Source organism: Collinsella sp. MSK.8.10 (assembly GCF_019041915.1).
GTDB lineage: Bacteria > Actinomycetota > Coriobacteriia > Coriobacteriales > Coriobacteriaceae > Collinsella.
Genome location: NZ_JAHPYF010000006.1, coordinates 57,672 through 150,655, shown reverse-complemented (window position 1 = coordinate 150,655; position 92,984 = coordinate 57,672). Strand labels below are relative to the sequence as shown.

Below are 92,984 nucleotides of genomic sequence, written 5' to 3'. Positions count from 1 at the left end.
AGTTCGCGATCCCCGGCCTTGACGACGAGTTCCGCGTCATCGTCTCCCCGTGGATCCTCTCCTCGCTGATTACCGATCGCCTTGCTGCTTACTACGAGACGGTCACTAAGCACAACCTCAACTACCGTCGTTACTATCACCAGTTCGACTACTAATCGGTGACAAATAAGCTACTGATCAAGAAGCACCCTGCCCGGGCGCATGCGTCCGGGCATTTTTATGCCGAAATTCGCAAGAAAGGGGAATCGAATGAGGCAGTTTATCGTGGCATCCCATGCTCATTTTGCGTCTGGAATCGTCGAGAGCATCGGCCTGCTTTCCGGCGAGCGCGAAAACGTCCATGCGCTCTCTATGTATGTCGACGGAAACGAGGACCTGGTCAAGGAGGCCGCAGCGATTCTGGACGGCTTTGCCGCGGACGATGAGGTCGTCGTTTGCACCGACCTCTTTGGCGGCAGCGTCAACAACGAATTCACCAAGATCGTCCAGACGCGCCCCAACACGCACCTGGTGACCAATTTGAACCTGCCGCTCCTTATTCAGCTGCTGTTCGTACCCGACTCCACCCCGATCGATGAGGCCATTCGCCAGATCGTCGATGCGGACGACACCAAGGTCAAGTACGTCAACGACCTGCTGGGGCAGGCCGAACTCGATGAGTTTTAAACGTTAGGAGCACATCATGATTCAGATGATTCGCGTGGACTATCGCCTGCTTCACGGCCAGGTTGCCGTTAGCTGGACCTCGGCTCTGGGTGCCGACTGCATCCTGCTGGTGAGCGATACGGTTCTTGACGACAAGCTTCGCCTGCAGGCCCTGTCTCTTGCAAAGCCGGAGGGCTGCAAGGTCGTTGTCAAAAACACCGAGGACGCCGTCAAGGCGCTTCAGAGCGGTGTGACCGACAAGTACAAGCTCTTCGTGGTTTGCGAGACGATCCGGCAGGCCGGTGCCGTCGCCAAGGCGATGGGCGTCAAGAAGATCAACCTCGGCAATGTTGCCTTTAGCGAGGATGCCCGCCAGGTCTCGACCAGCGTATTTCTCACGCCCGAAAACGAGGCATACGTCAAAGAGCTGCTCGGCGAGGGCTACGAGCTGTTCATTCAGATGATTCCGGCAGATGCGAAGACTGACGCCGCGAAGGTCATCGGTTAGGGGCCATCATGGTTATCAAGACAATCCTGATTTTCCTTATTGCCCTTTTGGGTTATTCCGAGTGGCTGACGGGCACGAGCTACCTCCAGCGCCCCATTGTGCTCGGACCGTTGGTCGGCCTTGTCATGGGCGATGTGGTGCCGGCACGATCATGGGCGCCACGATGGAGCTTGCCATGGTCGGCGCCATCTCGGTCGGCGCCTATAACCCGCCCGATACGATTTCCGGCACTATCCTGGGCGTATCTCTTGCCATGCAGGCCGGCGCGGACGCTTCGGCGGCCCTGACCCTGGGCATTCCCATCGCAACGATCGTCCTGGCGCTCGATACTGCCCTGGGCCAGCCGGTGATGCTGCTGCTGGTGCACCGTATCGACAAAAACGTCGAGGACGGAGACACCAAGGCCATCACGCGCAACATGCTCATCGCCGGTTACGCGCAGAGCTGGTGCGGCCTGCTGATTATTCCCCTGGCATTCTTCTTTGGCGCCGATGCCGTTGCCAGCCTGCTCAACATCATCCCCGATTTCGTTCAGACCGGCATGGATGTTGCCGCCGCCTTCTTGCCCGCACTCGGCTTTGCGATGCTGGCGCAGATGATTATGAACAAAACAGTGGCTCCGTTCTTCTTCGCTGGCTTCTTCCTCGTCGCCTACTTTGGCATTAGCACGACGGGCGTGGCGATCTTTGCCGCGATCATCGTCGTCGCGATGACGGTTTTGGGCGAGAAGAAAAAGGCGGAGCAGCCCGCAGTGGCAACCGAGGATCCTGCGATTGGGAGTGGGTTCGATGAGTTTTAAGTTTGAGTCTTCCTACGACGGGTTGATTACCCGCGCAGATCTTAAGAAGCTGTTCTGGCGCTCGATTCCCTATGAGCACTCCTGGAACTACGAGCGTATGGGCCATATCGGCTTTATGTGGGCCCTTATGCCGATTCTTCGCAAGCTGTATCCGCAGGATGCAGACTTTAAGGCCGCACTCAAGCGCCATATGGAGCTCTATAACGTCACGCCGTACATCTCGACGCTCCCCATGTCTATTGCTGCCGCAATGGAAGAAGTCAACGCCACTGAAGATAACTTTGACACGAGCGCGATCTCTAATGTCAAGCTTGCTTTGATGGGACCGCTGTCCGGCGTGGGCGATGCCTTCTACTGGGGCACGCTGCGAATTTTGGCAACGGGTGTCGGCACGTCGCTGGCGCTGCAGGGCTCTATTCTTGGCCCGATTTTGTTCCTGCTCGTGTTCAACGTCCCTCACTACATCATTCGTTACCTGCTGACGTTTGTGGGATATCGCTTTGGCTCGGACATGATCAGCAAGGTCCAGGAATCGGGCATTATGGACACGATCGTCAAGATGGCCTCTATCATGGGCGCCATGGTGATCGGTGCCATGACCATGGAGATGGTCACCGTGGACATTCCGCTCATGGTCGGCGCGGGCGATGGCGCTCAGACGCTCGCCGAGCTGCTCAACGGAATCTTCCCGGGCTTTGTCACGATGGGGCTGTTTGGAATCGTCTATCTCATGCTCAAGAAGAAGATGAATCCGCTGCTCATTATGCTCGTGATCCTACTCGTGAGTATCGCCGGCGCGTTCTTTGGAGTGCTTGGTGTTCAGTAGGGCATCCGTCATAATTAAAACAATGTAAGAGGGGGCGTCGTGCACATTGTGCTGCGGCGCCCTTTTGCCGAAAGGTGGACAAGATGGAGTATCCGCAGCTTGCCGTCATGAATATCAGCCATCGTTATTTTGACCTTGAGGAATTCTTTTCTTCGGCAGCGGCCTCGGGCTACACGTGTTGCGAGCTTTGGACCGGGGCGATGCATCTGTATGTCGATTGCCATGGATACGATTCGCTCGAGCAGGTGCGGGAGCTGTCGCAGCGGTATGGAGTTCGGATTGTGGGGCTTTGTCCCGAACAGAACAACCCCAAGCCGTGGAATATCGCGGCGCGCGGGAATGAGGCGCGTGCCCGCACGCTCGCGTACTTTAAGAACGTTGTAGATATCGCGGCGGAACTTGGAGCTGAGCAGGTCATGGTCTCGAGCGGCTGGGCATTTTTGAACGAGCCGATCGAGGACGCATGGGGTCGCAGCGCCTCGATGTTGCGTGCGATTGCCGAGCATGCGGGAGAACGCGGTGTGCGACTGGTGCTCGAGGCCCTACAGCCGGTTGAGTCGATGATCGTGAACTCGGCGGCCGACACGAAGCGCATGATCGAGGCAGTTGATCATCCGGCACTTAAGGCGTGCCTGGATATGGGCGCCATGGCGGTGGCGGGGGATACCATCGACGATTATTTCGATCTGCTTGGCGATGATGTCGCCCACGTGCATTTTGTCGATGTTGCGGCAGATGGCACGACGCATCTTGCTTGGGGTGACGGCAACCGCGATATGCGCGCCGACCTAGATAGGCTGGTGGCGCGTGGCTATCGCGGAGTTGTTTCGGCCGAGACCTATGACGGGCGCTATTTTGCCGACCCCGCAGCTGCCGATGCGCAGGTAATGGCAGAGTATCGTCGTGCGATTGGCGCCTAGGTGGGGTTGGGTTGCGGCAATCTGCCCTATGTTTCCAGATGAATACGGCGTGAGAGGCTGCGACGGATTTTCCCCGCAAGCACTCTAGTATGCTAAAGTACCCAGAAGACCGGCGGAGCTATGCCGGTCTTCTGTTCTATACGAAGCACAGCATGAGGAGGCTCACCAGATGACGGCCACACCGTGGGGATTCCGGGACATATTGCCCGAGGAGGCTCAGGCGCGCGAGGAGATTGCGCTGACGGTGAAGGGCTGCTTTAGGGAGCATCATTACCTTCCGGTCGAGACGCCGCTGCTCGAGGACAAGGGTTCGCTCGAGGAAGGCGGCCGCATTGCGGACACGCCGTTTAAGCTCTTTGATGACGACGGCCGCCTGCTGGTGGTCCGTCCCGACAACACGTTGCCGATCGTGCGCCTGGTTTCGACCCGCATGCGCGCGGCCGATCTGCCGCTGCGCCTGCGCTACGAGGCGCCGGTGGTCCGCGAGTGCCAGCGCAATGCCGGTGGCTCGCGTCAGTTTACGCAGCTGGGCTTTGAGCTTATCGGTGCGGGCGATACCGCGGGCGATGTCGAGATCGTCTCGCTCGTGGCGGAGGCTGTGCGCAAGCTGGCGCTGCCCGATGCGCGCATTATCGCGGGTAGCGTGCGTCCGTTTAAGGAGTTGCTCGCGGCGTGCGAGGATCGCGAACTGGCTGCCGAGGCATTGCGTTGCGTGCACGCTAACGACTTTGTGGGCCTTGATGCCCGTGTGGCGGCAAGCGCCGAGCCCGAGGCCGTCAAGGCTGCCATTAGCGAGCTGCCGCGCCTGCACGGCGGTGCCGAGGTGCTCGACCGCGCGGACGCGCTGCTGGAGGCTGCCGGTATCGCCGCGCCGCTCACGCGCGAGCTGCGCGCCCTGGTCGAGGGCCTGGCTCCCGAGGACGCTCAGGTGCTGTCCTTCGACTTCTCCATCATGAACTCGTTTGATTACTACACGGGTCTGGTCTTTAAGGCCTATGCCGGCGGCTTGCCCGATCCGGTCGGTTCGGGCGGACGCTATGACTCCATCTTTACCGGCGCATTTGGCGCCGGTATCGAGGTGCCGGCGGCGGGCTTCGCCTTTTCGCTCGAGCGCCTGGAGGCCGCGCGCACCTCGGCCGAGGATGCCGCTTCCGATGGCGACCATGCCGCGGGCCGCGGCGCCGAGGGCCCGCTGCGCATTGCCGTGCCCAAGGGCTCGCTTAAGGCCGATACGCTCGACGTGCTCGAGGCCGCGGGTCTGGACGTCTCTGAGCTGCGTGACCCCGGCCGTCACCTGATCGTGCGCGGTCGCGACACGCGTGCCGGCGAGGGCGCGGTCGGCGATATCGAGTTTGTCATCGTGCGCCCCAGCGATGCGCCCGCCTTTGTGGGCTGCGGCGGTGCCGATTGCGGCATCTGCGGTTGGGACTCGCTCATCGAGGCCGACCTCAACCTGCTGCAGCTGGTCGATTTGGGCTACGGCCTGTGCACCTTTATCGAGGCGGAGCCCGCGTGGCGCGCCGGCCAGGCCGAGCGCAACTATGCCCGCCGCGGTTCGCTTCGCGTGGCCACCAAGTACCCGCGCATCGCGAGTGCCTGGTATGCCGAGCGAGGCGTGAATGCCGATATCGTCTCGCTGCACGGCAACATCGAGCTGGGCCCCATCGTCGGCATGACCGATCGCATCGTGGACATTACCGCCACGGGTGCCACGCTGCGCGACAACGACTTGGTCATCACCGGCCGCATCATGGACTGCACGGCCCGCTTCTTTGTCAATCCGGGTGCCGCACGCCTGGATCCGCGCGTACGCAATCTGGCAGATCGCCTGGTCGCGGCCGTTAAGGACAAGCATTTTGAGCCCGTCGCGGGCTCGGCACAATAGCGCGAGCGCGCACGGGCGCCCCAACGTACGGGCTGCGGGCCGATTGGCGCCGCCGCCCGGCCTCTCGTTTTTCGAACGCAACCTCGACCGATAGGGGATACCGATATGAAGACCATCAAGCTTGCTCCCGGTGAGCGCCTCGTTACCAACCAGCTCAACCGCAAGGGTGTGCTGCCGCAAAACATCGTCGACGCCGCCCGCGATATCGTGGCCAACGTGCGCGCCAACGGCGATGCCGCGGTGCGCGATTACAGCCAGCGTTTTGACGGTGTTGAGCTGGAGAGCTTCCGTCTGCCGCAGGAGCAGATCGATGCCGCGCTCGAAGGCCTCGACCCGGCTTTTGTCGCCGCGCTCGAGAAAGCTGCGCGTCAGATTCGTGAGTTCCACCAGCGCGAGGTCGAGCAGAGCTGGTTTACCACGCGCCCGGACGGCACGATGCTCGGCGTTAAGGTGACCCCGCTCGCGGCGGCTGGCATCTACGTGCCGGGCGGTCGCGCGCAGTATCCCTCCACCGTGCTCATGAATGCCATTCCCGCCAAGGTCGCCGGCGTCAGGCGCGTGGTCATGGTGACCCCGCCGCAAAGGGACGGCCTGATCAGCCCCTACACGCTTGCCGCGGCCAAGCTCGGCGGCGTGGACGAGATCTATATGGTGGGCGGCGCCCAGGCCGTGGCCGCGCTGGCGTACGGCACCGAGACCATTCCGCGTGTCGACAAGATTACCGGCCCGGGCAACGCCTTTGTCGCTGCGGCCAAGCAGATTGTTTCGGGCGATGTGGGCATCGACATGGTCGCCGGCCCGTCCGAGGTCTGCGTGCTGGCCGATGCCACGGCCAAGCCCATGGTGGTCGCGGCAGACCTGATGGCCCAGGCCGAGCACGATCCGCTGGCAGCCTGCTATCTCGTGACTTGCGACGAGCAGTTTGCGCGCGAGGTCGAGGCAGGTATCGACATTCTGGTGGCGCAGTCCCCACGCGCCGAGATCACGCGCGCCTCGCTCGATAACGAGGGCACCATCGTGGTGGCCGCCGACATGGCTGCCGCCGTCGAGGCTGTGAACACCGTGGCACCCGAACACCTTGAGCTGCACTGCAAGGACGCGATGGGCCTGCTCGGCGGCATTCGCAACGCCGGCGCCATCTTTGTGGGCGCTTGGAGTTCCGAGCCGCTCGGCGATTACGTCGCCGGCCCCAACCACACGCTGCCGACCGGCGGTACGGCCATGTTCTCCAACCCGCTTTCGGTCGAAGAGTTCGTCAAGCGCTCGAGTGTCATTTGCTATACGCCCGAAGGTCTGCTCTCCGACGCTCCTGCTACGCAGCGCCTGGCCGAGGCCGAGGGCCTGTGGGCACACGCGCTTTCCGCCGCTCTTCGTCGCCGTGTGCTGGAACAGGGCGAGGATGCCGTGAGTGCCGAGTCGCTGGCCGCGGCCGACCTGACCAAGGTTGCCTGGCCGGGCGACGCCGTGGCGACGGTTGCCGAGGGTGTGGACCTGGCGGCTGCGGGCGCGGATGGCGCCGGTGTGACCGGTGGGGAGGCCTAATATGGCCGAACTCACGCCGCGCATGAAGGAGCTCGTCCAGCCCTATCTGGCAGGCATTGAGCCCTATGATCCCAACTTTACGCCCACGCGCATCAACCTTTCGGCCAACGAGAACACCTATCCCGTGCCGGCCGGCGTGCGCGAGGCGGTCGACGCCGCCCTGGCTGCCACGCCGCTCAACCGCTATCCCGATCCCATGTCCAACGACCTGCGCGACGAGCTTGCTGCCTGGCATGGCGTGACGCGCGAGAGCATCTGCGTGGGAAACGGCGGCGACGAGCTGCTCTATAACTATCTGCTGGCGTTTGGTGGCGCGGGGAGGACCCTGCTCAACTGCCCGCCGTGCTTTAGCGAGTATGCGTTCTTTGCGTCTCTGTGCCAGACCGAGGTGCGCGACGTGTGGCGCGACCCGGCGACCTTTGAGCTCGACCAGGCAGCCGTGCTTGCGGCGGCACCCGAGTGCAACCTGGCCATCGTGACCTCGCCCAATAACCCCACGGGCGACGTGGCACCGCTCGACTTTGTCGCGGCGCTGTGCGATGTGTGCCCCGGCATGGTCATGGTCGACGAGGCCTACGTTGAGTTTGCCGACGATTCGTTTGGCGCGGCCACCACGGCGCAAGGCCTTATCGCCGAGCATCCCAACCTGGTGATTCTACATACGCTGTCCAAGGCGTTTGGTGCCGCCGGCACGCGTCTGGGCTATGTGATTGCGGCACCCGAGGTCGTCGACGTGTTCGCGGCGATTCGCCAGATCTATTCGGTCAACGTGCTGAGCCAGGCCGCAGCGCTTGCCTGCGTGCGTGCTCGCGATGCGTATGCACCCGTGGCGGCGCAAGTTACATCCGAGCGCGAGCGCGAGTTGTGCGCCCTGCGCGCAATGGCTGCCGAGGGCATGCCCGTGGAGGCATGGCCGAGCGCGGCGAATTTTGTGCTCGTGCGCACGCCGCATGCCACGCGCGTGCGCGAGCGTCTGCGCGACGAGTATTCAATTTTGGTGCGCGACTTTAGTTACGCGCCGGGGCTCGCGGACTGTCTGCGCATTACCGTAGGCACCCCGCAGGAAAACGACGAGGTGCTGGCCGCGTTTGCCGCGCTGGTGAAGGAGGAGATGTAGATGGACCGCTATGCCGAGGTGACCCGCAAGACGGGGGAGACCGACATTGTCGTAAAGCTCGACCTGGACGGATGCGGCGTGTGTGATATCTCGACCGGCGTACCGTTTTTCGACCACATGCTCAACGCTTTTGGCCGCCATGGCCTGTTCGATTTGACGGTGCACGCGGTGGGCGACGTCGAGGTCGATGCGCATCATACCGTCGAGGACACGGGCATTGTGCTGGGCGAGGCGTTTTGCCAGGCGCTGGGCGACAAGGCGGGCATTACGCGCTTTGCCGACGCGGCGATCGCCATGGACGAGACGCTTGTGATGGCTGCTGTTGATATTTCGGGCCGCGGGCAGGCCTACTGCGAGCTGCCCGTGCCGACTGAGCGCGTGGGCAGCTTCGATACCGAGCTGGCCGTCGAGTTCTTCTATGCCTTTGCGCGCGATGCCAAACTCACGTTGCACGTGCGCGAGCTGGCAGGCGGCAACTCGCATCACATTATCGAGGCCGCCTTTAAGGCCGTGGGCCGCACGATGCGCCAAGCCTGTGAGCTGGACCCTCGCGTGCAGGGCATCCCCAGCACCAAGGGTTCACTGTAACCGCCACAAGGGTAAAAACCACCACGAAGGTGCCTGTCCCCTTTGTGGTGGTTTTGGATGATGGGAAAAGGGAGGGTCGCGTGGGCGAACCGAAGATTGTGGTGGTCGACTACCACAAGGGCAACTTGTCGAGCGTTGTGCGCGGGCTTGCGCGCGCCGGTGCCGCCGCCTGCACATCGGACGATCCGGAGCAGATCCGCAACGCCAACGGCCTGGTCATCCCGGGCGTGGGCGCGTTCTATGACGCGATTGTCTTTATGCGCCAGAGCGGCGAGGAGGTGGCCGTGCTCGATGCCGTTGCCGCCGGAACTCCGCTGCTCGGCATCTGCCTGGGTCTTCAGCTATTTTTTGAGCGTGGCAACGAGGGCGTGCCTGCGGACGAGGGCGTGGACGCGGACGACGATGCCTCCGAGCAGGCCGGTGGTCCCTGGGTCGATGGCCTGGGCATCATGCGTGGCTCGTGCACGCACCTGGAGTCGAGCCGTCTGAAGGTCCCGCACGTGGGCTGGGATCAGGTGCACATGACGCCTGCCGGCGCGGCCGATCCGCTGCTCGCCGGTTTTGCCGAGGGCGCCAATATGTACTTCACCCACAGCTACGCGGTGACCGGCGACGTCGATGCCGCCGATGTGTTGGCGCGCACGCACTATACACGGAGTTTCCCGTGCATCGTGCGCCACGGCAACGTGTGGGGCTGCCAGTTCCATCCCGAGAAATCCTCCGCGCTGGGTCAGCGCATCCTTAAGAACTTCGTCAACATCGTCGAGGAGGTTGGCCGATGATCCTGTTTCCCGCAATCGATCTGATCGGCGGCAAGGTTGTGCGCCTGGAGCGCGGCGACCGCAACCGCTGCAAGGTATATTCCGATGGCCCCGTGGCCGTCGCCCGCTCGTTTGCCGAGCAGGGCGCAAGCTGGGTGCATGTCGTCGACCTGTCCGCTGCCTTTGGCGAGGACGAGGACACATGCGCTGCCAACTCGGCGGCGATTAAGGCCATCTGCGGCGTCGACGGTCTGTCCGTGGACGTGGGCGGCGGCGTTCGCTCACTCGCACGCATCGATGAGCTGGCAGGCTATGGTGCTCGCCGCATTGCGCTGGGCACCGTGCTCGTGACCGAGCCGGGTTTTGCTGAGGTGGCAGCCCAGGGCTTTGGCGAGCTGTTGGTCGCCGACATTGCCGCGCGCGACGGCCAGGTTAAGGTGAACGGCTGGCGCGACGGCGCGGGCGTGGCACTCGACGATGCCGTGGCGCAGCTTACCGAGCTGGGCTTTAAGCATCTGGTGTATACCGACATCGCGCGTGATGGCATGCAGACGGGCATCGATGTGGCGACGTATCGCCATGTGGCGCAGGTCGCGGGCTTTCCCGTCGTGGCGTCGGGCGGTATCTCGACGCTCGACGACATCCGCGCGCTGGCCGCGGTGGGTGAGGGCGCGATTGAAGGCGCCATTACCGGTCGTGCGCTCTACGAGGGCAACTTTACGCTGGCCCAGGCGCTGGCCGCCGCTCGAGGGGAGGAGTAGCCCATGCTTACCAAGCGCGTAATTCCCTGCCTGGACGTCAAGGACGGCCGTGTGGTCAAGGGCGTCAACTTTGTGAGCTTGCGCGATGCCGGCGATCCGGTGGAGCTGGCCCGCGCCTACGACCGCGAGGGTGCGGACGAGGTCGTATTTTTGGACATTACCGCGACGAGCGATAACCGTGCGACGACTATCGAGATGGCGGCGCATGCGGCCGAGGAGCTGGCCATTCCCTATACCGTGGGCGGCGGCTTTCGCGACCTGGCGGGCATGCGCACCATGGTTGCCGCCGGTGCCGACAAGGTGTCGCTCAACTCGGCGGCTGTGCGCGATCCGTCGCTGATCAGCCAGGCTGCCGCGGCGTTTGGCAGCCAAGCCGTGGTCGTGGCGATCGATGCCAAGCGCGTGGGGCTGCCCGGGGAGCCGGGCGCCGATAAGTGGGAGGTCTTTACGGCGGGCGGCCGCAACGCTACGGGTATCGACGCAGTGGCGTGGGCCGAGGAGGCGGCTCGTCGTGGCGCCGGCGAAATCCTACTGACCAGCATGGACCGCGACGGTACCAAGGCCGGCTTCGATCTGGCGCTTACTCGCGCCGTGGCCCGCGCGGTGCCGATTCCCGTTATCGCGAGCGGCGGCGTGGGCACACTCGAGCATTTTGCCGAGGGTGTGATCGAGGGCGAGGCCGATGCCGTGCTGGCGGCGAGCGTCTTTCACTTTGGAATCTTCAGCATTCGCGAAGTCAAAGAGTATATGGCTTCTCAAGGTATTCCTGTGAGGCTGGACTTCTAATGCTGCGGCTTGCCCAGGCACCCGACCTTCCGGCTCCAACCCTTCTCGCGTACTTAAGTACGCGTCGCTCCTCTTTCGCGGCAACCTGCGGCACCTGGACAACCCTCGCCGACCTGTGGGGTTTACGGTAATTACTTGGGAGAAATGATGACTGAGGTAATAGAAGCGTCTGATCTTAAATACGACGCCCGCGGGCTGATTCCCTGTGTGGTTCAGCAATATGACACCGGCGAGGTGCTTATGGTTGCTTGGATGAACGAGGAGTCGGTGGGGCTGACGCTCAAGACCGGGACCACGTGGTTTTGGAGCCGCAGCCGCCAGGAGCTCTGGAACAAGGGTGCGACGAGCGGCAACATGCAGGAGGTCAAGGAGCTCTGGGCCGATTGCGATAGCGATACGCTACTGGTCAAGGTCGATTCTCCGGGTCCGGCCTGCCATACCGGCAACCGTACCTGCTTCTTTAAGAAACTCGCGTAGGGCGGGCGCTCGACCAAGCGCTTGGCCAGCCAGAAAGGATTGAACCATGGGTGTGCGCACCGCAAATGTTCAGGATGGAAATATCGGAGAGACGCTGACGGGGCTGGCCGAGGTGATTCATGGCCGTCGCGACGCGTCGCCGCAGGAGAGCTATACCGCGCGTCTGTTGACCGACGTCGAGGACGAGCTGCTCAAGAAGCTTGCCGAGGAGGCGAGCGAGGTGATCATGGCCTGCAAGGATAACGACCACGATCACATTCGCTACGAGGCCGGCGACCTGGTCTACCACCTGCTCGTAACCCTTGAGCGTTATGGCATCACCCTCGACGAACTGGCCGGCGAACTCAACGCCCGCCGCCACTAGTCATTGGGGACGTTCTTAAACGACCAGTTAGGCGAGGGGCGTGGGCTGCCATTCGCCGGTGGGGTGGGGGATATCGAAGGCCCGGTAGCCGCAGTCGTAGGCGTGGGCTTGTGCCTCGCGGATATTCCAGCAGATGTCGCAGGCGCGGTGCGCGTCCGAGCCAAAGGTGATGGGTACCTCGGCGTGGGCGAAGCAGCGCAACAGCCCCGTCGAGGGGTAATAGTCGTCGAGGCCCTTGCGCGGTGCGGCGGTCGAGACCTCAACGCGACGACCCGTATCGTGGGCGCATTCGGCCATCTGCTGCCAAAACGGCGCGGGGTCAAAGTCGGGCGCAAAGCCTTCCTTCGAAAAGCGCATGACCAGGTCGGGGTGAGCCATCACATCAAAGTTGAGCGGGCTCTCGCAGGCGCGGCACCAGTCATCGACATAGCGCTTCCACACGCCGCGCACGCCCAGGTTTTCCCAAACGTGCAGGTCGGTGTCGTCGTCGATCCAACCGCAAAGGGAATCGGGTGTATCGGGGCGAGCGACGTTTTCCGTTCCCGCCGTACCCGCGGCACCGGCCATGATATCGCCGGGGTTGCCAATCCAGTGCACGCTGCCCAGGCGTACCACGGCGCCTTCGGACCAGCGCTCAACCAAAGGCTTGCAGCCTTCGTACCAATCGCATTCAAAGCCATAGATAAGCTCGAGATCCGGCGCGATCTGCGCGGCAAGCTTGCGGGCGTCCTCAAATGCCAGTCGATGCGCCGTCAGGTCGCTCTCGACAACCTGTACCTCGCAATTGGAATCCATGCTGGCGGGCAGGGTAAGGTGATCGGTCGAGACCATGACGCGGCAACCGGCCGCAGCAGCGGCGCGGACGTTGTCCTCAAACGAGGCGTGCCCGTCCGAAAACGAGGTGTGGGTATGGCAATCGATCAGCGGGCAAGCAGACATGGCGGCTCCTTTGCGTCAAGCGAATCCGCTTCATTGTAATGGCGCAGCTCTCAACACGCCGGGCACGCGGGGGGTCGAAATCGATTGGAAAGGCTGCGCGACGCGCGGTGCGGCCTCGCTTGTGCTCTCAAAACATGTACATCAGCCTCCAAAAGCTGCAAAAAATGACATGTTTGGAGGCTGACGTACACGTTTGAGTGAAGCGGGCCGGCGTTGGAGCGCGCCAGCACTTGCGCCCAGCAAAAGTCGCACCTATCCCATGACGTCGCCCCTGCACCGCCTGCGATGTGCTAGCGTTTGGGTGAACAAAACGAGCCCGTGCGGAAAGGATCCGGACCGTATGCAATGCGATAGCACATCCCCGCTGTCCCGCGAGACCGATGCGCCCGAGACTATCGTCAAGCTGGAATGCGATATCGATGACGCGTCGCCCGAGGTGCTTGCCTACGCCGCCGACCGCCTGCGCGAGGCGGGTGCGCGCGAGGTGCACTGGCTGCCCGTCTATTGCAAGAAAGGCCGCCCCGGCTGGCAGCTGCAGGTAATCTGCGCCCACGAGGACATCGAGCGCCTGCAGACGATCATCTTTTTGGAAACCACGACCAATGGCATCCGTCGCCAGGTCATGGAACGCGTTTGCCTGCCACGCCGCTTTGAGCAGGTGACGACGCCATGGGGCGAGGTGTCCGTCAAGGTGGCCACCCTGCCCGACGGCAGCGAGCGTGCAGCGCCCGAGTACGAGGACTGCGCCCGCCTTGCCCGCGAGCACGGTGTGCCGCTCCAGCGCGTGATGCAGGCAGCACAAGCCGCGGCTCTGCAATTTGAGTGACACGGTCGGCGACGCGCCACACCCACCCCATCAACCTCACCGAAAGGACCACCATGAAATACCTCATCGCTTCCGACATCCACGGCTCGGCATACTGGACCGAGCGCCTCTGCGCCGCCATTGAGTCCGAGCAGCCCGACCGCATCGTCCTGCTGGGCGACCTGCTTTATCACGGTCCGCGCAACGACCTGCCGCGCGACTATGCTCCCAAGCGCGTGATTCCGCTGCTCAACGCCCTAGCCGACCGCATCATCGCGGTGCGCGGCAACTGCGACGCTGAGGTCGACCAGATGGTCCTCGACTTCCCCGTCATGGCCGACTACGCCACGCTGTTTGACGAGACCGGCCGCGAGCTGTTCCTGACGCACGGCCATGTCTTTGGCGCCGGCATGCACAACAGCGTCGACCACGCGCCCGCGCTGCCCGAGGGCTCCGCGCTCGTCTACGGCCACACGCACATCAAGGTCAACGAGGAAAGCGCCGCGCACCCGGGCCTGTGGCTCTTCAACCCCGGCAGCGTGAGCATCCCCAAGGACGGCTCGCACAGCTACGGCATCTACGAGGGCGGCGCGTTCCGCCACGTGATCCTGGAGGAGGACTAACCATGGCGCAGCATATGGCTCAGCAAAATGCCGAGGGCTCGCGCGATCTGCCCACGCTGATAGACGCGTCGGCCGAGCTGCAGCATCTGGTGCAGACCATCTGGCGTCTGCGTCAGCCCGATGGCTGCCCGTGGGACCGCGAGCAGACGCACCGCAGCATCGGCAAGAACATGATCGAGGAGGCCTACGAGGCGCTCGACTGCATCGAGGCGGACGACGCGGTTCACCTGCGCGAGGAACTGGGTGACGTGCTCATGCAGGTCGTGCTGCATGCGCAGATTGCTGCCGACGCCGGCGAGTTTACGCTGGCCGACGTGGCGCGCGATATCGACGCCAAGCTCATTCGCCGCCACCCGCACGTGTTTGGCGATGCGGATGCCGAGAGCTCCGACGAGGTGCTCAAGATTTGGGACGAGGTCAAGCTTGCCGAGAAAGCCGCCAAGGACAAGGCCGTGGCGGCGGGCGAGGCCGCGCCCGAGGGTCTGCTCGATGGCGTGCCCACGCATCTGCCGGCGTTGATGCAGGCGCAGAAGGTGTCACGCAAGGCGGCCGCCGTAGGCTTTGAGTGGGAGACGGTCCAGGACGTGTGGGACGAGGTTGCCGAGGAGCGTGCCGAGTTTGAGGCCGAGGCCCCTGGCTCGCCCGAGCGCGAAATGGAGTTTGGCGATCTGCTCTTTGCCCTGGTCAACGTCGCGCGCAAGGAGGGTATCGACGCCGAGAGCGCCCTGCGCGCGAGCACGGCCAAGTTTCGCCGTCGCTGGGCTGCGATGGAACAGATGGCGGCCGATGCCCACGTTGATCTTGCCGAGCTTTCGACCCATGGGCTCAACGACCTGTGGGACGCAGCAAAGGCAGGGGAGTAAGACTGCGGGAACGACGGGCTGACACGCCTCATCGTTCCCGCTAAATTTTTCGAAAAACAAGTGTATCCCTCGGCTAACTTAGGGCATAATGCAAAAAGTGCGACAAGGCTAACTTACGGAGACGCACCGACGGTGCACAGTCGGCCAGTCGCTTGCATCAACTACGTTTCCAAGTGAGAGGGAGACAACATGAGTGACATTTTGGACGTCTACGGTCGTGAGGTGCTTGACAGCCGCGGCAACCCCACCGTCGAGGTCGAGGTCGTGCTCGAGGACGGTAGCTTCGGTCGCGCGATGGTGCCTTCGGGCGCTTCGACCGGCGCCTTTGAGGCATGTGAGCTGCGCGATGGCGACAAGGGTCGCTACCTGGGCAAGGGCGTTTCGCAGGCCGTCGAGCACGTCAATAACGAGTGCGCCAACGCCGTCGTGGGTCTCGATGCCTTCGACCAGCGCGCCGTCGATGCCGCGCTGATTGCCGCCGACGGTACGCCCAACAAGACCAAGCTCGGCGCCAACGCCATTCTGGGTGTGTCGCTGGCCGTTGCCCGCGCTGCGGCAGAGTCGGCGGGCCTGTCGCTGTACCAGTACCTGGGCGGCGTCAACGCCCACCTGCTGCCCACGCCCATGATGAATATCCTCAACGGTGGCGTGCATGCCGACAACAACGTTGACTTCCAGGAGTTTATGATTATGCCCGTGGGTGCTCCGAGCTTTGCCGAGGGCCTGCGCTGGTGCGCCGAGGTCTACCACACCCTCAAGGGCGTGCTGCACGAGGCCGGCCTTGGCGGCGGCGTGGGCGACGAGGGTGGCTTTGCGCCCAATCTCAAGACCAATGCCGAGCCGTTCGAGTACATCACCAAGGCCGTCGAGAAGGCTGGCTTTAAGCCCGGCGTCGACTTCATGTACGCCATGGATCCGGCGTCCACCGAGTTCTACAACGCCGAGACCGGTATGTATGAGCTCAAGGGCGAGGGCGTGGAGTACACGAGTGCCCAGATGGTTGATTACTGGGAGAAGCTCGTTGACACCTATCCCATCATCTCCATCGAGGACGGCATGGCCGAGGAAGACTGGGACGGCTGGGTCGAGCTTACCCGCCGCATTGGCAACAAGGTGCAGCTGGTGGGCGACGACCTGTTCGTCACCAACACCGAGCGCCTCAAGAAGGGCATCGAGCTGGGTGCCGCCAACGCGATCCTGGTCAAGGTCAACCAGATCGGCACGCTCACCGAGTCGCTCGAGGCCATCGAGACCGCCAAGGAGGCCGGTTACGCCTGCATCGTGAGCCACCGCTCCGGCGAGACCGAGGACTCCACGATCGCCGACCTGGTCGTGGGCGTCAACGCCGGCCAGATCAAGTCGGGCGCCCCGTGCCGCAGCGACCGTATCGCCAAGTACAACCAGCTCATCCGCATCGAGGACGAGCTTAAGGGCAGCGCGCGCTACGCCGGCAAGGCCGCGTTCTACAACATTCGCTAAACAAGTGGTACTCGCGGGGCGGGGTTGACTCGGTTCCGCCCCGCCTTGGCTGGATGCCGCAAAGCACTATTGGCGCTGGGCCATATGGCTCAGCGCCTTTTTTATGTCGAGCAAAGGCTGGCGAAGGCGGTGCAGGCGCTCGTGCTATAACTAAAGGACTTAGCGCAAACAAACCTCAACCGCACAAGGCGCACATGGATCAGATTTACGACAACAGGTACTATTCCGCCGGTTCGCGTGAGCCGTCGTCTCGTCGTGCGCGTACCGCGCAGCTTGGCGGGTCTGGTTACGGCGGCGTCGATCACCGCGCGCAGCGTCCGCCAAGTGCCTCACACCCCCATGCTCAAATGAATACGTCAACGGACCGCCCGCCACGTTCGGCGCGCCCGACGCATGCTCAGCGCCCCTCGGCTCAAACGCACGAAAAGTCGACCAGGCCCTCGAACCGTTTTTCGGGCTCGGACTTTATGCACTACGCCAACGACAACGCGGTGGTCAAGGCAATTTACGACTTTACCCACGGTCCTCAGCGAGGGCTATTCATCGGCATTGTCGTTGCCCTGGTGCTCGTGAGCCTGTATTTCCCCGTGCGCGATCTGTACGTGGCAAAGCGTTCGAGCGATATCTTGGCCAAGCAGGTCGAGATTCGTCAGCAATACAATGATGAGCTGCAAAAAAGCGTCGACAAACTGCTCTCGGAGGAGGGCATTAAGGACGCGGCGTCCGAGGGCCTGGGCCTGGTAATGCCCGGCGAGACCAAAATTGACGTGCTGGGCTTGGATGACGATTCGGACTCGTCGTCGAGCAAGAAGTCGTCGAACGCCAAGAAGGCCAGCGAAGTTGCCAAGGAAATCGAAGAAGTCGGTAAGGATGCGCCGTGGTACATCCAGGCGCTCGACATACTGTTTGGGTTTAACGGTGTCGAGGGCCAGACGGTCGTGTCCAACGGCAAATAGCGCCCGGAGGGGAGCCCGCAATGACAAATTGCAAACGCTATAAGGTGGCGGCGATCGACCTGGGAACGGTGTCGTCGCGACTGGTGTTGGCCCAGGTCGAGGGCGGGGCGATCATGGAATCGTCCAAGCATACCGAGATTACCGACTTGGGCGAGGGCGTGGACGCGACGGGGCGCTTTTGCGAGGCGGCCGTTGAGCGCGTGCTTGCTGCGTGCCGCATGTTTGTGGACGAAGCCCGTGCCTTTGGGGCCGCGTGCATCTGCACCACGTGCACGAGCGCCGCGCGCGATGCATCCAACGCCGTGCTGCTGCTGGACGGCCTGCGCGAGCTGGGGCTCGAACCGCAGGTGATTCCGGGCGAGGTCGAGGCGCGCCTGACGTTTTTTGGCGTGGCACACGACTTTGCTGGCGAGTGCATCATCGTCGCCGATTCGGGCGGCGGCTCCACGGAGCTCGCGACGGGCGTCTATGCGCCTGAGCGCGGGGTCTTTGCGCTGGAGGGAACGCGCTCACTGGACATCGGTTGCCGTCGCGTGACGGAGCGCTTCTTCTCCGCGTTGCCGCCCACGGACGGCGAGCTTGCGGCTGCCGCCGCGTGGGCGGGCGAGCAGTTCTCCGCCTATTTTGAGGGCCTGCCCAGCGACTTTGCGCGCGCCGAGCGCCTCGTTGCGGTGGGCGGTACCGTCACCACGCTCGTGGCGCTGGTCCACGAATTGGAGCCGTACGACTCGAACTTTGTGCACCTGCGCGAGCTTTCGCTGGAGCAGATCTCGGCCGCCATCGATCGTATGTCTACGCTGGGTGTGGAGGGTATCGCTGCGCTGCCGGGCGTGCAGCCCAAGCGCGCGAGCGTGATTCTGGCTGGCGCCGTGGTGATCCGCGAGCTCATGCGAGCCGGCGGCTACAAGACGCTCACCGTAAGCGAGAACAGCCTACTCGCTGGCATGGCCGCCACCATCAACGAGGTTCTCGACGGCGTGACTCCCACCATCGCCTGGACCCCCACTCTCAGCACCCTCTAAATAAGTTGCGGTGAAATGCGGACTAAAATCGCCCTTTCGGGCACCAAACAGTCCCTATTCCACCGCAACTTAGAGCCCCACCGGCGTCCAAAAGAGACGAGCCCGCATCCCTTGGGGACACGGGCTCGAAAGCTCCATATGGTAGGGGCGGTGGGACTCGAACCCACAATCCTTGCGGCGAGAGATTTTAAGTCTCCTGCGTATGCCAATTCCGCCACGCCCCCGTGAGACTAGAAGTCTAGCACAAGCCGTCCGTTACGCGTTGACGGCCATCGAGTGTTGGCCCGACTTCTCCAGGAACTCCTGGAACTTGGCTTCGTCGCCCTTGTTCTTGTACTGCAGAGCCAACAGATACTCCAAGCGGCAGCTCTTGACCTTGTCGTCACCGGCCTCCTTGAGCATGCGCTCCAGCTCGGGAATGTCGTTGTGGCGCTTGAGGATCATCGTGTCGTACATCAGTTGGCATTCGTGTGCGACTGCCTCGGCCTGGCCGCCCTCAAAGCCTTTGATCTCGTGCAGCAGCTCCTTGGACTTTTTGCGGTCCTCCTGGCCAACGTAGTAGTTAAAGGCCTTAATCACCAGGTCGACGCGCTGCATCTTGGGCAGATTGAGTCCCAGCAGCAAATCGAACATCTCGTCGGCGCGCTTGTGGTCCTCGCGCAGCAGATAGGAGTTCAGGCGCAGGTAGTCGCGGTTATAGCGCGGGTACAGCATGCTGGTGAGTTTGCCATCGAGCAAACGATCGAACTCGTCCCACTGCTTGGCAGCCATAAGCTGTTGCAGGCGCTTAAACGTGGTGCGTTTTTTTACGCTAAAGAACACCGATATGGCGATACAAATAATGACGACGGCGGTCCAGAGGGTGCGGGAATCGGGCATTTTAGAGTCCTTAGTCGCTCGTAAAGCGAGCGGTATGACAACACGTGCTAGATGTATTATACGCGGCGTGCAAGCAAACTGGCATAAAAGCGCATCGAGGCCGAGCGCCATCGCTCGCTGCGGTACACTTACCTAAAGTAAACCATGAAGGGAGACATTACCTATGAAGAAGATTGTTTTGGCTTGCGGTGCTGGCGCTGCTACTTCCACGCTCGTTGCCCAGAAGGTCGCCACCATGCTCGACGCCAACGGTTACGCCGACAAGTACGAGATCGTGCAGTGCGCCATCTCCGAGGCCAAGGACGTTTGCGACGAGGGCGCCGATCTACTGATCGCCACCACCGTTGCCCCCGAGGGCCTTACCTGCCCGTACGTGAGCGGCGTGCCCTTCATGACCGGCATGAACCGCGTCGCTGCCGAGAAGGCCGTTCTTGACGTCATGGCTCAGTAGGCGCTGACTGCATGAGTGAGCAGAACGCCAACCCGGTCGAGCTCTTTGGCATGCGCGTTGCCCATGTGGGCATTAACGCCACCGACCCGGCAGACGCCCTGGAGATCGCGGAGCTGTTCTCGACGATGATGGGTCTGCCCGTTATCGAGACCCCGGTTTCGTACTTTAACGATTCGCTGGTCGAGGTCATGAAGCAGAATGGTCGTGGCACCAAGGGCCACATCGGCTTTGCCGTCAACGACATCGATGCGGCCGAGAAGTGGTTTGCCGAGCGCGGGCTCGAGGTCAACGAAGAGTCGCGCGCGCTGCTGCCCGACGGTAGCACCAAGCTCGTGTACTTTAAGCGCGAGTTCGCCGGTTTCGCCGTGCATCTGTGCCGCGAGTAGCGCACAAGCTGCCATAGCTAGCAAAAAGGGATAGGGCCGTGTGGCCCTATCCCTTTATTTATGCCGAGGGGCTTCCTAGCGCGGCAGGCGAATCGTAAAGCGGCTGCCGACGCCCTCGACTGAGGTCACGCCAATGACGCCGCCATGGCTATCGACGATCCACTTGGCAATGGCAAGCCCCAGACCCGAGCCCTGTGCGCCGGCATCGCGTGCATTGTCGGCGCGGTAGAACCGTTCAAACGCGTGAGCTGCGGATTCCTGGTTCATGCCGATGCCCTCGTCCTCAACGCTTATGTCGATCGTGCCCGCGCCCGCATCCGGCGCTACGCCAAATGTGACGGTCGTTCCCGCATCCGAGTACTTGGCGGCGTTTTGCACGATCACGCGCAGAGCCTGCTTCACGAGCGCCACGTCGACGGGCGCGTCGCAGCGCGGGTCGCTGACAAGCGCAGCGTCAAAGGCCAGCCGATACGTGTGCTCGGTATCGATCATCTGCGATTCCTCGCATACCTCGTCGACCAGTGCGGCCAGGTTAGTATTCGCACGCCGCAGGACCGTGCGCCCGGCATCGCCGCGTGCCAAAAACAGCAGCTGCTCCACGAGCTCTTGCATGTGCTCGCTTTCGGCCTTGAGGGACGCGATAGATTCTGCCAGCACGTCCGGGTCGTCTTTGCCCCAGCGATCGAGCATGTTTACGTAGCCCTGAATCACCGCGATGGGCGTGCGCAGCTCGTGGCTCGCATCGTTGACAAAGCGCATTTGCTGCAGTTTGGCCTCTTGCATCTGGCGCAGTAGGCGGTTGAGTGCAACCTCGATGCTTGCCAGGTCGGCGTCGCCGGTAGTGACGCTCGGCGAGTCGACGCTTGCGCGCTCGATGGCCTGCTCCAGTGTTTCCATCTTGCCGCCGGAGAGCTGCATACGGCCGAGCTCGTCCACGCGCAAGGCCAGGTCGTTGAGCGGTGCCATGGTGCGGCGCACGCGACGGGCGCCGCCGAGCATGTCGAGCACGCTGATGACCTGCCAACCCACAACGACAAGGTAGAGAGGCCATAGCGCGACGAGGTCCTGCGCGAGGGGGAAAGTCTTGGTGGTACGCGCAAGCTCGACGGTATAGGTGAGCGTTGCCAGGTCCCAGCCGCGCGCAGGCGCCAGCGACATGCCGTGAACGGCGACGCCGGGGATCCATCCTGCGGTAAACGCGCCGTCGGGCAGCATCTGGTTGTATCCATAGACGAGGATCGCCGCCGCAATAACCAACAGTAACAGATCGAGCCAGATGTGGCTCATCAAGCGGCGCCACATATAGCTCCAGTTGATGGCGCGGGCGATGGATGTGACGCGCTTGGCCTCGGCGTTACGCGCGGCAGACATAGCCCACCCCACGCACGGTCTGGATGATGCGGGCGCCGCCGGCGTCCTCGATCTTGGCGCGCAGGTGCGCGATGTGCACGTCGACGTTGTTGGTGTCGCCCACGTATTCGTAGCCCAGCGCCTCGTGCGCGATGCGCTCGCGCGTGAGCACGGTGCCGGCGTGCGCCATAAGCAGGGCGAGGACGTTGAACTCGCGGGCAGTGAGCGCGATGGGCGAGCCGCCGACCGTGACTTCGCGGCGGTCGGGATCGAGCGCGACCGAACTCACGGTGAGCGCGGCGGGGGAGGGCGAGGCGGATGCCTGGGTCGAGTCGCCAGCCGGGGGTATCGCAGCGGCGCCCGTAGCGCCCGTCCCGGCCCCAACGCCGCCAACGCCCGAAGCCGCCCGCACGGCCTCCGAGCGCTTCAACGCCACGCGGATCCGTGCGAACAGCTCCTCAATCGCAAACGGCTTGGTCAGGTAATCGTCGGCGCCGGCATCGAGCCCGGCCACCTTGTCCATCACGGCATCGCGCGCGGTGACCATGATCACCGGTACATCCTTGTGCTTGCGGACGCGTCGCAGCACCTCCATGCCGTTGAGCTGCGGCAACAGCACATCGAGCAGAATCAGATCGTAGTTGCGCTCCAGCGCCAGGTCCACGGCGGTGCGGCCGTCGGCGGCGTGCTCCACCTGGTAGCCCTCGTGCTCCAGCTCGAGCGTCACAAAGCGGGCGATTTTCTCCTCGTCCTCTACGATCAGGATCCGTGCCATGCGTGCCCCCGTCTGCGATTACTTGTCGTCGTTCAGATTTTGCTTGATGTCGTCCGCGGCGTCGGCGGCGTGATTCATAAGGTTGTTGATGCTGCCGGGCACGTCGCCGTCGCTGTCGATGCGGTAGCGCATGCCAAAGAACAGGCCAATCAGCATCAGCCATATCGTGGCGCCCCAGGCAAACAGGGCGACGATGGGAATCAGGATGGGGATGTTGAGGATGATCGCATCGCGGCGCGTGGCGATAAACTTGGTGTCCAGGCTCAGGCGGAAGAGCTTTTTGAGGTACTCCCACACGCTGTCCATCTTCTTGGAAAAGTCGGTCTTTTCGCTCGACTTTTCGTAGGCGGCCTGCGCGGCGACCATCTCGGCCGAGGGCTCGTCGACCGGCGCGGGCTCGGTGGCGGCGTGCGCCGACGTGGTCTGGGTCTTGCCCTGCGACTCGAGCCAAATGATGGCATCCAAAACGTTACCGTCGGCAGCGTCGAGCGCCGCCTTGGCATTGGTGTAGCTCACGTTGCACTTGGTGCGGATGGTTTCAACTTTTTCGAGGTCGTCCATGACCTGTCCTTTCGTTCGATGGGCGCGACGCCGGGCGAACTGCCCGGGCGCGAGCGCTGCGTTCGGCGGCCTGCGTTGCGCGGCGCCGCCCCGCCCTTGGTCGAACTCTATAGTGCAGGTTATAGATTAAGCGATTCTTGAGCCAAGATTAATGTTGGATGAGTTTTTGGGTAGCGGTGGGAAAAGTATTAGACCTCGATAGCGGGGGATGTGGTGCCGGTGCAAAACGGCGTCAAAGGTTGGTCGAGCAGGCGGTTTCTCCATTGATGTCCGCACAGCATGTGACACTTACCCTGCCGCCCCGCTCTGCCGCGGCGGCATGCGTCTGAACAACGACCCTCTAAGGAGTTCGATACCGATGAGTGACAACGCAAAGCATCTCGCAAAGAAGTGCGTAAAGGACGCGGGGCCGTGCCTCGCGCTGTGCGTAGCCGGCGCAGCGGTCGCGCTGCTGGCTGTTCTGGGGCCGTTCGACGTGCTCCGAAGTGCCAGCTTTCTGCATGTTTGCATGGCTCTTGCCGGCGCCACGATGACCGGCGGCGTGCTCGATCTGATCTTTTGGGTGTTTGACCCGTTTGGATGGAAGAGCGAGGGGTAGGTCCCAAAGGATGGAAGGGCTGGAACGGTTGACTTAGTGATCGTGCAGAATGTGGGCTAGCGACTTACAGGGAAGTGGTGATCCGATGACGGTCTATGTGACGGGCGATATTCACGGCGGCGTCGACATGCAAAAGCTTCGCGACTGGGATCTTGGGGATGGTCTGACAAGTGACGACTATCTCATCATCGCGGGCGACTTTGGCTTTCCGTGGGATTTCTCTGCCGAGGAATGTGCCGACATCGCCTGGCTGGAGTCGCGCCCCTATACCGTGCTGTTTGTCGACGGCAACCACGAGCGTTTCGATCACTGGTCGGAGCGCCCCATGGAGCTGTGGCACGGCGGCCTGACGCAGCGTCTGTCGGACACCTCGCCCATCCGACGCCTGACGCGCGGTGAGGTTTTTGAGCTCGACGGCTCAACGATCTTTACCATGGGCGGCGCCACGAGCGTGGATAAGGAATACCGCATTCCGTATTCCAGCTGGTGGCCGCAGGAGCTGCCGGACGAGCGCAACTTTGAGGAGGCGCGGGCAAAGCTCGACAGCGTGGGTTGGAAGGTCGACTATGCGATCACCCATACCTGCTCCACGCGCATGCTTTCGCCCACGCTTTACCCGGCACCTGGCTGGAATTATCCCGATGTCGATCGACTCACCACGTTTTTCGACGAGCTGGAGGACCACCTGGACTACAAGCGCTGGTACTACGGGCATTTTCATCGTGACGCCAACCCAGCCGAGTGCCACACCGTGCTCTACGACTGTATTGTCCGCCTGGGCGACGAACTCCAGCCCTGGGATGTCGCGTAGGGGCGGGGTGGCTGGCTACTCGACCGTTACAGTGATGTTTTCCCGATGCGTGCGGATAACATCCCAGCTAAAGTGCTCGACCAGCTGCTCGGCAGAGCGCGGTGTGGCGTCCGGCGCGATGCCTGTTTGCCCGGCGAGCCAGCCCAGTAGTGCCTCGGGCGCGCCAAAGCGGGTGCGGAGCTCGCCCAGGTCCAGGTCGCGGTCGCGCTTGGAAAGGCGGCGGCCATCCGGCGACATGAGCAGCGGAATGTGCGCGTAGTGCGGCGTGGGAAGTTCCAGCAAATGCTGCAGGTAGATTTGGCGCGGCGTGGAGCCCAGCAGATCGCATCCGCGCACGACCTCGGTGACGCCCATGGCAGCGTCGTCGACCACCACGGCTAGCTGGTAGGCAAAAACGCCGTCGCTGCGGCGCACCAAAAAGTCGCCGCATTCGGTGGCGAGTGCTTCGCATTGGGCTCCATACGTGCGGTCCACGAATTCGATCACATCGTTTGCGAGGTCGTCGACGGCGGGTACGCGCAGGCGCGTGGCCGGAGCGCGCAGGGCGCTGCGGCGGGCAACCTCCTCGGCAGAAAGGTCTCGGCAGGCGGCGCGGTAGATGGGCGTGCCGTCGCTCGCGTGCGGCGCGCTCGCGGCGTGGAGTTCGGCACGCGTGCAAAAACAGGGATAGGTGAGGCCGGCGTCTTGCAGCTGACGCAGGGCGTCCTCGTACAGATCCAGGCGATCGTGCTGGTAGTAGGGGCCTTCGTCCCACTCCAGTCCCAGCCAGGCCAGGTCGTCAATCAATTGAGTGGCAAGTTCCGGGCGCTTGCAGCGATCGTCCAGGTCCTCGATGCGCAGCACGATGCTGCCGCCTTGGCTGCGGGCCGAAAGCCACGAGCACAGGCAGCTGAACACGTTGCCCAAGTGCATGCGGCCCGAGGGCGACGGGGCAAAGCGGCCCACGACGGGGGTGGGCGCTGCCGTTGCTGGTGCGTCCGCGGCGTGTGTTGCTATGTTGCGTGCGTTGATATCCATGCGGACGAGTATAGCGCGGGGCTTGGCAGGGAAGGCGTTGCTGCGCTCACAAGTTGGCGGCGGTACGCATTGCGCACGGTGGGTTTGCGGCTCAAGGTCTTGATCGCTGCGTACCGACTTAGCCTCACAAACGACAGAAACCCCGGCAGCTCTTCGCAACTGCCGGGGTTTCCGCGGAAAAGGGGGACATGATCCTCGAGCGAACGGCAAAGGGGCAAACCGTTTTCGCTCAACTGCTTTATGCCCCTCGGCTGGCGGCTCAATCAGCGCGTGCCGCGCCCACACAAAGCCGCTACACCTGTGACGGAGCTGTGAAGTGGTATCTATTGCCGGGGCGGGCTATGCCAAGGGTGTCCCTAATGACTAGTCATTTAAGAACGTCCCCAATGACTAGCTGCCGGGGTGCTGGTGTGACTTTCATCCCGTTTGGCGCTCCGGTCGCCTAGATGTTCGCCATGCGTACCCGCAAACGTGGGACAATGGCGCTGTTGGTTTTACAGACAAAGGATGTGCCTATGAACACCCTCGCCGCCAAAGTCAGCCGGCAGCGCCACCTGTTTGCGCGATTCGCTTCCGTCTGCGTGCTCGTCACGCTTGCGTTGTTGCTGCTGCCTGTCGCCGCGCACGCCGACGGCTACTCCATGACCCAGACCTATATCAGTGCCACGGTCGAGGCCGATGGATCGCTGACCGTTGTCGAGGGACGCCAGTTTGATTTCGACGACGACATCAACGGCGTGTTTTGGGAGATCAATACGGGCTCCAACCAGCAGGGCGGCACGGCGGGCGTCGACGTGCTGAGTGTCGAGGAAGAGGACACCGCGTTTAACAAAGTCGATAGCGCGAACAAGGGCGACTCTGGCGTCTACACGGTCGAGCAGACCGGTGACGGCGTAAGGATTAAGGTGTTCAGCCCCCACGAGAGCGGCGACAGCGCGATCTATTACGTGAGCTACACCATGACCGGTGCGGTCATGAACTGGGCCGATACCGCCGAGCTCTACTGGAAGTTTGTGGGCGACGGCTGGTCCGCGGACTCCGATGACGTTGAGATGGAAGTGTACTTCGCAAATGCCGCTGCCGGGACGGCGGCCGTCAAGGGCGATAACTTCCGCGCATGGGGCCACGGCCCGCTGACGGGCGATGTATCGCTCGATGCGGACGAACCCATGGTCACCTATACCATTCCCTGCGTGCATCAGGGCGAATTCGCCGAGGCACGCATCGCCTTCCCTAGCGACTGGGTGCCGCAGCTTGCCGCTTCGGGCGAAGAGCGCATGTCAACGATCCTGAGCGAAGAGAAGGAATGGGCCGACGAAGCTAACGCCCGCCGCGCTCACGCTCGCATGATTGCCAATGCACTTGCCGTGCTAAGTGTTGTTGCGGCGGTGGCCTTTACCGGCACAATCGTTATGCTCAAGCTGCGCAAGCGCAAGCCCAAGCCGCTTTTCCAGGACGAATATTTCCGCGATGTGCCTTCGGCCGACCATCCCGCCGTGCTTTCGGCCCTCATGAGCTGGAACGAGGTGCCCGATCAGGCATATATCGCCACGCTCATGAAGCTCACTGACGACCGTGTGATCAAGCTGGAGCAGGCGACCGTGACCAAGGCCAAGAAGGGTCTGTTGGGGCGTGAAAAAGAAGAGCAGACGTATCGCGTGACGGTGAGTGATGCGGGCTGGAAGTCGGCCAAGGGCATTGACCACATGGTGCTCAAGGTCTTCTTTGCCGGTGCTAAGCCTGACGAGAACGGCGATCGCTCGCGCACGTTCGACGAGCTGCAGCACTACGTCAAGCAGCACGCTACACCCGTGGGCGACAAGCTCGAGGACTATCAGAACACCGTTAAGGGCAAGCTGGCCGATAGCGAGTACGTTGCCTCGGACGGCATTGTTGCAATGGTGTTTTGCCTGGTTCTTGGTATCCTGATTGCCTTTGTTCCCGTGGGATCCATCTTCTTTACCGATGGCGCGCAGGCGAACATTACCGCCGCGGTTATCTCGGTGCCGATTGTGCTGGTGGGTATCGGCGTGGGCCTTACGTTCCGCCGCTTTACGCCGGAGGGCGCCGAGGTGGCGGCTCGCTGCAAGGCACTTAAGCATTGGCTCGAGGACTTCACGCGTCTAAAGGAAGCCGTCCCCGGCGATCTGGTGCTGTGGAACAAGCTGCTGGTGATGGGCGTGGCGCTGGGTGTTTCCAAGGAAGTGCTGCGTCAGCTTGCCGAGGCCGTGCCGCCCGAGGTGCGCGAGGCCGACGGCTTCTATGACAATTATCCCTGCTACTGGTGGTACTACCATCATTACGGCAACGAGTCTCCGCTCGATTCGTTCGATGACGTGTATCACGAGAGCATCCGTGAGCTGGCGTCGAGCTCCGACAGCTCGGGCGGCGGCGGAGGCGGCGGCTTCTCTGGCGGCGGAGGCGGCGGCGTCGGCGGAGGCGGCGGCGGAACGTTCTAACGGTCGTAAATTATGGGATGGGCTTTTCTCGACAGCCGTCGGGGAAAGCCCATCCCCTTTTTACGCGCTACCTACGAAGACTGTCCCCAGCAACTAATCATTTAAGAACGTTTCCAACGACTAGGTGCGGTTGCTGCCAAGGAGTGTCCCGGGGTGCCGGCACAAAAGGAACGTCCCTAACTGCTGGGTTTAGGCTGTTAGGTCGAGTTCGTAGAGAAAGCTTTCGCGCGGCATGTCGTGACGGCGCTCTTCGCGGTTGGCGCGGTGCGTGGCCGTGCGCTTAAAGCCGTGCAGCTCGTAGAACTTCCACGAGCAGTTGGAGTCGGTGTACAGGTGCGCCCTCGTCGCTCCAAGCGAGGACAGGTGCGAGACGGCGGCATCGAGCAGAACCGTGCCAACGCCCAGGCCATGGACATCGCGATCCACGGCAAGCAGCGTGACCTCGTTGTCGTGCGGCAACGGGCTGCTCTCGAGCAGGCGGTTGTTGGTTCGGATGGTTGCGCGCACAAACGAGAGATACTCGGCGCACGCATCGGGCTCTAGCTCACGCATCTGCGATAGCAGCGCGCGTTCGGTATCCATCCAATGCTCGTTGATAGTGGCGCCGGAGCTCTGTCCCGCACGCGCGAGCGAAATGCCACGCGCCTGACCGTCGATTACGGCAACCTGTGAAAACGTCGACGACGAAAGGCAATAGGCGAGGTCGCACGCGGCCTCAAGGCGGTTGTACTCATCGTTATCCGAATTGTTATGCCAAAGCTGCTGCAGAATCAGCGCGATGGCGTCGAAGTCTTCGGTATCAAACGGTCGGTAGAGAACCCGCGAGACCATGGTGCCTCTTTCTTTTGCGGATGCATATCGAGCACAGTTCTACCACGCCATTGGCATCTAATTATGGTGCCCCTGTGTTCCATGAACTCACCGTGCCCGGTGCCATGCCCATCCCCTCCGCTCGCAAACTTTTTCTGCACATGCGCCCGTTGCGGGGTGCATCGATGCGCTCGATGCGCTACATTAAATCAGTATTTTCAATGCCGCTGCGCGAGCGCTGCAGATCGACGTATCACCGACTCACAGAGCACGGCGGCGTACCAGACAGGAGGACTGCATGGGATCTGATGTGAAGATCGCACGCGCGTTGATCTCGGTTACCGATAAGACGGGCGTCGTCGATTTCGCACGGACGCTGGTTGACGACTTTGGCGTCGAGATCATCTCTACGGGCGGCACGGCTCGTGCCATCGAGGACGCGGGCGTTCCCGTAACCCCCATCGAGGAGTTCACGGGCTATCCCGAGATGATGGACGGCCGCGTTAAGACCCTGCACCCCAAGGTTCATGGCGCGCTGCTGGCCCGCCGCGATTCCGAGCAGCACATGCAGGAGGCGGCTCAGCACGGCATTAAGCTGATCGATCTGGTCGTCGTCAACCTGTACGAGTTCGAGAAGACCGTCGCCAACCCCGAGGTCACCTTCGCGGACGCCATCGAGCACATCGACATCGGTGGCCCCTCCATGCTGCGCTCTGCCGCCAAGAACGCCACGAGCGTTACCGTCATTTCCGACCCGGCCGACTATGATGCCGTCCTGGCCGAGATGCACGAGACCGGTGGTTGCACCACGCTTTCCACCCGTCGTCGCCTGCAGGTGAAGGTCTACCAGACCACCGCCGCCTACGACACGGCCATCTCCCGCTGGCTCGCCGCCCAGGCAAGCGACGTGGCGGACACCTCTGCCAAGCTCGAGATTTCGCTGGAGAAGGTCGACGACCTGCGCTATGGCGAGAACCCGCAGCAGAAAGCCACAGTCTATCGCTTTGCCGAGGGCTGCGAGAACACCGCGAGCTCGCAGTTCCCGCTCGTGGGCTCCAAGCAGATCCAGGGCAAGCCGCTCAGCTACAACAACTATCTGGATGCCGACGCCGCTTGGAACCTGGTCCGCGAGTTCGACGAGCCGGCCTGCGTAATCCTCAAGCACCAGAACCCCTGCGGTTCCGCCGTTGCCGAGGACATCACGGCTGCCTACGACCGCGCTTTTGCCTGCGATCCCAAGAGCGCCTTCGGCGGCATCATCGCCTGCAACCGCGAGGTTCCCTTTGATCTGGTTGAGCACTTTGCCGATCAGAACAAGCAGTTCGTCGAGGTCATCATCGCCCCGAGCTACACCGCCGAGGCGCTCGAGCGCATGGCCAAGCGCCCCAACCTGCGCGTGTTGGCGACCGGCGGCGTGGACCACGGCGCTCAGGTGGAGCTGCGCTCCGTCGACGGCGGCATGTTGGTGCAGGAGGTCGACCACGTGACCGAGGATCCCGCGACCTTTACGTTCCCCACCGACCGCAAGCCCACCGACGCCGAGATGGCCGAGCTCGAGTTTGCCTGGAAGGTCTGCAAGGGCGTTAAGTCCAACGCCATCCTGGTCTCCAAGGGTAAGGCCGGCATTGGCATGGGCCCGGGTCAGCCTAACCGCGTTGACTCTGCGCTACTTGCCTGCGAGCGCGCCGAGGACTTCTGCGAGCGCGAGGGCGTGGAGAAGGGCGGCTTTGCCTGCGCAAGCGACGCGTTCTTCCCGTTCCGCGACAACGTCGACGTGCTTGCCGCACACGGCGTGACCTGCATCATCCAGCCCGGCGGCTCCAAGCGCGATGACGAGAGCATTCAGGCCTGCAACGAGCATGGTATTGCTATGGTGTTTACCGGCGCCCGCCACTTTAGGCACTAAGTTTCGCCCCGAAACAAAATAATCTCTGCAAAAGACGGTCGCTCCGTTTGGAGGGCCGTCTTTTTGGTATAAGAGGACGGAATGACTAACACGAAAGGTATGACCATGCCCCAGATTGATGATGCCGAGCTGTTTGGCAATGCCGAGGATCAGCGTGCGTACGAGGACTTTTGCGCCAATCAGGAGGCGGTCGAGAAGTTTACGCTCGACAAGCCCGCGCTTATCTGCCGCTGGCGCATGTCCAACAAAAAGGTGCCCATGCTCAACCGCCACATTCGTGCGCTGTCCGAGCGCTTGGTGCAGGGCGAGCCGCTTACCCATAACATGCTCAGTTGGGCCAAGCAGCACGTTGAGTGGTCGCTTGCCGAGGGCGATTACACTGCGCACGACGGCGTACTCATGCTAGTGATCGACGTTAACGGCAACGCCGCCATGACGGTGGGGGAGTACGAGCCGCTCGCCGATACGTCGGCCAAGGCGCTACGTGCCCGCTCCGCCGAGGCCCGCTCCGAGGCCGACGAAACCGGCGTGGCGCCCGAGCTGCTCGCCGCCGTCGATAACGGCGAGCTTGCCTTTGTGGCGCCAGCGGACGAGTGCCTGTGCGGCACGGCGACGCTCATTGAGCAGCTGGCCCAGACCAAGGGCATCCCGGTCACGCGCGTAGATATTCCCGCACAGCTCAAGGGCGCCTTGTTCCTGGTGAGCGACGAGCACGGCGTGGTCCCCGCAACCGAGGCCGACGCCGCCGAGGCCGACGCCGCCACGGTCGCCTTCTTCGCTGAAGGCTACGAAAAGCTCCGTGCCCGCCGCTCCTAACCTCAAGGCGGGGTGGGCTTACTGAAGCGAGCGAGCGCGTTCGATTGCGTAGGCGAGCGACAGCTGCTCCATCTCCGGGGCGCATTTGTAGCTCAGTCCGGTGAGAACTGTCACCTTATCGAGGCGATATCGAATCGTGTTCGGGTGCTGGCCAGTCTGCTTGGCGGTTTGCTCGATACGTCGGCCGTTCTCGATGAATGCAGCGAGCGTGGATTCCAGTTCGCTGCCATGCTCACTGTCGTGCTCGCGTATCGGCGAGAGAATCGCCTCCGAGAACGATCGCATCTCCGGGGTTTCCGCAAAAGGCATCACGGTTCTCAGGATGCCGAGCTGCGTATAGCGCACGGGACCCTCGGCTCGTTGACAAGATAGGCGCTGTGCGTAAATCGCCTGCGAGATCGCCTGCGCCACCGCCTCGTCTCCAAACAGAATATCGCTGATGCCGAGCCCTTCCGCTCCGCCATCGATGTCGCTAGCCTCGATGAGCTCCGTGAGCGCCTGCACGATTCGCTCTACATCGAGCGTCTGTTCCGAGTCACTTGTCGCTACGAATAACAAACCTCCGTCGTAGGGTGCCAGCATGTTGTGGCATCCGGCGAGGGTCGATTTTGCACAGAGACGTTCGATTTGCAAAAACGTACGCGGGTCGAGGGGCTCTGCAAACGATGCGAACAGGGCGACCGCTTCGTCCAGAAATGACGGGTTGAGACCTCGGATGCGTCGGCAGATGGACTCGGGCGATACGTCTGTCCTCAGGGCATCGATCTCGCGCTGCGCGAAGTCGATGGACGTGAGCTGCTCGATATGCCGTTTGACCTCATAGATGACGCTGTCAAAGAACAGTGAGTCGTCGGTCGTGAGAAAGACCGGGTAGTGCCGCGCGTTGGCGTAGCGGATGGCTTGGTCGGGAATCGGGATGTGCAGGACGTTTTTGATGATGAGACCGCTCGTTCCCTTGGCGACGAGGTATTTCACGGCTTCAGTGATGAGGTACGGGTCGTCCTTCGCATAGAGGAAAGTGCTGAGGATGATCTCGTCTGAGCTGAAGTTGACGCGCTGGTACTTGTTCTTGAGGCCGGGCATGAGTTCATAATCGAGGATCCCGACGCCAGAGACGGCACGCGAGACGCCATCGCTGCCGGCGATTAGACGGACTGACCCCTCATATTCCCGTGAGAAGTCCGAGATGGTGTATAGCATCAGCATCACCTTGTAAATAATTACAATAAGTACCTATACAAATAGGATAATCGCACATCCGTATGCCTTTGATGCGATAAATAGTTCAAATACCTGCTGATAGAACGAAAAATCAGATCGAGAATTGTTGTAGATTCCAACAAGAAATGATCCTTGGCGGCATCGTTACTAAACCGTACAGTGAAGCAACGTAAAGCTTTCACTGAAAGGAGCGATGATGGGGCAGATGGTGGTGCTTTCGGTCGAGGAAGTTTCCAAGGTGCTGACAATCGAGGATGCAATCGCTGCCGTGGAGGAGGCATATCGCCAGAAGGCAACGGGCAAGGGTGTTGCGTGGCCGATGGTATATGAGCAGTTCGAACCCGGCGTGGCCGATATGGATATCCGCTCGGGCGAGTTGGCGGGAAGCGGCCTCTTCGGCCTCAAGCTCACCGCTTGGTTCTCTCAGAATCCTAAAAAGGGGCTGCCCGAGATCTTTGGCACCACGCTGCTGTGCGACAACGCGACGGGCGAGCCGTTGGCGCTGCTCAATGCCTCCGCCGTCACTGGACTTCGCACCGGTGCCGCCGCTGCGCTCGGTGCCAAGTGGCTGGCTCGGGCGGATGCGTCCAAACTGCTTGTTGTGGGTGCCGGTCATATGAGCACTTATATGGTGGCGGGCGTGCTCGCCGCCTGTCCCAAGGTGAGCGAGGTCAAGGTGTGGGAGCCGGTTTCCGATGCCGCGCCCGAGGCCCGCGTCGAGCGCATGCGAGGCGAGGTCGCCCATATCTTGGGCGCCTGCGAGCATGCTCGCGAGGCATCCACCTATTCCATCGAGGCGACGGCTGACGGCCAAGGTGCCGCGGCGGAGGCCGACATTATCGTGACGATCACGCCGGCGACCAAGCCCATCATTCTCGATTCATGGGTGCGTCCTGGTACGCATATCTCCTGCGTCGGTGCCGACATGCCCGGCAAGCAGGAGCTCGCCTCGGCGCTTGTCGCCCGTGCCGCTGTTTACGTCGACGACCGCGAGCAATCGGTCGCGTCCGGTGAGCTGGAGATTCCGGTTGCCGAGGGCGCCATCACGCCCGAGGACATCAAAGCGGAGCTCGGCGAAGTCATCGCCGGCGCGGCTACGGGGCGCTCGGATGACGAGCAGGTGACGGTGTTCGATACGTCGGGCATCGCCGTTCAGGACCTTTCGGCATCGAAAATCGCCTACGACCGCGCCGTCGAGGCGGGGCTGGGTACCGTGGTGGAGCTGTAAGAAAGTCAAGGAAAGGAAACGACAATGCAGATCAAGGATTTCGCCGTCGAGCAGTGGATGAACGAGTGGGAGACCAAGTGCACCCACAACGTTGCAGAGACGTGCGTCTACTCCCTCACGCTCGACCAGCTGTTCGAGCATACGAACACTGACAAGAAGGCGTGGCTCGATAGCCTGTGCTCGCGCCGATTCACCTACGGAGACATCGAGGGGCAGCCCGGCTTCCTCGAGGGGGTCGCGCGTCTCTATAAGACGGTCGAGCCCGGGCATATCGTGCCCACGCACGGCGCGACCGGTGCCAACTCCCTGGTTATTTCCACGCTCGTCGAACCGGGCGATCACGTAGTCTCCGTCAAGCCCACCTACCAGCAGCTTTACTCGATTCCCGAGATGTGTGGTGCGAAGGTCGATATCCTTCAGCTCGATCGCAAGAACGGCTATCACGTCGACGTCGACGCGCTCGATGCCCTGGTGACCGACGATACCAAGCTCATCTGCATCAATAACCCGGACAACCCCACGGGCGCCCTGCTCGACACCGATACGCTCAAGGCGATTGTCGAGGTCGCACGCAAACACGACGCGTGGGTGCTCTGCGACGAGGTCTACCGTCTGCTTACTCAGACGGATGAGTACTGCGAGTCCGTGGTCGACCTGTACGACAAGGCCATCGTCACCGCATCCATGTCCAAGGTCTGGTCGTTCGCCGGCCTGCGTCTGGGCTGGGCGGTCACCAAGAGCCCGGAGCTCCGTCGTGCGCTGCTCTCGCATCGCGACTACAACCTGATTTCCGCCGGCATATTCAGCGAGTCGGTGGCGGAGCTGATTCTGGGCAACGCTTCCGTGATTCTTGAGCGCAGCCGTCGCATCGTCCGTCAGAACCTTGCTGTTCTGGAGAAGTGGGTCGAGAGCGAGCCGCACCTGTCGTTCGTCAAGCCCGAGGCGGGTACCACCGCGCTCGTGTATTACGACTACGACATCGACTCCAGGACGTTCTGCACCGACATGATTAAGAAGTCCGGCGCACTCGTCACCCCGGGTGATTGCTTCGAGGAGCCCAAGAGCATGCGCATCGGCTATGCATACTCCGATAACACCGATGACCTGCAGAAGGGCCTAGATGCCATCTCCGCGTACATACGTACGCTCGAGTAGAGGCTCGAGGTCGAAGTGATGGGGCCGATCGGTTTAGGACCGGTCGGCCCCTATTTTCTCTCAAGACTACCGAACGCTTTTGTCACATTAGGTGCCCACGGGGTCGTATCGCTGCGACGCTGTGGGCATAATGGTGTGAAAGGTGCAAGTTACGCGAAATGGGAGGACACATGGCGCTGATCTATGTCGTTGAGGACGACGAGCCCATTCGTCGTGAGCTTATCGACATCCTTGCCCGCGCCGGGTTTGAAATCGAGGCCTGCGAATCGTTTGAGCATGTCTCGCGCGATATTCTCGCCGCCGCGCCCGACCTGGTGCTGCTCGACCTCACGCTTCCCGTCAAGGACGGCCAGCATATCTGCCACGAGGTTCGCCGCGAATCCGAGGTCCCCATCATCGTCCTCACGTCGCGCACGACCGAGATCGACGAGGTCATGGCCATGACGCTCGGCGCGGACGACTTTGTTCCCAAGCCCTATAGCGCCCGTGTGCTCGTGGCGCGCATCAATGCCTTGCTGCGTCGCACCGCGGCGGCGGGCGAGCGCAGCACGCTCGTCCACAAGGGACTGGAGATTGACCTCGCACGCTCCATGGTCACCAACACGCAAACGGGCACCAGCACCGAGCTCACCAAAAACGAGCTGCGTATCCTCTCGCTGCTTCTGAGCCGCGCGGGCAAGATCGTTTCGCGCTCGGCCATCATGCAGGACCTGTGGGACTCCGACGCCTTTGTGGACGACAATACGCTCACCGTCAACATCAACCGCCTGCGTACCACGCTCGAAAAAATCGGCATCAAGGGGTATTTGACCACGCATCGCGGCCAGGGCTATTCGGTCTAGGGGCCGGCTATGTCGTTTGGCAAGTTCTTTAAAGATGCGCTGCTTCCCGTCGCCGTGTGGACGTGCGGCGTGCTGCTGAGCTGCTTTGTGCTGACGGTCGCCGGCGCACCCGTTTCCATCGTGGTCGTGGCGGTTGGCGTGTCCTTCATCTTTGGCATGCTCGGCATCGTGATCGAGTACGCGCGCCGTCGTCGATTTTTGCACCAGCTGGAGCGCGCGGCCGAGGAGCTGGAAAGCCCCGCATGGGTGCAGGAGATGGTGCAGTGCCCGACTTATGCCGAGGGCGAGCTCGAGTACGAGGTCTTGCGCCGGGTGGGCAAAGCCGCTTGTGACGAGGTTGCCGAAGGCAGGCGCCAGACCGATGACTATCGCGACTATATCGAGAGCTGGGTCCACGAGGCCAAGCTGCCTCTGGCGGCAGCCCATCTGATTTTGGAAAACCTGGACGGCAGCGAAGATGATCTGTCGCGCGTAGATGACCTCGGTCGCGAGCTTGCCCGCGTGGAGCGCTATATCGATCAAGCGCTGTACTACGCGCGCTCGGAAGTCGTGGAACGCGACTACCTGATTCGCCGCTGGGACCTTAAGACCTTGGTGACGGGCGCGATTAAAGCCAACGCGCGCGAGCTCATTGCGGCGCATGTGGCCCCGGTGTGCGAGAACCTCGACTTCGAGGTCTTTACCGACGAGAAGTGGCTCGAGTTTATTCTGGGCCAGCTCATTCAGAACAGCATTAAATATGCGTGCGAGGACGGCGCGAAGATCGTGTTTTCGGGCGCGTTGCTGGACGAGGGCCTGGCAAGCGAGCGCATCGAGCTTACCGTTGCGGACAACGGCTGCGGCGTGAGCGCGGCCGACCTGCCGCGTGTGTTCGAGAAGGGTTTTACCGGCGACAACGGCCGCACCACCAAGCGTGCAACGGGCATCGGCCTCTACCTGGTGGCGCGCCTGTGCTCCAAGATGGGCATCGACGTCACCGCGGCATCGGAGCCGGGCGAAGGCTTCGTCGTAACATTCGCCTTCTCAACCAACAAGTTCCAATATTTCGAGTAGTCGGGCCGTCTTGCGGTGCGGACGGCAATGTTCCCGAACGTGAACATAGCTAAGGCAATTGGCGCTATGTTCCCGAACGTGAACACAACTATGGGGGCTCAAATGAATCCCCCATAACAAAAACGTGTCGCCCCAAACAAAACGTGCCGCCCCAAACGGGGCGGCACGCCATTTTTCCATCAGACAACTCGTTGAAGCAAGGCTGCGAAGGCCGCGGGGCCGGGAGGGGTTTCCTAAGGGCACATCCCGCAGCCGCAACGCGGCGAGGACGTGCCCGTGGAAACCCCGCAGGCCCCGCGGCCGGTGGGAGCAACGCTACTTCACGACTAAGATGTCGCAGTCCGTATTGCGCAGCAGGAACGTCGAAATCGAACCCAGCAGCGCATACTTGATCGAGGACAGGCCGCGGGCGCCGCAGAGCACCAGGTCGGGCTTAACCACGTCGAGCATCTCGTCCTTAAGCGTCTCGCGAATGCGGCCGGCGCGAATCATGACCTCGACCTCGGGGATGTCGGGATTGGCCTTAGCCTCTTCGAGCTGCTTGGCGATGGAGTTCTTAAACGCCTCCTCTAGGCCGTTGACCAGATCGACCGGATAGGAACCGGCGCTCTCGAGTGCCGTGGAATCGATAACGTGGCCGATGATTAGCTTGGCGCCGTTGTTCGCGGCGACCTTGATGGCGCGTGCGAGCACAAAATCCTGCTGCTCAGTACCGTCGAGTGAAACAAATACCTTGGTGTAGCCCTCGTTCATGGTTTCCTCCTTGGTCTATCGCACGGGCGCGGGGCTCGTGCGTCGGGCGGGCGCGGGCGCGTTGGCCGCCGGACACTTTATCTTGTTGCAGTTATACCCAAGGATTTCGGTTTGACCGCTCGCAATTCTGTGAACGGACGAGTTTTTTGGTAAGGGTAGGCGCAGGCGCGCCCGAACGGTTGATAATGGGACATCGCCCGCACCGTCCGCAGAACAATATCGGCGGGTGTCTAACGAGGGGGTCCCTTTGGATATCATCGAGCTTCTAAAATCTGCCTTCATGGGCCTGGTCGAGGGCATCACCGAATGGCTGCCTGTTTCGTCGACCGGTCACATGATCTTGGTGGACGAGTTCGTCAAGATGAACGTGAGCGAGACGTTCTGGAATATGTTCCTGGTTGTGATTCAGCTCGGCGCCATTCTGGCCGTCTGTGTGCTGTTCTTCCATGAGCTCAACCCGTTCTCGCCCAGCAAGGGTAAGGAGGGCCGTCGCGACACCTGGGTGCTGTGGGGCAAGATTGTGCTCGGCTGCATTCCCGCCGCGGCGATCGGCCTGCCGCTCAACGACTGGATGGAGGAGCATTTCTACAATGCTCCCGTCGTGGCGCTGGCGCTCATTGTGTACGGCGTGCTGTTTATCGTGATCGAGAACTGGCGCGCGAACAAGCGCGAGGAAATGGCCGTTGCCGGTTCGTTTGGTTCGCGTGCTGTGGTGTCGGGTGGACGTCCCGCCGGTGCGCACTTTGCGGCGCCCGCCGCGGCTACCGCTGAGGATGAGGGCGATGACGAGGATCTGGACTTTGGTTCCATCACCACGCTCGAGGACCTGAGTTGGAAGACCGCACTGGGCATCGGATGCTTCCAGGTGCTCTCGCTGATTCCGGGCACGTCGCGCTCCGGTTCCACCATCATCGGCGGCCTGCTTTTGGGCTGCACGCGTTCGGTGGCGTCCAAGTTTACGTTCTTCCTGGCCATCCCTGTCATGTTTGGCGCGAGTGCGCTCAAGCTGGTCAAGTATTTCATCAAGGGCGGTACGTTCGGTGCCAACGAGGTCGCCATCCTGGGCGTGGGCTGCGTTGTGGCCTTTGTGGTTTCGCTCATCGCCATCAAGTGGCTTATGGGCTTCGTCCGCCGTCACGACTTCAAGTGCTTCGGCGTCTACCGCATCATTCTGGGCATCGTGGTGCTTGCGTACTTCTTCGTCTTGGAGCCTATGCTCGGCCTGTAACTTGGTTGACGCTGCGCGGCGGCCAGAACGACAACTTGTCATTCAAAGAGGGTGGCATGACCAAAAGGTCTATGCCGCCCTCTTTTCATGCCAATTTGTTCGTTCTGGCCGCCGCTCGCTGCCGTTGCCGTGACATCGGTGGCTCCATTGCACCAAATCCGCTGGGGCGGGCCTGACGGTGGCGCACGGAGTCGTGGTGTGATTTGCGTCGGTGTCCGCGCGGCTCGGTATACTGGTACGGCTCAAACTATGGCGCCGCCCGCAGGCGCGCCGTCCGTCAGATGAGGAGTCGCCCATGACCCAGCCCCTGCCCTGGGAAAAGAACGCCACGGTACCCGTTCCGCCCGCGCCGGAACCCGTGCCGTTCGATGCATACACCGCCCCCGCTGCGCCGGAGCCCGAGCTCGTTCCGCTCGACATCTACGACGCTCCCGTGCCGTCGCCCAAGCCCGCCAAGCCGCTCGTCGACATCGACAGCCTTAATCCCGCCCAGCGCGAGGCCGTCCTGACCACCGAGGGCCCGTTGCTGGTGCTCGCCGGCGCCGGCTCGGGCAAGACCCGCGTCTTGACCTTCCGCATCGCACATATGCTCGGCGATCTGGGCGTTAAGCCTTGGCAGGTTCTTGCCATCACGTTTACCAACAAGGCCGCGGCAGAGATGCGCGAGCGTCTGGCAGCGCTCATCCCCAGCGGCACCCGCGGTATGTGGGTGTGCACCTTCCATGCCATGTGTGTGCGCATGCTGCGCGAGGACGCCGACCTGCTGGGCTACACCGGCCAGTTCACCATCTACGATGACGATGACTCAAAGCGCATGGTGCGTGACATTATGCAGGCGCTCGGCATCGAGCAAAAGCAGTTCCCCATCAACATGATCCGCAGCAAGATCAGCTCGGCCAAAAACGCCATGATCGGCCCCGAGGACATGCTCAAGAGCGCCGATAGCCCCAACGACAAAAAGGCCGCGCAGGTCTACCTAGAGCTGGAGCGCCGCCTGCGCGCCGCCAATGCGATGGACTTCGACGACCTGCTCGTGCGCGCGCTCGAGCTGCTGCGCACCCGTCCCGAGGTGCTCGATAAGTACCAAGAGCGCTTCCGCTACATTAGCGTCGACGAGTATCAGGACACCAACCACGTCCAGTACGAGATCGCCAACCTGCTGGCCGCCAAGTACCAAAACCTCATGGTCGTAGGCGACGATGACCAGTCCATTTATAGCTGGCGTGGCGCCGACATCACCAACATCTTGGACTTTGAGAAGGACTTTAAAAACTGCAAGACCGTCAAGCTGGAGCAGAACTATCGTTCCACGGGTCACATCCTGAGCGCCGCCAACGCCGTGGTGCGCCACAACTCGCAGCGCAAGGACAAGCGCCTGTTTACGGCCGAGGGCGATGGCGAGAAGATCCAGGCCTTCCAGGCGAGCGATGAGCGCGACGAGGGCCGCTGGATTGCCGGTGAGATCGAGAAGCTGCACTCCAAGGGCACGAGCTACGACGACATCGCCGTGTTCTACCGTACCAACGCCCAGTCGCGTATTCTCGAAGATATGTTCCTGCGCGCGGGCGTGCCCTACAAGATTGTGGGCGGCACGCGATTCTTCGACCGTGCCGAGATCCGCGACGTCATGGCCTACCTCAAGATGATCGTGAACCCGGCCGACGAGATGAGCGTCAAGCGCGTCATCAACACACCTCGCCGTGGTATCGGCTCCACCTCGATCCAAAAGATCGAGCAGCTGGCGCGCGACAACCGCTGCTCGTTCTTCCAGGCCTGCGAGATCGCGTGCGCCGAGACCGGTATGTTTAGCGCCAAGGTGCGCAATGGCCTGTCGAGCTTTGTGTCGCTGGTGCGCGAGGGTCGCCGCATGGACGGCGAGCTCAAGGACGTTGTCGAGATGATTGTCGATAAGACGGGCCTACTGCAGGCTTTCCGCGCCGAGGGCACCATGGAGTCCGAGAGCCGCGCCGAGAACATCCAGGAATTCCTGGGCGTCGCCGCCGAATTTGAGGAGACGCACGAGGATATCGAAGGTACGCTCGAGAGCTTGGAAGAGCTGCGCGCTGCCGGTGTTGCCGATGTGCCTGCTAGCGCCGAGCCCGAGCCTGTCGTGGTGAGCGCGCCTGCGCCCGAACCGGGGCCATCTGCCCCGGTATCCTCGTTTGAGGCGCTCGTTGGCGCGCGTGACGCCGCGGGCTCCAATCCGCTCGATAGCTTGGCCGCTCCGGCGCTGTCTCCGCAGGATGCCCTGGCCGCCGCCATCGCGGGCAACGCGTATGCCGCGCCGACGGAGATGCCGGCGGGTGCCGTGCATGCCGACGAGATCGAGCGCACCTACGGTCCGCTCACCTGTAAGGCGCTGCCGGCGCTCATGGAGTGGCTGGCCCTGCGCTCCGACTTGGATTCCCTGGCCGGCGAGACGCATGCCATTACCATGATGACCATCCACTCCGCCAAGGGCCTGGAGTTCCCGGCGGTGTTCGTGGCCGGCATGGAGGAGGGTATCTTCCCGCACGTGCACGACTTTGGCGGTAGTGACGATCCGGGCAAGCTCGAGGAGGAGCGTCGCTTGGCCTACGTCGCCATCACGCGTGCTCGCAAGCGCCTGTTCCTGACCTATGCGGCCACGCGTCGCACCTACGGCTCGACCTCTGCCAACCCGCGCTCGCGCTTCCTCAACGAGATTCCGTTTGAGGATATCGAGTTTAGCGGCATCGGTTCTGCCGGTTTTGAGGGCACGGGCTGGGAGAAACGCGGCGACCGACACGGCACCTTTGGATCGGGTATGGGCTCGGACATGTATGGCGGCAAGGTGTTTGGTTCGCATACGCGCTCGACCGGCGGTTCTGGTTCACGTGGTGGATCGAGCTTTGACGATTTCTTTGGCGGCAGCAGCTACGGGACCGAGCGCCATCGTGGGGTTTCGCCCGATGCCGGCCGTGTTGCCTCGACCTTTGGTTCGGGTGCGCCGCGAGCCAAAAAGCCGTCGTCCAAGGTGTCCCCGACGGTGGAGCGCAAGGTCGATCGTGCCAGCGCATCGCAGGACTTTGCCGCGGGCGATACCGTGAGCCACAAGACTTTTGGCACGGGTACCGTGCTCTCGGTCGTCGGAGACATGATCGAGGTCCAATTCGAAAAGACCGGCCAGACCAAAAAGCTTATGAAGGGCTTTGCTCCGATCGTCAAGCTGTCGTGATCCCGGCGGACCTGGGCGGGCGTATGGGGCAACATCGCCTGCTCGGGCAGTCCTGCTCGCACGGAGAGCACATTAAGTGCTCTCCGGCTCGTGCGGAACTCGCGATCGATGTTGCCCCATACGCCCGCCCAGGTCCTTAGATAACGTTGCTTGCGAACGTCGCTCTGCTCGTCCGCTTTTTTGATCTGGAGAGCCGGGTGGGCTGATATATATGGATAAGGGGCTCCTCCGTTGGTGGACGGGGGAGCCCCTTGTTGCGTTTTGGTTGTTGCTGCGACCTAGAGGTGGCTGATGATCAGTTCCATCTTGCCTTCGAGGTCGATGGAGCTGACGGTGTTCGGGGCCAGCAGGTGGCTTCCCTTGTGGACGGGGTCGCCGCAGACGGTGCCTTCGCCGTCGATGACCGACAGGCACATGAAGGGCCAGCGCTGGTCGAGGATCTTGCTGCCGTCGACACGCACGCGATCGACGGTGTAGCAGGGGTTAGACTCGAGCTCGGTCACGCCGTCCACCTCGGGCGCGGTCACGGTACCATCGACCGGGGCCTGGACGTCAAAGTCGATGCAGTCGAGGCTCTGCTTAATGTGCAGCGGGCGCAGTTTGCCGTCGGTGCCCGGGCGATCATAGTCGTACAGACGATACGTCACGTCGCTCGACTGCTGCGTTTCCAAAATGAGCGTGCCGGCCTTGATGGCGTGAACGGTACCGGAATCAATCTGGAAAAAGTCGCCCTTGTGGATCGGTAGTACGTTGAGCATGTCGTCCCAGCGGCCGTCCTTGATCATCTGTGCGGCCTCAGTGCGGTCTTTAGCACGCTGGCCGACGATGATCGTGGCGCCGGGCTCGCAATCCAGCACGTACCAGCACTCGGTTTTACCCAGGCTGCCGTTCTCGTGCTCGGCGGCGTACTCGTCGTTGGGATGAATCTGGATCGAAAGGTCGTCCTTGGCGTCCAGAATCTTGATGAGCAGCGGGAACTCCTTGCCCTCGCAGTTGCCAAAGAGCTCGCGGTGCTCGGCCCACAGCCACGACAGCGTGTGGCCGGCGTACGGTCCCTCCGCAATCTGGCAGTCACCGTTGGGATGGGCCGAGATGGCCCAGCACTCACCGATGGGACCTTCGGGAATGTCGTAACCAAATACGGTTTCGAGCTGGCGGCCACCCCAGATCTTCTCGTGGAAGATCGGCGTCAGTTTAATCAAATCGGACATATTCATACCCCCATTATGTTGCGCGGGCGTTGCACAAAACAGCTCAAAACGAGCGCCCGCGTGACTACAAAAACTTATGCCAACGTTACGTTGTGCAACTCAAAGCGATCGCCAACGTTGCGCGAGATCGAATACTCAAAGGCGGCGCCGCTGTCCAAAAAGCCAATCTGGGTGAGCTCGAGCAGGGGAGAGCCAAGTTTGGTGTCCAGACGCTCGGCTTCTTCCTCGGTTGCTGCCACGGCGCGAATGGTACGGTGGAAGCTCGAAATCTTCAGCCCACATTGCTCGCGGATGAAGCGGTAGACCGATCCGTACAGGTCCTTCTTTTTAAGGCCTGGAATCAGCTCGAGGGGCATGTAGGTGTACTCGATAACGATGGGCTTCTCATCGGCCTGACGCACGCGCACGACGTGATAGGCAAAGTCATCCTCGGCAATTCCCAGCTGGGCTGCGATGTCCGCTGGTGGATTAACGATCGAGAAATCGTAGACCACCGAGGTCACCTTCTCCCCGCGATGCTCATACGAAAAACCCTGGGTACGGTCGTTTTTGCCCTGGAAAAACGCCTGGCCGGGAAGCCCCGCCGTGTCCTTAACGTAGGTACCCGATCCACGCCGGCTGGTAATAAGACCTTCTTCGGTGATTTGTTCAAGAGCTCGTTTGACGGTGATTTTGGAAACGTTATAGAGCTTGCAGAACTCAACCACGGTAGGAAGCTTGTCGCCCGGTTTAAGAGCGCCACCCTCGATAGTGCGACGAATATCTGCAGCTATCGCTTCGTATTTGGGAATCATGGAACCTCCTTTCCAACTTGGTTGAGTATAAAAGAAAGTATAGTTAACACCTAAGCATCCCTATTGTATATTTAAAAAGTTCGAGAAAGATATAATTAAAAGTCGCTTTGCATATAAATTAGAGCGCTCTAAATAGATAAACATCTGAGTAATGTCGCGTTAAGCGGTCATTCGCGTTTTCCCAGATAAAACCTGCCAAAACAAACCTGTCCCTTTTTGGTAGGTTTTTGCCTTGGGAGCGGTACCATACAGGCAATGTTTAAACGAGAAAGGTGGGCTCCCATGGAACCTAAGCAGTATTACATCGGCATCGACGTCGGCGGCACCTCGGTCAAGGAGGGTCTGTTCGATGAGGACGGAAACCTGCTTGCCAAGGCCAGCGTGCCCACGCCTCCCATCGTTGACGCTGCGGGCTTTGCCGCGGTGACCGAGGCTATCGACCAGGTGGTCGCCAAGGCCCAGATTCCGCGTGCCTTTGTGTCGGGCATTGGCCTGGCCGTTCCGTGCCCCATCCCGGTATCGGGCGATGCCAAGGTCAAGGCGAACATCGCCATCAACCTGCCCGAGCTCAAGATCGCCATCCAGGAGCACTGCCCCGACGCGGTCGTTAAGTACGAGAACGACGCCAACGCTGCTGCTATGGGCGAGGCCTGGCTCGGCTCTGCCAAGGGCGTACAGAACGTGGTGATGGTCACCATTGGTACCGGCGTGGGCGGCGGCGTTATCGTCAACGGCGACGTGGTATCGGGCGTTGTGGGCGCCGGCGGCGAGATTGGCCACATGTGCCTGAACCCGGCTGAGGAGCGCACCTGCGGCTGCGGCGGCCATGGCCACCTGGAGCAGTATTCCAGCGCCACCGGCGTGGTGAGCAACTACCTTGCCGAGTGCAAGAAGGCGGGCGTCGAGCCCATCGAGCTCACCGGCCCCTCCGATTCCAAGGACGTGTTCCAGGCCTGCCGCGAGGGAGACAAGCTCGCGCTGGCCGCGGCCGATACCATGGCCGATTATCTCGGTCGTGCCCTGGCGCTTATTGCCAACGTGGTCGACCCCGAGATGTTCCTGATCGGCGGCGGTGCGTCTGCCTCGGCCGATGTCTACCTCGACAAGGTTCGCGAGCACTTCCAGCGCTACGCGCTTTCCGCCTCGCGCGAGACGCCCATTAAGGTCGCTTCGCTCGGCAACGACGCCGGCATCATCGGTGCCGCCTACGTAGCCCTGCGCGCTGCCGGCAAATAGCTGGTGCAAGGGGGTCAGGTTACTTTGCACCAACATGGTGCAAAAGGGACAGCCTTGGCCCCCATGCCTGCCACAAAATATGCCGTGGCCCTTCTGTCTGCGAAGGCTCGGCATCGGCGTGCTACCATAGCTACGTCCAAGTACACATATCAAGTGGAGGATATCCATGGCAAACGTTCTTGTCTTTGGTCACCAGAACCCCGATAACGACGCCATCATGAGCGCCGTCGTCCTGTCCCAGCTGCTCAACCAGGTTGAGTATGCCGGCAACACCTACGAGGCCTGCGCTCTGGGCCAGCTTCCGGCAGAGTCCGCCAAGCTGCTCGCCGACGCCGGCATTGCCGAGCCCCGCATGATTGATTCCGTCGAGGCCGGTCAGCTCGTTGTCCTCACCGACCACAACGAGTCCGCCCAGTCCGTCGCCGGCCTTAAGGACGCCACGGTCTTTGGCGTCGTCGACCATCACCGCATCGGCGACTTCGAGACCGCCGGCCCGCTGCACTACATCTGCCTGCCCTGGGGCTCCAGCTGCACCATCGTCACCAAGCTCGCCGGCGTGCTCGGCGTTGAGCTTTCCGACGTCCAGGCCAAGCTGCTGCTCTCGGCCATGATGACCGACACGCTCATGCTCAAGAGCCCCACCACCACCGATGTCGACCGCGCCGTCGCCGCCAAGCTCGGCGAGCAGGTGGGCGTCGACCCGGTCAAGTTTGGCATGGAGGTCTTCCTCACCCGTCCGTCCGGCTCCTTCACCGCTGCCGAGATGGTCGGCAATGACATCAAGATGTTCGAGCCCGCCGGCAAGAAGCTGCTCATTGGCCAGTACGAGACCGTCGACAAGAGTCGCGCGCTCGGCATGATCGACGAGATTCGCGAGGCCATGCGCGCCTACGCCGCCGAGAAGGGTGCTGACGGCATTGTCCTGTGCATCACCGACATCATGGAGGAGGGCTCGCAGGTCCTGCTCGAGGGCGAGACCGAGGCTGCTCAGAAGGGCCTGGGCATTGCCGACGAGCACGACGGCGTCTGGATGCCGGGCGTCCTCTCCCGTAAGAAGCAGGTCGCTGCCCCCATTATGGCCGCCTGCTAGGTTTAGTTGACCAAATGCCACGACCGGATCGCGGACGCCCCGCGCTCCGGTCGTTTTTTGTGCACGGCGCCGCGTCGTCTCTTGGACAGGCGTGCCCGTGCCGTTGAGCAAATAATGTTCAACCTGTGGTTCCGCTTTTCGGCCACGCCTGCGTGCTTGTCGTGCAGGGTAGGCTAGATGCAAGCGTAATACGTTAGAGCGCGGCGCCGCCACTTAGGCGGGCCGTGCTTTTTTAAGACGGGAGCTTTCCCGTGAAAGGAGCCGTCCATGGCAGCAACTGAGCAGCTGTTCAACGTTCGTGAGCGCAAGCGCTTTGAGCGTCACGACATTTGGGAGCGCATCGCCGAGAACGGCACGATTTCCGCCGCCGTCATGGTCTTCGCCGCCATCGCCGCCGTCATTTGCGCCAATACCGATGCCTACGAGGTCATCCATCACTTTTTGGAGACCCCGCTGTATGTGGGTCTGGGCAACCTTACGGCCGGTCTCACCGTTGAGCTTTTCGTCAACGACTTCCTCATGGCGATTTTCTTTTTGTTGGTGGGCATTGAGCTTAAGTACGAGATGACGGTCGGCGAGCTCAAGAATCCGCGTCAGGCCATGCTTCCCATGCTGGCGGCCGTGGGCGGCGTCGTCGTTCCCGCCTGCATCTACCTGATCTTTAACCATGCCGGCGCCCACAACGGTTGGGCCATCCCCATGGCAACCGATATTGCCTTTGCGCTGGGCGTACTGTCGCTTTTGGGCAATCGCGTGCCCAACGGCGTGCGCGTGTTCTTCTCGACGCTCGCCATCGCCGACGACCTCATCTCCATCGCCGCCATCGCCATCTTCTACGGCCAGAGCCCCAATCCGTTTTGGTTGGGCGCCGCCGCGCTTGTGACCTGCGCGCTCGTGTGGCTCAACAAGACGCAGCATTACCGCCTTGCCCCGTATTCGGTACTGGGTCTGCTGTTGTGGTTCTGCATGTTCAAGAGCGGCGTACATGCCACGCTTGCTGGCGTCATCTTGGCCTTTACCATTCCGGCCAAGTGCGGCGTCAAGCTCGATAGCCTCACCGATTGGTTGGGCGAGTGCCTGCCGCTGCTCGATGACCGCTACGACGACGAGGCGCACATCCTGGGCCAGCATGACTTTACCGTCTCGACCACCAAGGTCGAGCGCGTCATGCACCGCGTGACCCCGCCGCTCATCCGCATGGAGCGTCTGATCTCCACACCGGTCAACTTTGTGATCCTGCCGATCTTTGCGTTCGTCAACGCACAGGTTCGCCTAGTGGGCGTGGACATGAGCACGCTGCTCACCGACCCGGTGACGCTCGGCGTGTACTTTGGCATGCTGCTGGGTAAGCCGATCGGTATCTTTGGCATGACGTTCGCCTTGGTCAAGCTCAAGGCCTGCGAGCTGCCGCACAATGTCAACTGGCATATGATTGCCGGCGTGGGCATTCTGGGCGGTATCGGCTTTACCATGTCGATTCTCATCAGCGGCCTCGCCTTCCCGACGGCCCAGTTTGAGGTTCTGGCTGCCAAGGCCGCTATTCTCGCCGGCTCTGTCACCGCGGCCGTACTTGGCATGATCTACATGAGTGTGATCTGCAAGCACCCCGCGCCCAAGAACGAGTAGGCGCGTAGAAACAGACGCCAGAGCCTGCTCGAGCGCGTGTAAAACGCGGTTTTGAGTGGTACTTGCCACCTGCCGGACACCCCAGTGGCCAAAAAACGCCGTTTGTGAGTACTGTCACAAACGGCGTTTCATTTTAGGCGCGAAAAATAATGTACAAATCTATTCTGTCTGTGCATTAACGATTGCGTGGCTGGACGAAAAATGCCGATGCATCCTTCCAAAACCGGACACAAAAGGCCAAGACTGGCCTTTTTAATTCAAAATCGCTGTTACTAAAAAAGTAACAGTACTCATATTTGCTATTTTTTGACCACAGGCCCCAATGACTAGGTTTATTCCACGGTGCCGTAGATGGCGCCCCAGCCGTGGGCGGCCAAGGCGGAGTTGAGCTGGTCGCAAAGTGACTGGCGGTCGTAATAGCCGGGCGGTAGCAGGTTGACGATCTCCATGAGATCGGGCGCCAGGTCCAAGATCTCGGCCTGTACGATCAGATCCAGGCGGTCGATGGCGTGGCGATCGTAAAACAGTCCGTCGACCAGGCGCTGCAGGTCGCCGAATTCCTCGGCCTGGAACGATCCGTACTCCATAGTGCCTCCTTGGGCGCCCCACGCCGGCATGCGCGGCGATTCGTATTTATTGCGATGGACTTAATCTATCACGGCTTCATAACGTTGCGGCGGTGGCGGTCTATACTTAGACGAACTGCAACGTACCGCTTCGCGAAAGGTCGCACCCCATGCAGACGATCTACCAGAAGATGGAAACCACCGAACTCGATGCCGCCATCGAGGCACTCAAGGCCGAGGTTGCCGAGGTCAAGGCCAAAGGCCTGGCGCTCGATATGGCCCGCGGCAAGCCGTCGCCCTCCCAGGTGGACATCTCGCGCCCCATGCTCGATATCCTCAATGCCGACGCCGATTTGCACGACGGCAACGTCGACTGCTCCAACTACGGCTGCTTTGAGGGTATTCCCTCGGCACGCAAGTTGGCAGGGGAGTTCCTGGGCTGTCCCGCCGAGCAGACGCTCGTACTGGGTTCGTCGAGCCTGCTGATTGAGCACGACATCGCCGGCATGTTCTGGCGTTGCGGCTCGTGCGGCAGCGAGCCTTGGGAGGCTTACGAGGCCGCGCACGACGGCAAGAAGGTCAAGTTCCTGTGCCCCGTTCCCGGCTACGATCGCCACTTTGGCATCACCGCCGACTTGGGCATCGAGAACGTCCCCGTCGCGATGACCGACAACGGCCCCGACATGGACGAGATCGAGCGCCTCGTTGCCGCCGACGATTCCATCAAGGGTATCTGGTGCGTGCCCAAGTATTCCAACCCCACGGGCATCACCTTTAGCGAGGATACCGTGCGCCGCCTGGTCGAGATGCCCACAGCCGCGCCCGATTTCCGTATCTTCTGGGACAACGCCTACTGCGTGCACGACCTGTACGACGAGACCGACGAGCTCACAAACATCTTTGACCTCGCTCGCGCGGCGGGCACTGAGGACCGCGTGGTGGCCTTTGCCTCGACGTCCAAGATCACCTTCCCGGGCGCCGGCATCGGCTTTATCGGTGCGAGCCCCGCGGTCATCGCCGAGTTCTCTAAGCGCCTGAAGGCCGGCCTCATCAGCGCCGACAAGCTCAACCAGCTGCGTCACGTGCGCTTCCTTCCTACCATCGAGGCGGTCAAGGAGCACATGAAAAAGCATGCCGAGTTCCTGCGTCCGCGCTTTGAGGCCGTCGAGCGCAAGCTCACCGAGGGCTTGGGCGACACGGGCTGCGCCACTTGGACGCACCCCCGCGGCGGCTACTTTGTAAGCTTCGATGGTCCCGAGGGCTCGGCCCAGAAGGTCGCCGCGCTTTGCGCCGACCTGGGCGTCAAGCTCACGCCGGCCGGTGCTACCTGGCCCTATGGCAAGGACCCGCGCGACACTAACATCCGCATCGCGCCGAGCTATCCCACGGTCGAGGACCTGGAGGCCGCGCTCGATGTGCTGGTGCTGGCTGTGAAGCTCGTCGCTGCCGAGCTTGCGCGTGCCGAGCGCGCCTAACGCGCGGCTTCCCGTACTATCCGCACTTTCGATACGTAAAGGAGCGTATACATGGATTTGGGTATTTCTACCAACCCCACGCCAGAGCTCTACACCATTAAGGTAACCGGCGAGATCGATATCTCGAACGCCGATAGCCTGCGCAATGCCATCGACCTGGCGCTCGAGCAGCCCACTGAGGCCGTTGAGCTCGATTTTGCCCAGGTGAGCTACATCGATTCGACGGGCATTGGCGTGCTCGTGGGCGCCGCGCACCACGCGGTCGACCACGGCAAGCGCTTTAGCTGCACCAATGTGCAGCCCCCGGTGATGCGCGTGGTTCAGCTGTTGGGTGTCGACCAGGAGATTTCGATCACCGCTGCATAATCTTTGCCCCCAAAAGGGCGTGCCGTTTGGCATATGTTTGTGATGCGCTCGGACGTTTTGGCGTCCGGGCGCTATACTTGACCGAATGAATAGACGAGTTCCGGCCGAATGGCGCGGTGCGGGCTCGACTCACATCGAGCCTTGGAGGTATGTGTGTTTGGTATTGGAGAGGGTGAGCTCGCGATCATCGTGGTCTTCGGCTTTTTGCTGTTTGGCCCGGATAAGCTCCCGCAGATGGGCCGCACGATCGGCCGTGCCATCCGTCAGTTCCGCGAGACGCAGGAAAAGATGACGGCCGTTGTTCAGTCCGAGATTATCGATCCGGTGAGCGAGGCCGCGTCGGCTCCGGTCAAGCCCAAGAAGGCTGCCGTCGATGATGATTCCGATGCGGACGAGGATGCCGTCGAGACGGCAGCGCCCGCCAAGAAGGAGACCTTTGCCGAGCGCCGCGCCCGTCTTGCTGCCGAGAAGGCCGCGAGCGAGGGTGCTGCTGAGGGCGAGAATGCTGCCGATGAGGCCGAGGGCGCCGAGCCCGCCGAGGCCGAGCCTGCCGCTGCCGCCGCTGCCACCGTCGAGCCCGAATCTGCTGCAGAGCCGGAGCCCGAGCCTGAGCCTGCTGCAGAGCCGGAGCCCGAGCCGGCAGAGCCCACGACGGCCGATCTCTACGCCCGTCGTCCCCGCAAGCGCAAGGCCGTCGTCGACCAGCTCGCTCGCGAGCTCGAGGCCGAGGACGACGCCGCTGCCGCCGACGCCTCGAAGGGAGGCGATGAGTAATGCCTATCGGACCTGCGCGAATGCCGCTCTTCGATCACCTGGGAGAGCTCCGTCGCCGTCTGACCATCGTGGTCGTATCGGTGTTTGCCGCCGCCATCGTGCTGTATTTCGCCACGCCCGTGGTGCTCGACATCCTGGAAGACCCCATCCGCTCCTTTGTGCCGGAAGGTAAGTTCTACATCACCACCACGCTCGGCGGCTTTGGCCTGCGCTTCTCGCTGGCCATCAAGATGGCCGTGGTCATGTGCACGCCCATGATTATCTGGCAGATTCTGGCATTTTTCCTGCCGGCGCTTCGCCCCAACGAGCGCAAGTGGGTCGTGCCCACGGTGCTCGCCTCGACGGTGCTGTTCTTCCTGGGCGCCATTTTCTGCTACTTCATCATTATCCCGGCAGGCTTTGAGTGGCTCATCGGCGAGACCTCGGCCGTCGCCACGGCGCTGCCCGATCTGGAGAACTACGTCAACATGGAGCTGCTCTTTATGATCGGCTTTGGTGTGGCGTTTGAGCTGCCGCTCATCATCTTCTATCTGTCCGTCTTCCATATCGTGTCCTACGCGGCCTTCCGCGGCGCCTGGCGTTACGTATACGTTGGCCTGCTTGTGGGCTCGGCTGTGATTACGCCCGACGGCTCGCCCGTTACGCTGGGCCTCATGTACGGCGCCCTGCTTTCGCTCTACGAGATTTCGCTTGCCATCGCCCGTGTGGTCATTACCGCGCGCGAGGGTAAGGAGGGCTTGTTTGTGAGTCGTCTGGACCTGTTCTCGGACGATGAGGATGACGAGGAGTAAATCGGTATGCACGAGGTTGGCATTGTCAACGGCATACTCGATACAGTGATTCGCGCGGCGCGTGGGGCGGGGGCCTCGCGCGCCGTTTTGGTAACGCTGCGTATCGGGGATATGACCGAGGTGGTGCGCGAGGCGCTCGACTTTGCATGGGAGACGTTTCGCGACGAGGATCCGCTCACGCAAGGCTGCGAGCTTGCCGTGGAGGAAGTCCATCCACAAAGCGAGTGCCTGGACTGCGGTGAGGTCTTCGATCATGACCGCTTCCATTGCCGTTGCCCCCAGTGCGGCGGCGCCAATGTGCGCCTGCTGCACGGCCGCGAGCTCGACATCGCCAGTATCGAAATCGAAACCCCCGACGATTAGCCCGCCAGCCACCTGGGGACGGGGTATAAAGGGGCCAAAGTAAGGAGTGCCAAGTATGGCTGAGAAAACGATTGATATCGCGTCGCCGATCCTGTCGCGCAATGAGCGCCTGGCAGATCAGCTGCGTCAGCGATTTAAAGAGACAAACACCTATGTGATCAATGTGCTGTCGAGCCCCGGCTCGGGCAAGACCACCACGATTCTGGGCACCAACGAGCGCCTGCGCGACAAGGCCGGCCTGCGCTGCGCCGTCATCGAGGGCGATATCGCCTCGGATGTCGATGCCATCACCATGAAGGAAGCCGGCATGCCCGCCATCCAGATCAACACGGGCGGCCTGTGCCACCTCGAGGGCAACATGATCATGGAGGCCGTTGACGCCTTCGACCAGGCTGTGGGTCTGGAAAACATCGACGTCATCTTTATCGAAAACGTGGGTAACCTGGTCTGCCCAGTCGACTTTGACCTGGGCGAGAACCTGTCCATCATGATCCTCTCGGTGCCCGAGGGCGACGACAAGCCCATCAAGTACCCGGGCATCTTCCAACATGCCGGCGCGCAGTTGCTCAACAAGGTCGACGTGGCTCCGGCTTTCGATTTTGACATGGATAGGTATACTAAGACACTCGATGACCTCAATCCGCAGGCGCCGCGGTTTGCCGTGAGCGCGCGCAAGGGTGAGGGCATGGATGCCTGGTGCGATTGGCTCATCGGGCAGATTGAGCAAGCAAGGGCGTAAGTCGGCCGCCATACGGGCGGGCGTAGCCGCAGAGACATGAGATAGGAGCCTCTTTTGAAGCTCATCATCGCCGAGAAAAACGACGCCGCGCGTCAGATCGCCGAGCGGCTGTCCACGGGTAAGCCTAAAAAGGACAAGGTGTACAACACCGCCATCTACCGTTTTGAGTGGAAGGGCGAGGAGTGCGTGACGATCGGTCTTGCCGGTCACATCCTTGCGCCCGATTTTTGCGACAGCGTGCTGTTCGATAAAAAGCTGGGTTGGTATTCGGTGACCGAGGACGGTGAGATGCTGCCGGCCGATATGCCCGATGGCCTGGCGCGTCCGCCCTACGACACCAAGCGTAAGCCGTTCCTTGCCGATGGCATCTCCATTAAGGGCTGGAAGCTCGAGAGCCTGCCTTATCTCACCTGGGCGCCCGTCATTAAGCTGCCGGCCGAGAAGGAGCTCATTCGTTCGCTCAAGAACCTCGCTAAAAAGTCCGATAGCGTCATCATCGCCACGGACTTCGACCGCGAGGGCGAGCTGATCGGTTCGGACGCCCTCAACAAGGTGCGCGAGGTTGCGCCCGACTTGCCGGTTGCCCGCGCCCAGTACTCTTCGTTTACCAAGGCCGAGATCACGCACGCCTTCGATAATCTCGTCTCACTCGACCAGAACCTGGCCGACGCCGGCGAGAGCCGCCAGCACATCGACCTCATTTGGGGCGCGGTGCTCACGCGCTATCTGACGCTCGCCAAGTTCGGCGGCTTTGGTAACGTGCGCTCTGCCGGCCGCGTGCAGACGCCGACGCTCGCCCTGGTGGTCGAGCGCGAGCGCGAGCGCATGGCGTTTGTGCCCGAGGACTATTGGCAGATTCGCGGCATGGGTGCCGCGCAGGGCGCCGCCGAGGACGACCGCTTTAAGATTGCACACAAGACGGCGCGTTTTACCGACAAGGATGCTGCTGAGACGGCGTACGGTCACGTTGACGGTGCCAAGACGGCAACCGTCGCCGCGGTGACCAAGCGTTCGCGTAAGCAGCAGCCGCCCACGCCGTTTGCGACCACCTCGCTGCAGGCTGCTGCCGCAGCCGAGGGCATCTCGCCTGCGCGTACCATGCGCATCGCTGAGTCCCTCTACATGGCCGGTCTCATCAGCTACCCGCGTGTCGACAATACCGTGTACCCCGCGACGCTCGATCTGGGCGCCGTGGTGAGCGACCTGGCAAAGATCAACCCGGCGCTGGCGCCCGTATGCAAAAAGGTGCTTGCCGGCCCCATGAAGCCTACGCGCGGCAAAGTCGAGACCACCGACCACCCGCCTATCTATCCCACGGGCGAGGGCGATCCGTCCACGCTCGACGGCGGCCAGCGCAAGCTCTACGACCTCATCGCCCGCCGCTTCCTGGCGACGCTCATGGGTCCCGCGACCATCGAGAACACCAAGCTCGAGCTCGATGTGAACGGTGAGCCGTTCGTGGCTTCGGGCGATGTGCTCGTGACCCCGGGTTTCCGCGAGGCCTACCCGTATGGCCTTAAACGCGACGAGCAGATGCCGCCGCTTGAGCAGGGCGATACGGTCGACGTATTCGACATTAAGCTCGAGGCCAAGCAGACCGAGCCGCCCGCGCGCTACAGCCAGGGCAAGCTCGTGCAGGAGATGGAGAAGCGCGGCCTGGGCACCAAGTCCACGCGCGCGAGCATCATCGAGCGCCTGTACGCCGTGCGCTATCTCAAAAATGATCCCGTTGAGCCGAGCCAGCTGGGTATCGCCATCATCGATGCGCTGTCGCAGTTTGCCCCGCGCATCACGAGCCCCGATATGACCAGCGAGCTCGACGGCGACATGACCCGTGTGGAGCGCGGCGAGGATACCGAAGAGCATGTCGTGATGCACTCGCGCGCGCTGCTGGCTGGCGTGCTCGACGAGCTGCTCAAGCACACGCAGGAGCTGGGCGACGCCATCAGCGACGCCGTCACGGCCGATGCGCGCGTGGGAGCTTGCCCCAAGTGCGGCAAGGACCTGGTTATGAAGACGAGCGCCAAGACCCGTGGCAGCTTCATTGGCTGCATGGGCTGGCCCGACTGCGATGTGACCTATCCGGTGCCGAGCGGCGTCAAGGTGAGTCCGCTCGAGGGCGAGGCGGCCGTGTGCCCCGAGTGCGGCGCGCCGCGCATTAAATGCCAGCCGTTCCGTCAGAAGGCTTTCGAGATCTGCGTGAACCCCACGTGCCCCACCAACTACGAGCCCGACCTTAAGGTGGGCGAGTGCAAGGTGTGCGCCGAGGCCGGACGTCATGGCGACCTGATCGCGCACAAGAGTGAGAAGAGCGGCAAGCGCTTTATCCGCTGCACCAACTACGATGACTGCGGCGTAAGCTATCCTCTGCCGGCGCGCGGTAAGCTCGAGGCGACGGGTGAGACCTGCCCCGAGTGCGGCGCCCCCATCGTGGTGGTCAACACGGCGCGCGGCCCGTGGCGTATCTGCGTCAACATGGACTGCCCGACCAAGGAGAAGAAGCCCGCCCGCGGCCGCAAGACCACGACTAAGGCGAGCACGGCCAAGAAGACGACGGCGGCCAAGAAGACGACGGCTAAGAAAGCCACTGCCGCCAAGAAGACGACCGCGAAGAAGTCGACTGCCAAGAAAGTAGCCTCCGACAAGTAACGGCGCGGTCGAAACATTGCCTAAAAAACGAGCGAGGACCCCACGATCCTCGCTCGTTTTTTTTGACCGGCAGTTAGGGACGTTCCTTTTCTGCCGGCAGTTTAGGAACGTCCCTAACTGCCGGCTCGGGAACGACAAAGCGCTAGTTCACTTCGACGGGTTTGGCGCCGGGATAGCGCTCCTCAAAGTCTAGGCGATACTTATTGTCATTGGTGCCCGCCACGTTGTCGCGCGACAGCGGCGCCACGATCTCATTCTTGTGGTCCGCAGGCTTGGCGTATTTCAGGCTGATCTCCCAGGCATCACAGATTGCGTCAATGCGGTGATCCAGGTCGTCGTACAGGGCGATGATGTCCTTCCAGGAACTGTAGTTCTTGGAGCTCGTCGGGACGTCCAGGTCCTCGACGATGTCGTAATACTGCTCGATGGTGTCCTCTGTGCGCTCGGCGACGTCGGCGAGATTTTGACGGGTGGTGCGATCTTCTTCCAGATAGCTGCCGTTGAAGTTCTGCGCGCAGCCACGGACGTAGTTGTCGAGGTCTTCGAGCAAGTCGTAGTATTCGCTCAGTCGGCGGTAGAGGTTCTGCTCGGAGAGCGTTGCTTCGCCGCCATCCTCGTCGTCATCGTCATCATCGTCGTACAGGCTGTTGGGATCGCCGAGAGGCTTTAGGTCATCGTCGTCGACGTCATGGTGCAGCTTAGCTACCTCGGCAGTCGTCTGCGTGGCGGCGTTGTCGAAAGGCTTGATCACAAAGAAAACGACCAGGGCGATGATGATCGCCACCAGCACAACGATAACGGCGATAAGCGGCCCGGTGCCGCTCTTTTTGGGAGCGGGGGTCTGTGGCGAAGCGGGCGCGTATGCGGGAGCCGGCTGCTGTTGGGGCGAGCCGCTCGCGACGGGTATGCGCTGCGTGGTCTCGACGGCCGCGGGGCCTGCGGCGAGGTCGGGGCGATAGGCGAGGGGGTCGTCCGCCTTGGCTTGCGGCGTATCGAGGGAACCGGTCTGCTCAAAAGCGGGCTGGCTATCGCTCGCGGTTGTTTGTTCAACGGATGCACCGCACGAGGTGCAGAACTTGGCATTATCTGCAAGAAGCTTGCCGCACGAGGCGCAATACCGAGACATTGCCACTCCTTTCGCCACATTTCAATGCAATACGACGATTATACCCAGCACCCCAAAAAGCCGGCAGTTGGGACGTTCCTTTTCGGCCGGCAGTTTAGGAACGTCCCTAACTGCCGCCTGAGTAGCCATTGGCTAGGTGGGATTTGGGACGCGCCGAGCACTGGGGTATCATGGCTTGGTTGCTATAACTCGCATTTACGCGCCTTGTAGGAAGGGGCTGCGCCCATGGCTTTTGAGCCCGCTCAACATAGCTTTATCACGCTCGAGGGCGTTGATGGCGCCGGCAAGTCCACGCAGGCGCGCTTGCTTGCCCGCGCGCTCGAACTCGCTGGCTACCAGGTTGTGAGCCTGCGCGAGCCGGGCGGCACCGCCATCAGCGAAAAGATCCGCGCCCTGCTGCTCGATCCCGCCAACACGGCCATGGGAGATACCTGCGAGCTGCTGCTCTACGAGGCCGCACGCGCCCAGCTGGTGCACGAGGTCATAGCTCCCGCCCTCGCGGCCGGCAAGGTGGTCCTGTGCGACCGCTTCTACGATTCCACGACCTGCTACCAGGCGTTTGCCGACGGCCTCGATCGCCAGATGGTGCGCGACGCCAACAACCTGGCCGTCGCGGGTACGCACCCGGCTCTCACACTCGTCTATCGCATCACGCCCGAGCAGGCGGCGCTGCGCATGGCCGCCCGTGGTGCGGCCGACCGCATGGAGGCCAAGGGCATGGCCTTCCAAGAGCGCGTCTACCAGGGATTTTGCGCCATTGCCGCCGAGGAACCAAACCGCGTAAAGCTCATCGACGCGACCGCGTCCATCGAGGACGTCTTCGCGCAGACGGTCGAGCAGGTTCGCGTCTACGGCCTCGACATTCCGCAAGATGTCGTCGCCGCCGCGCTTGCCAAGGAGGCCGAGTAACATGGCCCCCGCTCAGGCAAGCCTGCTGGCCAAGCTCGACACCCAAGAGCGCGTGCGCGACTTTTTGACCAATGCCGTCGCCAGCGGTCGCGCATCGCACGCCTACCTGTTTTTGGGCGCGCCCGGAGCGGGCAAGCTCGACGCCGCGTGGGCGCTCGCCCAAGCCTTCCTGTGCGAGCAGGACGGCTGCGGCTCATGCGATAGCTGCGTGCGCGTCGCCCGCCATACACACCCCGATGTGCACTATTACACGCCCGAGAGCGCCACGGGCTACCTCATCGCCCAGACCCGCGAGCTGCTCGACGACGTGCCGCTGGCGCCCATCCGTGCCAAGGCCAAGGTCTACATCATCGACCGTGCCGAGCAGCTGCGCGCCAACACCGCCAACGCACTGCTCAAAACACTCGAGGAGCCGCCCGAGGACGTTATGTTCATCCTGCTGGGCACCTCGGCAGACGTGATGTTGCCCACCATCGTGAGCCGCTGCCAGTGCGTGCCGTTTCGGCTGGTATCGCCCGCCGTCGCCGCGCAGGCCGTGAGTCGCGCCACCGGTCAGGACCCTGCGCGTTGCCGCATGGCCGTCGCCGTAGCGGGAAGCCCCACGCGTGGCATCGAGTTCCTCAAGAGCGCCGAGCGCCAGGACGCCCGCCGTCAGATGGTCCGCGCCATCGATTCGCTTATCGCCGCCGACGAGGCCGACGTGCTCAGTCGCGCCAAGTCACTCATCGTCGCCGTTAAGGCGCCGCTCGCCGAGGTCAAGTCCACGCAGGAAAAGGTGCTCGAGCAAAACGCCGACTACCTGTCGCGTGGAGCATTGAAGCAGCTTGAGGACCGCAACAAGCGCGAACTCAACGCGCGCGAGCGTTCGGGTATCATGGAAGCGCTGGCGAGCGCGCGGACGCTCATGCGCGACGTGCTGCTGACGCTTCAGGACGAGGCGGCCGACGTGGTAAACGAAGACGTGCGCGACACGATCGGTCGGCTTGCCGCCGCGACCAATGTTGCGGGTGCCACCCGGGCGCTCGAGGCAGTCGCGACCGCCGAGCGCAACATCGCCAGAAACGTTACTCCCCAGCTGGCCATCGAGGTCATGCTGTTCGATATCAGGAAGGCACTGAAATGCCGTTAGTCGTACCCGTTAAGTTTACCTACGCCTCGCGCGACCTGTGGTTCGATCCGCAGGATCTGGATATCCTCGAGGCCGATTATGCCATTTGCTCCACCGAGCGCGGAACCGAGATCGGCCTGGTCACGGCCGATCCCTTCGAGGTGCCGCAAGATGAGATCGGTCAGCCGCTCAAGCCCGTGCTGCGCGTGGCGAGCGACATCGACCTGCAGCTTGCCGACGACCTGGCCATCCAGGGCGACGAGGCCATGGTCGACTTCCGCCGCCTGGTCAAGGAGCTCGACCTCGAGATGAAGCCGGTCGGCGTCGAGTACCTGTTTGGCGGCGAGAAGGCCGTGTTCTACTTTGCGGCCGAGGAGCGCGTCGATTTTCGCCAGCTCGTCAAGGACCTGTCCTCGACGCTGCACATTCGCGTCGACATGCGCCAGATCGGCGTGCGCGACGAGACCCGCCTGGTGGGTGGCTACGCCCAGTGCGGACAGGAGCTCTGCTGCACGCGCTTTGGCGGACAGTTTGAGCCCGTCTCGATTCGCATGGCAAAAGAGCAGGACCTGCCGCTCAACTCGTCCAAGATCAGTGGCGTGTGCGGTCGCCTGATGTGCTGCCTGCGCTACGAGTTCGAGGCCTACAAGGACTTTAAGAGCCGAGCGCCCAAAAAGAAGACACTCATCGATACGCCGCTTGGCAAGGCGCGTATCCAGGAGTATGACACGCCGCGTGAGCAGCTGGTGCTGCGCCTGGAGAACGGCAAAGTCTTTAAGGTCAACCTGGCCGATATGACGTGCTCGGAGGGCTGCAAAAAGAAGGCCGCCGAGCAGGGCTGCAACTGCCGCCCCGACTGCGTGACGCGCGACGTGCTCGAGCGCATCGAGTCGCCCGAGATGCGCCTGGCGCTCATGGAGCTCGATCGCGAGAACGGCGTCGACGTGGGCGATGGCCTGTCGAGTGCCGACCGTCTGGCCGGCACGTCGATGCCCAAGCGTCGTCGTCGCGATGCCGAATCCGATGCTCGCGCCGGTCAGGGTCAGGGCGAGGGCCGTGGCCGTGGAAAGGGTCGCGGCAAGGCCGAGGCACCCGAGGCCGAGGGGGCGGCCGATGGCCGTCGCCGCCGCAAGCGCGCGGGCTCGGGCGATGCTACCGAGGCTGCAGCCGCGGGCAAGAACGCCTCTCGCGAGCGCGAGGTTCAGCAACCCCAGCAGCAGAATCGCGGCGGTGGCATGAACCCCACACGTCGCCGCCGCCGTCATCTGTCGAGCGAGGAGCGCGAGGACGCCTTCCGCGCCGCAGCTGCTCGCGAGGCTGGTGCCGCTTCCAAGGGCGCCTCGGCCTCCGATGCGCCTGCCGACAAGGGCGGCAAGTCACGTGGCGAGGAGGAGCGCACGCCGCGTCCGCGCCGTCGCCATTCCTCGGGCGCGCAGCAGAAGCCCTCAGTGCCCTCCGTGGCCGATCAGGTCTCGGATGGCGAGGTCAAGGTCACGCGCCGTCGTCCCGGGGATGGCGGGGGAGCGGCTGCCAAGGCTTCGCGTGGCGCCGCTCGCGACGAGCGCGAGCCGCGCGGTGGCGAGGGCTCGGCCGACCAGGGTCAAAAGCGCCGTCGCCGTCGCCGTTCCCGCAAGCCGCGCCAGGATGGCGGCGAGGGCTCGACTCCGTCTTCGTCCGCACCGCAACCGCCCGCCGGCGAATAACGCCCGCGAGCGGATTTAGCCCGCCTTGCCCCGAGCGCATCGGGGTATCATAGCGCCGAATCAACAACCCTCCCCGCGACCGAACGTAGGGAGGGTTGTGTCTTGAAGAGCCATCTGAACATATTGAGCCGTCTGCAGGGAGCCGGTGCCCTACCGTTTGCGGACGAATTGCTACCGTTTGCCGAGCACGCGACGTACGAGGCGCTTGAGGCGTTGTCGCCCACGCGATGTGCCGGCTGCGAACGCGCCGGTGCGCTTATTTGCCAAGACTGCCTGGCCGCGCTCACGCTCATCGACCCACGTCATAGCTGTACCCGATGCGGCGCCCCGTTTGGGGATTTGCTGTGCACTGAGTGTTCGGTCGAGGGCACGTCCTCGGCAATGGCGGAGGCACTCGATCGCTGTCTGGCGTGCGCCGTCTATGCGCATCCGCTGCCGCGCATCATTAAAGCGTACAAGGATGCGGGCGAGCGACGTCTAGCTCCGTATCTGGCGGAGCTGCTCTACGACACCGCCCTGCATGCCCAGGTCGTAGCGCCCGATCGCTACGGAGGTGTGCTGTCCGGCGCGGATGCGGTGGTGTTTGTGCCTGCGACGGCGGCAGCGTTTCGGCGGCGTGGTTTTGATCATATGGAGGCTATTGCGCGCCCATTTTGCGAGCTGTCGGGTGTTCCCCTGCTCGATGCTCTCGTCAAGTACGGGCATGGCGACCAGCGCGAACTCGGTCGTGAGGAGCGCCGCGAGCGTGCCCAAGGCATGTACGAGACGGTTGAGGACGTGCACGGCCGCCGCCTGCTGCTTATCGATGACGTTATCACCACGGGCGCGACGATGGCCGCGGCTTCGGCGGAACTCAAGCGCGCCGGTGCCGCGGCCGTTGATGGCCTCGCTATCGCACGCGTTTGGTAGGGGTGGTTTTGTGGCAGTGAAGATTGAGCGGCGCAACGAGCCGACAAGCGAACAGCTAGCGGCTTCCGTAATTCTGACGGGTGCCTCGGCGCTACGCATGATGCGCGCCGAGCGCCGACAAATGGGTTACATCAGCTGGAGGGACCTCGATCCCGATGAAGAGCGCCGCGCGCTGCGCACGTCGTCGCCCTCGACCGAGGACATCTATCTTCCCGACTTGGTGCGTATTGGAGCCGCAAGCGGCGAGGTGCAAGAGGATTTGTGCTTGCTGGTGGGATCTGCGGCGCAGCGCCGCCGCATGCTTGGCGTGGGCTGGTCCGTGTGTTCCGGGTTGCCTGCCGGCTCGATTCTAGAAGTGGAGCCGGGTGTATACAGTCTATCTCCCGAGGCCCTTTGTGTTGCCGTCGCCCGCGAGGTCGGCTGTATCCAGGCATTTGCCCTAGCCCAGGAGCTGTGCTCTAAGATTTCGCTGAGTGACCGCGGGCAGTATCTACCTCCCTACACATCGCCTGTCGTGAACAAATTGGCAAAGGACAAAGACCAGCCGCCAGATGTCGGTTACTTTGAGGTCGAGCCCGTGCTGACACCCGATCGCCTGGTAGATTACCTTGCGGCGTGCAAAGGAAGCACGGCCAAACAGCTGCTGCGCCTGTGTCCCTACCTGTCAGAAAACCTGCTGTCGCCCATGGAGTGCATCATGCTCGCTCTGTTTTCGCTTCCGTTTTCCTATGGCGGATTTGCCTGCGGTCCTTTTAAGACCGACTACAAGATCGAGTTCGATGACCGCGCGCAGGCAATCTCTGGGATGTCGCACGCAGTTTGCGATGCGTATCAGGAAACAGCCCGGTTTGACCTGGAATACAACGGTGAGCTGGGCCATTCCTCCCGGAGGGGACGTATCCATGATGAAAAACGCAACACGGGCTTGATCACTATGGGAATCGAGATCGCGACGGTCAACAACGAAATGCTCTGTGACATGGAAGCGATGGAAGCGCTCGCATGGCGCATCCACCAGCGCATGAGTAAGCGATATCGCAACCGTGTTGACGCTCGCAGAAAGAAACAAGAGACGCTATTTAACACGTTGCGGGCGTGTTTTGGGCTTAAACCCGCCTAACAATGCTCTGAAACAGGGGGTTGGATATATGCTTTGGCCAAAATATAGCAAATATGAGTACTGCTACAAATTCAGTAACAGCAAAATCAGGGATTTTGGGACTTGAAGATGGCGTAAATTAGAAAATTATTAAACAAATGTGGAATATCCTGGCATCAATCTGACGTTATAGAGCGTGAAAACAGCTTGCAGAGCCAAAAACTCCTGCTACTAAATTGGTAACAGTACTCATATTTGCTATTTTTTGGCCACGGCGCCCTAAGACGGGTGTGTTGGGGCTTTCCATGGGGGAGCGACGGGCTTAATCAGAGCGCGTGCGGCCCGTCCTGACCTGCGAAATCTGTACTCGCGATGTGAATAACGCCCCTAACCTTAAACTTTAGCTTGAACTTAGCTATAATGCGCTACGTTCCTGCCAGGCTGTGGTTGCGGGCGGACGAAATGCCTGTCCTAGTCCAAGACAGACGCGGTCAAAGGGATCCACGTAAGCGACCGCGTGCGCGCGGCGCGATCATGGCGCGTCCTAGATGTAAGCCGCACCGTCCGTTCTACTTTCTTTGGGGCAATACCGCCTCGCGGGCGAGCGGGCCAGTCGTGAAGGTGGCTGCGGCCTCCCGAGCAAACACCCCGGTGCGCAAGTGTGGGGTCAAATACCAGGTCAGCTGGTGGGAACAACCTGATATTCCGCGCAACGCACGGATCGTATACGACACAGAAGGCAGGGTAGTGGACATGGTGAGGGGCAGCTTGATGCACGCGGCTCGGTTAGGTGCTGGGACCGCAGCGGTCATCGCCGTTTTGGGCCTGAGCGGATGCGCGTTCAACCCGCTGTCTACGTTCACGACTCCCACGATCGACCAGATCGAGTACGAGACCGTCACGCCGGCGGTGTCGGACGATGCCCTGGTCACTCCCGGAACCCTGACGGTCGCCCTCGATACTTCCGATGCGCCGCAGGCAATGCAGGGCGCCGACGGCGAGCTCACGGGATATGCGGTCGACGCCGCCCGCGCCCTCGCAAGCCGCATGGGCCTTAAGGTCTCCTTTGTCGATGCGTCTTCGGCAGGTTCCGCGCTCGGCGACAAAAAGGCCGATATCTTTATCGGCGAGATTAACTCCACGGACGGGGACATTAGCTCGCTCGGCACCTGCCTGTACGATGCCACTTCCGTGTTCGGTAAAACTAGCGATGGTGGGTCGCTAAGCGTTTCCACCGATACCCTTAACACGTCCACCCTGGGCGTTCAGATGTCCTCGGCCTCGCAGGAGGCGCTTGCTAAGCAGAACATTACCGCCAACCAAAAGACCTACTCCAACATCAACGAGTGCTTTGAGGCGCTCGAGTCCGGCGAGGTCGACTATGTGATCTGCGACTCCACGGCCGGCGGCTACCTTGCACGCCTGATGAGCGAGGTCTCCTATGTCGGTGCGCTCGAGGCGCCCTCGACGCTTGGTGTTGCGGGCCTCTCGTCCAATGACGAACTGTGCCGTGCCGTGAGCGATGCCCTCGACGACATCACGGTCGACGGTACGCTCGAGGCGGTCCACTCTGTCTGGTATGGCACGATGCCCTACGACCTCACCACTAAGACGGTTTCGGGCGCTAGCGTGCAGCCGGGTGACTCTGAGTTCAGTGAGACCACGTCCTCCGGCAGCGAGTCCTCCGATTCCAACAATGAGACCGCATCCTCCGAGGACAAATCGTCCAGCCAGGAAGGCACCATCACCGACGACGACATTAACAAACTCAATAGCTAGTTATTGCTAGGGGTGGTGTCTCCTATACGTTGGAAAGGACACCTCTTCACGGTTTCAACACGCACTGCCGGGCTTCCCCGATGGGGGAGCCCGGCTTTTTCATCCCAATAAAACTAGCAGGTCAAAGCCAATTTTCAGGACCAAATACAAAGCCGCCGGCCCCCTCCTATAGCGCACTTTGCCACAGAAAAGTGCGAGACTTCGGTATGCGGTATCAAGCAATCGTTATTCGGGTCTTTAGGAATCCGCGTGATTAAATGCACGGCAATGGGTACATAGCCAGTACAGTAAGTCCCCGAGGCAGATTGGAGCCACGTATGGATATCAAGGTTTCTGGACGCAAGACGACGGTAACCGATGCTCTGCGTGCGCATGTGGATGAGAAGATCGGCGAGGCGCTCAAGGTTTTCGATATCGAGCCCATGACGGTCGACGTTGTACTTCGCTATGAGAAGAACCCCTCGAACCCCAACCCGGCAATCGTCGAGGTTACGGTTCGTGCCCGCGGTTCGGTGATTCGCGTTGCCGAGCACGGTGCGGATATGTACGCCGCCATCGACCTCTCCGCCGATAAGGTCACCCGCCAGCTGCGCAAGTTCAAGACCAAGGTCGTGGACAACCGCCAGGGCGGTGCCAGCGCAGCGGATGTCGCGCCGGTCGAGCGCGTCGAGGATCTGGCCGACCTGCTGCTGCCCGAGGAGGAGGACGACCTGCTCGTCCGCGAGAAGGTCATCGATGTCACCCCGATGACTGAGGAGCAGGCGCTGGTGCAGACCGATCTGCTGGGCCACGACTTCTACGTGTTCGAGAACGCGACGACTGGCCTCATCAATGTGGTGTATCACCGTAAGAATGGTGGATATGGCATCATCAAGCCCCGTATCGAAACACTTGACGAGTAAAATACGTTAACTTGCATGAGTTAACGGTTGGCGGCCATCCCATGCGGATGGCCGCCTTTTTACGTAAGGAGTCGCTTTGATGGACAAGGCTGCATCTACCGGCCATTCTGACCGCTGCCGCATCGTCGTCGATACCTGCTGCGACTTTAGCCCCGAGGTCGCCGCGAACCTCGATGTCGATATCCTGGGTTTCCCCTTCATTATCGATGGCGAGGAGCGCACGGACGATATCTGGTCGAGCATGAGCCCTAAGGAGTTCTACGACCGCATGCGCGCCGGCGCTCGCGTGTCTACCTCCGCCGTGTCGCTCGGTCGCTATATCGAGTTCTTTACCGAGTGCGCCAAAGAGGGCACGCCCACGGTCTACCTGTGCTTTACCTCGGCGCTGTCGTCGAGCTACAACTCCGCGTGCCAGGCGGCGGACGCCGTGCGCGCCGAGTATCCCGATTTTGAGCTCTACGTGGTCGACAATGCTCTGCCCTGCGCGACCGGCGCGCTCTTGGCGCTCGAGGCCGTGCGCCAGCGTTCGGCGGGACTGACCGCCAAACAGCTGGTCGATTGGGCAAACGAGGCAAAGACCTATGTCCACGGCTACTTTACGCTCGAGAGCTTTGACGCACTGGCCGCCGGCGGCCGTATTCCGCCCGCGGCGGCACAGCTCACGGCAAAGCTCGATGTCAAGCCCGAGCTCTCCTACGACCTTGCCGGCTCGCTGTCGCTGATCGGCGTCAACCGCGGCCGCAAGAAGGCGCTCAAGTCCATCCTCAAGTCGTTCCGCGAGAACTACGTGCCCGATCGCACCATGCCCATCGCCATCATGACGGCCGATGCCGAGAAGGACGGTGATTGGCTCGAGGCCGCTATCCGCAAGGAGGAAGGCTGCGCCGACGTCACCATCATCCGTAGTTCCGTCGGTCCCACCATCGGCTCGCACGTGGGCCCCGGCATGGTGGCCTGCGCGTTTTGGGGCAAGAACCGTGCCGAGAAAGCCTCGCTTTCCGACCGCATCGCGCGCCGTGTGCGCGGTGAGTAGACAGGCGCTGCGGCTGCAAGTGCCCTCAAGTCACAGCCCAAACGCTGGCACCGAGTATTCAACCTGGTAACAACACCCAACCCAAAAGGAAAGGTTTCATGGCAAACAAGCTCTCTGTCGCATTTATCGGCACCGGAATCATGGGTGCCCCCATCGCCGGCCACATCCTGGATGCCGGCTATCCCGTCACGGTCAACAACCGTACCGAGTCCAAGGCTGCAGCGCTTATCGAGCGCGGTGCCGTCTGGGCCGATACGCCGGCCGATGCCGCGGCGAACGCCGATGTCGTCTTTACCATGGTGGGTTATCCTTCCGAGGTCGAGGAACTCTACCTGGCGGGCGACGGCCTGCTCGCGTGCACTAAGCCGGGCGCGGTCTTGATCGACCTCACCACGAGCTCGCCCGAGCTCGCCCGTGACATTGCCGAGGCCGCCCAGGTTTCTGGTCGCATGGCGTTTGACTGCCCCGTCACCGGCGGCGAGTCGGGCGCTATCGCCGGTACGCTCACGGCTATCGTGGGCGCTACCGAGAACGACATCGCGCCGGTCCGCGATATCCTTTCCACCTTTGCGGCAACCATCTGCTGCTTCGACGGCGCCGGCAAGGGCCAGGCTGCCAAGCTCGCCAACCAGGTGTCGCTGGGCGCCTGCATGGTTGGCATGGCAGACGCCATGGCATTTGCCGAGCTGAGCGGCCTTGACGTGGAGAAGACCCGACAGATGATCCTGGGCGGCACCGGTAAGTCCGGCGCCATGGAGAGCCTGGCGCCCAAGGCGCTCGACGGCGACTACAAGCCCGGCTTTATGGTCGAGCACTTCATCAAGGACCTGCGTCTGGCGCTCGCCTACGCCGACGACCGCGAGCTCGCGCTGCCCGGCGCCGACGTGGCCTTTACGCTCTATGACATGCTCGACGCCATCGGTGGCGCCAAGCTGGGCACCCAGGCCATCACGGTCCTCTACAAGGAGGAGGCCGACGCCATCGCCGCCGGTCTGGACTGGTCGCAGTATCGTCCCGAGGAGCACGGTGCTCACGAGGAGGGCTGTGGTTGCGGCGAGCATGGCGACGATCACGAGTGCGGTTGTGGCCATCACCACGACGAGGACCACGAGTGCTGCGGCGGCCACGGCCATGATGATGGCCACGAGTGCTGCTGTGGCCACCATCACGGGGAGTAGCGCCCATGAGCTGGACGTTCGTGGTGCTTGCGCTGGTGCTCTTTCTCTTTGCGATTTACATCGGCTTTTTGTGCGGCCAGTGGGCGTGCGAAAAGCGCGTCATCACCAAGCGCGACTACTGGATTGCCAACTTTGCGGGAGCGGCGGCAGTCGTCCTGCTAACCTGGGTGTTTTCGCTGTTCCCGCTGGTGCAGTTTGCGCCGATCGGCTGGCTCGGCGGCTTTATCGCCGGCCTTAAGATGAGCTTTGGCGAGTCCGTCGGCCCGTGGCGCAAGCACGACGAGGTCTTTAACGTCAACAAGGCACACCGCGCCGCCGCCGATGCGGGCGACGCCGAGGAGCGCCGCCGCGCGCGTCACAATGGTGCAGCCGACCGACAGCTCATCTCGGTCACCGATGACAGCAAGGGTGCTGGCAAGCACGCTAAGAAATAGTAAGAAGAGGTAACTATGGCAGAAAACAAGGAAGAACAGCTCACCGATGAGGAGCTGGCACAGCTTCAGCTGGCAGAGGAGAACGAGAACGCCGTCGACCGTCTGGTCAAGGAGCTCGGCTGCCCCACGCGCCGCATCCGTCAGTTTGCCGCCCGCGTGCTGCACCTGCTTGCCGAGCGCGATCCGCAGCGCGTCGTGCCCTGCGTACCCGCGCTGATCGAGGCACTTGACCGCCCCGAGGCTCAGACCCGCTGGGAGGCCCTCGATGCCCTTGCGGCGCTCGCCACCACCTGCCCCGAGCAGCTGGGCGATGCCTTTGAGGGCGCCGAGACCGCGCTGTTCGACGAGATTTCCTCCACGCTGCGCTATGCCGCCTTCCGCCTGCTGTGCGTGTGGGGTGCCACGAGCGTCGAGCGTTCGCGCGAGGCTTGGCCCATCCTGGACGAGGCCATCCAGTGCTACCACGGCGACCTCGAGTATCGCGACATGCTCGGTTGCCTGTACGAGTTTGGCCAGGGCGAGATTGACGCCGAGGTCGCCGAGAAGCTCGCGCTGCGCCTTAAGTTCGATGCCGAGAACGGTAAGGGCAGCTATCTCAAGGCCCGTTCGAGCGAGATTTGCGAAATGCTTGTTAAACGTTTTGGCCTGGATCTCTCCAAAAAGAAGAAGCGTGCTAGCGTTAAAAAATCTGACGACGCCGAAGACGAGGAGTAACAGATTATGGCGCACGATGTAGTCCTGATCCCCGGTGACGGTATCGGTCCCGAGATTACGCAGGCCATGCGCCGCGTGGTCGAGGCCACCGGTGTCCAGATCAACTGGAATGTCCAGGAGGCCGGCGCCGGCGTCATGGACGAGTTTGGCACGCCGCTGCCCCAGCATGTGCTCGATGCGGTCGCCGAGACCAAGGTTGCCATCAAGGGCCCCATCACCACGCCGGTCGGCACGGGTTTCCGCAGCGTTAACGTGGCCCTGCGCAAGCACTTCGACCTGTACGCCTGCGTGCGCCCCTGCCTGTCGCAGCCGGGCGACGGCTCGCGCTTCCGCGACGTCGACCTGGTCATCGTGCGCGAGAACACCGAGGACCTCTACGCCGGCATCGAGTTCGATGAGGGCGCTGCCGAGGTCGAGGAGCTCTCGCAGCTTGTCGAGCGCTCGGGTCAGAAGCCCTTCGCCGCTGATTCCGCCATTTCAATCAAGCCGATCTCCATCGCCAAGAGCCGCCGCATTGTGGAGTATGCCTTTGAGTATGCTCGCCGCTGCGGCCGCAAAAAGGTGACGGCCGTGCATAAGGCCAACATCATGAAGGCGACCGATGGTCTGTTCCTGCGCGTTGCGCGCGAGGTGGCCGCCAACTATCCCGATATCGAGTTCAACGACAAGATTGTCGACGCCACCTGCATGGGCCTGGTCCAGAACCCCAACGACTTCGATGTCCTGGTGCTGCCCAACCTGTACGGCGACATCGTGAGCGACCTGTGCGCCGGCCTAGTGGGCGGTCTGGGTATGGCTCCTGGCTCCAACATCGGTGCCGACTGCGCAATCTTTGAGGCAACGCACGGCTCCGCGCCCGATATCGCTGGCCAGGATATCGCTAACCCCACGGCCGAGATTCTGTCTGCGGCTATGATGCTCGATCACCTGGGCGAGAACGACGCGGCCAATCGCATTCGCGCCGCCGTTTCTACCACGCTCGACGAGGGTGAGCAGGTTACCGGCGACGTTCGTCGTGCCCAGACCGGCTCCGTTGAGGGCGCTGTGGGCACGCAGGCCTTTGCCGATGCCGTTATCGCGCACCTGGCCTAAGGCATGCAGACTGCAAACGCCTAAATAGTACTTAAGTGTTTGCGTATAACCTAAGAATCAATACGCCCGGCTCTCTGTCGGGCGTATTCTATTGAGGACTATGTTTCCTAACAAGGAGTAACTGATATGGGTCTGATCCAAAAGAAGGACGAGAAGGACGAAATCGACGGCATCCAGATCATCGAGCGCGGCGAAGGCCCCGACGGTGACGAGGACGAGAAGGTCGATCTGGTCGCCGGTACGTCTGCCGAGCACATTGCTGCCGGTACGACGGCCGAGGAGGAGGACGCCCGTCTGGAGGCTCAGATTGCCGCGGATGCCGCTGACGAGAACCTCATGCCCGAGGAACAGGACGAGGACGACGATATCCTGGGTTCCGACGAAGACGACCATGCATCCAAGCACAAGAAGACGATGATTGCCACCTTCGTGGTTGCAGTCGTGATCGCTGCGGTGATCGGCTTCTTTATTGGCAATGGCGGCTTTGGCGGCAAGGGCGTCGGCTCGGCGACCCTCACCGAGGACCAGCTCGATTCGACCGTGGCAAGCTACAGCTACAACGGCAAGAAGAGCGACATCACCGCGCGCGAGGCCATCGAGAGCCAGTACAGCCTCGACACCGTCAAGGATGGCGATGGCAACTACACCGCTCCCTCTGCCGACGTCATCCTGTCCTACGTGCGCAACAAGATCCTGCTCGATGCTGCCGAGGACGAGGGCATCACCGTCTCTTCCAAGGAGATGAAGAAGTACGCCGAGGATTCCATCGGCACCTCCGACTACAAGACCATGGCCACGCAGTATGGCGTGTCCAAGGACCAGGCCAAGCAGATCGTCCGCCAGTCCGCTATGCTGCAGAAGCTCTACAGGAAGAAGGTCGGCGACAGCTCCGCAAGCATGCCGACCGCCCCGACCGAGCCTGCTGACGGCAACGAGGACACCGCGAGCAAGGATTACGCCGACTACATCATCAACCTTGCCGGCGACGAGTGGGATAGCTCAAAGGGCACTTGGAAGGACGCCGGTAGCACCTACGCTAAGGCCTTCGCTGACGATGCCTTTACGGCCGATAGCGCTACCTATAAGCAGGCCATGACCGCCTATTACACCGCCTACCAGCAGTATTCCTCGCAGGCTTCGAGCGCCAGCTCCAAGTGGACCGAGTATGCGAACGGCCTCTACGCCAAGGCCAACATCAGCATCTACGGCCTGTTTGCGTAAAGAGTTGCACGGCTCATCGAGCATCTAGCCGATAGACAACAAGTAGCCCGCCAGTACGGAAGTCGTTCTGGCGGGCTATTTGCGTTGAGAGCGTGATCGGCAGTTTAATTATGGCTATTCATCTTTAAGCCCAAAAAGGCTATCGGCTTCATCATCGGATATATATTCCAGTACATCGCCCGGTTGGCAGTCGAGTGCCCGGCATATCGCGTCAAGAGTTGAAAAACGTATGGCAGAAACCTTGCCCGTCTTAATGCGTGACATATTGACCTGGGAGATGCCCACACGTTCCGCAAGCTCTTTGGATGAAATCTTGCGTTCGGCGAGCATGCGGTCAAGCCGCAGAATAATCATGGATTCCCCCTAGAGCAACTCGTCATCTTGTTTTTGCAGGATATACCCGTAGCGGAAGATGCTGGCAATCAGGCAAATAATCAGGCCTGCAAAGAGCATGGAGGGCTCGAATAACTGGCCGACGAACGCATCCGTAAAGCTGCCGCCAAATCCTGAGAGTATCATTCCCGTGATTACGGCGCCAAGAAGCCTCACGGCAACGCCGCCGATAAGGAATAAATGTCCTACTCGACGAAGTGTCTGGTTACATTCAAGGTCAAAGGGCCTGCCTTCCTTTTCAATGTTGAGGAAAAGCCTGCGCACGCTTATCGCGATGGTAAGCGCGAGACATGTCATCAAGAGACTCCCTATGGCAGTGTGACCATCGTGTGCGACGAGCATAAGTGGGGCCTGCGCATCGGTGCCGACGATAGCAAGGCACGGCCCTTCGCCGGCTTGAAGTTCTACGGATTGGAGACACGACCCTTGGGAGAGGCCAGGCAATATGAGTAGAAGGTCAATCGCAATGACTGCGAGGAGTCCCAGAGCGAGCGCGGTGGTAATGCAGATCGTGGCCCATTTGCAGATGCGAGCGAGCTTCCTCAGTTTGGCTATCGTCTGTTCGCGGCTGATGGTTTCATTCGATATAGATGCGTTTCGATGGACCATAACCCCTCCAATCGGCGTTTGGGATGATACTTGTATCATATCAGAATTAACGATAAACGATAAATAATTACGGATACTGAGTAAGTAATGATTGAAAACGATTAGCGTGAGCCATTAGCTCATTTTGGATGCCGGAGTTTGGCGCGTGGGGGATAAGGACAAATGCCAAAATTTCCTGCGCCCGCGCAAACGCTCCATCGCGTTTCCCTAATTCATCTGGGAAAACAACTGCAAACGATTGCAAGTGACCGGTGAACGGTCGAAAACTACCGTTCACCGATAATCTCAAAACTGGTTCTAACTGGTATTAAGTCAAAAAGACCAATTCACATATCTTCACAATGACCTGCAATTTTTCTACACGCTATTATTAGCCGCCCTGCGTTGTTTAGGGACAGGAAAAGTTCCGATCTTTTGCCAAAGCATTTCGAAACGGTTTCAAAACCGCAGGTAGAAGTGTTAACGACCGGTAAACGGTCGAAATATCACCGTGAGCGGTGCAAAAACGTTTTACCGTATGAATCAACGAAAGCGACCTCTTCTGGGGTGATATAGTGACAACAACACGTCACGTGGTTACTACCAGTTTAGAAACCACTGGTCTTCAAAGAACGCTTTCTAAGAAGCTTTAAGGGCGAGCGCCCGCTGGCTTCCGAAAATCATCGGACTCAGATTGTACACACCTTCGGAAGGGAAATTTGAATGGTTGGCTTTATTCTTACCGGTCATGGACAGTTCGCACCCGGCCTTGCAAGCGCTATCGCTATGGTTGCCGGCGACCAGCCTGCTTTTACCGTCGTTCCTTTTGAGGGCGACCAGGCCGCATCCTACGGTGAGGATCTCCGCGCCGCTATTACCGCCATGCGCGAGGAGTGCGATGGCGTGCTCGTCTTTACCGACCTGCTTGGCGGCACCCCGTTCAACCAGTCGATGATGATTGCCCAGGATGTCGACAACGTCGAGGTTCTGACTGGCACCAACCTTCCCATGGTTATTGAGCTTCTGTTCCTCCGCGGCAATGCCACGCTCGCCGAGCTTGGCGAGCAGGCCGTGACCGTTGGCCAGACGGGCATCACCGCCCAGACGGTCGCATCCGTTGCCGGTTCCGAGGAAGAGGATATCTTCGGCGACGAGGACGGCATCTAATGGCCGATTTCGGAGCCAACGTCCTGAGCTCCTCGGTCGCCCTTTTAGGCCTGCTTGTCATCATGGGCTTGATTTACACCATCTGGTCGCAAATCAACATGAAGAAGAAGCAGAAGTACTTCAAGGAGCTGCACACCGAGCTCAAGCCGGGTCAGGAGGTTCTTTTCGCCGGCGGTATCTACGGAACCGTCAAAGGCATCGAAGGCGAGAAGGTCCAGATCAAAGTCCGATCCGGAGCCGTCGTAGATGTTTCGCGTTACGCGATTCAGGAGATTAAGTAACTGTCGTCAGCAAATATCGAAAGGAAGCTGATCAACATGGCAGAACCCAACATTCTTCTTACCCGCATCGATAACCGACTGGTTCATGGTCAGGTTGCCACCCAGTGGAACTCCACTCTGGGCTCCAACCTCATCCTCGTCGCCAACGACGACGTGGCGTCCAACACCATGCGCCAGAACCTCATGAAGATGGCCGCTCCCGCCGGCGTCGCTACGCGTTTCTTCTCCCTGCAGAAGACCATCGACGTCATTGGCAAGGCGAGCCCGCGCCAGAAGATCTTCATCGTGGCCGAAACACCGGAAGACGTGCTTACGCTCGTCAAGGGCGGTGTGCCTATAAAGAAGGTAAACATCGGCAACATGCACATGTCGGAAGGAAAGCGCCAAGTCGCCACCTCCGTCGCAGTTAACGACGAGGATGTCGCTGCGTTTAAAGAGCTGCAGGAATTGGGGGTGGAGTTGGAGATCAGGCGCGTTCCGAGCACGCCTGTTGAGGACACGAGCAAGCTCTTCTCGTAATCCTCGTGATCCACGTTGTCAGGAGTGAAACCCTGACGTTCTGTACGTGATATCCAAAGTGCGTACATACATTTTGAAAGGAGGAGCAAGATGGAATACTCGATCATCCAGATCGCTCTGGTCTTCGTCGTCACGTTCATCGCGGCAATCGACCAGTTTGACTTCCTCGAGTCTCTCTATCAGCCCATCGTCACCGGCGCCGTCATCGGTCTTATCCTTGGCGACCTCAACACCGGTCTTCTCGTGGGTGGTACCTATCAGCTCATGACGATCGGCAACATGCCGATCGGAGGCGCTCAGCCGCCTAACGCCGTCATCGGCGGCATCATGGCAGCCATTCTCGCTATCGCCACGGGCCTCGAGCCCAACGCGGCAGTCGGCCTCGCCATTCCGTTCGCTCTGCTTGGCCAGCTTGGCGTCACCCTGGTCTTCACGCTTATGTCCCCGCTTATGTCCACGGCCGATAACATGGCTCACAACGCGGACACCAAGGGCATCGAGCGCCTGAACTACTTCGCCATGGCTCTGCTCGGCCTGATCTTCGCTGTCGTCGTCACCCTGTTCTTCATCGCTGGCGCTACCATCGGTCAGACCATCGCTTCTGCCATCCCGACTTGGCTGCAGACCGGTCTGTCCGCTGCAGGCGGCATGATGCGCTTCGTCGGCTTCGCCGTCCTGCTCAAGGTTATGATGAACCGCGATATGTGGGGCTTCTTCCTCATGGGCTTCGGCCTCGCGCTCATCACCGTTGCCAACGATTCGCTGGCAACCCCTGCTCTGCTCATCCTCGCTCTCATCGGCTTCGGCATCGCTTTCTGGGACTTCCAGCAGCAGACCGAGCTGAAGGGTGCAGCTGTTTCTGACGGAGGTGACTTCGAAGATGGCATCTAATGAGTATGTGATCCCGGAGCACTACGAGGATCTCACTCCTGCTCCGCAGCTCGACCAGAAGACCCTCAACAAGATGGCTTGGCGCTCCTGCTTCCTGCAGGCCTCGTTCAACTACGAGCGTATGCAGGCCGCTGGCTGGCTCTACTCCATCATCCCCGGTCTGGAGAAGATCCACACCAACAAGAACGACCTCGCGGCTTCCATGAGCCACAACCTGGAGTTCTTCAACACCCACCCGTTCCTCGTCACCTTTGTTATGGGCATCGTGCTTTCGCTCGAGCAGAACAAGGTTGACATCCCCACGATCCGCGCCGTCCGCGTCGCCGCAATGGGCCCGCTCGGTGGTATCGGTGACGCCCTGTTCTGGCTGACGCTCGTGCCTATCACGGCCGGCATCACCTCCAACATGGCCATCAACGGCAACGCCGCTGCGCCGATCATCTTCCTGGTGATCTTCAACGCCGTCCAGTTCGCTCTGCGCTTCTGGCTCATGAACTGGTCCTACAAGCTTGGCACCAGCGCTATTGACGCTCTGACCGCCAACATGCAGGCCTTCACGCGTGCCGCTTCCATCATGGGCGTCTTCGTCGTCGGTTGCCTGGTCGTCACCATGGGTGGCACCCAGATCAACCTCCAGATCCCCAACGGCACCACCCGTGGCCTCTCTCCCACTACCGTGATCGTCTCCGAGAAGGAGGCCGAGAACTTCACCGGTATGGAGGGCATCGATACCGAGACCGCTGAGGCCGGTACCATCGCCATGACCGATGAGGACGGCAACGCCCTCACCGCCACCGATGCCGACGGCAACGAGGTCAAGTGCGGCGTCGCCGATCTGGGCAACGGCATGGAGTCCGTGACCTACGCTACCGTCACCGAGGATCCGGTCAACTTCTCTGTTGCCGACACCCTCAACACCATCGTCCCGAAGCTCGTCCCGCTTATGCTTACGCTGCTGCTTTACTACATGTTCGCTAAGCACAGCTGGACCCCGACTAAGGGCATTCTCCTGCTCTTCGTCCTTGGCATCCTGGGCGCTGGCCCGCTTGGTCTCTGGCCGAGCATCTGGTAAGGCTCTAGCTTGAGGGGTGTGTCCCTACGCGGCTCACACCCCGACCCCTTAAGCCATGTGTATGTTAAAAGCCGCGTGCTCGAAAGAGCGCGCGGCTTTTGTTTTCTTGATGATTCGGGTGTGGCAGACAGATAATGCTAAACACCCTAGGTAGTTAGCCGAATTCGAGCAAAAGGGAGGATAGGATGGCGATCGGAGCGCGTAAGCAACCGCTGTACGATCAGCTGGTCGATATTCTGACCGAAAAGATCGACCATGAATATCGCGCCGGTGACATGATTCCTTCCGAGCGCGAACTTTCGGAGCGCTATGGTCTCTCGCGTACTACGGTACGCCTGGCTCTGCAGGAACTGGAGCGTTTAGGACTGGTGGTTCGGCAGCACGGTCGCGGTACCTTTGTGACCGACCGTTCGGCAAAGGCAACCAATCTTATGCAGTCCTACAGCTTTACCGAGCAGATGCGCGCGATGGGTCGCGACCCCGAGACCACGATTCTCGAGTTTTGCGAGATGGAGGCCGATAAAAATCTGGCCGAGCATATGGGATTGCGTATCGGTGATCGCATTTTTAAGCTTAAGCGCCTTCGTTCTGCCGACAACATGCCCATGATGGTCGAACGCAGCTATCTACCAGTTCGTCAATTTCTGTCCCTAAAGCGACCGCTGCTGGAGCGTAAGCCGCTATACGATGTGATTGAGCAAGACTTTCAGCAAAAGATACGCGTGGCCGAAGAGGAGTTCTATGCGAGCATAGCCCGTCCCACCGACGCTCACCTTTTGGGAATTGTCGAGGGCTCGCCTGTGCTCGATTTGGTCAGGACTACGTATAACGAGTCAAACGAGGTTGTGGAGTACACACTCTCGGTTGCTCGTGCCGATCAGTTTAAATACAAGGTTTACCACCAGCGTAGCGACTAGTGTTCGCATCGTTTCCATATGATGATTCTTTGCATTTAACTGGTTACTACCAGATAACCAACCGAAGTGTATAATTGCACGTCAGAGGATTACTTCTAGAGAGAGGTATTAGAAATGTTCGAGAAGAGTGTCGAGGAGCTCACCGAGCTCGGCGCCCAGATCACCACGGCCGAGATTGCTCAGCAGCCCGAGCTTTGGCGTGATACGCTCAACATCTATCGCGAGAACAAGGAGGCCATCGAGGCCTTCCTGGCCGAGGCTCGCGCTATGGGCGAGGGTCGTCTGTCCGTTGTCTTCACCGGTGCCGGTACGTCCGACTACGTTGGCGATACCTGCGCCCCGTACCTGCGTCACGCTGGCAACACTGATCTCTACGACTTTAAGCCCATCGCCACGACCGACATCGTGAGCGCCCCGCGCGACTTCCTGCGCGCCGAGGATCCCACGCTCGTGGTTTCCTTTGCCCGCTCTGGCAACAGCCCCGAGAGCCTTGCCGCCGTTGCCGTTGCCAAGGAGCTCGTCCACAACGTCAAGTTCCTCAACATCACCTGCGCTCCCGAGGGCAAGCTCGCCGTCGAGTCTGCCGATGATCCCAACGCGCTGACGCTGCTCATCCCGCGCGCCAACGACAAGGGCTTCGCCATGACCGGTTCTTATTCCTGCATGACCCTGCTCTCCACCCTTATTTTTGACACTGCCTCTGACGAGCAGAAGGCCGAGTGGGTCGAGACGATTGCCAAGATGGGCGAGGAGGTCATCTCCCGTGAGCCCGAGATCGCCGATTACCTGGCTGGCGACTTCAACCGCGTGACCTACTTGGGTTCTGGCTCCTTCGGTGGCCTTGCCCAGGAGAGCCAGCTCAAGATCCTCGAGCTCGCTCACGGTCTGGTCGCTACTTCCTACGACACCTCCATGGGCTATCGTCATGGACCTAAGTCCTTCGTCGACGATAAGACGCTCGTCTTCGTGTTCGTCAATAACGACGCCTACACCCGTCAGTACGACATCGACATCCTCAACGAGATCGGTGGCGACGAGATCGCTCAGCACACCATCGCCGTTCAGCAGGAAGGTGCCACCGTCTACGAGGGCGAGTCCTTCACCTTTAAGGGCTACGAGGCACTTCCCGAGGGCTACCTTGCTCTGCCGTTCGTGATGTTTGCCCAGGCTATCAGCCTGCTCAACTCCGTGCGCGTGGGCAACACGCCCGACACGCCGAGCCCCACTGGCACGGTCAACCGCGTGGTTAAGGGCGTGACGATTCACCCCTTCACCGCTTAATCGCGTCCCCCTGTAAGGGCGCCCGTCCGCTCATAACGGCGGGCGGGCGCTTTTTGTTTACGTGAGCTGGGTATAAGCATCACCACAGTCAACTGCTTTAGAAGCGAGGAGTGCATATGAGCACGTACGCAATTAAGGCTGACAAGTTCTTCTTGCCGGCAGGCCCGCAACTGGGCGGCTATCTTATGGTCGAGGATGGCGTCTTTGGCGCCTGGCAGGCCGACGAGCCCTCTTGCGAGATTAAGGACTACACGGGATCGTGGATCGCACCGGGTATGGTCGATACTCACATCCATGGCTTCTACAACCACTCAACTACCGATAACGATCCCGAGGGCATCGATATCAGCTCGACCGAGCTCGCCCGTCGCGGTACCACCAGCTGGCTGCCCACGACGTTCACCGATGGCGTCGAGCAGATCAAGGACGCCTGCGCCGCCATCGCTCAGGCGGACGAGGGTCGCGGCCCCGACTTCTGCGGTGCCCGCATTCAGGGCATCTACCTGGAGGGCCCCTTCTTTACCATGAAGCACGTGGGCGCGCAGAACCCCGCTTACCTCATCGATCCCTCCGAGGAGGTCTTCGATCAGTGGCAGGAGGCTGCGGGTGGTCGCATCGTTAAGAGCGCCATGGCGGCCGAGCGCGACGGTGCCGCTGCTTATGCGGCTGCTCTGAACGCCAAGGGTGTGGTCACCAGCATCGGTCACTCCGACGCCACCTACGATGAGTGCATCGCCGCCATCAACGCCGGTGCCAGCTGCTTTACGCATACCTATAACGGTCAGCGCGGGCTGCATCACCGTGAGCCCGGTGTCGTGGGCGCTGCCATGTCCACGCCCGAGACCTACGCCGAGATCATCTGTGACGGCAAGCACGTTAACCCTGCCGCCATCAAGGCGCTGCTGCAGGCAAAGGGCTGGCAACACACGGTGCTCATCACTGACTGCCTGGGCTGCGGCGGCATGCCCGAGGGCAGCTACACCAGTGGTGGCATGGACGTCATCATGAAGGACAACCTGTGCTGGCTCGCCGACGGCAAGAGCATTGCCGGCTCGGTGCTCACGCTTGCCCAGGGCGTCAAGAACATCGTCGACTGGGGCATCGCCAGCGCCGATATCGCCATTCGTATGGCAACCGAGGTGCCGGCACGCTCCGCGCACATCGAGGATAAGTGCGGCAGCATCATGCCGGGTCGCGACGCCGACTTTGTCGTGTTCGACCATGAGCTTACCCTCGTCGAGACGTATGTTGGCGGCCAGAGCGTCGGCAACGCCTTTACCGAGTAACGATAGAAAAAGACGGCGGGCCCGAATCTGCTCGGACCCGCCGTATGGGTTAAACGCTCAAAAGCACCTTTACAGTTACAGCTTGTTAGCGATCTTCTTTGCCGTGCGCTTGACGCCGGCCACCAGGCCTCCTGCAGGATGCTCCTTCTCGTATGCTAGACGCTTCTCGCGCTTGGTGTACTCTTCGACGATGATATCGCCATATTCGTCTTCGATCTTATCGAAGAAGTCGACGGCGCCCTTAATTTCCTCAGCGGTTGGGTGTCCCTTTTGGACACCGCCGGCGAGTTTGAACGGCCCCCACGTATCAAAGCCGGGGCAGCCGTAGACACCCATAAAGATGGCCTGCCTCATGCGGCAGATGCCATCGATATCCTTGCCGTACCACTTGTTTTTGCCACCGTAGGTCATAAGGCCAAACACCTTGTCCTGCGGCTGCAGCACGTTCGTGAGCACTCGTGCCATGTCCTTGTCGATCTCGGAGTAATAGATGCCCGTGGCGACGCCAATCAGATGGTATTCGTGCAGGTCGGGGTACTCGTTTTTGCCAAGCGCCTTGACGTCGAGGGTATCGATCTCGGGGTGTGCCTCGACGATGGCGTCCACGAGCTTTTTCGTATTGCCGTGATGGCGCGAGGCGTAGAGGATGATGGTTCGCATAAGAAGGCCTTTCAGCTGTAATTGCATCAATGTCTGTATGGTACCCCGTTACATGGCTGGGATACCGGACGCATCGATGAACGTGCGGGTTTGTCCTTTGGTTAGGGCCGAGACGGGTACTTGCGAGCAAAAAGCAGTTGTTCGAAAGGATGGGCAATGGAATACGCTCTCTCCAACGATTCGATTTCTATTAAGGTGTCCACGGCTGGTGGTTCGTTTACCTCGATCGAGGCCGGAGGTCGCGAGTATCTGTGGCAGGGCGATCCCGCCGTGTGGTCCGGCCAGGCACCGATTTGCTTCCCGATTTGCGGAGGCTTGCGCGATAACAACGCCATGACGTTTGCCGGGCATCATGTAAAGCTCGCTCGCCATGGGTTTGCGCGCAAACAGGAGTGGAAGCTGCTGAGCCAGAGCGAGAACGAGCTGGCGATGTGCCTGGCTTCGGAGGATAACGCCGCGCTGCTGAGCGATTATCCGTATCCGTTTAAGCTTGTCGCCCGCTATACGCTCGAGGACGCTGCCGTGCGCGTTTCCTACGAGGTCACCAACGAGGGCACCGAGGACATGCCGTTCTTTATTGGCGGTCATCCCGGATTTAGGTGTCCGCTCGATGAGGGCGAGGCCTATACGGACTACGAGCTGCGCTTTGAGAAGGACGAGGCTGCTGAGCTTTGCACTGCCGTCCCCTCGACTGGCTTGATTGACGTGACCAATCGCTCCAAGAACCCCATGGTGGGAAAGACGCTGCCCCTGTCGCACGAGCTCTTCGATTTTGCGGAGACCATCTTTGACGTGCTCGAGAGCCATCAGGTCACGCTTTCCAAAAAGGGCGAGGACAAGGGCGTCCGCCTGAGCTTTGAGGGCTTCCCATATCTCATTGTGTGGAGCAAGCCCGAGGGCGATTTTGTGGCGGTTGAGCCTTGGGGCGGTCTCTCGACCTGCTCCGATGAGGACGACGTGCTTGAGCATAAGCGCGGCTGCCTTGTCGCCAAGCCCAAGGAGACCGTCGTTCGCTCGTTCACGATTGAGATTCTGTAATTCCGTTTTGTCGACTCGTATCGCGAGGCACAAGGAGCCTGCGAGATAAGGAGCTAAAAATGATCCTCACCGTTACGATGAACCCGTCTGTTGATACGCGCTATCAGCTCGATGAGCTCGTTATCGACGACGTCAACCGCGTGACGCCCGAAAAGACCGCCGGCGGCAAGGGCCTCAACGTGGCCCGTGTGCTGGGTCAGCTGGGCGACGACGTTGTGGCAACCGGTCTGCTCGGCGGCCACATGGGCGCCTACATGGCTGAGCTCATGGACGCCAACGGTATTAACAACGACTTTGTGCCCATCAAGGGCGAGACTCGCATTTGCCTCAACATCCTCCACGCCGGCAACCAGACTGAGCTGCTCGAGAGTGGCCCGACAATTGCCCCCGAGGAGCTCGATGCCTTTACCGCCAAGTTTACCGAGCTTGCGGGCAAGGCCGACGTCGTCACCATTTCGGGTTCGCTGCCCCGCGGTGTCGAGGCAGACTACTATGCCAAGATCACGGGCATTGCCGAGAACGCCGGAGCCAAGGTGCTGCTCGATACCTCGGGTGCTTCGCTCGAGGCCGCCCTTAAGTCCGAAATTAAGCCCGAGCTGGTCAAGCCCAACCTGACCGAGATCAACGGCCTTCTGGGCACGAGCTTTACCACCGACGATGTGGACGAGCTCCGCGCCGCGCTCGCCTCTGATGCCCGCTTCTCCGATATCCCCTGGGTCGTCGTGTCCATGGGTGCTGCCGGCTCCGTTGGCTTCCACAACGGCCGTGCGTTCCGCGCAAAGACGCCCGATATCCCTGCCGTTAACGCCACGGGCTCTGGTGACTCCACTATCGCAGGCTTCGCGCATGCCATTGCTGCTGGCGCAGACGACGAGACGGTGCTGCGTACCGCCAACACCTGCGGCAAGCTCAACGCCATGGATCCCATGACTGGCCACTTGGTTATGGATCGTTGGGACGAGGTCTACAACGGCGTTGTCGTGACCGAGCTGTAAGGGCTTGGGCGTCGGCCCCGGCATCGATTGCTAGCTCATGTCGACGACAAGTGCGATAGCATTATGTCGGGGCGCGACGCCGACGTTGTCGTGTTCAATCCCGACCTTACCCTGGTCGAGACGTATGTGGGCGGCAACAGCGGCGGTAACGCTTTTATCGCGTAGCCGCCAAAGAAACGATCCGAGAGGGGATTTAGATGATTTACGGTGCATTGGGCGATATCGAGGAGTACCGCGGAATGCTCAAGGGCCTCGACGTGCTGATCGACTGGCTCGAGGAGAACGATCCGGCGCAGCTCGAGGTCGGCAGCCATCCGATTCTGGGCGACAAGGTCTATGCGAACGTCATGGCTCCCACGACGCGTCCCGAGGCCGAGGCTCACTATGAGACGCATCAGCGCTATCACGACCTGCAGATCGATGTCGAGGGTCGCGAGGCCTTTAAGGTCGCTACGGGCAGCTTGACGCTGGTCCAGGAGTTTGACGAGAAGGACGACTACGATCTGGTCGATTCCGACGCCTCGATCGCCGGCGATCTTGCTGACGATAAGTTTGCGCTGTTCGTTGCCGGCGAGCCTCATATGCCCACGCTCGAGTTCCCGGGCGATGGCGCGCAGCCGGTCAAGAAGATCTGCTTTAAGCTACTTGCAGATGCTTACTGGGAGGAGTAACGCGCTGCTCGGTTGAGCAGCTGTTCGCGTGTTGGCGTGATTCCCCTAGGGAAACCACGCTAGGACCCCGCCAAACGTGCTTTCCCTAGGGGAATCACGTTTGGCGGGGTTTTCTGTTATTGAATAGGGGAGCTGCCGACGTGGCGATGTTTGGATTGGCACACACGTACTCAAAATCGGCAACAAAAAAGCCGCCCGAAGGCGGCTATCTTGTGCAATGGAGCCAGCGACCGGGCTCGAACCGGTGACCCCCGCTTTACGAGTACGTGACTTTTGCATTTACCGAGATAAGACCAATTTCACTGAATTTAAAATAAATGCAGGTAAATATAGGTAAATAGCAAATACCGAGCTAGCTATTAGAATCGGATTTCCCACTCTTTTCACACTTAGTGAGACTTGAAAGTGTGAAAAGTTTCGATTAGGCTTGCTGGCAAAGCCTTTAAAGCTTTGCCAGCAAGCCTAATCGAAAATCTAACGAGGGATATGATTGCAGGGATTGATAAAAAAGACCGCTCGCGGCACATCGGAATGTATCGATAAGAGCAAAGGCGTCTATCGGATTTATTTCTCCCTGGGAAAAGACCCGGAGACAGGACGGTACCGCCGTAGTCCGTCACGCAGGGTTCACTGCAGAAGCAAGAACCCGAAAAACTGGCCGAGTGAAGTCACCAAGGCGCTGGAGGCCTATAGAGCTGAGCTTGAGGGCGCTTCCAACCGTGGCAATGGTCCTCTGGGCCTATCGGATTATGCGGACAGGTTTCACGCGAACAGGGAGTCGACCATGGGATCACCTCTTGCTTACGAGCGTGAAGGTTTGGACATTCGTCACATACGCGAGCTGTTCGGCAATCCCGATCTCACTCGGCTTAAATCGGATGACGTTCGCACTGCTTATGCCAAGGCTAGAAAAGAAGGCCGATTCAGCGAAAGTGAAATTCGCCGCATCCACATCAAGCTCAAACAGATAATGGAGGATGCCGTCGATAACGACCTTGTGGGCAAAAACCCTTGTAGGGGAGTGAAGCTGCCCAAGCAGAATGTCGAGGCTCGTAAGGCGCTGAGCGCCGATGAGGCGGCAAGGCTTCTTGCCGTCCTTTTGGAGGAGAAGCCATCTTCCTTTATCACATGCACAATGCTTCTGCTTCTCTGCGGTTTGAGGAAGGGGGAAGCCCTGGGTCTTTCATGGGAAGATTATGACCCTGAAGCCAGGACGCTAAGGGTAGTAAAGCAGTACACGAATGACAGGACGTTAAGGCCGCCTAAATCAAAGATGAGCAGGCGTAAGATCTCGGTTGGAAATGAACTTGCCGATTATCTGGACAGGTGGAAAGTCATTCAGCGGAGTGAGTTCGATTCCTTTGCAGTGGGGCAGACTGGAGAAACGCCCATTGTCCATTCCATTGGGGTCGTTGACGCCGCTAACGGCAAACGGGCTCTTGTGACCCGGATGGATGGACATAACTATTCAAGGGCGTTTAGGCTGTTTGCGGCGAAAAACGGCTTCGGTACTTTTGAGGAGAGCAGGGAAGTCATTGGGAGTGACGGCGTCAAACGTACCCGCTATACGGGTTATAGCGGGCTGAAGCCTCATGAGCTGAGACATACTCAAGCAACTTTGCTCGTTGGAGCCAATGCGGATATTAAGACGATACAAGCGCGTCTGGGCCATGCCAGCCCATCGACAACACTGTCTATCTATAGCCATTTCATCGAGGCAAACGACCAGAAGGCTGCTTCAGTACTGGACGATCTCCTAAAAAGTTAAAACGGTAGGGCCCCAATTGGGGCCCTACCGTTTTAACGGATTCGATTGATTACGGCATTATACGGAGGTGTCATTTCGACCGACTGATAGTACGAAGCGTCGAGAAGGTTAAAGTAGCAAATAATCGGTGCGGCAAGATGTTCCTTCATGTTGAGGTACTTGCCGTTATCGTCCGCCACGAGCTTCACTTCATCTCGACGGACGTCTTTCATTTGCGGCCATAATTCGGTCGCTTTCTCGAGCTTATCGTTCTTGTCGTACTCGCCGTTATGGAAAAAGACGAAATGAGGGGCGCAGTATTCGGCTCCGCTGTGAATTTCGATAACGCTAACCTGGTTGCATGCCTTTGCAGCGCTTTCGGGTTCCAGGAGGACCCAATCGGAGGGGAAGACGGCAAAATCGTCACCAAGAAGATCTACTCGTCTCATGCCCATGGCGACCTCATCATCTTCGTACAGATTGGATAGATGTTCGTGGAGTGCGGAAAACTGCTCCTGTTGAAGCCGCTTTGATGCGACGGCCATATTCTCGGAACCGTCATGGCGTAGGCGACTCAGCTCATCGTCAATCGAAGAGATGCCTTGGACACAGGTCTTATCTAGAGAGCGCGCAACCTCGGGGTCAAGTCTCATGATGAGCTTAAAGACGAAATCGATTGCCTCGCCGGGGGTTCTAATAGAATCCGATTTCGTGTTGCGAAGGGAGTCGATTTCGTCAGCGGTTTGGACCTGAACAGTTGTTCCGACTTTAACCTTTTTCATCTTCATGCCTGATACTGGGAGACGTGGCATATTTCCTCCTGTCGTTTTTCATGATGTTAACGCAGGTAAGAAGGTATGTCCATGTTAGTTCAAAAGAAAAGCGAAGAAAGATTGAAAAAAGATTGAAAACTAAGAATTAAAAGCATTAAACTGATTTTCAAGTAAACGCCTGACCAGCCCGACGTTTGGAGTATTAACTTGGTCGCAATTTAATAGCCGCCCGCCCTTCCCATCAAAGTTTGCAGACCGAGGGGAGGGGCGAGCCAGCCAGAAAGGATTCTACCATGCCGGTTGAATCGAATGAGCCGTACGCTGCCGTACAGGCTTCACCTGCGGATTCTTTCAGTCCCAGCTTGGGCCATGAGCGCCTTTTGGGTATCGCGGAAGTGTGTAAGATAACCGGTCTCAGCCCGGTTACGGCGTCAAAGCTTATGAAGGAGAGCGGACGTGCCATCGCGCTCCATCGCCGCATCTATATTCTCGAATCGAGTTTCTTTTCTTACCTTCGTGAATTGGAGGTGAGCGAGCCGTGCAAGCTGTAGATTCGATGAGCATCGGGCTTGATGAAACCGCACTTGACATCTTGAGGAATAAGCCGCTCGGCCATATCGAACACCAAGGCCTAGATACGATTCTCGGCGGAATACGCCAGTACCTGTGCATTGTGCCCGGAGGGCCCGGTACCGGTAAAACCACATTCATGCACCAAATAGCCGACCGTTGGGCCATGGGGGGACACCCGGTTATCGTTTTCGAGGGCGAGCTCAGTCGTGCCAGCATGCTGGCGAAGAGCTTGACTCGTATTTCGGGCGGCGAACTCACCTATGATGATATGTATGGTGGCGATATGTCCGCGGACAAACGCGAGCTTTTTGACAAGATGGTCGAAGTTTATGCCGGCAGTATCGCCGACCGTATGTTTATAGTGTCCGGTGAAATCGAGAAAGACGGGATGCGCCAGCCCATCGAGAAAGTTGCAGCTAAATACGGCGAACCTCCGTTGGTGATTGTCGACTACGCTCAAATTGTCGCGCTTCCTCAAGATCTCCGAACTGTCGATGAACGTATTGGGCTCAAGCTTGTCGCTTCCGAGCTTCGCAGAATTGTGGACGAGACTCATTGCCCGCTCTTCGCTATATCCTCGATTAACCGGACGAACTACGACAAACAAACTACTGGTTTACAGGCAATTGGGGGGTGCAATATGTTCGAGTACTCTGCTGATATCGTTATGTCTCTATCGATTAAAGGAAATAGGACCGAAGAGCGGAACTCCAATATGATTTTAAAAAAACGCCCCGTGATTGCATCGGTTACGAAAAATCGATATGGCTCATGCGGTGTTGTGGAGTTCGAGTTTGATGCCCCAGCGGCAACATTTTGCGAGGTCAAATAATCATGGAACCCGGGCCCTGCATCGGTGGGTACCGGGTGCCCAGCCCATGCTTGTCTTCTGATGAGCTCGCTCGAGCCGAGAACAGAGACCTTCCATTGCTTTCGGCCGCGGAGCTCATCTGGGAACGGAAACGCCTGCTCGATGCTCTTGATGTCTACAGCGAGCAATGGCGTCCATACCATATATATCTCGGAACATTGCCAGGAGTTCCCTTTGATGTATGGGCGCGGGCAAGGATTGGGCGCATCGGCCAGTTGCTTCAAACAATGTCAACTAGATAAAGGTGGCGGGGCCGATGTATCGACCCCGCTCGGATTGGATGGTTATGACTTCCATGAATACGCACATCAACGTGCGAATGAATGAGGTTCAGCGTAAGGCGATCGAGGAGAAGGCGGCGACCATGAATATGCCGGCGTCTACCTTCATGCGTGACGCCGCCCTGCTCTGCGGCGAGAAGCCGGTCAGGGTCGCCGATACGGGGGAGCTTGCCGGCATCAGGACCGAGCTGAAGAAGATCGGCACGAATCTCAACCAGGCGGTCCGTGCCCTCAATACCTACGGCCCCGACCCGGTTGTCCTCAAAAACCTCAACCGGGCGACTTCAATCGTTTCAACCGCGGTAGGCTGGGTCAACGACCTGCTTGCCCGTGCGAGAGAGTAGGTGGTTCATGTGAAGGAGAAGCTGGTCATGGCGCTGGTTTTCGCAGTCCTGCTTACCGCGGGGTTTGCGCCCCTTGTCGCCATTCCCCTCGATTGCGTGATCCTCGGACTTCCAATCGAGCTCGGGTCGATCGGATTCACCCTGAGCGTAGATGGCATCATTTGGTGGTGGGTCAACGTGGCGCCTCACTGCATCCCGGGCTGCCTCGCCTCGTTCGCGCTGTTCCTGTCGGTATTCGTGCTCATGCAGCTATCGGCCTCCTCGAAGGAGCGGGCCGCCGACGGTGGCGTACTCGGAGAGGCACGGGTGAAAACGGGAACCGAGATCGTTCGGGGCTCAGTGATTTGGGGTGGACGCGGACAGCCGAAAAACAGGGGATTCGTGTACGGGTTTGAGAAGACGTTGTTCGGCTCCAAGTATCTGTTCGAGCCGAGGCGCCATATGTTTCTCGACGGCTCAACGGGCGCCGGAAAATCCAGATCACTGCTGATTCCGACAATCGACCTACTGACGTATGGGGAGGATGACGGGGATTCAAACCCGCAGACCATCATAGTGTCCGACGTGAAGAGCGAGCTCATCGAGTTGACGGGTGACGAGTTGGAGCGCCGCGGGTACCGGGTGCTTCTGCTGGACGCCCAGCACCCCGAGAGGAGCGATACGTTCAATCCGCTGGAAATGGTCGATAGGCTCGCTAGCGAGGGAGATCTACCGGGGGCGGAGCAGGCCGCGGACGCCGTCGCCCGTACGCTCATCGCCGGGGAGAGCGATGCGAAGGCGAGCCACTGGACGGAATCCGCGCGGTCGCTGCTCGCCGCGACGATCCTTCTGGCCGTGCTGGACGAGGACTGCCCGCGGGGCTGCAGACACCTCGCGACGGTCTACCACATCATATGTTCGGGGACGGAGGGGACCGGCGAAGACCCATGTGAGCCGCTGAAAGACCTGTTCCGAGCCCTGCCGCAGGGGCATCCGGCCCGCTCGCGTGCCTCGCAGTTCATCTCGAGTGGCGGTAACGAGTTAAGGAGCATCGTCTCCACGCTAAAGGTCAACCTGAGGATCTATGCGTCGGCACCGATTGCGCGCATGATCTCGGGCGATGATATCGATCCGAGCAGAATCCTGAGCGAGAAGACCGCGCTGTTCCTCCACGTGATGGACGAGGGCTCCCCCTATAACGCGATCGCGGCGGTCCTGTTCGAGCAGCTTTATGCCGCCGTATATTCCATCGCGGACGCAGCTGGCGGAAAGCTGCCGCGACCGGTGTCCATTCTCGGTGACGAATGGGGGAACCTGCCTAAGGTCGAGTGCCTGCCGAGCCTTCTCAGCCTTGGACGCTCGTACGACCTGTTCTGGATGGGCGCGGTCCAGAACATCTCTCAGCTGAACAAGTACGGCGAGCGCGATGGGCGGAAGAAGATCCTGGCGAACTGCGGCGTCAAGGTCGCCATGAAGCTGGGCGAGGCCGAGGACCGCCAGTATTTCACCGAGCTGGTCGGGAAGACGACGCGGCACACCATGGGAACAAGCTCGAGCAGGGGACCCTCGGGCGGCACGGGGTCGACATCCTACAGCGAGCACGCCGACGACCTGATCCATCCTTGGGAGTGGACGGAAATGTCCCCCGACAAGAACGGCGTCATCGTGGTGAAGACCGCGGAGAACGGCGTGGGCAGGGAACATGCGGGGTGCTTCCGAGCTCCCGTCTGCGATTGCACGCGGATGCCGACGAAAGAGCATTTCGACCTGGGGACGCGCGAGCACGAGACGGCTAAGAGGATGGAATACCAGGCCAGGCTGATATCAAGGCGAGTGGGACGGGCGGATAGCGTCGATCTCTGGTCTCCCGAATTCGACGAAGAGGCCGCGGTGCCTCCTGTTGCCGACGGATGGTCCGGCCTCTTCGTCGACTGACGGCGGCTTTTGAAGGGAGTTGGAAAATGACTGCGATCAAGCAGACGAGCGTCATGAGCAGGGAGCACCTCCGAAACCTCAAGCGGTATTTCGATTGGGACAGGGAGAAAGTCCTGGACCACGATACCCAGCACATCATCGATGAGGACCGCTGGTTCGAGGAGATGAACGCTACCCGGGAGTCGGCCGGGCACAACCGGCCCGGGAAGCAGGGCGCAAGGTGCACGTACATGCAGCATCAAGTGATCGGCTTCAACCCGGACGAGTGCTCCTGCAACGGCGGGCCGATGACGCCCTCGCGGTGCATGGAGTACGCGAGGGACTACATCGCCAGGCGCTATCCCAACCAGGAGATCGTGATTGTGCTGCATGAGGAAAGATGCAGGTCGGATGGATCGGCCCGATTCGCCGCTCACCTCGCCATCAATAGGACGGACCTTGAGACGGGGCGGCGCCTGAACGACGGGCCGGCGAGGGCGGCGGCGAAATCCCGTGTGAGAACGGTGAAGGAGCTCGATACGGAGTACGGCCTGAGCCAGCTCGAAAGGGGCCTCCCGAACTCGAAGGTACACGCGCGCCAGCCCGGTCGCGAGGAGCGCGAGATGGCAAAGAAGGGGAGATCCGACAAATCCGAGAACGCAAGGGTCCGAGCGATTATCGCCCAGAGGGCAGAGGAGGTCGGGAGGCTCAAGAGCTGCCCCGACCGCTTCGGAGAGTTTGCAAGGCGGTTGGAATCGGATGGGATCGAGATCGCCCGATCCAAGCGGGGGGCGCTGCAATATCGCTATCACTCGGAGTCCCTCGGCAAGACGAGGAAGATCAACGGCGCGAGGCTCGGCTATGCCGTCAACCGCTCGACCGGACGGATCATGAGGTTCACGGCAAGGGGTATCGACCTTGCCATGCGGGCCGCCTGGGAGCTTGCCCGCGAGGGCACGGATGACGGAAGAGGCCGAGATTGACTTTCATATCTGGGGTCCGTGCAACAGCCGGCAAGGCTGTTGCACGGTTCTGCGGGATCGACTTCGGAGCGGTTCGCACATCCCGGCTTCGGCCGGGCAAGATATTTCGTTGCACGGAATACATATCTTGCATGCCCCGTGTAGCGGAAGTCCATGCGGTTGGAGTGCAACGGGACAGGTGAGCGGAGGTGCAGTGATGGCGACCCTTGGGAGCCATCGAACGGAGCCGGAGCGAGAGCCGGCGGGGCGTGACACGGCGGGGCGATCGCGAGTTGAAGCCGAGTGATTGGCCCGCCGTTCACGGCCCGCCGGCGGCCGCCCGGGGTTCCAAGGGGACTCGTCCCTTTGGCGCGCAGGGGTCCGGGGATGGCGCGAGACATCCCCGTGAAACGCCGCGACGGGCACGCCCGTGTTAGCGTCAATCTATTTTTCACCAGTTTCGCCAAATAGGCGCGCCGTTCGCGCAAAGGCGGTTTCACCGGTTGCGCCAACGTATTATCACCGATTCCGGTCACGGCCTGACGGGCCCGTCCCTCGGCAGGTCCAACAGCTTGTAGGACCTGCCGGTTATCTTGACCAGGTGGCAGTGGCGGCACACCCTGTCCGCGATCGCGCTCGCCGCCACGTCGTCCCCGAACACCCTGCCCCAGCCGCTGATCCCCACGTTGGTGGTGATGATCGTCGAGCGCTGCTCGCAGCGCGTCGATATCAGCCGGAACAGCAGGCCCGCGCCCGCGCTGCCGACATCGAGGTAGCCGAGCTTGTCGATGATCAGCAGCCTCGAGTGGACGTAGTACTTGAGCCTCTTCTTGAGGATGCCGCGCGACGAGGCGTCCTCAAGGTCCTCGACGAGCCGGGCGCAGTCCACGAACCTGACCTCGCGCCCCGCCCCGACCGCCTCGATGCCCAGCGCGACGGCGAGATGCGTCTTGCCCACGCCGGGGCTTCCCACGAACAGGACGTTCTCGGCCCGCTCCACGAACCTGAGGGTCGCGAGCTCCTCGATCTCGGCGCGAGGGACCGACGGCTGGAAGTCCCAGTCGAAGTCCGCCAGCCCCTTGACGTAGGGGAACCCCGACGACCGAATGCGCTGGTTGGTGATCCTGACCTCCCGGGCGGCGACCTCGACGCGCGTCATCTCCTCGAGGGCGGAGGCGAAGCCCCGCTCGCCCGCGTCGACCATCCTCACGTAGTCGGGCAGGGACGCCGCCATCTCTTGCGCCCCTCCCGGAACTGTCCACACCAGTGTAGCCAATCCAAGGTCGACCTCGCCAGGTCCATCGCGCGCCACAGCCGCGGCCTTGGCGACCTGTCGTAGCATTCGCACGCCCTCCCGCAGACGGGGCACCGCAGCCCGAAACTCGTCCACGGCCTGACGCCGACGATTATCCTGCCGCCGTCGATGCTGGCGTACTCGATCACGGTGTGGACCAGCGCGAGCGCGCGGCTTAGTATCCTGTTCATGCGTCAGGGCCTTTCCGGTAGGTTGATGTAGCAAGCGAAATCCTACCCTGCCCGGCGCGGAAACGGCCCCCTCTCGGGGCCGTTTCCCTTATATGCGGAACTTTTCTGCATCCACCTGCGGAAAAATTGATGTCTCGCCCACAGAAACTACCGAAGAGCCTAAAATCGGCTTATATTCAAACAGACACAAGGAGGGATTAATTATGGAATGGAGCTTTGACGAAATAAGGGGATTTATCCCGAAATCGATTTCTCTCCCATACTCAAGAGAGGAAAAGAACGGGTACCGCTCTGTTCTAACCGGACGCGATGAGCTGAACTATATCATGTTGAACGGAAGCGGGAGCTACATCGTCTCTCTGTGCGATGGTAAAAACACCGTCGAAACAATCCTTAATCGGATGTGCGACAAGTTTCCAGACGCCAATCCGGACATGCTCAAATCTGACTTAGCCTCGGCAATGAGAGGCTTCAGCGTATCGAGACTAATAGGATGGGTCAAAACTCCGACCGAAAATGGCACACCCATTGCCGATGAGATTTGCGTGGACAATGGGACCCATATACGGCTTGCCCAAGAAAACGATATTCGCCTGATTTGCTCCCTGGCAAGCCAGGCGAGCTCATCAGAACCAGAAAGTCCCACAATTGTCTACGGTTGGCCTCTTTCCGTCGAGCAGTATGAACGACCGCTAGAGGTGCGAAACGGATTGTTCAATCTGAGCAAGGAATTTTTCATTGTATATGAGTCAGGGAGACCAACCGGTCTACTCGGCCTCGCCCCCTCCAGCAATCCTTTACTCAGATACGCAGACATCTGTCTTCTTTTGTGCCCCGCAAGCATCGCCGTTCAATGTATTGCCGCTGCGGCCAGCTTCTATCGTCAAGAATTTTGCGATGTTCCCAATTTTTTCCACCTGAACCTAACCAGCAAGGAAATTGCATCAAACGAAGGAATTCGAAATCTTATCAATGAGCCAGAATTCACTTGCGCTGGCACTTTTCCAGGTGAGTGCAGCGACGGCGACTGCATGAATGTATACTGTTTTTCAGAAGTCTGTTAAGAGGAACCATGGGACGAGTTTCGGAAAACAAGTACACCAACGTTCTCAGAGCGCCACATCACGTCGCCCTTGACATAACAAACAAGTGCAACTTGAGATGTCTGCACTGCTATAACAGCAGCGGCGAGAATGAGGTCATGCACGACGAGTTGACCTCAGATGAACTTTTTGTTTTCGCAAAGGA

General features: G+C 60.8%; 92 protein-coding genes, 1 tRNA gene and 1 pseudogene (1 of these 94 only partly in view). 75 read left to right on the top strand and 19 right to left on the bottom strand.

Annotated elements, in window-relative coordinates; all coding sequences use genetic code 11:
- Positions 1 to 249: 249 nt before the first annotated feature.
- The 14 genes and pseudogenes from KTF55_RS07880 (at position 250) to hisE (ending at position 11,979) form a co-directional block, all read left to right on the top strand.
- Positions 250 to 666: a PTS sugar transporter subunit IIA gene (locus tag KTF55_RS07880; RefSeq protein WP_217108265.1), complete on the top strand. Its 417-nt coding sequence runs from the start codon at positions 250 to 252 to the stop codon at positions 664 to 666.
- A gap of 16 nt (positions 667 to 682) precedes the next feature.
- The gene (locus KTF55_RS07875; protein WP_217108264.1) at positions 683 to 1,153 is read left to right on the top strand and encodes a PTS sugar transporter subunit IIB; all 471 of its coding nucleotides are present in this window, start codon (positions 683 to 685) and stop codon (positions 1,151 to 1,153) included.
- A gap of 8 nt (positions 1,154 to 1,161) precedes the next feature.
- A pseudogene (locus tag KTF55_RS07870) lies at positions 1,162 to 1,952 on the top strand (PTS mannose/fructose/sorbose/N-acetylgalactosamine transporter subunit IIC).
- Positions 1,942 to 2,778, top strand: a complete 837-nt coding sequence (locus KTF55_RS07865) for a PTS system mannose/fructose/sorbose family transporter subunit IID (protein ID WP_117806833.1) — start codon at positions 1,942 to 1,944, stop codon at positions 2,776 to 2,778. Before KTF55_RS07870 ends, KTF55_RS07865 begins: the two are co-directional and overlap by 11 nt.
- An 83-nt stretch (positions 2,779 to 2,861) precedes the next feature.
- Positions 2,862 to 3,698, top strand: coding sequence for a sugar phosphate isomerase/epimerase (locus KTF55_RS07860; RefSeq protein ID WP_217108262.1), 837 nt, complete (start codon positions 2,862 to 2,864; stop codon positions 3,696 to 3,698).
- A gap of 169 nt (positions 3,699 to 3,867) precedes the next feature.
- Positions 3,868 to 5,583, top strand: a complete 1,716-nt coding sequence (gene hisG / locus KTF55_RS07855) for an ATP phosphoribosyltransferase (RefSeq protein WP_217108261.1) — start codon at positions 3,868 to 3,870, stop codon at positions 5,581 to 5,583.
- Between the two features lie 105 nt (positions 5,584 to 5,688).
- Positions 5,689 to 7,125 carry a histidinol dehydrogenase gene (gene hisD / locus KTF55_RS07850; protein WP_217108549.1) on the top strand — a complete coding sequence of 479 codons (1,437 nt, stop codon included), beginning with the start codon at positions 5,689 to 5,691 and terminating at the stop codon, positions 7,123 to 7,125.
- Position 7,126: 1 nt separating this feature from the next.
- The gene (gene hisC, locus KTF55_RS07845; protein ID WP_217108259.1) at positions 7,127 to 8,242 is read left to right on the top strand and encodes a histidinol-phosphate transaminase; all 1,116 of its coding nucleotides are present in this window, start codon (positions 7,127 to 7,129) and stop codon (positions 8,240 to 8,242) included.
- Positions 8,243 to 8,830, top strand: coding sequence for an imidazoleglycerol-phosphate dehydratase HisB (gene hisB, locus KTF55_RS07840; protein ID WP_217108258.1), 588 nt, complete (start codon positions 8,243 to 8,245; stop codon positions 8,828 to 8,830).
- A gap of 80 nt (positions 8,831 to 8,910) precedes the next feature.
- Positions 8,911 to 9,612: an imidazole glycerol phosphate synthase subunit HisH gene (locus KTF55_RS07835; RefSeq protein WP_217108257.1), complete on the top strand. Its 702-nt coding sequence runs from the start codon at positions 8,911 to 8,913 to the stop codon at positions 9,610 to 9,612.
- Positions 9,609 to 10,352: a HisA/HisF-related TIM barrel protein gene (locus tag KTF55_RS07830; protein ID WP_217108256.1), complete on the top strand. Its 744-nt coding sequence runs from the start codon at positions 9,609 to 9,611 to the stop codon at positions 10,350 to 10,352. The genes KTF55_RS07835 and KTF55_RS07830 overlap by 4 nt, the downstream gene beginning before the upstream one ends.
- A 3-nt stretch (positions 10,353 to 10,355) precedes the next feature.
- Positions 10,356 to 11,138 carry an imidazole glycerol phosphate synthase subunit HisF gene (hisF, locus tag KTF55_RS07825; protein ID WP_217108255.1) on the top strand — a complete coding sequence of 261 codons (783 nt, stop codon included), beginning with the start codon at positions 10,356 to 10,358 and terminating at the stop codon, positions 11,136 to 11,138.
- Positions 11,139 to 11,285: 147 nt separating this feature from the next.
- A complete protein-coding gene (gene hisI, locus KTF55_RS07820) occupies positions 11,286 to 11,615 on the top strand; it encodes a phosphoribosyl-AMP cyclohydrolase (protein WP_232219762.1) in 330 nt (109 codons plus the stop codon).
- 46 nt (positions 11,616 to 11,661) lie between these two features.
- Complete coding sequence (hisE, locus tag KTF55_RS07815) at positions 11,662 to 11,979, top strand: phosphoribosyl-ATP diphosphatase (RefSeq protein WP_006235893.1); 318 nt, start codon at positions 11,662 to 11,664, stop codon at positions 11,977 to 11,979.
- Positions 11,980 to 12,006: 27 nt separating this feature from the next.
- Here the strand turns inward: hisE and KTF55_RS07810 are convergent, their stop codons facing one another.
- Positions 12,007 to 12,918 carry a PHP domain-containing protein gene (locus tag KTF55_RS07810; RefSeq protein ID WP_217108254.1) on the bottom strand — a complete coding sequence of 304 codons (912 nt, stop codon included), beginning with the start codon at positions 12,916 to 12,918 and terminating at the stop codon, positions 12,007 to 12,009.
- Between the two features lie 340 nt (positions 12,919 to 13,258).
- Here KTF55_RS07810 and larC point away from each other — a divergent pair, with 340 nt between their 5' ends.
- From larC to KTF55_RS07780, 6 genes are all read left to right on the top strand, one after another.
- On the top strand, positions 13,259 to 13,744 hold the full coding sequence (larC, locus tag KTF55_RS07805; RefSeq protein ID WP_254179369.1) for a nickel insertion protein: 486 nt from the start codon (positions 13,259 to 13,261) through the stop codon (positions 13,742 to 13,744).
- 53 nt (positions 13,745 to 13,797) lie between these two features.
- Entirely contained in the window at positions 13,798 to 14,346 is a 549-nt protein-coding gene (gene yfcE, locus KTF55_RS07800) for a phosphodiesterase (protein ID WP_217108252.1), read from the top strand.
- 2 nt (positions 14,347 to 14,348) lie between these two features.
- Positions 14,349 to 15,209 carry a nucleoside triphosphate pyrophosphohydrolase gene (gene mazG / locus KTF55_RS07795; protein ID WP_217108251.1) on the top strand — a complete coding sequence of 287 codons (861 nt, stop codon included), beginning with the start codon at positions 14,349 to 14,351 and terminating at the stop codon, positions 15,207 to 15,209.
- Between the two features lie 189 nt (positions 15,210 to 15,398).
- Complete coding sequence (gene eno, locus KTF55_RS07790) at positions 15,399 to 16,688, top strand: phosphopyruvate hydratase (protein ID WP_217108250.1); 1,290 nt, start codon at positions 15,399 to 15,401, stop codon at positions 16,686 to 16,688.
- A 194-nt stretch (positions 16,689 to 16,882) separates the two neighbouring features.
- On the top strand, positions 16,883 to 17,644 hold the full coding sequence (locus tag KTF55_RS09985; protein WP_226790651.1) for a hypothetical protein: 762 nt from the start codon (positions 16,883 to 16,885) through the stop codon (positions 17,642 to 17,644).
- Between the two features lie 20 nt (positions 17,645 to 17,664).
- Positions 17,665 to 18,666 carry a hypothetical protein gene (locus tag KTF55_RS07780; protein WP_217108249.1) on the top strand — a complete coding sequence of 334 codons (1,002 nt, stop codon included), beginning with the start codon at positions 17,665 to 17,667 and terminating at the stop codon, positions 18,664 to 18,666.
- A gap of 139 nt (positions 18,667 to 18,805) precedes the next feature.
- Here the strand turns inward: KTF55_RS07780 and KTF55_RS07775 are convergent.
- Positions 18,806 to 18,890 (bottom strand) — tRNA-Leu (locus KTF55_RS07775).
- 31 nt (positions 18,891 to 18,921) lie between these two features.
- Positions 18,922 to 19,545 (bottom strand): hypothetical protein, encoded by a 624-nt coding sequence (locus KTF55_RS07770; protein ID WP_148332640.1) that lies wholly within the window; start codon positions 19,543 to 19,545, stop codon positions 18,922 to 18,924.
- Between the two features lie 163 nt (positions 19,546 to 19,708).
- On the opposite strand from KTF55_RS07770, the gene KTF55_RS07765 reads away from it, so the two are divergent.
- Positions 19,709 to 19,996 (top strand): PTS sugar transporter subunit IIB, encoded by a 288-nt coding sequence (locus KTF55_RS07765; RefSeq protein ID WP_148332642.1) that lies wholly within the window; start codon positions 19,709 to 19,711, stop codon positions 19,994 to 19,996.
- Positions 19,997 to 20,007: 11 nt separating this feature from the next.
- Positions 20,008 to 20,382, top strand: coding sequence for a VOC family protein (locus KTF55_RS07760; RefSeq protein ID WP_117802785.1), 375 nt, complete (start codon positions 20,008 to 20,010; stop codon positions 20,380 to 20,382).
- Positions 20,383 to 20,457: 75 nt separating this feature from the next.
- Here the strand turns inward: KTF55_RS07760 and KTF55_RS07755 are convergent, their stop codons facing one another.
- The 3 genes from KTF55_RS07755 to KTF55_RS07745 are packed head-to-tail and all read right to left on the bottom strand — an operon-like array spanning position 20,458 to position 23,068.
- Positions 20,458 to 21,753, bottom strand: a complete 1,296-nt coding sequence (locus KTF55_RS07755) for a cell wall metabolism sensor histidine kinase WalK (protein WP_217108248.1) — start codon at positions 21,751 to 21,753, stop codon at positions 20,458 to 20,460.
- Positions 21,737 to 22,507, bottom strand: coding sequence for a response regulator transcription factor (locus KTF55_RS07750; protein WP_217108247.1), 771 nt, complete (start codon positions 22,505 to 22,507; stop codon positions 21,737 to 21,739). Before KTF55_RS07750 ends, KTF55_RS07755 begins: the two co-directional genes overlap by 17 nt.
- 18 nt (positions 22,508 to 22,525) lie before the next feature.
- Positions 22,526 to 23,068 carry a DUF4342 domain-containing protein gene (locus KTF55_RS07745; protein WP_217108246.1) on the bottom strand — a complete coding sequence of 181 codons (543 nt, stop codon included), beginning with the start codon at positions 23,066 to 23,068 and terminating at the stop codon, positions 22,526 to 22,528.
- A 358-nt stretch (positions 23,069 to 23,426) separates the two neighbouring features.
- Between KTF55_RS07745 and KTF55_RS07740 the strand changes: the two genes are divergently transcribed.
- On the top strand, positions 23,427 to 23,666 hold the full coding sequence (locus KTF55_RS07740) for a hypothetical protein (RefSeq protein ID WP_117847870.1): 240 nt from the start codon (positions 23,427 to 23,429) through the stop codon (positions 23,664 to 23,666).
- An 85-nt stretch (positions 23,667 to 23,751) separates the two neighbouring features.
- On the top strand, positions 23,752 to 24,477 hold the full coding sequence (locus KTF55_RS07735) for a metallophosphoesterase (RefSeq protein ID WP_117847872.1): 726 nt from the start codon (positions 23,752 to 23,754) through the stop codon (positions 24,475 to 24,477).
- Between the two features lie 15 nt (positions 24,478 to 24,492).
- Here the strand turns inward: KTF55_RS07735 and gluQRS are convergent, their stop codons facing one another.
- Positions 24,493 to 25,494: a tRNA glutamyl-Q(34) synthetase GluQRS gene (gene gluQRS / locus KTF55_RS07730; RefSeq protein WP_117847874.1), complete on the bottom strand. Its 1,002-nt coding sequence runs from the start codon at positions 25,492 to 25,494 to the stop codon at positions 24,493 to 24,495.
- 515 nt (positions 25,495 to 26,009) lie between these two features.
- On the opposite strand from gluQRS, the gene KTF55_RS07725 reads away from it, so the two are divergent.
- A complete protein-coding gene (locus tag KTF55_RS07725; RefSeq protein ID WP_217108245.1) occupies positions 26,010 to 27,953 on the top strand; it encodes a DUF2207 domain-containing protein in 1,944 nt (647 codons plus the stop codon).
- A gap of 189 nt (positions 27,954 to 28,142) precedes the next feature.
- Here KTF55_RS07725 and KTF55_RS07720 read toward each other — a convergent pair whose 3' ends face one another.
- Positions 28,143 to 28,784 carry a GNAT family N-acetyltransferase gene (locus tag KTF55_RS07720; RefSeq protein ID WP_055310399.1) on the bottom strand — a complete coding sequence of 214 codons (642 nt, stop codon included), beginning with the start codon at positions 28,782 to 28,784 and terminating at the stop codon, positions 28,143 to 28,145.
- A 277-nt stretch (positions 28,785 to 29,061) separates the two neighbouring features.
- Between KTF55_RS07720 and purH the strand changes: the two genes are divergently transcribed.
- Together purH and KTF55_RS07710 are read left to right on the top strand one after the other, a co-directional pair.
- Positions 29,062 to 30,669: a bifunctional phosphoribosylaminoimidazolecarboxamide formyltransferase/IMP cyclohydrolase gene (purH, locus tag KTF55_RS07715; protein WP_195240725.1), complete on the top strand. Its 1,608-nt coding sequence runs from the start codon at positions 29,062 to 29,064 to the stop codon at positions 30,667 to 30,669.
- A gap of 81 nt (positions 30,670 to 30,750) precedes the next feature.
- Positions 30,751 to 31,485 (top strand): hypothetical protein, encoded by a 735-nt coding sequence (locus KTF55_RS07710; protein ID WP_217108244.1) that lies wholly within the window; start codon positions 30,751 to 30,753, stop codon positions 31,483 to 31,485.
- A gap of 18 nt (positions 31,486 to 31,503) precedes the next feature.
- Here KTF55_RS07710 and KTF55_RS07705 read toward each other — a convergent pair whose 3' ends face one another.
- Entirely contained in the window at positions 31,504 to 32,685 is a 1,182-nt protein-coding gene (locus KTF55_RS07705; protein WP_217108243.1) for a PucR family transcriptional regulator, read from the bottom strand.
- Positions 32,686 to 32,902: 217 nt separating this feature from the next.
- Here KTF55_RS07705 and KTF55_RS07700 point away from each other — a divergent pair, with 217 nt between their 5' ends.
- The 4 genes from KTF55_RS07700 to KTF55_RS07685 all read left to right on the top strand — a co-directional run bounded on the left by KTF55_RS07700 (position 32,903) and on the right by KTF55_RS07685 (position 36,984).
- On the top strand, positions 32,903 to 33,934 hold the full coding sequence (locus KTF55_RS07700) for an ornithine cyclodeaminase family protein (RefSeq protein ID WP_217108242.1): 1,032 nt from the start codon (positions 32,903 to 32,905) through the stop codon (positions 33,932 to 33,934).
- A 24-nt stretch (positions 33,935 to 33,958) separates the two neighbouring features.
- Entirely contained in the window at positions 33,959 to 35,089 is a 1,131-nt protein-coding gene (locus tag KTF55_RS07695; RefSeq protein WP_217108241.1) for an aminotransferase, read from the top strand.
- 170 nt (positions 35,090 to 35,259) lie between these two features.
- The gene (locus KTF55_RS07690) at positions 35,260 to 35,931 is read left to right on the top strand and encodes a response regulator transcription factor (RefSeq protein WP_217108240.1); all 672 of its coding nucleotides are present in this window, start codon (positions 35,260 to 35,262) and stop codon (positions 35,929 to 35,931) included.
- A gap of 9 nt (positions 35,932 to 35,940) precedes the next feature.
- Entirely contained in the window at positions 35,941 to 36,984 is a 1,044-nt protein-coding gene (locus KTF55_RS07685; protein WP_117847885.1) for a sensor histidine kinase, read from the top strand.
- A gap of 315 nt (positions 36,985 to 37,299) precedes the next feature.
- On the opposite strand, the gene KTF55_RS07680 is transcribed toward KTF55_RS07685, so the two are convergent.
- Entirely contained in the window at positions 37,300 to 37,737 is a 438-nt protein-coding gene (locus KTF55_RS07680; protein ID WP_006235921.1) for a universal stress protein, read from the bottom strand.
- Positions 37,738 to 37,984: 247 nt separating this feature from the next.
- Here KTF55_RS07680 and KTF55_RS07675 point away from each other — a divergent pair, with 247 nt between their 5' ends.
- The gene (locus KTF55_RS07675; RefSeq protein ID WP_117847886.1) at positions 37,985 to 38,965 is read left to right on the top strand and encodes an undecaprenyl-diphosphate phosphatase; all 981 of its coding nucleotides are present in this window, start codon (positions 37,985 to 37,987) and stop codon (positions 38,963 to 38,965) included.
- Between the two features lie 295 nt (positions 38,966 to 39,260).
- A complete protein-coding gene (locus KTF55_RS07670; protein WP_117847888.1) occupies positions 39,261 to 42,161 on the top strand; it encodes an ATP-dependent helicase in 2,901 nt (966 codons plus the stop codon).
- Between the two features lie 278 nt (positions 42,162 to 42,439).
- Here KTF55_RS07670 and KTF55_RS07665 read toward each other — a convergent pair whose 3' ends face one another.
- On the bottom strand, positions 42,440 to 43,378 hold the full coding sequence (locus tag KTF55_RS07665) for a type I phosphomannose isomerase catalytic subunit (protein WP_117840134.1): 939 nt from the start codon (positions 43,376 to 43,378) through the stop codon (positions 42,440 to 42,442).
- A gap of 68 nt (positions 43,379 to 43,446) precedes the next feature.
- A complete protein-coding gene (locus KTF55_RS07660; RefSeq protein WP_217108239.1) occupies positions 43,447 to 44,166 on the bottom strand; it encodes a GntR family transcriptional regulator in 720 nt (239 codons plus the stop codon).
- Positions 44,167 to 44,448: 282 nt separating this feature from the next.
- Between KTF55_RS07660 and KTF55_RS07655 the strand changes: the two genes are divergently transcribed.
- The 3 genes from KTF55_RS07655 (at position 44,449) to nhaA (ending at position 48,118) form a co-directional block, all read left to right on the top strand.
- Positions 44,449 to 45,402 carry an ROK family protein gene (locus KTF55_RS07655; protein WP_226790644.1) on the top strand — a complete coding sequence of 318 codons (954 nt, stop codon included), beginning with the start codon at positions 44,449 to 44,451 and terminating at the stop codon, positions 45,400 to 45,402.
- A gap of 166 nt (positions 45,403 to 45,568) precedes the next feature.
- Positions 45,569 to 46,492 carry a manganese-dependent inorganic pyrophosphatase gene (locus KTF55_RS07650; RefSeq protein WP_217108237.1) on the top strand — a complete coding sequence of 308 codons (924 nt, stop codon included), beginning with the start codon at positions 45,569 to 45,571 and terminating at the stop codon, positions 46,490 to 46,492.
- Between the two features lie 267 nt (positions 46,493 to 46,759).
- On the top strand, positions 46,760 to 48,118 hold the full coding sequence (nhaA, locus tag KTF55_RS07645; RefSeq protein ID WP_217108236.1) for a Na+/H+ antiporter NhaA: 1,359 nt from the start codon (positions 46,760 to 46,762) through the stop codon (positions 48,116 to 48,118).
- Between the two features lie 332 nt (positions 48,119 to 48,450).
- On the opposite strand, the gene KTF55_RS07640 is transcribed toward nhaA, so the two are convergent.
- Positions 48,451 to 48,705, bottom strand: a complete 255-nt coding sequence (locus KTF55_RS07640) for a hypothetical protein (RefSeq protein ID WP_055285533.1) — start codon at positions 48,703 to 48,705, stop codon at positions 48,451 to 48,453.
- Positions 48,706 to 48,854: 149 nt separating this feature from the next.
- On the opposite strand from KTF55_RS07640, the gene KTF55_RS07635 reads away from it, so the two are divergent.
- The 7 genes from KTF55_RS07635 (at position 48,855) to KTF55_RS07605 (ending at position 55,841) form a co-directional block, all read left to right on the top strand.
- Positions 48,855 to 50,159: an aminotransferase class I/II-fold pyridoxal phosphate-dependent enzyme gene (locus KTF55_RS07635; protein WP_217108235.1), complete on the top strand. Its 1,305-nt coding sequence runs from the start codon at positions 48,855 to 48,857 to the stop codon at positions 50,157 to 50,159.
- Between the two features lie 51 nt (positions 50,160 to 50,210).
- Positions 50,211 to 50,525, top strand: a complete 315-nt coding sequence (locus tag KTF55_RS07630; protein ID WP_035137695.1) for an STAS domain-containing protein — start codon at positions 50,211 to 50,213, stop codon at positions 50,523 to 50,525.
- A gap of 153 nt (positions 50,526 to 50,678) precedes the next feature.
- Positions 50,679 to 51,299 carry a twin-arginine translocase TatA/TatE family subunit gene (locus KTF55_RS07625; RefSeq protein ID WP_217108234.1) on the top strand — a complete coding sequence of 207 codons (621 nt, stop codon included), beginning with the start codon at positions 50,679 to 50,681 and terminating at the stop codon, positions 51,297 to 51,299.
- Entirely contained in the window at positions 51,299 to 52,090 is a 792-nt protein-coding gene (gene tatC / locus KTF55_RS07620) for a twin-arginine translocase subunit TatC (protein ID WP_217108233.1), read from the top strand. The genes KTF55_RS07625 and tatC overlap by 1 nt, the downstream gene beginning before the upstream one ends.
- Before the next feature lie 6 nt (positions 52,091 to 52,096).
- Positions 52,097 to 52,453 carry a hydrogenase maturation nickel metallochaperone HypA gene (hypA, locus tag KTF55_RS07615; RefSeq protein ID WP_217108232.1) on the top strand — a complete coding sequence of 119 codons (357 nt, stop codon included), beginning with the start codon at positions 52,097 to 52,099 and terminating at the stop codon, positions 52,451 to 52,453.
- Between the two features lie 55 nt (positions 52,454 to 52,508).
- Positions 52,509 to 53,192 (top strand): hydrogenase nickel incorporation protein HypB, encoded by a 684-nt coding sequence (gene hypB / locus KTF55_RS07610; protein WP_138374518.1) that lies wholly within the window; start codon positions 52,509 to 52,511, stop codon positions 53,190 to 53,192.
- Between the two features lie 54 nt (positions 53,193 to 53,246).
- Entirely contained in the window at positions 53,247 to 55,841 is a 2,595-nt protein-coding gene (locus KTF55_RS07605; RefSeq protein WP_217108231.1) for a DNA topoisomerase I, read from the top strand.
- 142 nt (positions 55,842 to 55,983) lie between these two features.
- Here the strand turns inward: KTF55_RS07605 and KTF55_RS07600 are convergent, their stop codons facing one another.
- A complete protein-coding gene (locus KTF55_RS07600; RefSeq protein ID WP_117769916.1) occupies positions 55,984 to 56,967 on the bottom strand; it encodes a zinc-ribbon domain-containing protein in 984 nt (327 codons plus the stop codon).
- 225 nt (positions 56,968 to 57,192) lie between these two features.
- On the opposite strand from KTF55_RS07600, the gene tmk reads away from it, so the two are divergent.
- From tmk to KTF55_RS07535, 13 genes are all read left to right on the top strand, one after another.
- Positions 57,193 to 57,876: a dTMP kinase gene (tmk, locus tag KTF55_RS07595; RefSeq protein WP_217108230.1), complete on the top strand. Its 684-nt coding sequence runs from the start codon at positions 57,193 to 57,195 to the stop codon at positions 57,874 to 57,876.
- Between the two features lies 1 nt (position 57,877).
- Positions 57,878 to 59,005 (top strand): ATP-binding protein, encoded by a 1,128-nt coding sequence (locus tag KTF55_RS07590; protein WP_217108229.1) that lies wholly within the window; start codon positions 57,878 to 57,880, stop codon positions 59,003 to 59,005.
- Positions 58,996 to 60,687, top strand: a complete 1,692-nt coding sequence (locus KTF55_RS07585; protein WP_217108228.1) for a regulatory iron-sulfur-containing complex subunit RicT — start codon at positions 58,996 to 58,998, stop codon at positions 60,685 to 60,687. Before KTF55_RS07590 ends, KTF55_RS07585 begins: the two co-directional genes overlap by 10 nt.
- 102 nt (positions 60,688 to 60,789) lie before the next feature.
- Positions 60,790 to 61,596, top strand: a complete 807-nt coding sequence (locus tag KTF55_RS07580; RefSeq protein WP_226790642.1) for a ComF family protein — start codon at positions 60,790 to 60,792, stop codon at positions 61,594 to 61,596.
- A 10-nt stretch (positions 61,597 to 61,606) separates the two neighbouring features.
- On the top strand, positions 61,607 to 62,716 hold the full coding sequence (locus KTF55_RS07575) for a hypothetical protein (RefSeq protein WP_217108227.1): 1,110 nt from the start codon (positions 61,607 to 61,609) through the stop codon (positions 62,714 to 62,716).
- A gap of 732 nt (positions 62,717 to 63,448) precedes the next feature.
- Complete coding sequence (locus KTF55_RS07570) at positions 63,449 to 64,474, top strand: ABC transporter substrate-binding protein (protein ID WP_226790678.1); 1,026 nt, start codon at positions 63,449 to 63,451, stop codon at positions 64,472 to 64,474.
- A gap of 317 nt (positions 64,475 to 64,791) precedes the next feature.
- Complete coding sequence (gene hpf / locus KTF55_RS07565; RefSeq protein ID WP_035137685.1) at positions 64,792 to 65,376, top strand: ribosome hibernation-promoting factor, HPF/YfiA family; 585 nt, start codon at positions 64,792 to 64,794, stop codon at positions 65,374 to 65,376.
- 79 nt (positions 65,377 to 65,455) lie between these two features.
- A complete protein-coding gene (locus KTF55_RS07560) occupies positions 65,456 to 66,409 on the top strand; it encodes a DegV family protein (RefSeq protein ID WP_055310423.1) in 954 nt (317 codons plus the stop codon).
- A 98-nt stretch (positions 66,410 to 66,507) separates the two neighbouring features.
- Positions 66,508 to 67,587, top strand: a complete 1,080-nt coding sequence (locus KTF55_RS07555; protein WP_217108225.1) for an NAD(P)-dependent oxidoreductase — start codon at positions 66,508 to 66,510, stop codon at positions 67,585 to 67,587.
- 5 nt (positions 67,588 to 67,592) lie between these two features.
- The gene (locus tag KTF55_RS07550; protein WP_006236251.1) at positions 67,593 to 68,021 is read left to right on the top strand and encodes a hypothetical protein; all 429 of its coding nucleotides are present in this window, start codon (positions 67,593 to 67,595) and stop codon (positions 68,019 to 68,021) included.
- Between the two features lie 15 nt (positions 68,022 to 68,036).
- Positions 68,037 to 68,735 carry a hypothetical protein gene (locus KTF55_RS07545; protein ID WP_006236252.1) on the top strand — a complete coding sequence of 233 codons (699 nt, stop codon included), beginning with the start codon at positions 68,037 to 68,039 and terminating at the stop codon, positions 68,733 to 68,735.
- Between the two features lie 6 nt (positions 68,736 to 68,741).
- The gene (locus tag KTF55_RS07540) at positions 68,742 to 69,827 is read left to right on the top strand and encodes an isocitrate/isopropylmalate dehydrogenase family protein (protein ID WP_217108224.1); all 1,086 of its coding nucleotides are present in this window, start codon (positions 68,742 to 68,744) and stop codon (positions 69,825 to 69,827) included.
- Between the two features lie 126 nt (positions 69,828 to 69,953).
- Positions 69,954 to 71,048: a hypothetical protein gene (locus KTF55_RS07535; RefSeq protein WP_217108223.1), complete on the top strand. Its 1,095-nt coding sequence runs from the start codon at positions 69,954 to 69,956 to the stop codon at positions 71,046 to 71,048.
- Positions 71,049 to 71,162: 114 nt separating this feature from the next.
- Here the strand turns inward: KTF55_RS07535 and KTF55_RS07530 are convergent, their stop codons facing one another.
- Together KTF55_RS07530 and KTF55_RS07525 are read right to left on the bottom strand one after the other, a co-directional pair.
- Complete coding sequence (locus tag KTF55_RS07530; protein WP_254179377.1) at positions 71,163 to 71,378, bottom strand: helix-turn-helix transcriptional regulator; 216 nt, start codon at positions 71,376 to 71,378, stop codon at positions 71,163 to 71,165.
- Between the two features lie 33 nt (positions 71,379 to 71,411).
- Positions 71,412 to 72,050, bottom strand: coding sequence for a DUF2975 domain-containing protein (locus tag KTF55_RS07525; RefSeq protein ID WP_217108222.1), 639 nt, complete (start codon positions 72,048 to 72,050; stop codon positions 71,412 to 71,414).
- A 702-nt stretch (positions 72,051 to 72,752) separates the two neighbouring features.
- Here KTF55_RS07525 and KTF55_RS07520 point away from each other — a divergent pair.
- The 8 genes from KTF55_RS07520 (at position 72,753) to nagA (ending at position 79,443) form a co-directional block, all read left to right on the top strand.
- Positions 72,753 to 73,196, top strand: a complete 444-nt coding sequence (locus KTF55_RS07520; RefSeq protein ID WP_055310428.1) for a PTS fructose transporter subunit IIA — start codon at positions 72,753 to 72,755, stop codon at positions 73,194 to 73,196.
- A complete protein-coding gene (gene yajC / locus KTF55_RS07515) occupies positions 73,196 to 73,477 on the top strand; it encodes a preprotein translocase subunit YajC (protein WP_022094612.1) in 282 nt (93 codons plus the stop codon). The genes KTF55_RS07520 and yajC overlap by 1 nt, the downstream gene beginning before the upstream one ends.
- A gap of 36 nt (positions 73,478 to 73,513) precedes the next feature.
- The gene (agaV, locus tag KTF55_RS07510; protein WP_022094611.1) at positions 73,514 to 73,996 is read left to right on the top strand and encodes a PTS N-acetylgalactosamine transporter subunit IIB; all 483 of its coding nucleotides are present in this window, start codon (positions 73,514 to 73,516) and stop codon (positions 73,994 to 73,996) included.
- A gap of 90 nt (positions 73,997 to 74,086) precedes the next feature.
- Positions 74,087 to 74,887 carry a PTS sugar transporter subunit IIC gene (locus tag KTF55_RS07505; protein WP_022094610.1) on the top strand — a complete coding sequence of 267 codons (801 nt, stop codon included), beginning with the start codon at positions 74,087 to 74,089 and terminating at the stop codon, positions 74,885 to 74,887.
- Positions 74,877 to 75,959, top strand: coding sequence for a PTS system mannose/fructose/sorbose family transporter subunit IID (locus KTF55_RS07500; protein WP_217108221.1), 1,083 nt, complete (start codon positions 74,877 to 74,879; stop codon positions 75,957 to 75,959). Before KTF55_RS07505 ends, KTF55_RS07500 begins: the two co-directional genes overlap by 11 nt.
- 185 nt (positions 75,960 to 76,144) lie before the next feature.
- Positions 76,145 to 76,876 (top strand): GntR family transcriptional regulator, encoded by a 732-nt coding sequence (locus KTF55_RS07495; protein WP_055310430.1) that lies wholly within the window; start codon positions 76,145 to 76,147, stop codon positions 76,874 to 76,876.
- A 114-nt stretch (positions 76,877 to 76,990) separates the two neighbouring features.
- Entirely contained in the window at positions 76,991 to 78,157 is a 1,167-nt protein-coding gene (locus KTF55_RS07490; protein ID WP_035137674.1) for an SIS domain-containing protein, read from the top strand.
- A gap of 116 nt (positions 78,158 to 78,273) precedes the next feature.
- Positions 78,274 to 79,443: an N-acetylglucosamine-6-phosphate deacetylase gene (gene nagA / locus KTF55_RS07485; protein ID WP_022094606.1), complete on the top strand. Its 1,170-nt coding sequence runs from the start codon at positions 78,274 to 78,276 to the stop codon at positions 79,441 to 79,443.
- A 75-nt stretch (positions 79,444 to 79,518) separates the two neighbouring features.
- Here the strand turns inward: nagA and KTF55_RS07480 are convergent, their stop codons facing one another.
- The gene (locus KTF55_RS07480; protein WP_217108220.1) at positions 79,519 to 80,103 is read right to left on the bottom strand and encodes a flavodoxin domain-containing protein; all 585 of its coding nucleotides are present in this window, start codon (positions 80,101 to 80,103) and stop codon (positions 79,519 to 79,521) included.
- A gap of 156 nt (positions 80,104 to 80,259) precedes the next feature.
- On the opposite strand from KTF55_RS07480, the gene KTF55_RS07475 reads away from it, so the two are divergent.
- The 4 genes from KTF55_RS07475 to xerC all read left to right on the top strand — a co-directional run bounded on the left by KTF55_RS07475 (position 80,260) and on the right by xerC (position 84,575).
- The gene (locus KTF55_RS07475) at positions 80,260 to 81,141 is read left to right on the top strand and encodes an aldose 1-epimerase family protein (protein ID WP_217108219.1); all 882 of its coding nucleotides are present in this window, start codon (positions 80,260 to 80,262) and stop codon (positions 81,139 to 81,141) included.
- 59 nt (positions 81,142 to 81,200) lie between these two features.
- Positions 81,201 to 82,136: a hexose kinase gene (locus tag KTF55_RS07470; protein ID WP_117756831.1), complete on the top strand. Its 936-nt coding sequence runs from the start codon at positions 81,201 to 81,203 to the stop codon at positions 82,134 to 82,136.
- Positions 82,137 to 82,333: 197 nt separating this feature from the next.
- Entirely contained in the window at positions 82,334 to 82,807 is a 474-nt protein-coding gene (locus KTF55_RS07465; protein ID WP_117743267.1) for a YhcH/YjgK/YiaL family protein, read from the top strand.
- A 490-nt stretch (positions 82,808 to 83,297) separates the two neighbouring features.
- Positions 83,298 to 84,575, top strand: coding sequence for a tyrosine recombinase XerC (xerC, locus tag KTF55_RS07460; RefSeq protein ID WP_199412365.1), 1,278 nt, complete (start codon positions 83,298 to 83,300; stop codon positions 84,573 to 84,575).
- 32 nt (positions 84,576 to 84,607) lie between these two features.
- On the opposite strand, the gene KTF55_RS07455 is transcribed toward xerC, so the two are convergent.
- Positions 84,608 to 85,336 carry a hypothetical protein gene (locus KTF55_RS07455; protein ID WP_217108218.1) on the bottom strand — a complete coding sequence of 243 codons (729 nt, stop codon included), beginning with the start codon at positions 85,334 to 85,336 and terminating at the stop codon, positions 84,608 to 84,610.
- 284 nt (positions 85,337 to 85,620) lie between these two features.
- On the opposite strand from KTF55_RS07455, the gene KTF55_RS07450 reads away from it, so the two are divergent.
- The 5 genes from KTF55_RS07450 to KTF55_RS07430 all read left to right on the top strand — a co-directional run bounded on the left by KTF55_RS07450 (position 85,621) and on the right by KTF55_RS07430 (position 90,272).
- Positions 85,621 to 85,878, top strand: a complete 258-nt coding sequence (locus KTF55_RS07450) for a helix-turn-helix domain-containing protein (RefSeq protein ID WP_117847918.1) — start codon at positions 85,621 to 85,623, stop codon at positions 85,876 to 85,878.
- Positions 85,866 to 86,732 (top strand): DnaB-like helicase C-terminal domain-containing protein, encoded by an 867-nt coding sequence (locus tag KTF55_RS07445; protein ID WP_147332611.1) that lies wholly within the window; start codon positions 85,866 to 85,868, stop codon positions 86,730 to 86,732. The genes KTF55_RS07450 and KTF55_RS07445 overlap by 13 nt, the downstream gene beginning before the upstream one ends.
- 325 nt (positions 86,733 to 87,057) lie before the next feature.
- The gene (mobC, locus tag KTF55_RS07440) at positions 87,058 to 87,396 is read left to right on the top strand and encodes a plasmid mobilization relaxosome protein MobC (protein ID WP_217108217.1); all 339 of its coding nucleotides are present in this window, start codon (positions 87,058 to 87,060) and stop codon (positions 87,394 to 87,396) included.
- Positions 87,397 to 87,405: 9 nt separating this feature from the next.
- Positions 87,406 to 89,310, top strand: a complete 1,905-nt coding sequence (locus tag KTF55_RS07435; protein ID WP_217108216.1) for a type IV secretory system conjugative DNA transfer family protein — start codon at positions 87,406 to 87,408, stop codon at positions 89,308 to 89,310.
- A gap of 26 nt (positions 89,311 to 89,336) precedes the next feature.
- On the top strand, positions 89,337 to 90,272 hold the full coding sequence (locus KTF55_RS07430) for a relaxase/mobilization nuclease domain-containing protein (protein ID WP_217108215.1): 936 nt from the start codon (positions 89,337 to 89,339) through the stop codon (positions 90,270 to 90,272).
- A gap of 511 nt (positions 90,273 to 90,783) precedes the next feature.
- Here the strand turns inward: KTF55_RS07430 and istB are convergent.
- A complete protein-coding gene (gene istB / locus KTF55_RS07425; protein WP_226790640.1) occupies positions 90,784 to 91,485 on the bottom strand; it encodes an IS21-like element helper ATPase IstB in 702 nt (233 codons plus the stop codon).
- Between the two features lie 454 nt (positions 91,486 to 91,939).
- Between istB and KTF55_RS07420 the strand changes: the two genes are divergently transcribed.
- Both KTF55_RS07420 and KTF55_RS07415 read left to right on the top strand, forming a co-directional pair.
- Positions 91,940 to 92,800, top strand: coding sequence for a PqqD family protein (locus KTF55_RS07420; protein WP_195404846.1), 861 nt, complete (start codon positions 91,940 to 91,942; stop codon positions 92,798 to 92,800).
- A gap of 8 nt (positions 92,801 to 92,808) precedes the next feature.
- On the top strand, positions 92,809 to 92,984 hold the 5' end (the start) of the coding sequence (locus tag KTF55_RS07415) for a radical SAM protein (protein WP_195404845.1). The gene runs 913 nt beyond the window's last position; the window shows 176 of its 1,089 coding nt (coding positions 1-176); it begins with the start codon at positions 92,809 to 92,811; its stop codon lies off the right edge, out of view.

What these genes read in the sequence shown, in the direction of transcription:
- KTF55_RS07880 (WP_217108265.1), top strand. Translation starts at nt 250, where the DNA reads ATGAGGCAGTTTATCGTGGCATCCCATGCTCATTTTGCGTCTGGAATC.
- KTF55_RS07875 (WP_217108264.1), top strand. Translation starts at nt 683, where the DNA reads ATGATTCAGATGATTCGCGTGGACTATCGCCTGCTTCACGGCCAGGTT.
- KTF55_RS07865 (WP_117806833.1), top strand. Translation starts at nt 1,942, where the DNA reads ATGAGTTTTAAGTTTGAGTCTTCCTACGACGGGTTGATTACCCGCGCA.
- KTF55_RS07860 (WP_217108262.1), top strand. Translation starts at nt 2,862, where the DNA reads ATGGAGTATCCGCAGCTTGCCGTCATGAATATCAGCCATCGTTATTTT.
- hisG (WP_217108261.1), top strand. Translation starts at nt 3,868, where the DNA reads ATGACGGCCACACCGTGGGGATTCCGGGACATATTGCCCGAGGAGGCT.
- hisD (WP_217108549.1), top strand. Translation starts at nt 5,689, where the DNA reads ATGAAGACCATCAAGCTTGCTCCCGGTGAGCGCCTCGTTACCAACCAG.
- hisC (WP_217108259.1), top strand. Translation starts at nt 7,127, where the DNA reads ATGGCCGAACTCACGCCGCGCATGAAGGAGCTCGTCCAGCCCTATCTG.
- hisB (WP_217108258.1), top strand. Translation starts at nt 8,243, where the DNA reads ATGGACCGCTATGCCGAGGTGACCCGCAAGACGGGGGAGACCGACATT.
- KTF55_RS07830 (WP_217108256.1), top strand. Translation starts at nt 9,609, where the DNA reads ATGATCCTGTTTCCCGCAATCGATCTGATCGGCGGCAAGGTTGTGCGC.
- hisF (WP_217108255.1), top strand. Translation starts at nt 10,356, where the DNA reads ATGCTTACCAAGCGCGTAATTCCCTGCCTGGACGTCAAGGACGGCCGT.
- hisI (WP_232219762.1), top strand. Translation starts at nt 11,286, where the DNA reads ATGACTGAGGTAATAGAAGCGTCTGATCTTAAATACGACGCCCGCGGG.
- hisE (WP_006235893.1), top strand. Translation starts at nt 11,662, where the DNA reads ATGGGTGTGCGCACCGCAAATGTTCAGGATGGAAATATCGGAGAGACG.
- KTF55_RS07810 (WP_217108254.1), bottom strand. Translation starts at nt 12,918, where the DNA reads ATGTCTGCTTGCCCGCTGATCGATTGCCATACCCACACCTCGTTTTCG.
- larC (WP_254179369.1), top strand. Translation starts at nt 13,259, where the DNA reads ATGCAATGCGATAGCACATCCCCGCTGTCCCGCGAGACCGATGCGCCC.
- yfcE (WP_217108252.1), top strand. Translation starts at nt 13,798, where the DNA reads ATGAAATACCTCATCGCTTCCGACATCCACGGCTCGGCATACTGGACC.
- mazG (WP_217108251.1), top strand. Translation starts at nt 14,349, where the DNA reads ATGGCGCAGCATATGGCTCAGCAAAATGCCGAGGGCTCGCGCGATCTG.
- eno (WP_217108250.1), top strand. Translation starts at nt 15,399, where the DNA reads ATGAGTGACATTTTGGACGTCTACGGTCGTGAGGTGCTTGACAGCCGC.
- KTF55_RS09985 (WP_226790651.1), top strand. Translation starts at nt 16,883, where the DNA reads ATGGATCAGATTTACGACAACAGGTACTATTCCGCCGGTTCGCGTGAG.
- KTF55_RS07780 (WP_217108249.1), top strand. Translation starts at nt 17,665, where the DNA reads ATGACAAATTGCAAACGCTATAAGGTGGCGGCGATCGACCTGGGAACG.
- KTF55_RS07770 (WP_148332640.1), bottom strand. Translation starts at nt 19,545, where the DNA reads ATGCCCGATTCCCGCACCCTCTGGACCGCCGTCGTCATTATTTGTATC.
- KTF55_RS07765 (WP_148332642.1), top strand. Translation starts at nt 19,709, where the DNA reads ATGAAGAAGATTGTTTTGGCTTGCGGTGCTGGCGCTGCTACTTCCACG.
- KTF55_RS07760 (WP_117802785.1), top strand. Translation starts at nt 20,008, where the DNA reads ATGAGTGAGCAGAACGCCAACCCGGTCGAGCTCTTTGGCATGCGCGTT.
- KTF55_RS07755 (WP_217108248.1), bottom strand. Translation starts at nt 21,753, where the DNA reads ATGTCTGCCGCGCGTAACGCCGAGGCCAAGCGCGTCACATCCATCGCC.
- KTF55_RS07750 (WP_217108247.1), bottom strand. Translation starts at nt 22,507, where the DNA reads ATGGCACGGATCCTGATCGTAGAGGACGAGGAGAAAATCGCCCGCTTT.
- KTF55_RS07745 (WP_217108246.1), bottom strand. Translation starts at nt 23,068, where the DNA reads ATGGACGACCTCGAAAAAGTTGAAACCATCCGCACCAAGTGCAACGTG.
- KTF55_RS07740 (WP_117847870.1), top strand. Translation starts at nt 23,427, where the DNA reads ATGAGTGACAACGCAAAGCATCTCGCAAAGAAGTGCGTAAAGGACGCG.
- KTF55_RS07735 (WP_117847872.1), top strand. Translation starts at nt 23,752, where the DNA reads ATGACGGTCTATGTGACGGGCGATATTCACGGCGGCGTCGACATGCAA.
- gluQRS (WP_117847874.1), bottom strand. Translation starts at nt 25,494, where the DNA reads ATGGATATCAACGCACGCAACATAGCAACACACGCCGCGGACGCACCA.
- KTF55_RS07725 (WP_217108245.1), top strand. Translation starts at nt 26,010, where the DNA reads ATGAACACCCTCGCCGCCAAAGTCAGCCGGCAGCGCCACCTGTTTGCG.
- KTF55_RS07720 (WP_055310399.1), bottom strand. Translation starts at nt 28,784, where the DNA reads ATGGTCTCGCGGGTTCTCTACCGACCGTTTGATACCGAAGACTTCGAC.
- purH (WP_195240725.1), top strand. Translation starts at nt 29,062, where the DNA reads ATGGGATCTGATGTGAAGATCGCACGCGCGTTGATCTCGGTTACCGAT.
- KTF55_RS07710 (WP_217108244.1), top strand. Translation starts at nt 30,751, where the DNA reads ATGACTAACACGAAAGGTATGACCATGCCCCAGATTGATGATGCCGAG.
- KTF55_RS07705 (WP_217108243.1), bottom strand. Translation starts at nt 32,685, where the DNA reads ATGCTATACACCATCTCGGACTTCTCACGGGAATATGAGGGGTCAGTC.
- KTF55_RS07700 (WP_217108242.1), top strand. Translation starts at nt 32,903, where the DNA reads ATGGGGCAGATGGTGGTGCTTTCGGTCGAGGAAGTTTCCAAGGTGCTG.
- KTF55_RS07695 (WP_217108241.1), top strand. Translation starts at nt 33,959, where the DNA reads ATGCAGATCAAGGATTTCGCCGTCGAGCAGTGGATGAACGAGTGGGAG.
- KTF55_RS07690 (WP_217108240.1), top strand. Translation starts at nt 35,260, where the DNA reads ATGGCGCTGATCTATGTCGTTGAGGACGACGAGCCCATTCGTCGTGAG.
- KTF55_RS07685 (WP_117847885.1), top strand. Translation starts at nt 35,941, where the DNA reads ATGTCGTTTGGCAAGTTCTTTAAAGATGCGCTGCTTCCCGTCGCCGTG.
- KTF55_RS07680 (WP_006235921.1), bottom strand. Translation starts at nt 37,737, where the DNA reads ATGAACGAGGGCTACACCAAGGTATTTGTTTCACTCGACGGTACTGAG.
- KTF55_RS07670 (WP_117847888.1), top strand. Translation starts at nt 39,261, where the DNA reads ATGACCCAGCCCCTGCCCTGGGAAAAGAACGCCACGGTACCCGTTCCG.
- KTF55_RS07665 (WP_117840134.1), bottom strand. Translation starts at nt 43,378, where the DNA reads ATGAATATGTCCGATTTGATTAAACTGACGCCGATCTTCCACGAGAAG.
- KTF55_RS07660 (WP_217108239.1), bottom strand. Translation starts at nt 44,166, where the DNA reads ATGATTCCCAAATACGAAGCGATAGCTGCAGATATTCGTCGCACTATC.
- KTF55_RS07655 (WP_226790644.1), top strand. Translation starts at nt 44,449, where the DNA reads ATGGAACCTAAGCAGTATTACATCGGCATCGACGTCGGCGGCACCTCG.
- KTF55_RS07650 (WP_217108237.1), top strand. Translation starts at nt 45,569, where the DNA reads ATGGCAAACGTTCTTGTCTTTGGTCACCAGAACCCCGATAACGACGCC.
- nhaA (WP_217108236.1), top strand. Translation starts at nt 46,760, where the DNA reads ATGGCAGCAACTGAGCAGCTGTTCAACGTTCGTGAGCGCAAGCGCTTT.
- KTF55_RS07640 (WP_055285533.1), bottom strand. Translation starts at nt 48,705, where the DNA reads ATGGAGTACGGATCGTTCCAGGCCGAGGAATTCGGCGACCTGCAGCGC.
- KTF55_RS07635 (WP_217108235.1), top strand. Translation starts at nt 48,855, where the DNA reads ATGCAGACGATCTACCAGAAGATGGAAACCACCGAACTCGATGCCGCC.
- KTF55_RS07630 (WP_035137695.1), top strand. Translation starts at nt 50,211, where the DNA reads ATGGATTTGGGTATTTCTACCAACCCCACGCCAGAGCTCTACACCATT.
- tatC (WP_217108233.1), top strand. Translation starts at nt 51,299, where the DNA reads ATGCCTATCGGACCTGCGCGAATGCCGCTCTTCGATCACCTGGGAGAG.
- hypA (WP_217108232.1), top strand. Translation starts at nt 52,097, where the DNA reads ATGCACGAGGTTGGCATTGTCAACGGCATACTCGATACAGTGATTCGC.
- hypB (WP_138374518.1), top strand. Translation starts at nt 52,509, where the DNA reads ATGGCTGAGAAAACGATTGATATCGCGTCGCCGATCCTGTCGCGCAAT.
- KTF55_RS07600 (WP_117769916.1), bottom strand. Translation starts at nt 56,967, where the DNA reads ATGTCTCGGTATTGCGCCTCGTGCGGCAAGCTTCTTGCAGATAATGCC.
- tmk (WP_217108230.1), top strand. Translation starts at nt 57,193, where the DNA reads ATGGCTTTTGAGCCCGCTCAACATAGCTTTATCACGCTCGAGGGCGTT.
- KTF55_RS07590 (WP_217108229.1), top strand. Translation starts at nt 57,878, where the DNA reads ATGGCCCCCGCTCAGGCAAGCCTGCTGGCCAAGCTCGACACCCAAGAG.
- KTF55_RS07585 (WP_217108228.1), top strand. Translation starts at nt 58,996, where the DNA reads ATGCCGTTAGTCGTACCCGTTAAGTTTACCTACGCCTCGCGCGACCTG.
- KTF55_RS07570 (WP_226790678.1), top strand. Translation starts at nt 63,449, where the DNA reads ATGGTGAGGGGCAGCTTGATGCACGCGGCTCGGTTAGGTGCTGGGACC.
- hpf (WP_035137685.1), top strand. Translation starts at nt 64,792, where the DNA reads ATGGATATCAAGGTTTCTGGACGCAAGACGACGGTAACCGATGCTCTG.
- KTF55_RS07560 (WP_055310423.1), top strand. Translation starts at nt 65,456, where the DNA reads ATGGACAAGGCTGCATCTACCGGCCATTCTGACCGCTGCCGCATCGTC.
- KTF55_RS07555 (WP_217108225.1), top strand. Translation starts at nt 66,508, where the DNA reads ATGGCAAACAAGCTCTCTGTCGCATTTATCGGCACCGGAATCATGGGT.
- KTF55_RS07550 (WP_006236251.1), top strand. Translation starts at nt 67,593, where the DNA reads ATGAGCTGGACGTTCGTGGTGCTTGCGCTGGTGCTCTTTCTCTTTGCG.
- KTF55_RS07545 (WP_006236252.1), top strand. Translation starts at nt 68,037, where the DNA reads ATGGCAGAAAACAAGGAAGAACAGCTCACCGATGAGGAGCTGGCACAG.
- KTF55_RS07540 (WP_217108224.1), top strand. Translation starts at nt 68,742, where the DNA reads ATGGCGCACGATGTAGTCCTGATCCCCGGTGACGGTATCGGTCCCGAG.
- KTF55_RS07535 (WP_217108223.1), top strand. Translation starts at nt 69,954, where the DNA reads ATGGGTCTGATCCAAAAGAAGGACGAGAAGGACGAAATCGACGGCATC.
- KTF55_RS07530 (WP_254179377.1), bottom strand. Translation starts at nt 71,378, where the DNA reads ATGCTCGCCGAACGCAAGATTTCATCCAAAGAGCTTGCGGAACGTGTG.
- KTF55_RS07525 (WP_217108222.1), bottom strand. Translation starts at nt 72,050, where the DNA reads ATGGTCCATCGAAACGCATCTATATCGAATGAAACCATCAGCCGCGAA.
- KTF55_RS07520 (WP_055310428.1), top strand. Translation starts at nt 72,753, where the DNA reads ATGGTTGGCTTTATTCTTACCGGTCATGGACAGTTCGCACCCGGCCTT.
- yajC (WP_022094612.1), top strand. Translation starts at nt 73,196, where the DNA reads ATGGCCGATTTCGGAGCCAACGTCCTGAGCTCCTCGGTCGCCCTTTTA.
- agaV (WP_022094611.1), top strand. Translation starts at nt 73,514, where the DNA reads ATGGCAGAACCCAACATTCTTCTTACCCGCATCGATAACCGACTGGTT.
- KTF55_RS07505 (WP_022094610.1), top strand. Translation starts at nt 74,087, where the DNA reads ATGGAATACTCGATCATCCAGATCGCTCTGGTCTTCGTCGTCACGTTC.
- KTF55_RS07500 (WP_217108221.1), top strand. Translation starts at nt 74,877, where the DNA reads ATGGCATCTAATGAGTATGTGATCCCGGAGCACTACGAGGATCTCACT.
- KTF55_RS07495 (WP_055310430.1), top strand. Translation starts at nt 76,145, where the DNA reads ATGGCGATCGGAGCGCGTAAGCAACCGCTGTACGATCAGCTGGTCGAT.
- KTF55_RS07490 (WP_035137674.1), top strand. Translation starts at nt 76,991, where the DNA reads ATGTTCGAGAAGAGTGTCGAGGAGCTCACCGAGCTCGGCGCCCAGATC.
- nagA (WP_022094606.1), top strand. Translation starts at nt 78,274, where the DNA reads ATGAGCACGTACGCAATTAAGGCTGACAAGTTCTTCTTGCCGGCAGGC.
- KTF55_RS07480 (WP_217108220.1), bottom strand. Translation starts at nt 80,103, where the DNA reads ATGCGAACCATCATCCTCTACGCCTCGCGCCATCACGGCAATACGAAA.
- KTF55_RS07475 (WP_217108219.1), top strand. Translation starts at nt 80,260, where the DNA reads ATGGAATACGCTCTCTCCAACGATTCGATTTCTATTAAGGTGTCCACG.
- KTF55_RS07470 (WP_117756831.1), top strand. Translation starts at nt 81,201, where the DNA reads ATGATCCTCACCGTTACGATGAACCCGTCTGTTGATACGCGCTATCAG.
- KTF55_RS07465 (WP_117743267.1), top strand. Translation starts at nt 82,334, where the DNA reads ATGATTTACGGTGCATTGGGCGATATCGAGGAGTACCGCGGAATGCTC.
- KTF55_RS07455 (WP_217108218.1), bottom strand. Translation starts at nt 85,336, where the DNA reads ATGAAAAAGGTTAAAGTCGGAACAACTGTTCAGGTCCAAACCGCTGAC.
- KTF55_RS07450 (WP_117847918.1), top strand. Translation starts at nt 85,621, where the DNA reads ATGCCGGTTGAATCGAATGAGCCGTACGCTGCCGTACAGGCTTCACCT.
- mobC (WP_217108217.1), top strand. Translation starts at nt 87,058, where the DNA reads ATGACTTCCATGAATACGCACATCAACGTGCGAATGAATGAGGTTCAG.
- KTF55_RS07430 (WP_217108215.1), top strand. Translation starts at nt 89,337, where the DNA reads ATGACTGCGATCAAGCAGACGAGCGTCATGAGCAGGGAGCACCTCCGA.
- istB (WP_226790640.1), bottom strand. Translation starts at nt 91,485, where the DNA reads ATGGCGGCGTCCCTGCCCGACTACGTGAGGATGGTCGACGCGGGCGAG.
- KTF55_RS07420 (WP_195404846.1), top strand. Translation starts at nt 91,940, where the DNA reads ATGGAATGGAGCTTTGACGAAATAAGGGGATTTATCCCGAAATCGATT.